This window comes from Pseudomonas botevensis, from assembly GCF_019145475.1.
GTDB lineage: Bacteria > Pseudomonadota > Gammaproteobacteria > Pseudomonadales > Pseudomonadaceae > Aquipseudomonas > Aquipseudomonas botevensis.
In genome coordinates this window covers 168,599-283,037 of the sequence record NZ_JAHTKI010000003.1, presented here as the reverse complement: position 1 = coordinate 283,037, position 114,439 = coordinate 168,599, and the positions used below count along the sequence as shown (strand labels likewise).

Sequence of the window (114,439 nt, the reverse complement as noted above, 5' to 3'; positions counted from 1 at the left end):
GTCCCGATAGCACTTGCCTGATCAGATTTGCATCCAGGATGCTCGGCGCATCGCGAGCAAAGCGCTCGCGCCAGGCCGGCAGCCACCAGTAGTTGAGGGCTGTTCCGCGCGGAAGTATCACCAGTTTCATAACTTCCCGGTCTATTTTGCCCTCAGCGTAGAGTTGATGGCTGCGATCCATGAGCCCCATGTATTGACCGATCGGTAACTCGAACATCAACGCAGTGGTGAAGATTTTTTCACTCTGACTGAACGCCGGGCTTTGTAGTATCTGCAGTGCTTCGCAGGTGTACGGCTTGGGTTCGCCAGCGATTTTCTGGCCTTCGGGAGTAGAGAGTATGTCGAAACGGTCGTCCATATCCCGCCAGTCGATACGGTTGTTACCCTCAAAATAATTGCGGATCACGGCGGTGAGCGGACCCGGCGCTGTGTTCTGGTAGGTACAGGCTGAAAGGTTGGCGGGCGACCAAAATCGCCATGCCACAATCAGTAAAAGTGAAGCAGTCAGGACTATCCAGAGAAGACGTTTCATTGTGGTGTGCTGTATTTGTATCGCCGAAAGATGGTGAAGTCGTGATCGCTGGCATGGGCGTTGCCGGACCTCTGACGGAAGCCGACATCGTTGACTTCGATTTTCTCCCAGCCAGCAGAAATGCATACGCCCTGAATCAAGACAAAACCAACATGTCCGCTGGCATCCGAATAATTGACAGCATATGCACCGACGTCGCCGGGTAGAGGTGAGCGTTGCACGCTCCAGCTCTTAAGCAAACGATTTTCGTCAGCCCACTCTCCGGCCAACGGCGGGCCGACTTTTGAGTATCCAGGAATGTATTTCGACTTGCCGTGTTCGATCAGTGCCACGTTGATTCCCACGGCGGTCAGCACGTCATAAACGAAGAGGTTGCATTTGTGGGTGTTGGCGGGGAATTCGACGCTTTTGCTGGACTCATCGGCTGTCCTGTGCGGCAAGGACTTTTTACTCCGATCGCCAGCCCAGACTGTGGAGTTGCGATGCGAGAGCGCCTCTAACAGTATCTTGCGTGGCAGATCCTGAATGACAACTTTCACTGTATTGGTCTTGTTTTGGCGCTTCACGCCGTATTCCACTTCATAAAACATGTCCTGGGTAACGGCACCAGTGTTGGACAGGGGGACCTTCACCCAGGGTGATACTGCAACGATTGTCAGCAGATTGCCCGGGGTCAGCGTGGATTGGTTGACGGCCTTTTTCGTGCCGGAAACACCGATGATCTGGATGACCACGTCGTGGGTCTTGCGGTTTTTGATCGACGGCAGCTTCTTCGCATCGTCGCGGGTGATAACGGTTTGCTCTTTGTCTGAAACCAGGGAGTAGGTAAAGGGGGTGTCCTTCTTTTGGACAATGTTGTCATCGACGACCTGCCCATCAATCAACATTTGAAACTTTACACCTCCTGGTGGCTGCATCAGGAAGTCTTTAAAGACCAGCTTGATTTCCGATTTCATGACAGATCCTGTTTCAGCGGTTCTTCATAGGAGTAGAACGTCCATTCGGCTTCCTCTCCGACCATGAGCGTGTCGTAATCCTCAGGGTTTTCGACCCGGTGCTCGCAACCTTCACCGGTAGCAGTGCAGGTGCTGTCCTGCAGGACGGCGATCTTTTTCTTGTCTTTGAGCTTGTAGGCCAGCCCTGGTTTTTTCGTATCGTCCTGGCGTTCGATGATCACTTGCAGATAACGATGCGCAGCCAGGGCCGCAATCGGTGGGCCCATATCGATGGGGGCGGGACGACCAATGCCGGCGAAGCCGCTGTGTTGCTGGGTCAGCAGCTTGTTGGCCATGGGCGGACAGCCGCAAGCGACGTAATCTCCTTCCAGCGCGGCCGGACCGGCGGGCAGAATCAGGGTTCTTTCGCCCACCGCTACGATCGGGCCTTTGCCTGGGCTGCACGCCGGACAACTGGCGAGTTGTCCGATAGAGGCAATAATTTCTCCCTCGATCAGGAGATTTTCATTTCCCTCGAGAATCACGCCGCCCGTCGAAGTCGGGCCTCCCTTCGACGCCAGTTTTCGTCCTGAAGACATGGGCATCCTTTCCCTGAAAAAAGAAAAAATGTAGTCGATAGCCAGTCATGCGTACCCTCTGGACACTTGGTGTTACACAAGACTCATGGGAGCATGCAGGTCAGAAATGTGCAGGAGCGAACCCCATGTTGCGTATACGCGGAACCGTCGGCGACTTGCCGGTGGACTTGACGCTGGAGCTGGATGAAAGCGACTGGGCGCGGCTCGGCTCGCAGTTCGGTATGTCGGTGCAGACGGCCCAGCCGGCCACCACAACGCCCACGGCGAAGCCGCAGAATCAGGACGATGCGTTGTGGCAGGTGGCGAGGGATCTGTTGCGCAAGGCCGGGCAACTCAGCGGGCCGGATCTGCTGGATCAACTGGAAGGACTGACCGGCAGTGCGGCGGCGGGCAAGCGTTTGCTGGTGCGCTTGCGCCACAGTGCGGACGTGAAAGTCGCGAATGGCGGGGATACGCCGCTCTATAGCTGGATCGAGTAAGCGGCAAAACGATCGCAGCCCGTTGCAGGCTGCGATCTTTAAATCTTCAGTAAAGCGCCGCGAACACCTTGCGCCGGTAGGCGGTCACCAGCGGGTGATCGTTGCCCAGCAGCTCGAACACTTGCAGCAAGGTCTTGTGCGGTAGGCCCTCGCCGTAGCTGCGGTTGCGGATGAACAGCTTGAGCAGCGCGTCCAGCGCCGCTTCGTACTGCTGACGGGCCAGTTGCTGGATCGCCAGTTGGTACACCGCCTCATCGTCCTGCGGATTCTGCGCCAGACGACTTTTCAGGTCGGCGGCGTCCGGCAAGTCCCGGGCCAGACCGAGGAACTTGATCTGCGCCTTGGCGCCGGCCAGCGCGGCTTTGTGCTCATCGGTCTTGACCGCGTCGAGCACGGTTTGCGCTTCGCCCAGTTCACCGCGTTCGGTCAGGCAGCGGGCGTAGAGAATCAGCGCCTTGGCGTTGGTGTTGTCTTCGCCCAGCAGCACCACCAGCACCGCTTCGGCATCGGCGAAGCGGCCGTCATCGAACAGCGCCTGGGCCTGTTCCAGTGGATCGGCGGCGGCCGGTGGCGGCATTTGCACATGGGGTTCGAGCAATGCACGCACGGCGGACTCCGGCTGCGCCCCGGCGAAACCGTCGACCGGTTGCCCGTCCTTGAACAGCACCACCGTCGGCAGGCTGCGGATACCGAAGCGGGCGACGATGTCCTGCTCGATGTCGCAGTTGACCTTGGCCAGCAGCAACTCGCCCTGATAGCTCTCGGCGATGCCTTGCAGCATCGGCATCAGCGCCTTGCACGGCGCACACCATTCGGCCCAGAAATCCACCAGCACCGGTTTTTGGAAGGAGGCTTCGATCACCGACTGGTCGAAATCGGCCGTCGTGGCGTCGAAGATGTACGGCGTTTGCTGACTCATGGGGCATCTCATAAAAGCGTGAATGGGGCAACTATACGGTCAGGCACGGGCCGCATGGTAGAGGCTGACATGCCGAAACTCTTGCGGCTCGGCCAGATCCGGCAAGGTCATGGCTTCGAGCATTTCGATGCGCCGATACAGCGGATGACGAAAATCCCGCACCCGGGAATCCGCCACCAGCGCTTCGCGGCCACGGCTGAGAAACGCATCGAGCAACGGCAGGTTTTCCCGGTCGTACAACACGTCCGCCACCAGGATCAGATCGAAGCGATCCTGCTCGGCGAAGAAGTCCGTCGAGTAATTGATGTGCACGTCGTTGAGTTCGGCGTTCGCCCGGCACGCGGCAATCGCCAGCGGATCGAGATCGCAGGCCACCACTTCCAGCGCGCCGGCCTTCACGGCGGCAATCCCGGCGATTCCGGAACCGGCGCCGAAATCCAGCACCCGTTTGCCCCGGACCCATTCGGGAAACTCGGCCAGATAACGCGCTACCGCCAATCCACTGGCCCAGCAGAAACTCCAGTAGGGCGGTTCATGGAGAATCCGCCGGGTTTCGTCCGGGGTGAATTCCCGGGCCATGTTGTCGCCGTCGATCAGCCACAGTTGCAGATCGGTGTCCGGCAACGGGCAGGCGACCAGACGCGCATCGCCGAGCAGTTCACCCAAGGCCCGTTGCAGGTCGAGCGGTGCATTCATGGTGCTTTGACAAATTGCAGTTGGCCCAGGGCCTGGGTGGTCGGCTGGGTGATGGTTTGTGACGGCAGATGCAGGATCAACTGCCCGGACTGACTGGCGCGACCGCGCAGTTCAACCCGCGCACCGGCCGGGAAGGCTTCGGGGTTGAAGCGCAGATGAAACGGCAGGATCTGGTTGTTGCCGATCAGGCTGGAGCTGGCGAGCAATTGTTGCGGGCGATCCTTTTCATCGATCACCAGCAGCGCCAGTTCGACTTCGGCGCCGGCCGGCACGCCTTGCAGGGTGCCGCTCAGCTCACGTTGATAGGCCGGCAGCGGGCCGAGGTCGGCGGCTTCCCGGGCTTTCTTCTGCGCCTGCTGCGGCGCCGGGCCGGGTGTCGGCGGCTGAGGCTTGGGTGCGTCGCTGCCACAGGCCACCAGAAGGGTGAAAAGGCTGAGCAAAACGAGCGGACGTAACGGCATTGGCAGCTCCGGCAAAATGAAATCCATGGATCAAACGATCATGGCAGTCTGTATACCGCAAAGCCTATGGCTTGTCTTGCCACCGGGATGCGCTACCATGGCCCTCCCTTTTTTTGTTGCCAGCCACCATGCACTGTCCCTTCTGCGGTGCCAACGACACCAAGGTCATCGACTCGCGTCTGGTCGCCGAGGGCGAGCAGGTGCGCCGCCGGCGTGAATGCCTGGCCTGCGGCGAGCGTTTCACGACGTTCGAGACGGCCGAACTGGTGTTGCCGCGCCTGATCAAAACCGATGGCAGCCGCCAGCCGTTCGACGAAGAAAAACTCCGCGCCGGCATGCAGCGCGCCCTGGAAAAACGCCCGGTGAGTGTCGAGCGTCTCGAATCCTCGCTGGTCCACATCAAGCACAAGCTGCGCGCCACCGGCGAGCGCGAGGTCAAATCCCTCGTGGTCGGCGAACTGGTGATGGCCGAGCTGAAGAAGCTCGATGAAGTGGCCTACATCCGTTTCGCCTCGGTCTATCGGCGCTTTCAGGATCTCAACGAGTTCCGCGAAGAGATCGACCGTCTCGCCCGCGAGCCGGTGAAAGAATGACCAGCACCGCCGAGCAGGCCATCCTCGACGCCCATTTCATGGCTCGCGCCCTGGAGCTGGCGCGCAAGGGTCACTACACCACTCATCCCAATCCACGGGTCGGCTGTGTGGTCGTGCGCGACGGGCAGATCGTCGGCGAAGGCTGGCACGAACGCGCCGGCGAACCGCACGCCGAAGTCCACGCCCTGCGCGCTGCCGGTGATCTGGCCCTCGGCGCCACCGCTTACGTCACGCTCGAACCTTGCAGCCATCACGGCCGCACGCCGCCGTGCGCCGATGCGCTGGTAAAGGCCGGTGTCGGGCGGGTGGTCGCGGCGATGCGCGATCCCAATCCACAAGTCGCCGGACGCGGTTTGCAGCGTCTGGCCGATGCCGGCATCGCCACTGAAAGCGGCGTGCTGGAAACCGAAGCGCGCAAGCTCAACCAGGGTTTCCTGAAACGCATGGAGCACGGCTTGCCGTTCGTGCGGGTCAAGTTGGCGATGAGTCTCGACGGCCGCACGGCGATGGACAGTGGCGAAAGCCAATGGATCACCGGTCCGGCCGCCCGTTCGGCGGTGCAGCGTTTGCGCGCCCAGGCCAGCGTGGTGCTGACCGGTGCCGATACGGTACTGGCCGATGGCGCCCGTTTGACCGTGCGCGCGGACGAGTTGGGACTGGATGCCGGGCAGACCGCGCTGGTTATGAGCCGTCCGCCGCTGCGGGTGCTGATCGACGGACGCCTGCGGGTGCCGCTGGATGCGCCGTTCTTCAAGGCCGGCCCGGCGCTGGTCGCCACCTGCATGGCGGTGGAAGAGCAGTACGCCAACGGTCCGGAGTGCCTGAACGTGCCGGGCGCGGACGGTCAGGTCGATCTGCATCAATTGCTGGTCGAGCTTGCCAACCGTGGCGTCAACGAAGTGCTGGTCGAGGCCGGCCCGCGATTGGCCGGTGCGTTTGCCCAGCAAGGGCTGGTCGATGAGTTCGTGATCTTCATCGCCGGCAAGTTTCTCGGCTCGACGGCACGGCCGCTGCTCGACTGGCCGCTGGCGTACATGAAAGACGCGCCGGAGCTGAAAATCAGTGAAATTCGTGCGGTGGGCGATGACTGGCGAGTCACTGCCATCCCTGTGCCATCGACGAGCGTATAATTTTCGGCCATCGCGTTAGCGCTGGCTTCGTTCTCAAGGAGAACCCCATGTTTACCGGCATCATCGAATCCATCGGCAGTATCCGCGCACTGACCCCCAAGGGCGGTGATGTACGGGTGCATGTCGAAACCGGCAAGCTCGACCTGAGCGACGTCAAACTGGGCGACAGCATCGCCGTCAACGGCGTCTGCCTGACCGCCGTCGAACTGCCGGGCAACGGCTTTGCGGCCGACGTCAGTCGCGAAACCCTCGACTGCACGGCCATGAATGACCTGAAAAGCGGCAGCCCGGTCAATCTGGAAAAAGCCCTGACACCGACCACCCGTCTTGGCGGGCATCTGGTCAGCGGTCACGTCGACGGTGTCGGCGAGGTGGTTTCGCGCAGCGACAATGCCCGCGCCGTGGAATTTCGCATCCGCGCTCCGAAGGAGCTGGCCAGGTACATCGCCCATAAAGGCTCGATCACCGTCGACGGCACCAGCCTGACCGTGAACGCGGTCGACGGCGCCGAATTCCTCCTGACGATCATCCCCCACACCCTGAGCGAAACCATCATGGCGTCGTACAAGCCTGGCCGCCGGGTGAACCTGGAAGTCGACTTGCTGGCGCGCTATCTCGAGCGTCTGCTGCTGGGCGACAAGGCCGCCGAGCCGACGTCCGGTGGCATCACCGAAAGCTTTCTGGCCCAAAACGGCTATCTCAAATCCTGAAGCTCAAATTCCCAAAGAAGGGGGTGCCTTGTGGCGCTCAATAGCATCGAAGAACTGGTTGAAGACATCCGCCAAGGCAAGATGGTCATCCTCATGGATGACGAAGACCGCGAGAACGAAGGCGACCTGATCATGGCCGCCGAATGCTGCAAGGCCGAGCACATCAACTTCATGGCCAAGCACGCCCGTGGCCTGATCTGCATGCCGATGAGCCGCGAGCGCTGCGAAACCCTCAAGCTGCCGCTGATGGCCCCGCGCAACGGTTCCGGCTTCGGCACCAAGTTCACCGTCTCGATCGAAGCCGCCGAAGGCGTGACCACCGGTATCTCCGCTGCCGACCGCGCACGCACCGTGCAGGCCGCCGCCGCGAAAGATGCCAAGGCCGAGGACATCGTCAGCCCTGGCCACATTTTCCCGCTGATGGCTCAGGCCGGCGGCACCCTGGCCCGTGCCGGCCACACCGAAGCGGCATGCGACCTGGCACGCATGGCCGGTTTCGAGCCGAGCGGCGTGATCTGCGAAGTGATGAACGATGACGGCACCATGTCCCGTCGCGCCGAACTCGAAGCATTCGCCGCCGAACACAACATCAAGATCGGCACCATTGCCGACCTGATCCACTACCGGATGATCCACGAACGTACCGTTCAGCGGATTGCCGAGCAGCCGCTGGACAGCGAACTGGGCCAATTCAACCTGGTGACCTATCGTGATTCGGTGGAAGGCGACGTACACATGGCCCTGACCCTGGGCAATGTCTGCGCCGAAGAACCGACCCTGGTTCGCGTACACAACATGGACCCGCTGCGTGACCTGCTGATGGTCAAGCAACCGGGCCGCTGGAGCCTGCGCGCCGCCATGGCTGCGGTCGCCGAGGCCGGCAGCGGCGTGGTGCTGTTGCTCGGGCACCCGCTCGACGGTGACGTGCTGCTGGCGCACATCCGTGAAACCGGCGATCAGGCAGCGGTGAAAAAACCGACCACCTACAGCATCGTCGGTGCCGGTTCGCAGATCCTGCGTGACCTCGGTGTGCGCAAAATGCGCCTGATGTCGGCACCGATGAAGTTCAATGCGATATCCGGTTTCGATCTGGAAGTTGTAGAATACGTGCCCTCCGAATAATGACCGGGTGTTTCCGGCCGAACGTTCGCGGTAAATAAATCACTGAGGGGCGCGTAACAGACGCGTCCCGGCTCTTTAAGAGATCTGACGAATGACCCTGAAGACCATCGAAGGTACCTTCATCGCCCCTAAAGGCCGCTACGCTCTGGTAGTGGGCCGTTTCAACAGCTTCGTGGTTGAAAGCCTGGTCAGCGGTGCAGTTGATGCCCTGGTTCGCCATGGCGTTAGCGAAAGCGACATCACCATCATCCGCGCACCTGGCGCCTTCGAAATCCCGCTGGTTGCGCAAAAAGTCGCCCAGAAAGGCGAGTTCGCGGCAATCATCGCCCTGGGCGCGGTCATTCGTGGCGGTACTCCGCACTTCGAATACGTGGCGGGCGAATGCACCAAGGGCCTGGCCCAGGTGTCCATGGAGTTCGGCGTACCGGTCGCTTTCGGCGTCCTGACCGTCGACTCCATCGAGCAAGCCATCGAGCGTTCCGGCACCAAGGCCGGCAACAAAGGTGCTGAAGCTGCCCTGTCCGCTCTGGAAATGGTCAGCCTGCTGGCGCAGTTGGAGGCCAAGTGATTAGCGACGATAGCGATCGTTTCAACCCGCGCGATCCGAAACCTGCGGATGCCGGCAAGCCATCGAAAAGCGCCAAGCGCCGCGAAGCCCGTCAGCTCGCGACTCAGGCCCTGTATCAATGGCACATGGCCAAGGCTTCGCTGAACGAGATCGAAGCGCAATTCCGGGTCGATAACGATTTCAGCGATGTCGACGGCGCGTATTTCCGCGAAATCCTGCACGGGGTTCCGGCCAGCCGCACCGAAATCGACACCGCGCTCAAGCCTTGCCTGGACCTGGCGATCGAAGAGCTGGACCCGGTTGAACTGGCGGTTCTGCGCCTGTCCACCTGGGAGCTGCTCAAGCGCGTCGACGTGCCGTACCGCGTTGTGATCAACGAAGGTATCGAACTGGCCAAGGTCTTCGGTTCCACCGACGGCCACAAGTTCGTCAACGGTGTGCTCGACAAGCTGGCCCCGCGCCTGCGTGAAGCTGAAGTGAAGGCGTTCAAGCGCTGATCGGCGCTTGAGGTCTTTGTCTCAGTCATGGGTGAGTTTGAGCTGATCCGCAATTTCTTCGCCGCCGCGCCTTGTGCGCAGGGCGGCGAGGGCGTTGCCCTGGGGATCGGCGATGACTGCGCCTTGCTGGCGGTTCCCTCCGGGGAGCAACTGGCGGTTTCCACCGATACGCTGGTGGCCGGTGTGCATTTCGCCGACCCCTGCGATCCGTTTCTGCTCGGTCAGCGCTCGCTGGCCGTGGCGGTCAGCGATCTCGCTGCCATGGGCGCCACGCCCGTCGCTTTTACCCTTGCCCTGACCCTGCCGAAGGTGACCGCCGATTGGCTGCAAGCCTATGCCCGTGGTTTGAACCGCATGGCGCAGAGCTGCGGCGTGGCGCTGGTCGGCGGCGACACCACCCGTGGGCCATTGAGCCTGACCGTGACCGTGTTCGGTCGGGTCCCGGCCGGCCAGGCCCTGACCCGCAGTGGCGCCCGACCGGGTGACCTGCTGTGCGTCGGCGGTGAGCTGGGCAATGCCGCCGGGGCCTTGCCGCTGGTGCTCGGCCAGCGAGACACGGCGCCGGACATCGCGCAGCCGTTGCTCGATCATTACTGGTCGCCGCAACCGCAACTGGCCCTCGGCCAGGCCCTGCGCGGCAAGGCCACTTCGGCCCTCGACATCTCCGATGGCTTGCTCGCCGACTGCGGCCACATCGCGCTGGCCTCCCAGGTACGCCTTGAGGTTGAACGCGAGCGCGTGCCGTTGTCGGATGCTCTAGTGAGCTTTCTTGGCCAGCGCGGAGCCGAACGTGCCGCGCTGAGCGGCGGTGACGATTATGTGCTGGCCTTCACCTTACCGTCTGTCGAGTTGTCGGCACTGCTGGCAGATGGCTGGCCTGTCCATGTAATCGGGCAGGTGACCGAGGGGCAGGGCGTGGTGCTGCTGGATCGCGACGGCCATGACATCACCCCGCAAATCCGGGGTTATCAACATTTTCAGGAGACACCGTGACCGATCACCCGAAACAGGTTCCGGCCGAATTCGTCCCGCCTTCTGTCTGGCGCAATCCCTGGCATTTCCTCGCCTTCGGTTTCGGCTCGGGCACCTTGCCCAAGGCGCCGGGCACGTGGGGCTCGTTAGTTGCGCTACCCTTTATTCCGTTGTGGCAGATGCTGCCCGACTGGGGCTACTGGCTGATGCTCGGGATCACCATGCTGTTCGGCTTCTGGCTGTGCGGCAAGGTGGCCGACGATCTGCGGGTGCATGACCACGAAGGCATCGTCTGGGACGAGATGGTCGGGATGTGGATCACCCTCTGGCTGGTGCCGGAAGGCTGGTACTGGTTGCTCGCGGGGTTTTTGGTGTTCCGCTTCTTCGACATTCTCAAGCCATGGCCGATCCGCTGGATCGATCGTCATGTGCATGGCGGCGTCGGCATCATGCTCGACGACGTGCTGGCCGGCGTGTTCGCCTGGCTGGCGATGCAAGGGCTGGTATGGATTTTCACCTGATCTTGCGGATTTAGATAAGGGATGCATGTGGGAGAACTAGGGATGGCCCGACGCTGGTTGGCGATAGTGGTGTTTACCTTGCTCGGTGCGGCGGCATGGGCACAGGATGCGCCCCCTTCGGTCATTCATCTGGCCAGCGAGGACTGGGAAGACTACACCGCCGCCGACGGTCACGGACTGGCTTGGGATGTGCTGCGCAAGGTGTTCGAGCCGGCGGGTGTGCAACTGGATATCCGCACCGTGCCATACACCCGCTCGGTGGGGCTGGTGCAGTTGAAGGAAGTCGATGCGCTGGTCGGCTCCTATCGCGATGAAGCCGAGAAAGTCCTGTATCCGCAGTGGAATTTCGACTCCGACCACATCTACGCCCTGGGCCTGGCGAGCAATCCGATACCGACCCTGGCGACGCTGGGCAAGTATCGTCTGGCCTGGGTGCGCGGCTATCGCTATGAAAACTATCTGCCCAATATCAAGCGCTACAACCAGATCGAACGCCGCACCGGCATCCTGCCGATGCTCAGGCAGGGGCGTGCGGATTACTACATCGATGCGCTGACGGAAGTCGAAGCGGTGGTCCGGGATGCCGCTGATCCCGGGCAATATCGCTACTCGCATCTGGCCGAGTTGCCGCTGTTTCTCGGCTTCGCCGACACCCCGCAGGGGCGCGCATTGCTGGCGCTCTATGACCAGCGCATGGAGCTGCTGGTGAAAAGCGGCGAGCTGAAACCGATATTCGAGCGCTGGAAGCAGCCGTATCCGTTCGACGCGAAGTGATTCCAGCACTCCCGCGGCAGGGCAGTCATCAAACTTTTTGATCGTTATGGCCGATAATTCAGCCTAAGCGCCTGCGGGAACCTGCTGTTACAATGCCGGCCTGCGAATCTTCAGACTTTTAGATCAGGAGCACACCGGTGCCTGTCGTTTTTGTCGCCGCTTCCAAGCTGCCAACGCCTTTTGCGCAATTCACCATGCACGGTTTTCTCGATGAAGCCACCGGCCGCGAGCACGTCGTGCTGAGCCTGGGTGAGGTTGCCGACGGTGCCCCGGTACTCGGCCGGTTGCACTCCGAATGCCTGACCGGTGATGCCTTGTTCAGCCAGCGTTGCGACTGCGGCTCGCAACTGGAAGCCGCCCTCAAGGCGATCGCCCGTGAAGGTCGTGGTGTGTTGCTGTACTTGCGCCAGGAAGGTCGTGGCATCGGTCTGCTGAACAAGATCCGCGCCTATGAATTGCAGGACGGCGGCGCCGACACCGTGGAAGCCAACGAGCGCCTGGGCTTCGCCGCCGACCAGCGTGAATACTCCATGTGCCTGCCGATGCTCGAGCATCTGGGCGTGAAGTCCGTGCGTCTGATGACCAACAACCCGCGCAAGGTCAAAGCATTGACCGACATGGGTGTGGTCGTCGCCGAGCGCGTGCCGCTGCACACCGGGCACAATCCGCACAACAAACTCTATCTGGCGACCAAAGCCGACAAGCTCGACCACATGATGGGCAACGAGCATCAAGGCGAGGTCGATCATTCGTGACGCGTGGACAGGTTCGCCGCCGCTTGTCGGTCGCCTGGTGGAAATACCTCGCGCTGGCGCTGGTCCCGCTGTTCGTGCTCAACGGTTTGTTCGGCCAGGGAGAGGGGATTCTGCCGATGCTGGCGATGCCGTTGTTCATCGCCGGCGTGGCCTCGATGTTTGTCAGCCTGAAGTTTTTCGGCCGCTACAAACATGCACTGATCGCCACGCAAAAATCCCTAGATACCCCCGCTGAGCCCGCTGCCTGGATTGAACTGGCGGCCCGTCGTCGCACGGCGTTTCTCGCCGCGGCGCTGCCGGCGTGGATCGGTGCGCTGGCGGTGTTCGTCGGCCTCGAGGCGGTGCCGGTGATGCTGCTGGCGCTGTCCACTGCGGTGCTGTTCTACCTCTACCGTATCCCGCGTCAACTCGGCTGATGCGTCGCCTGTGGCTGGCGGTTCTGCTGCTGGCCGCAAGCGCGCCGAGCCTGGCCGCGCTGCGGGTGGTCAGCCTCGCGCCGTCCCTGTCTGAAATCGTTGTTGAGCTGGACTCCGCCGGCCTGCTGGTAGGCGTGCTGGATGCCGGCGAACGTCCGGCCGCGCTCAAGGATGTGCCTTCGGTGGGCCGCTACGGTCAGCTCGATATCGAACGTCTGCTGAGCCTGAAACCCGATCTGGTGCTGCTCTGGCCCGGCAGTGTCGGGCCGGCCCAGCGCGATCAGCTCAAGCGTCTGAACATTCCCACCTACGTCGCCGAACCCCATGACTTCGACCAACTGACCACGCAGATTGAAGGTATTGCCGGACAATTGGGCCGCCCCGAGCGCGGGCTGAAACTGGCGACGGATCTGCGCCAGCGGCTGAACGAACTGCGCCAGCGCTATCACCGGGACACGCCGTTGCAGGTGTTCTACCAGGTCTGGGACAAGCCGCTGTACACCGTGGGGGGCGGGCAGATTATCAGTGCTGCGCTTGATGTCTGCGGCGCAAGCAATGTGTTTGCCGATCTGCAACTGCCGGCGCCGCAGGTCAGCGTCGAAGCGGTGTTACAGCGTAATCCCGAGGTGATTCTGGCGGGGGATCAGGCTCAACTCGACGCGTGGAAAGCCTGGCCACAAGTGGCGGCGGTGAAGCGCGGGCAGTTGCTGTTGGTGACCGATAAAGGTCTGGAGCGGCCGAGCGGGCAGATGATTGAAGCAACGGCCAGGCTCTGCCAATTGATCGCGCCTGGGCGCTGAAACCGCGCGGCCTCTTCGCGAGCAGCCCGCGAAGAGGCCAGTCCTGACGATGCAGATTCCCGGTCAGATTTCCGGCGTCCAGGTCACCCCGAACATAAAGGCCCGACCTTCTTCGCGATAGCCGTACTGACTCCCGTCATGGCTGTACAGCGCGCGGCTGTAATTCTTGTCCAGCACGTTGTCGACCTTCAGATCCAGTTTGATCTCACGGCTCAGCGCCCAACTGCCACGCAGTCCGAACAGGGCATAGCCGCCCAATCGCCGGGTGTTGTCGATATCGTCGTAACTGCCGCTCACGGCCTGCCAACTGGCGCCGAGGCCGAGGCGGTCGAATTGCCGATCCAGATCCCAGCTCACTGTGCGGCGGGCCCGACGGGTGAGGGTGTGGCCGCTGTCACGGTCGCGGGGATCGATGATTGCCACGCCGAGGTTGCTCTGCCAGTCGAACAGTTCCTGTTTCAGCGCCGCTTCAAAACCGTTGATTCGCGCCGAGGCAACGTTCTGCGGACGTGAGTCGCTGCCGAAGATGATCGCGTCCTGCAGATCGGTCCGGTACAGCGAAGCTTCCAGGCGGCTGCTGTCGCTGAGCTGGCTGCGCCATTGCAGTTCGTAGCTTTTCGATGTCTCCGGTTTCAGATTCGGGTTGCTGAAAAGCGGGTAATACAGGTTGTTGAAGGTCGGCGCGCGAAAGCCTTCGCTGTAGCTCAGCAACACATCGTTGTCCGGGTTCAGCGGCAGGGTGAACGTGCCGCTCCAGGTGTTCTGGCTGCCGAACTGCTGGTTGTCGTCGTGACGCAGGCCCAGCTCCGTGGAGAAACTGTCGGCCTGATAACGGTGCTGGATAAACGCTGCGCGGTTCCAGCGGCTGTCCTCATCGAATGCGGTGCTGCTGTTGACCCGGTCTTCGTACCAGTCGCCGCCCAGGATCAGGCTGTTGCGTGCGTCCAGGGTCAAATCGTTCTGCCAGGTCACCGAGTCGCGGTAGGTATTGAACACCGAACGTTCGTCGTTGAGCTTGTCGAAGGTCTTTTCGCGGTTTTCGCTGTGGCCGAACTCGAGGCGGGTTTTCCAGGTTTCGTTGACCCGGGCATCGACGTAGCTGCTGAGGCTGCTGACGTCGAAATCGCTGTAGGGCTGCTGCTGGGACGGCCCGAATGGGCTGTCGAATTCGCTTTTGCCGTGGTTATCCAGCAGGTTGGCGCCGATTTCGATGTCGTCGCTCAGCGCATGGCTAAGGCTCAGGCTGACCGACCGGTTGCGGTAGGCATCGTGATCGCTGTCGCTGGGATAGGACTGGTGCGAGCGGTCGATCCCGGCGGTTTCATCGAGGCTGGCGCCGAGGTTGAAGCGGGTTTGCTCGTCGCCACCGGACAGACCCAGGCTGCGCTCCCAGGTCTGGTTGCTGCCGAAACCGATGTGCATCCGTGGCTGCAAGCCTTGTTCGCTGCCGCGCCGGGTGAAGATCTGAATCACCCCGCCAATCGCGTCGCTGCCGTAAATCACCGAGCGTGAACCGCGCAACACTTCAACCCGTTCGATCTGCTCGATGTTGAGATGTTGCAGGTTGCTGTCGCCGGAAGTCGCGTTGCCGATACGCTGGCCGTCCACCAGCACCAGGCTCTGCGCCGATTGCGTGCCGCGAATGTAGATCCCCGGCAGACTGCCACGCCCGCCGGCCTGCGCCACTTGCACGCCCGGCACGCGCTGCAGCAGGTCGGTGACACTGCGCGGTTGCAGGCGGTCGATGTCCTCGCGGGTGAACACGGTGTTGGCCGCGCTGCTGTCGTTGCGCGCCTCGACCTGGCGATTGGCGCTGATCACCACGTCCGGCAGCTTCAGGGCCTGATCGCGCTCGAAGGTGTCGGCGAGGACATTGGTGGCAGGCAGCAGGAAGAGGGGCAGGGCGTAGCGCGGGAGGTTCATCGGTGATCCGTGAGGCGAATTGAATTTTGGAGGCTGCACAAACGACTGTGGGAGCGGGATTGCTCGCGAAAGCGGTGTGTCAGTCCAGATTGCTTCGACTGACCGTCCGTCTTCGCGGGCAAGCCCGCTCCCACAGGGTTTCGTGTTTACTTGTCGAGCAAGGCCAGGCGTTCGCGGATCGAGGCTTCGATCCCGGCTTCGTCCAGTCCGCACTCGGCGAGCATCTGCGCCGGTTTGGCGTGCTCGACGTAGATGTCCGGCAGGCCCAGGTGCAGCATCGACTTGAGGATGTTCTCCCGCGCGAGGAACTCGCTGACCGCGCCACCGGCTCCGCCCATGATCGCGTTCTCTTCGAGGGTCACCAGCAGGTCGTGGCTGTCGGCGATTTCGCACACCAGGGCTTCATCCAGCGGTTTGACGAAGCGCATGTCGACGACGGTCGCATCGAGTTTCTCGGCGACTTTCAGCGCTTCGGCCAGTTGCACGCCGAACACCAGCAGGGCGACCTTGCTGCCCTGGCGGCGCACCACGCCCTTGCCGATTTCGATCGGTTCAAGGTCTTTCTCGATGGCCGCGTTCGGGCCGCTGCCGCGCGGATAACGCACGGCCGCCGGGCCGTTGTACAGGTGGCCGGTGCTGAGCATCTTGCGCAGTTCGTTCTCGTCGCTCGGGGTCATGATGACCATGCCCGGGATGCAACGCAGGAACGACAGGTCGAAACTGCCGGCGTGGGTCGGGCCGTCTTCGCCCACCAGACCGGCGCGGTCGATGGCGAACAGCACGTCGAGGTTCTGCACGGCCACGTCGTGGACCAGTTGGTCGTAGCCGCGTTGCAGGAATGTCGAGTAGATGGCCACCACCGGTTTCGAGCCTTCGCAGGCCATGCCGGCGGCCAGAGTCACCGCGTGCTGTTCGGCAATCGCCACGTCGAAGTAGCGCAGCGGGAAGCGTTCGCTGAACGCCACCAGGTCCGAGCCTTCCTTCATCGCCGGAGTGATGCCCACCAGACGCGGGTCGGCGGCGGCCATGTCGCACAGCCACTCACCGAACACCGCCGAGTACTTCGGCCCGCCAGCCTTCTTCGGCGCGGTGGCCGGGGCGTCCAGCGGTTCGAGCTTGGTGATTGCGTGATAGCCGATCGGGTCGACTTCCGCCGGGGCGAAGCCTTTGCCTTTCTTGGTGACGATGTGCAGGAACTGCGGACCTTTCAGATCGCGCATGTTGCGCAGGGTGGCGATCAGGGTCGGCAGGTCGTGGCCGTCGATCGGGCCGATGTAGTTCCAGCCCAGCTCTTCGAACAGGGTGCCGGGAACCAGCATGCCCTTGGCGTATTCTTCGGTGCGGCGGGCGATTTCCCAGGCGCCGGGCAGGCGCGACAGGACTTTCTTGCTGCCCTCGCGCATGCTCGCGTAGGTGCGGCTGGAAAGGATTTTCGCCAGATAGTTCGACAGACCGCCGACGTTGCGCGAGATCGACATGTCGTTGTCGTTGAGGATCACCAGCATGTTGGCGTCGACTTCAGGCGCGTGGTTCAGCGCCTCGAACGCCATGCCGGCGGTCAGCGCGCCGTCACCGATCACGGCGATCGCCTTGCGCTCGCTGTTTTGCAGGCGGGCGGCGATTGCCATGCCCAGCGCAGCGCTGATCGAGGTACTGGAGTGACCGACGCCGAAGGTGTCGTACTCGCTCTCGGAACGGCGCGGGAAAGCGGCGATGCCGTCTTTCTGACGCAGGCTTTCCATGCGCTCGCGGCGGCCGGTGAGGATCTTGTGCGGATACGCCTGATGACCGACGTCCCACACCAGCCGGTCGTCCGGGGTGTCGAAGACGTAATGCAACGCGATGGTCAGCTCAATGACGCCCAGGCCGGCACCGAAATGCCCACCGGTCTGGCCGACCGTGTAGAGCAATTCCAGGCGCAACTCATCGGCCAGGGTTTCCAGCTCGGCTTCGCCTAACCGGCGCAGGCCGTCCGGCGTCTTCGCGCGGTCGAGCAGGGGCGTGGTCGGGCGCTTGCGGGGAATCTCATGAAACGTCGTGGGCATCAGGCGAATCGTTATAGGTATAAAAGATGCGGCAGTTTACCTGATGCATCGCCCCCTGCCCACGCGTTGGTCTTTTTTGGCGCAATCGCCTTCAGTGGCGGCGATCGACGATATACCGGGCCAGATCGCGCAAGGGTTCGGCGGCCGCGTCAAACGGTCGCAGTGCGTGCAGGGCCTGATCACGCAGTTCCAAGGCGTAGGCCTTGGCCGCATCGAGGCCGAGCAGGGCCGGGTAGGTGGGTTTGTCGCGGGCGATGTCGGCGCCCTGGCGTTTGCCGAGGGTTTCGGTATCGCTTTCGACGTCGAGAATGTCGTCCTGCACCTGGAACGCCAGACCGATGGCCTGTGCATAAGTCTGCAGGGACTTGAGCTCGTCCTTCTCGGCACGGCCGCTGGCCAGGGCGCCGAGTTTGACGCTGACTTCGATCAGCGCGCCGGTCTTGTGCCGGTGCATCTGTTCCAGCGCTTTCTGATCAAGCTTGAGGCCGACCGAACCGAGGTCGATGGCCTGACCGCCGACCATGCCGGCCGGGCCCGCAGCGTGCGCCAGCGCCGTGACCTGTTGCAGGCGGATGTCCGCGCTCAGATCGCTCAGACGCGGGTCGAGCAGGGCGCTGAATGCCAGGCTCTGCAAGCCGTCGCCGGCCAGGATCGCGCAAGCTTCATCGAATTTCTTGTGAGTGGTTGGCTGGCCGCGACGCAGATCGTCGTCGTCCATCGCCGGCAAATCATCGTGCACCAGCGAATACGCGTGGATCAGCTCCAACGCGCACGCCGCGCCGTTGGCCTGTTCGGCCTTGCCGCCGAGGGCTTCGCACGCGGCATAGGCCAGCAGTGGACGCACCCGTTTGCCGCCGATCATCACGCTGTAGTGCATGGCCTCGTAAAGACGCGCCAGTTCCGGCAGCGGTGCTTTGAACAGAAGCTCCAGGGCGGCGTTGACCCGCGCCTGGCTGGTGGCCGAATACGCTGCAATCATTCTGGCTGATCCGCATCGAAGGGTTCTTCCGCCAGTTCGCCATCGCGCTCCAGCAACACCTGGACTTTCTGCTCGGCCTGGGCCAGCGCCGCCTGGCAGTCACGGGTCAGACCGATGCCCTGCTCGAAAGCGGTCAGCGAGTCCTCCAGCGACAATTCACCATTCTCCAGACGCTCCACCAGCGTTTGCAGGTCGGCGAGGGATTGTTCGAAATCCAGTGCAGCTTTTTTGCGGGCCATAGCGGCTAATTCCGGTTGACGTTAAACCGGCGCGACACTAGCAGATAGGGGGTTTATGGGCAAATGAGCGCCCCCGCCAAAAAGCCTCAATTCAAGGCCCGATCCGGGTAAGCGATCTGATAGCGCGTACTGCGTCCGCCTCCCGGCAAGCGTTGCAGGCAACCCTTTTCCAGCAACTCCGCCAGATGGCGGGTCGCCGTGGCTTTGGACACTTTCGCCACGGACTGATACTGCGCCGCGCTGATGCCGTGCTCGAAGCTGCGCTCACCGCCGTCGAGCAAGCGATTGAGCACTTTGATCTGTTCCGTCGAAAGCTCCGACGTACGGTGGGCCTGCCAGAACCGGGTCTTGCCCAGCACGCTTTCAATCCGTGCGATCGCCTGTTGCAGGCTTTGCAACAGCGTCTGCAGAAACCACATGAGCCATGCGGTGATGTCCAGCGTGGCTTTCTGGCTTGACTCCAGTATCCGGTAGTAACCGGCGCGATCATCGAGAATGCTGGCTGACATAGCGTAGAAGCGGATGGCCTGGGCTTCGCCCTGAGCCAGTGCCAGATCGGTGATCGTGCGGGTGAGGCGACCGTTACCGTCGTCGAACGGGTGCAATGTGACGAACCAGAAGTGAGCGATACCTGCGCGCAACAAGGGATCCAGCGTTGACTGGCTCTGGCTGGTTTCGAACCACTCGAGGAATTGCTCCAGTTGCCGTTCGAGGCCTTGACGGGGGGGCGCTTCGAAATGCACGGTGGGCCGATCGATACGGCCGGACACCACTTGCATTGGCTCATCACCGCGCAATTCACCGACATTGATCGGGCGTGAGAAAAGTCCTTCGTCCTGATTTGGAAACAACCACCCATGCCATTCCAGCAGGCGGTCTGTCGTCAGCGGTTCGGAGAAGCGCCGGGTGGCGTCGAACATCAGTTGTGCCAGCCCTTCGCTACGTTGACTGACCTTATCGCCATCGAGTAGCTCCAGGCCCAAACGTCGAGCCAGCGACGAACGCACTGAACCGACATTCAGTTGCTCGCCCTCGATGGCCGAGGAGGTCACGATGTTTTGCAGCAGGGCATCAAGTTCCGTCTGGGCACTCAAGGATTTGCTCACTGATCCGGCCATACCCATCAGTTGACCTTGCGCCTGTACGCATTCGCGCAACAACGAAGCGAGGCGTTCTGTCTGCCAGTTGAAGTCGGGCCAGTCGGGCTGCTGCCAGATCCAGAGAGTTGCCATTCAAATGCTTGTCCTGAGTGCGTGAGCCGAATAAATAAGTTATTCGGCTCATTTTGTGAGCCGAATATGACGCCTATTCGGCTCAGTGTCTATCCGGTGGCGTGATTCCCACCGCAGATCCAGATGTATCCGATTGTTAAAAAACTGCCGAATCGCTAATCTTCGCGCCTTCTACGACCCGATAGTCACGGGTCTTTCAGACGAAACGCAGGGTTGACCGCTGTGAAGCGCCGAGGATCGGGTGCAAGGTTTCGTTCAGGCATGGCAGGAGGCGTTACATGCGTTCATTTCTTTTGCTGCTGATCGGGCTTGCCTGCGCGCCCGCGCTGCTGGCTGCGCCAAGTGCCGAGCTGTCCGAGCCGGTGGGCGGCTGGCGTTATCACGGCTTGCTCGACCGCACGGAAAATCCGCAGGTCGCCTACCCGACGCCGCCCATTGATCGCGGCATTCAACGCAATCGCACGATGATCCAGGGCCAGCTCAAGGCCATCGGTCACATGCGCCCGCCCCACAGCCTGGCGGTCAATGGCAATCCACTGAACCTGTACACCGACGACGAGGGGCGTTTCGCCCGGCCGTATGCGTTCGGCGCCGGCTCCAACAGCGTCGAAGTGATCAGCGCCGAGGGCCAGTCGCTCAAGCGCGTGCAATTCTACGAAGCCAACAATTTGCGCACCCCGGCGCGAATCCGCGTGGTGCTGGGCTGGGACGATCCTAAAGCCGAACTTGACCTGCACGTCATTACGCCTGACGGCCAGCACGCCTTTTGGGCGCGGCCGGCCATGAGCAATGGCGGCGGCCTCGACCCGGACGGTGTCGACGGCCCCGGCCCGGAAATGTTCACCATGACCGCGCCGCTGCATGGCACTTATCTGGTTTACGTCAACTATTGGGGCAACTTCGGCAACGGCGGCTATAACTTCGAGGAGACCAGCAACCAGAACGAGGTCATCACCTCGCAAATCACGCTGGTGCTCAACGAAAACACCGTCGACGAAAAACGCGAAACGTTCATCGTGCCCCTGCGGGCCATCGGTGATCTGCTGCTGGTCAAGACTTTCAACTATTAAGCATCCCGCTCCACGGATGAACTTCGGGTTTTGTGAACATGAGTGATAACGCTGCTTCTCCGGCCGTCCCGACACCTGCCGGCCAATCTCCCCGGCGCTGGCCGTTGCTGTTGGCCGGGCTGTGCCTGGTGGCTGGCGTGGCCGGTGGTCTTGGCTGGTTTATGCACAAGCCGAAGGCGCCGCCGGCGGAGCTGGCCAGTGACAAGCTCGGCCTGAGCCGCCCGGACGCCCTGCTGGAAACCCGCTCCCTGAGCCAGTTGCCCAAGGACCTGCTGGCGGTGCCGTTCCTCAAGGCCACGCTCACCGAAGATTTCGTTTTCTATTACGAAACCCACGCCGATCGCCTCGGCCTGATCGGCAGCCTGCGCCGGATCATCTACGAACACGACCTGAAGTTGCAGGACAGCCTGATCGAGCAACTCTTCGACCAACCGGCGGACGTCGCACTGTGGCGCGGGGCTGACGGGCGCTTGAAGGATTTTCTGCTGGTGATGGATCGCGGCGGCCTGGCCAAAGTGCTGGAGCCATTGGCGAAAGTGGCGCTGGATGATTCGCAACTGAGCCAGTTGGGCGAACTCAAGGTCGGCGGCGACAGCGTGGCGCTGTACCAGCTCAGCTATAACGCCAGCAAATCGCTGCTGTTCGCCTCTCACGGCAACAAACTGGTGGTGCTGTCGAACCCGGCCAAATACTACGAGCCGGACAGCGGCCCTTCTGACGAGCCGGGCCATGTCTCGCCGCAAGCGCTGGCGGCGCTGCTCAGCGGCGAAAAACTGTTCCCCGAAGCGTTCGGCCTGCCGGCCAAAACCCCGGAAATCAAACAACGCCTGTCGGTCAACTCAAGCGTGCTGGCAATGGGTTACCAGCGTTTCATTCCGAACTTCGCCGGCGTGCGTTTCGACATGGATGACAAGGGCTGGCACAGCTTTCTCGCCATGGATGAACTGGAAGACCAGCCGGACTTCGACTTCAAACCGGTCTGGCAGGCCATGCCGCTGGGCGCCAGTGCCTGCGTGACCCTGCCGGTCGCCGCCGAACCGCAGAAACCGTTGCTGGTGAAGCTTGGCGCCGACGAAGCGGTGGCGCAGAAGCTCACCGAGCATGTGGCCGGCGCGGCGGGCCTGTGCTGGTACGCCGACTCGCGGCTGTACACGCCATTGCTGGTCGCCAGCCTGAAGGACGAGGACAGCAGTCAGCTCGATGGCGACCTCGGCACGCTGTTCGGTTCGATGGTTGGCGCCTACGAGAGCAATGTCGATGAACATGCGTTCCCGGTGGTCGAGAAGCAACAAGGCCCAAGCCACCTGTGGCAGCGCCAGGTCAGCTCGAACTTCGGCCAGTACGCGGCCAAGGATGCCGAGAACCCGGACGCGATCAGTGGTCGCGCCTTCATGAAAGTCAGCCTCGCCCGGCATGGTTCGACGCTGCTGTTTTCCCTCGACGACAAACTGGTCGACAAGGCCCTCGGCACCCTCGACAAGCGTTTCCCGCCGATGGCCGACGTGTTGCCGAAGGATGTGCTGATGCCGATCTACTTCGGCCCGGACTCCATCGCCCAACTGATGCAGCAGGAAACCCTCGACAGCCTGCCGCAGGACATGGAGCCGGTGTTCTACAACGCCGCGCAAACCTACCTGATCCCTAAGCTGCGCACACTCGGCGGCTACGGCAAATACGCCCTGACCCTGCCCGAAGGCAGCGAGCCTGACGGCCACTGGCAATGGCTGCCGCTGGAATGGAAAGCGCTGTGACGACACTGATCCGCAGCCTTGGCCTGCTGGCGCTGCTGTTGAGCGCCACTGTCCGCGCGACTGAAGCGCCCGCACTGGACCCGGCACAGTCGCAGGTGTTCCGCGCCTGGTTCGTGCGCATCGCCCAGGAGCAATTGAGCCAGGGGCCGAGCCCGCGCTGGTATCAGCAGGACTGCGCGGGCCTGGTGCGTTTCGCCGCCAATGAAGCGCTGAAAGTCCATGACGACAAATGGCTGCGCAGCAATGGCCTGTCCAATCGTTACCTGCCGCCGGAGCTGTCGCTGAGCAGCGAGCAACGCAAGCTCGCCCAGCAATGGCAGCAGGGCGGCGGCAAGGTCGGGCCGTACGTCAACGCGATCAAGTTGATTCAGTTCAACAGTCATCTGGTCGGCCGCGACGTGTCCCAGGCACGTCCCGGCGATCTGATGTTTTTCGATCAGGGCGACGACCAGCACCTGATGATCTGGATGGGCCGCTACATCGCCTATCACACCGGCACCACGACCCCCACCGACAACGGCATGCGTTCGGCAAGCCTGCAACAACTCATGACATGGAAGGACACCCGATGGATACCCGACGCAGCCAACCCCAACTTCATCGGCGTCTATCGACTGAACTTTCTCACCCAATGACCGGTGCCCGCATGCTGCGCATTTGCTCAAAAATTCCTTTGCTGCTGGCGCTGTTGCTGCCACTGGCGACCGTCAACGCCGAAGACTCGGTGGAGCCGAGCGGTTATACGCCGGTGTCCGGTGAGAGTTTCTTCCTGCTGGCCGACAGCAGCTTCGCCAGCGACGAACAGGCGATGGTGCGTCTCGAAGCGCCGGGTCGCGATTACCGTCGCTTCCGCATGGAGCCTTATGGCGGCGCCGATATCCGCGTGTACCGGATCGACAAGCCGCTGGACTTCCTCAAGCGCCAGAAGAACCTGCATCGGGTGGTCAGCGACGGTCAGTTCAAGGGCGAAGGCCTGTCCAACACCCTCGCGTACCTGTGGGACAACTGGTATCGCAAGTCTCGTCGGGTGATGCAGCGGGCGTTTTCCTACGAATCGCGTAAACAAGTCACCGAGGAAGTGCCGGAACTGAAGATGGGCAATGCCATCGCCGCGCCAACGCCTTACGACGCGCAACCGCAATTCGCGCTGATTCCGGGTCTGCCGGTGGTCAGTCAGTTTCGTTATCCACTGTGGCAGGCCAAACCGATCCAGCCGCCGGAAGGGGTGAAACTGGCCGGCTCCTCCAGTGAGTTCGTCAGCGTCGCGCCGGGCAACGTGTATATCCCGCTGGGGCAGTTGAAACCGGGGCTGTATCTGGTTGAAGCGCTGGTCGGCAAATACCGCGCGACCACGATGGTCTTCGTTTCCAACACCGTGGCGGTGAGCAAGATTGCCGGCGATGAACTGCTGGTGTGGGCTGCGCGCAAGCACGAAGGCAGTTCGGTGCCGAAGGTCAATGTGCTGTGGACCGACGGCCTCGGTGTGATGAGCAGCGGCGCCACCGACACCGATGGTTTGCTGCGCCTGAAACACGTCAGCCCCGAGCGTTCGTTCGTGATCGGCGAGGACGAAGAGGGCGGGGTGTTCGTCTCCGAGAACTTCTATTACGACAGCGAAATCTACGACACCAAACTCTATGCCTTCACCGACCGGCCGCTGTACCGGCCGGGGGATTGGGTGTCGCTGAAAATCGTTGGCCGCGAGTTCAAGAATGCGCGGGATTCGGTCGCGCCGGGCGCGGCGGATGTCAGCGTCAGCGTGCTCGATGCCACTGGCACCGAGTTGCAGCGCCTCGATCTGAATCTCGATTCCAAGGCCGGTACGCAAGGTCGTTTCCAGTTGCCGGACAACGCCGTGGCCGGTGGTTACGAGATCCGGTTCAACTACAAGGATCAGGCCTACAGCAGCGCCTTCCGCGTGGCCGAGTACATCAAGCCGCATTTCGAAATCTCGCTGAACCTGGCCAAGCAGGATTACCGCACCGGCGAGCCGGTGAAGGGCAGCCTGGTGCTGCTGTACCCGGACGGCAAGCCGGTGGCGAACGCCAAACTGAGCCTGAGCCTGCGTGCCCAGCAATTGTCGATGGTCGACAACGAGCTGCAATACCTCGGGCAATTCCCGATCGAGCTGACCAGCACCGAGCTGACCACCGACAGCAAAGGCAATGCGAGCCTCGACCTGCCGGCCGCCGACAAACCGAGCCGTTACATGCTCACCGTGTTCGCCAGCGATGGCGCGGCGTATCGGGTCAAGACCACCAAGGAAATCCTTATCGACCGTGGCGCTGCGAGTTTCCGCCTGAGCGCGCCGCAGCGTTTCAGTGCAGTCGGTGACAAGGTTGCGTTCAGCTACGCCAACGAGGGTGGGAGCGAGCAGGCCAAAGCGGTGACCCCGAGCAGCTACAGTTGGGTGCGCCTGGAAGACCAGAGCACCGGCGAAGGCAAACTCGCGGCGACCGACAAAGGTTTCAGCGTGGCCTTCGAGCGTCCGGGCACGTACAACCTGACACTTAACGATCAACATGGCCGGGTGCTCGGGGCCACCGGGCATTCGGTCACTGGTGAAGGCGTCAAAGCCGTACCGGGCACCGTGGAAATCGTCCTCGACAAACCCGAGTACAAGGCCGGCGACGAAGCGCTGGCGCTGATCACTTTCCCGGAGCCGGTGAGCGATGCGCTGCTGTCGCTGGAACGTGACAAGGTCGAAGCCACCGCGCTGCTGGCCAAAGGTGCCGACTGGTTGAAACTGGAAAAACTCAGCGACACCCAATACCGCGCACGCATTGCGGTAAAGGACAACTTCGCACCGAACCTGACCTTCTCCGTGCTCTACACCAAGGGCGGTCAGTACAGCTTCCAGAACGCCGGGATCAAGGTCGTCGCGCCGCAGATCGATGTGGCGATCAGCACGGATAAACCGGTCTATCAGCCGGGCGACACCGTCACCGTCGACCTGACCACACTGTTCGCCGGCAAAGCGGTGCCGGCGCACCTGACGGTCAGCGTGGTCGACGAAATGGTCTATGCGCTGCAACCGGAAGTCGCGCCGACCATCGACCAGTTCTTCTACCACCCGCGTCGCAACAACGTGCGCACCAGCGCCAGTCTGTCGTTCATCAGTTACGACGTCGCGCTGCCGGGCAGCCCCGGCGCGCCGGGCAAGGCCAATCGCAGCGAACGCGGGGTGAAAGTGCTGGAGCGGCCGCGTCGTGAAGACGTCGACACCGCCGCGTGGCAGCCGGAGTTGCTGACCGACGCCAACGGCAAGACCCGTTTCACCTTCAAGATGCCGGACTCGCTGACCCGCTGGCGCATCACCGCGCGGGCGATTGCCGACGACGGTCAGGTCGGGCAGAAGAAGCAGTTCGTCCGCTCGGAAAAACCGCTGTACCTGAAGTGGAGCGGGCCGAGCAAATTCCGCCAGGGCGATCAGCCGCAACTTGGTGTGTTCGCGTTCAACCAGGCGGAAAAACCGGTCAAGGCTGAACTGGTGACTCACTATGCTGGCGCCGAACAGCGTCTGCCGGTGACGCTCAACAGCGGCATCAATTACCTGCCGCTGCCCGCGTTTGCCCTGGCAACCGGCGAGTGGACGGCGGAGCTGGTGCTGGACGGCAAGACCGCTGACGCCCTCGCCGTGCGCCTGACCGCGACCGGCGAAGGCTGGCAAGTCACCCAGGCCCAGAGCCTCGATGTGGCGAGCGGCGATACGCCGTTGAGCCTGCCGGCGGACGCCACCGATATTCGCCTGCGCCTGGACGACAGCCCGCAAGCGCTGTTCCGTTCGGCCCTCGATGATCTGCTGAGCTATCCGTACGGCGGCGTCGAACAGACCGCCAGCCGTTTGCTGCCGCTGAGCATCGCTTATCCGTCGCTGGCGTCGAGTCCGCAGACCCGTGACCGCCTGCGTTTGATCATGCAGAACAGCCGTCTGCGGCTGGTGCAAATGGCCGGACCGTCGGCGAGCTTTACCTGGTGGGGTTATGACGGTGAGCCGGATGCATTCCTGACCGCCTACGCCTACTACGCCGACTGGAACGCCAGTCGGGTGCTGGAGCTGACCCTGCCACCGGAGCATTGGCAGCGGGTGCTGGAGGTCTACGCCAAGCAGGCGCCGAATACGCCGTTGCTGCAACGGGCGTTGATTCTGTCGTTCGCCAAACAGATGCATCTGCCGGTCAACACCCTGCTCAGCGGTTTGATGGACGATCTGGCGAAGGCCGGCGAGGGCACTGCCGAAACCCTGATGGACGACGGCGAATACAGCCTGGTGATGGGCGATCCGGATTCGGCGCTTGGGCTGGCGGCGGCGCGGGTGCTGACCGCTTCGTTGGCAACGCAGTCGAAAGTCGCTTTGCCGGACGCGTTCAATCGTCAGGTGGGCGCCGCGCAACAGCGTCTGTCGGTCAGTTCGCAGCCGTTTGCCGAGGCGCTGAATTTGTCGCTGCAAGCGTTCGATCAGGCGCGTGCGACGGCGTTGCTGCAACGTCTGCTGCCGCAACAATCGACCCTGGAGCGCGCGCTGGCGCTGACCTGGCTGCAACGCAGCATCGCCCAGGCCTCGCCGACCATCGCACTGGCACCGGGCGAAGGCTGGAAGAAAAACTACGGGGCGACCGGCGAGATGTATTGGACGTGGCAGGGCACCCCGCCAGTGCCGAGCGTGTTGTCGGTGTCCGGCACTCAAGAGCGTCCGCTGCGCGCGGCGCTGAGTTTCCAGACGCGGCAACCGGCCGCCGAGCCGGTGCCGGTGACCATCACCCGCCGCTTGTCGCGTCTGGTGCCGGGCGACGAAGCGTTCACTTTCAAACTGGAGCCGGTCGGCACTAAACCGCTGTCCAGCGACAGTCTGTACCTGGACGAAGTGATCCTCACCGGCAAAACGGCGAAACCGCTGCGCTACGGCATGCTCGAAGTGCCGCTGCCGCCGGGCGCCGATGTTGAGCGCACCACCTGGGGCATCAAGTTGCAGGGCAAGGACGGCACCGAGCCGACGGCGCTGGAGAAGGCGCGCTTCGAGCCGGGGCAACTGGCCTACGCGGTGCCGGTGGATGCGCTGAGCGGTGAGTTGCGTCTGCGCCATCTGGTGCGCTTCTCGCAGAAAGGCCAGTTCAACCTGCCGCCGGTGCGATTCACTCAGGTCTATGCGCCAGAGCATCAGGCCCAGGAAGCGAAAGCCGCCCTCGGCCAGGTCACGGTCAACTGACATGACCCGGCCACTGGTCTGGCTGCTGCTGTGTCTGATTCCTGCGCTGGCGACGGCGCAGGATGAACCGTTGCGGCTGGCCTACAAGGGCGAACTGCTGTCGCTGAGCCGCACGCAGTTGACTGCTCGCGAGCCCTTGCCCGATACGCTGCAAACGCCACTGGGCAGTCTGTGGAAGCTGTTCGTCTATGCGTGGCTGGTGGATACCGGCGCGCGGGAGCCGGTGTACGAGTGTCGCGGGCAGTCGAAAGAGGAAGTCTATTGCTGCTCGGCGGGCGGTAAGGTCGAGCGCGATCAGGCGTTGGTGAAATCCTGCGGGTTGTACTTCGAACCGGCGCGGTTGGGCATTGTGGCGGCTGATTGGCGAACCTATTGGCAGGCACGGCAAGCGCCGTCGTGGCTGCTGGATTTGCCATCGGTGCAACCGGCTACGCGTGTTTCCGTAGCAGACTTGCTGAAGGTGTTGTCTGTGTTGCCGGCTCAGGATCAGATGCGCCGGGTACTACTTGATGTGGTGCTGAACGCGGCGGACGGCAATGTCGTCGGTGAACTGGGCGGACGTCTGCGGGTGAAAACCTGGAGCTGGCTCGGTGATCAGGATCCGCAATCACGGCAGGGCGGATTCGCCGGTTGGACAGCTGATGGCGCGCCGGTGTGGGCCGGCGGGCGCGGCACCAGCCAGATCGTTCTGCGTCAGTATGGGCAGGCGCTGGCGACGGTGTTGCCGGCAGCCTGGCCGGCGGAGGTGGGGCGGTGTGTCGAGGTCGGACTGTTTTCGCGCTATCCGCTGACGCGGGTTCTGGCGGCTGATCGCGCGGTGACTTCCGGCCCGTTGCAGGGCGACTATCGCGTCGAGTTTGCCAATGGCAATGCGCTGGATATCCACAGCGATGGCGAACTGTTTCTCCTCAACGACAAACTGGTCGCACGTCTTGATCGCGAGGAATACGTTGCCCGCGTCCTCGAGCGCGAAGCCAAACCCGAACCTGCCGAAGCCGCCAAAGCCCTGGCCGTGGCGATCCGCACCTACCTGCTGCAAAACGCCACGCGCCATGGCGAGTGCCTGAGCATCGATGACAGCAGCAACCGCCAGCGTGTTGCGCCGCGTCCGGCCTCGGCCGAATCCCGCAGCATTGCAGCGTGGACGGCGGATCTGGTACTGGCCGGCAGCACCGTCACTTATCACTCCGACCAACCCGGCCCGGACAAGCTCGCCTGGCAACAAGCGGTCGAGCAAGCCAATGTCGGCCAGCGCTATGACGCGATTCTGCTGCACGCTTACCCGCGCGCCAGCCTCAGCCGCTGGGACAACCCGGTGGCGTCCTGCGAAGCGCTGCCTGCCGCGCAAGACTGGCTGCAAAAACAGCGACGCGGCTGGCGTCCGAGGCTCGAGAGCGAAACCGGCTACAACGAAGTCGGCACGTTCGCGGTGTGCAAACTTGCGTTCGGCCGCCCCTTCGTCGACCGCGAACGACAGCGCATCTACGTGCGCGGCGTGCTGACGCTGCAGGATCGTCTCGACCTGGCTCACGAATACCTGCACCTGGCCTTTGAGGCACACCCCAACGGCCAGGATGAAACCTACATCGAAGGGCTCGCCCGTCATCTCTTGCTGGAATAGACCATGCCACTCCGTTATCCACAGGTCTTGCTGTTGCTCTGCGCATTCGCCGCGATATCGCCGACGATGGCCGCAGACGGCGTCAAACTCGACACGCCGGTCGGCGGCTGGCGCAGCGGCGCGCCCGACGGCGAGGGCGAAAGCTTCCGCCAGACCGTCAACTACCCGGCCTCGTCGGTGAACACCCCGGTCGGCCAGGCCAACACCGCGCGAATCAGCGGGCAGATCGCCGCCACGCCAAAGAATAACGAGCCTGGCAGGTTGATCGTCAACGGTGTGAGCATGCCGCTGAAAATCGGTGATGGTGGCCGTTTCGACCGCCCGTTTTCCTTCCCCAATGGCAGCAACAGCGTCGAAGTGCGCAGCCCCGACGGCCAGCAACGTCATCGCACGCAGTTCCTCAACACCAGCGGCGGCGCAACCCCGGCCAAGCTGCGGGTGTTGCTGGCGTGGGACAGCGACGGCACCGACCTCGACCTGCATCTCATCACCCCGGACGGCGCGCACATCTGGTACGGCGACCGCACCGCCCCCAACGGCGCCGCCCTCGACGTTGACGTCACCACCGGCTACGGCCCGGAAATCTTCGCCATGCCGGCGCCGCTCAAGGGGCAGTATCTGGTGTATGTGAATTATTTTGGCGGGGGCTATCGCGGGGATGATGAGGGTGGGGACGAGGCGGTGCAGCCACTGACCACGGCGCAGGTGACGGTGATTACCGAAGAAGGAACGCCGAGCGAGAAGATGGAGACTTTTCTGGTGCCGATGCGGGCGGTGGGAGAGCTGACGTTGGTGAAGTCGTTCAGTTATCCGTGATCTGCGCCGATAAGAGAAGCAACTGAAAATACTGGGTAAGGGTTGATCGTGAAGCTCCAAAAGAATCCGTTGCAGGCGTTTGTGATGTCCTGTCTGGTAGCCGGCTGGGGGCTGGTGTATGTCGGGCGGATCAAATGGGCGCTGCGGGTCGCGGCGTTGCTTTATCTGGGGGGCATCGCCCTGGGGGCTTTCGGGTTGATCGCCAGTCCGAAGGGGCTGTACGCCTTCGCCGGCTTCGTCATCCTGGTCAAACTGGTTTCGGCTATCGCGGCTGCAAGACTGGCGCGCCATGGCAATGCTGACGTGGCAATGCCAGGCACCCGGTTCCATGTGCTTTATGTACTGGCTCTGGCGATTGTCACGCTGGTACTGCTGGTGCCACTTCGAACGCCGTTACTCGGTTACAAAAACTACTTCATTCCATCAGGTTCGATGAGCCCGACATTGTCCATCGGTGACTACGTGGTGTCTGACATCCGCCCTGGCGAGATCAGGGTCGGCGATATCGTGGTGTACGCCTGGAACGGTACGGAAGCGGTCAAGCGCGTTGCCGGTGTTGCCGGTGATGTCGTGCAGATCAGTGACGGAAACCTGATCAACAATGGTGATAGCCTCGGGCTGTTTTACGCGCCTGCCGACCGGGTAAAAAAGGACTACTCGTTGACGCTCGCCCCACTGAAAGTCGAGCCGAATCACGTTTATCTGTTGGGTGACAATCGCGATGTCAGTAATGACAGTCGTTTCATGGGACAAGTCGATCTCAAGGATATCCGTGGCCGGATTACCGGCATCTGGTTCTCGAATGAGCGCTCGAGGATCGGCACCACGTTTCCCCGAATCGATCGCGACGCGAAAGATCACTGATGGCTAGAACCCGGGTGGAATGTAACCGGGCACAAACGGGACGTTGATGCACTTGCCATGAATGATCTTGCCGTCCTCGATGCGGAACAGCACGATCTTTTTGGCTTTATTGACCGTGGCTTCCAGTTTGCAATCGGAGCTGTGACCGACGGTTTCGTAGTACTCGGTGTACACCATGCCGTTGCCGGTATGATTCATTGACGTGCCGGCCGCTTCGGTAGTGGTCCAACTGGCGGATTTGTACCAGGTCAGCACGGCAAGGTTTTCGCCATTGGCGCCGGCCTGTTTCTTCATCGAGTCAGGCCGGCCGAACAGATCCAGCGCCTCCTGGACATCGCGTCCTTCCCAGCGTGACTGCGCGATCAAGTGGCAGCCGCCGGCCAGCAACATCATGGGCGTCAGCAGCAGCGCCGCCAGGGTTTTAGTCCATTGATTCATCATGACTCCCGGCGCCATGGCCAGAGCGAGGAAAGGGGCGGCTTACGGCTTGTTGCCCAACATGGCATCGAGGTCGTCCATCATCTGGTTCTTCTGCTGGACCGGCGCCAGTCTGGAAAACATGTACTGCACGGTCTGGATCATCTGCAGATGCGGCATCTTGCCCATCGCCACCATGTCCTTGGCATTGCGTGCGCAGACAAACGCCTGCGTGCGCTGGACCCAGAAGTCCTTCGGTGTCTGCCACTGCTCGGATACTTTCAGATGACGCAGGGTGTACGCCAGGCGCTCGACGGATTGCCCATTGAGAAAACGCACCTTGTTGGTCGAACACTGCACTTCCATGTTGTAGACATCGATCATCGGCTTGCCCGGTTCTTCATAAACCAGCGTCACTGCAACCAGCTTCGCGCCCTTGGTGTGGTTCGAGGGCACCACCGAAGTGGTGTCAGCCACATACATGATGTTTTTGTTTGGCACGCCGTTGCCGTAGATGATCCACCAGTCGCCTATGGGCGTCGCTTCTTCAGCGAACGCCGGGCTGGAAGTGATTAACAGGGCTGTCAGCAGGGGCAGGGTTTTATTGAGCTTGAAGAGCGCAGACATGGTGTTGCTCCATTCCTTGGATTTTTGTGCGTTGTTGTATGGCGCAGGGCGTTTGTTGTGCACAAAACTGGAGTGGAAATTCTGCGGGGAGCGTGGGGTGGGGGCAATTAGGGCGGATGTACTAGTGGCGCAGTGAAATCTCGGCGGGCGAGTTTTTGGGTGATGAACTCAGTCAGGAAAGACACCGCAAATGGCGTTGCCCTGGTAACCATGAATGATTGGCCCGAGCACCATGAATGGACCGCACGCATATAACGGCGAAGGGACTTTCTGTTGCGAATAGAGCAGCAATGTTTCATCCCCGAATCCATCGTTACCGAAAGACTGCTCGGAATAAGAACTGCATACCGGCAACTTCATTGGAACCGGTATGACCGCCACCCAGACAGTAATGCCGCACCATTCGCGAGTGAGTGGCGATCGTGTCGTTCTGGTGATTGGCGGTGATGACGACTGAGGGGCCAATGCTCTGAAAGCCTCGGTTTTTCTGGTTGTCGTCTCTGGAAGCGAGACAGTTACACCGACACAGCCAGCCAGAAAAAGACATGGCAGCGCTGTGGCGATCGCAGACTTCAAGCGGGCAGGGGCGATGGTTGGCATCGTGTTGGTCATCCTTGAGTGTCATTTCTGCGAGCGCCCGTTGCACAGGTTTTTACCTGCGGTACTCGTATATGCATTCCATTGGCGTGATACGGCGCAACCTGCAAATGCGCCTGTAAAAACCGGTTTCCGACAGGCATTAAAAAGCCGGCTTGTGGCCGGCTTCTCGGGGACTGGCTTGGTTCATTTTTGGTAAACCGCGCCAGCCTTCAAAACGTACATCCGGATCTTGCGTCCGGCTGTGGGACTTGGTCAGACAGTGGTCTGCCGCGTCAGGCGTCATCTGGCCGCAGGGCGGGCGATGCGCGAATGTGGGGCGCAGGATACTGATTTCCGCGCCCGATTCCCAGCCCGATGTGCGGATTAGAGCGATTTCTATGCCGCCGCTGAGGAATTTGTACTGATTATCCGGGCCTCTTCGCGGGCAAGCCCACTCCCAGGGGGCTCTGTGCCGTCCAAAGGGAACGGGGGGTATCAGAGAAACGGCACCACCGGGCGCCGTTTGCTCAATGTCGACCACCAGAACACCCAGCCCAATATATGAATCCGTTGCTCTTCGATCTGCGCGGCGCGGAATATTTCGTCCGGGTATTCGGCGTTGTTGTGGCTGCGCAGGCGCAGGGCGTTGCCGGGCATGCGATGCAGGTATTTGATGCGCAGCATGCCGTCGTGTTCGATGGCGTAGATTTCGCCGTCCACCACTTGGGTCAGGCCACGGTCGATGGCGACGATGGAGCCGTCTTCGATTCGTTCGGACATGCTGTTGCCGATCATGTGGGCGCAGATGGCGTCGGCGTGTCGGATTTCCAGTTGATCGAGGTGGGCGCGGGGCAAGCGGGTGGTTTGGTCCGGGTCCTGGATGACGTGGGTTTTGCCGGAGCCATTGGTGAGTGGGGTTTCCTTGAACAACGGCAGTTCGATGTCGTTGGGGTCGATGACCGTGTAAATGCCCCGGACGGAGTGGGCGTCGAAGGTGTCGCCGTTGCTGGCAGCCTGCAGGCGTGGCAGCTCTTTTACCCCTTCGCCGGTTTTCAGCCAGTCGCTGTTGACCGACAGCAGGCGTGAGACTTCTTCCATGCGATACGCCGGGACACCCCGGGTGTACCAGTTATGAATATTTTGGGCTTCCGTGCCCCAGAACTTCGCGAAACCGGTGGTGGTGATGTTCGCTTCTTCCAGGAGTGCCTTGAATCGTGGACCGCTAGTGTTCTTTCTCATGCACACGAGTCTAAGTGCGGGTCAGAGCGGTTTGAATAAACCTCGCGTTCAAAATCGGCACTAATTTTGAGACAGGATGTAAGGCATTCTTGTGAGAAATTAGACAGAGCAAAACCGCGTCGTAATGAATTTAAACGACCTGTTGAAAGCACAATCACCGGACATAAAAAAACCCCGGATCAACCGGGGTTCTTTTCAAGCGTCCTGCAATCCGTCGCTCAGCCTTTGTAGGCGGCAACCGACTTGGTGATCGCTTCGCGGGCGGCGTCTGCGCCGGCCCAGCCTTCGATTTTCACCCACTTGCCTTTCTCGAGATCCTTGTAGTTCGCGAAGAAGTGCTCGATCTGCTGGATCAGCAGCGGCGGCAGGTCGGTGTATTCCTTCACGTCCACGTACAGCTGGGACAGCTTGTCGTGTGGAACAGCGATGACTTTGGCATCGCCGCCGCCGTCGTCGGTCATGTTCAGGACGCCAACCGGACGGGCGCGGATAACCGAACCTGGAGCAACCGGGTAAGGGGTCACGACCAGCACGTCGAGGGGATCACCGTCGTCAGCCAGGGTGTTCGGGATGAAACCGTAGTTGGCCGGGTAGAACATTGGGGTGGCCATGAAACGGTCAACGAACAGGCAATCGCTGTCTTTGTCGATTTCGTATTTGATCGGCGCGTGGTTGGCCGGGATCTCGATCGCGACGTAGATGTCGTTCGGCAGGTCTTTGCCAGCCGGAATCTTGCTGTAGCTCATTGGGCTTTGCCCCCGTAGTTGACCAAAAACACTTGGCCGGATTGACCAAAAAGTGGCGGCGATTATAGGCATATTCTGCCGTGGACGCCATGTGCCGAAAGTCGCGTGTCTAGTCGTGCAGACCGTGTTCGTGCGCCTGATAGACCGGGTTCGTGGCCTGAAGTTGCCGCAGCCTGCCCAACGGATCCTGCCGGTAGAAAAGCCGCAGTTGCGCGTACACCTGTGGATAACTCTCGTGCAGCAGGTCGGGGGCGCTGAAGAAGTATTCGCTGGTGACGGCAAAGAACTCGGCCGGATTCTCTGCCGCATAGGGGTCGATGGCGGTTTCGGCGTCGGGATTGCGGTCGAGTTGGCGGTTGAGGTCGTCGTAGGCCGCCTGCATGACGTGCGCCCAGTCGCTGACCCGCATGTCGGCATGCAGCGGCGGCAGGCCGTTGGCGTCGCCGTTGAGCATGTCGAGCTTGTGCGCCAGTTCGTGGATCACCAGGTTGTAGCCTTCCCAGCCACCACTGGCCATCACGCCTGGCCAGGCGAGGATGATCGGCCCCTGTTGCCAGGCCTCGCCGCTGTGCTCGCCGTCCCATTCATGTTCGACGCCGCTGGCATCGCGATGACGCTGAGGGCTGAGGAAGTCGTCGGGATAAAGGACGATCTCATGAAAACCCTGATACCAGTTCAGATCGCCGAGGTGCAAAAGCGGCAATTGCGCCTGGGCGGCGAGCAGCAGGCGTTGTTCCTGATGCAGTTCGACACCGGGCAGGGCGGTCAGGTGTTTGTCGTCGAGAAACAGCACGCAGGCTTCGCGCAGCCACTGATCCTCGGCGGCGCTGATGCCGTCAAGGAAGCTCAGGTGATGGCGCACCCGTTGCCACAGGTCGTCGGCAATCGGGTGCCTGGCCAGGATGCGCCGGCGTCGCCAGGCGCTCAGTGACCACATCGACTTAATGCGATTGGGCTTTGGCGCCGCCGAAACGGCTGCGAACCACGCCAATGATCATCGGCACCAGCGACAGCAGAATGATGCCGACCACCAGCAACGACAGGTTTTTCTTGATGAATGGCACGTTGCCGAAGAAGTAGCCCAGGGTCACCAGACCGCCCACCCACAGCACGGTGCCGAAGACGCTGAACGCGAAGAAACGCGGGTACGGCATCTTCGCGACACCGGCGACGAACGGTGCAAAGGTGCGGATGATCGGCAGGAAGCGCGCCAGGGTCACGGTTTTGCCGCCGTGCTTGTCATAGAAGTCGTGGGTCTGTTGCAGGTAATCGCGACGGAAGATTTTCGAGTTCGGGTTGCTGAACAGTTTTTCGCCTGCCGTTCGTCCGATCACGTAGTTGGTGCTGTCGCCCATGATCGCCGCGAGCATCAACAGACCGCCCAACAGCACCGGGTCCATGCCGCCACCCGCCGCCACGGCGCCAGCGATGAACAACAGCGAATCGCCCGGCAGGAATGGCATCACCACCAGACCGGTCTCACAGAAAATCACCAGAAACAGGATGGCGTAGATCCATGGCCCGTAATTGTTCACCAGCAGGTCGAGGTAAACGTCGAGATGCAGGATAAGGTCGAGCGGGTTGAAATCCATGGAGGGCACCTGTGTGACGGCCCGACTCGGCAGGCCTGTGCGGATGACTTCGTGAAAGCCTACAGAGGGGTGTAGTTTTTCTTACAAGCCGGAAAGCTCGGGATTATACGGTTTGAGAGGTGAAAAGCGTGTCGGTTTTGTAGCGGGGAATGTCGGGGTGTGAATATTTGTCGGGTATGGCTGGATCGTGGGGAGGGAGCAGGCTTGCTCCTCCCACAAGCGATCCGGGCGATCAGAGCGAGTCGCTGATCGGCAGTACGTAGTTCTTGAACTCGGTGTCTTCCTTGAACCCGATGGATTCGTAGGTTTTCTGTGCCACTTCGTTGTCGCTGCTGGTGGAGACGCGCATACGCACGGCCTGGGTTTCCTTGGCCATTTTCTTCGCGGTACGGATCAGGTGGTCGGCGACCAGTTGGCGGCGGGCGTCTTCGGCGACATAGATGTCGTTGAGGATCCACACGCGTTTGAGCGACAGCGAGGAAAAACTGGGGTAGAGCTGGCAGAAACCCATCAGTTTCTTGTCGTCATCATCGGCCAGGGCCAGGTAGATCACCGATTCCTTGCGTCGAAGGCGCTTTTCAAGGAACGCACGAGACGAGTCCGGATACGGCAGCGAGCCGTAGAACTCGCGGTATTTGACGAACAACGGGGTCAGCAAATCCAGGTGTTCGAGGGTCGCTTGGATAATCCGCATGGTAGGTCTCGTCCTTCAAGTGGCTGTCTTCACGTGCTCTGACGGCAATGGGAAACCCGGGCGGCCGTGCGTCGATCCTGCCTGAAACCGGCGCGTAAACGCAATGCGGAACCGGTTCAGGATTTCGACTGATCGAGTAGGAAGTTGCCTTTCATATCCGCACCGGTTTCCGACTCCAGCGTCTGAACCTGTGCTTCGTCCTTCAGATTGACCCCCGACAGCTGCCGCCGACACGCTTCGCGCATCAGATACAGCAAGCGATGGGCCGCCATGCCGTAGCTCAAGCCTTCGAGCCGCACATTGGAAATGCAGTTGCGGAAGGCATCGGTGAGACCGACCTTTGGATTGTAGGTGAAATATAAACCCAGGCTGTCGGGCGAACTGAGGCCGGGGCGCTCTCCGATCAGCATCACCACCATTTTTGCCCCGAGCAACTGGCCGATTTCATCACCAATCGCCACGCGGCCCTGCTCCACCAGAATCACCGGGGCGCTGGACCAGCCGTCGGCGCTCATTTGCTCTTCCAGGCGGGTGAGAAACGGCAGCGTATGGCGATGCACCGCCAAGGCCGACAAGCCATCGGCCACGACGATCGCCAGATCGACGCCGCCCGGATGCGCCTGCGCGTGTTCGCGCAGGGTCTGCGCCGAGGCATCGCTCAACTTGCGCCCCAGATCGGGACGTTGCAGGTAGCTGTTGCGATCCACCGCCGCGCTGTGCAGCAGCAGGCTGTCACGCCCGCGTTCGTGCAATTGCGTGCTGATACCCGCGTGATCGAACGGCAGATGCACGGCATCTCGCGCCTGGGCATGGGCGTACTGGAAATCCAGTTGGGCGCGGGTCGGCAGGCTGGTGCCGGTACGGCCAAGGGCGATGCGCGCCGGGGTCAGGCGACGCAGCTCCAGCCATGGGTTTTGCGGGTCGACGGGCGGTTTTTCCATAAGGCTCATCCCAGTTGCGCCAAAGCCTGGCGGAAGGCTGGCGGCAGGTTGTTGCCGAAGCGGACCTTGCCGTCCGCCTGGGTGAAGATGCCCATGTTCGCCAGCCATTGTTCGAACTCCGGCGCCGGTTTCAGGCCCAGGGTCTGACGCGCGTAGAGGGCGTCGTGGAACGAAGTGGTCTGGTAATTGAGCATGATGTCGTCGGAACCGGGGATGCCCATGATGAAGTTGATCCCGGCCACGCCGAGCAGGGTCAGCAGGGTGTCCATGTCGTCCTGGTCGGCTTCGGCGTGGTTGGTGTAACAGATGTCGCAGCCCATTGGCACGCCGAGCAGCTTGCCGCAGAAGTGGTCTTCGAGGCCGGCGCGGATGATCTGTTTGCCGTTGTAGAGGTATTCCGGCCCGATGAAGCCGACGACGGTGTTCACCAGAAACGGCTTGAAATGGCGTGCCACCGCGTAGGCCCGGGTTTCGCAGGTCTGTTGATCGACGCCGTGGTGGGCGTTGGCCGACAGCGCGCTGCCCTGGCCGGTTTCGAAATACATCAGGTTCTGCCCGAGGGTGCCGCGATTCAGGCTCAGGCCGGCGTCGTAACCTTCCTGGAGAATGTTCAGGTTGATGCCGAAACTGGCGTTGGCCGCTTCGGTGCCGGCAATCGACTGGAACACCAGATCCAGCGGCACGCCCCGGTTGATGGCCTCGATGGACGTGGTGACGTGGGTCAGCACGCAGGCCTGGGTGGGGATGTCGTAGCGCTGAATGATTGCGTCGAGCATCTCCAGCATCGCGCAAATCGAAGCGATGCTGTCGGTGGCCGGGTTGATGCCGATCATTGCGTCGCCGTTGCCGTACAGCAGACCGTCGAGAATGCTCGCGGCGATACCGGCCGGTTCGTCGGTCGGATGGTTCGGTTGCAGGCGTGTCGACAGGCGCCCGCGCAGACCGAGGGTGCCGCGAAACTTCGTCACCACGCGGATTTTCTGCGCCACCAGCACCAGATCCTGCACACGCATGATCTTCGACACGGCGGCGACCATTTCCGGGGTCAGGCCGGGGGCGAGGGCGCGCAGGCTCTGTTCATCGGCAGCGTCGCTGAGCAGCCAGTCGCGGAAACCGCCGACGGTGAGGTGGCTGACCACGGCGAAAGCCTGTTTGTCGTGGCTGTCGATGATCAGCCGGGTGACTTCATCGGTTTCGTAGGGAATCAGCGCTTCTTGCAGGAAATGGCTGAGCGGTATGTCGGCCAGCGCCATTTGCGCGGCCACCCGCTCGCCGTCATTGAGCGCGGCGACGCCGGCCAGGAAATCCCCGGAACGCGCCGGGCTGGCCTTGGCCATCACGTCCTTGAGGCTGTCGAAACGGTAGGTCTGGGCGCCGACGGTATGGGCAAATGCGGCCATGGGGCGGTGTCCTCCTGTCTGTACTGCAATGAATGTCGATGCACCTCAATATTGCAGACACCGGGCATCAAGCCCGGTGCCGGTGCAACCTCAGATACCTTCGAGCATAGCGTCCGACGGCGCTTCGGAGCGTTGTTTGGCGGTCAACTGGAAATACAGATAGCCGGCGGCCATGAAACCGAGGAACACACCACCGATCAGGGTGTTGAACCAGGCCATCGCCACCAGGCACACCAGCGCCAGGAACAGCGCGATGGCCGGCACGATCGGGTAGCCCGGTGCGCGGAAGGTGCGCTCCAGGTTCGGCTCGGTTTTGCGCAGTTTGAACAGGCTGAGCATGCTGATGATGTACATCACGATGGCGCCGAACACCGACATGGTGATCATCGCCGCCGTCAGGCTCATGCCTTGCAGGTTGACCAGGCCGTCGCTGTAGATCGCCGCGATGCCGATCACGCCGCCCGCCAGGATCGCCCGGTGTGGGGTCTGGAAGCGCGAGAGCTTGGCCAGGCCTTTGGGCAGGTAACCGGCGCGGGCGAGGGCGAAGAACTGGCGCGAGTAACCGAGGATGATCCCGTGGAAGCTCGCCACCAGGCCGAACAGGCCGATCCACACCAGCATGTGCATCCACGTCGAGTTATTGCCGACCACCGCTTTCATTGCCTGGGGCAGCGGGTCATTGATGTTCGACAGTTGACGCCAGTCGCCGACGCCGCCGGCCATCACCATCACGCCGATTGCCAGGAATACCAGGGTCAGAATCCCGCTGACGTACGCCTTGGGAATGGTGCGTTTCGGGTCCTTGGCTTCCTCGGCGGCCATGGCCGCGCCTTCGATGGCGAGGAAGAACCAGATCGCGAACGGAATCGCCGCGAAAATCCCGGGAATCGAGCCGAGGGTGAACTCGTTGGCGCCCGACCAGCCGTTGAGCACGAAGTTGCTGAAACTGAAGCCCGGCGCGACCACGCCCATGAACACCAGCAATTCGGCGACCGCCAGCACGGTGACCACCAGTTCGAACGTCGCGGCGATGCTGACACCGAGGATGTTCAGGGTCATGAACACGAAGTAGGCGCCGACCGCCGCAATCTTCGGATCAAGCTCCGGGTATTGCACGTTGAGATACGCGCCGATCGCCATGGCGATGGCCGGTGGGGCGAAGACGAACTCGATCAGGGTGGCGATCCCGGCGATCAATCCGCCTTTCTCGCCGAACGCCCGACGGCTGTAGGCAAACGGCCCGCCCGCATGGGGAATCGCGGTGGTCAGTTCGGTGAAACTGAAGATGAAGCAGGTGTACATGGTCGCGACCATCAGGGCGGTGACCAGGAAACCCAGGGTTCCTGCAGTACCCCAGCCGTAGCTCCAGCCGAAGTATTCGCCGGAAATCACCAGGCCGACGGCAATGCCCCAGAGGTGCAGGGTGCCGAGTGTGGGTTTGAGCTGTGTGGTGGAAGTCATAAGTCCTCGCTGTCTGTTTTTTGTTCGATCTGTTGGACTTTCGGGTGCAGCGTTCGGGTGGATGGAGGCTGCGCACGCGGCGGCGGTGGTAGCGAAAATCCTGAACGACGCGTACGCAAGGGCCGTGCCAGAGCGGCCAGGCCAATAAAGTCGTTTCATTCAGGGCGCTTTCGCGGGTAGGCCCGCACACACAGGGGACGTGTGCCGACCCACAAATCCATTGTGGGAGCGGGTCTGCTCGCGAAAGCGATGGAGCGGGCTGCACGGCAATCCCCGTGCAGCCCCGGTTTTTAGAAGAAGCCCAGCGGGTTGATGTCGTAGCTCACCAGCAGGTTTTTGGTCTGCTGATAGTGATCGAGCATCATCTTGTGGGTTTCACGACCGACGCCGGACTTCTTGTACCCACCGAACGCGGCATGCGCCGGGTACAGGTGGTAGCAGTTGGTCCACACGCGACCGGCCTTGATGGCGCGGCCCATGCGATAGGCGCGGTTGATGTCGCGGGTCCAGAGGCCGGCGCCGAGGCCGAACTCGGTGTCGTTGGCGATGGCCAGGGCTTCGGCTTCGTCCTTGAAGGTAGTGATGCTCACCACCGGGCCGAAGATTTCTTCCTGGAACACGCGCATCTTGTTGGTGCCCTTGAGCAGGGTCGGCTGGATGTAATAACCGGAGGCCAGGTTGCCTTCGAGTTTTTCCACCTTGCCGCCGGTCAGCAGCTCGGCGCCTTCGCCCTTGGCGATTTCCAGGTACGAAAGGATCTTGTCGAATTGCTGCTCGGACGCCTGGGCGCCGACCATGGTGTCGGTGTCCAGCGGGTCGCCACGCTTGATCTGGCTGACCTTTTTCATCACCGCCTGCATGAAGTCGTCGTAGATCGACTCCTGTACCAGCGCGCGGGACGGGCAGGTGCAGACTTCGCCCTGGTTGAAGAACGCCAGCACCAGGCCTTCGGCAGCCTTTTCAATGAAGCTTGGCTCGGCCTGCATGATGTCTTCGAAGAAGATGTTCGGCGACTTGCCGCCCAGCTCCACGGTGGACGGAATGATGTTCTCGGCGGCGCATTTCATGATGTGCGAGCCCACCGGGGTCGAGCCGGTGAAGGCGATCTTGGCGATGCGCTTGCTGGTGGCCAGGGCTTCGCCGGCTTCTTTGCCGAACCCTTGCACCACGTTGAGCACGCCTGGCGGCAGCAGGTCGCCGATCAGTTCCATCAGCACGCAGATGCCCAGCGGGGTCTGCTCGGCAGGCTTGAGCACCACGCAGTTGCCGGCGGCCAGGGCCGGGGCGAGTTTCCATGCGGCCATCAGTAGCGGGAAGTTCCACGGGATGATCTGGCCGACCACGCCCAGTGGTTCATGGATGTGATAGGCCACGGTGTTGCCGTCGATTTCGGCGGCGCTGCCTTCCTGGGCGCGCAGGCACCCGGCGAAATAACGGAAGTGATCGGCGGCCAGCGGAATGTCGGCGTTGAGGGTTTCGCGGATGGCTTTGCCGTTGTCCCAGGTTTCGGTGATCGCCAGCAGTTCGAGGTTCTGTTCGATGCGGTCGGCGATTTTCAGCAGGATCAGCGAGCGGGCCTGCACGGACGTGGCGCCCCACGCATCGGCAGCGGCGTGCGCGGCGTCCAGTGCCTTGTCGATGTCTTCGGCAGTGGAGCGCGGGAATTCGGCAATCGGTTGGCCATTCACTGGCGAGGTATTGGTGAAGTACTGACCTTTGACAGGCGCGACGAACTCGCCGCCGATGTAGTTACCGTACTTGCTCTTGAACGAGACTTTGGCGCCTTCAGTACCGGGATGGGCGTAACGCATGATGTTCTCCTTGGCTTTGTACTTATTAGAGAAACGCGCAAGTGCGCTTGTTATAAGCGTAGAGCAAAGGTCGGGCCACTGCCGTGCAGGTCAGGCAAATCAAGGCCTTGCGTGATTTTTGTCGGACGGACGGGCGGCACCTGTGGCGCATTCGGTACAGAGGTCGTGACAGTTTGTACCGCTTCTGGCACAGCCCGTGACCGAGCGGTCTTGCCAGCATTGCAATGCGCCGGTGGCTGGAGGATGCTGGGCACCACTTCACGCATGGGCCAACGAGCCTCGGGGAGAACAATAAGAAATGCACGACAACCATTTGAGTCGCCATGCCCAACAGGTTCTCACTGTCACCCAGGGCAAACCGCACCTGCACGGGCCGGGTGCCGATCCGTCGATTGCCCGTTCGTGGCTGCGTTGTCTTGAGGACTATCACCTCGACCCGGCCCTGAGCATGGCACCGACAGTGCTCGAACATGGGCGCGTCCTCGAAAGCCGCGAGCGCCTGCAACAGGTGTTGCAGATCGCCGGCAATGAAATGAGCAGTCTGCATCAGCAACTGTCCGGCGCCGGCCATGCGGTGCTGCTGACCGACGCCCGGGGGGTGATCCTCAACTGCGTGACCGCCCCCGCCGAGCGCAAGATCTTCGAGCGCGCCGGGCTGTGGCTGGGTTCCGACTGGAGCGAAGCCTGCGAAGGCACCAACGGCATCGGCACCTGCCTGGTCGAGCGCCAGGCTCTGACCATTCATCAGGATGAACATTTTCGCGGCCGCCACACCGGCCTGACCTGCTCGGCGAGCCCGGTGTTCGACCCGCACGGCGAACTGCTGGCGGTGCTCGATGTGTCCTCGGCGCGGCCGGATGTGTCGCGCCAGAGCCAGTTCCATACCATGGCGCTGGTCAATCTGTCGGCGAAGATGATCGAAAGCTGCTACTTCCTGCGCTGCTTCGATAATCAATGGCTGCTGCGCTTTCATTTGCAGGCCGAGTCCGTTGGCTTATTCAGCGAAGGATTGCTGGCGTTCGACGGCGAAGGGCGGATCAGTGCGGTCAACCAGAGCGCATTGAACCTGCTCGGACACATTCGTGGTGGCTTGCTCGGTCAGCCGGTGGAGGCGTTTTTCGATTGTTCGCTGGATGAGCTGCTTGGCCGGGCCAGCGCCAATGCCAGCGCCAGTTGGCCGCTGCGCACCCGGGATGGACGACATCTGTTTGCGGTGTTGCGCGGTGAGGCGCGGCGCCCTCTGCCGGTGATGCCTGCGGCGGTTGCGCTGGCCCCCGAAGCACCACGGCTGTCTGGTATCTGCCTGGACGATGCCGCGTTGCAGGCAGATTTTCGCAAGGCGCTGCGGGTGTTCGAGCGTGACGTGCCGCTGTTGATCAATGGCGAAACCGGTTCCGGCAAGGAAGCGTTCGCCAAGGCAGTGCACCACGCCAGTCAGCGCGCCGGCAAAGCCTTCGTCGCCCTCAATTGCGCGGCGATTCCCGAGAGCCTGATCGAGAGCGAACTGTTCGGCTATCGCGGTGGCAGCTTCACCGGCGCGCGCAAGGACGGCATGCGCGGCAAGTTGCAGCAGGCCGATGGCGGTACGTTGTTCCTCGATGAAATCGGCGATATGCCGCTGGCCTTGCAGACCCGGTTGCTGCGGGTGCTGGAGGATCGTCAGGTGGTGCCGATCGGCGGCGAACCGGAAGCGGTCAACGTGCGGATCATCAGCGCCACCCACCGCAATCTGCTGGAGCGGGTCGAGGATGGCAGTTTTCGCGAGGATCTGTATTACCGGCTTAATGGCCTGGAGGTGGCGCTGCCCGCGTTGCGCGAGCGCGGTGACAGGGCGCAGTTGCTGGATTTCCTGCTGGCCGAAGAGGCGGGCGGCGAAACGATCTTGATCGATGAGCCGGCGCGGCAAGCGTTGCTGGCCTTCAACTGGCCGGGGAACGTGCGGCAATTGCGCAATGTGCTGCGCACGCTGGCGGCGTTGTGTGATGGCGGACGGATCGGGATGGAGGATTTGCCAGCGATGATCCGGCAGGCGCGGCCGGCGGTTTTGGAGGTTTCAGCGTCATCGTCGGAGCATCCGCTGGACGATGCGGAACGGCTGGCGTTGCTCAATGCGCTGGAGCATACGCGCTGGCACATGACCCACACGGCGGAGCAGCTTGGGGTCAGTCGCAATACGCTATATAGAAAGCTGCGCAAGCATGGGATCGAGCGGCGCGTCAGCTAGGAGCCTTTCTCCCAGAGGGAGAGGGGACTGACCGAGTCGTCCTTGCAAACTTCGCCAACCCTGCAAGTTCCGAGTCGAACCCGGTTTTGAATTTCACGAGGATCGGCTCCCTCTCCCTTCGGGAGAGGGTTGGGCGAGGGTAGCGATTCTGAGCCAGGTCTGGACCCAGCGGCCCACCCCATCCGAGCCCCTCACCTAAAGAGTGCCATTTCCCCCTCCCTGCGCTAACCTGCGGCCATGTTTTACGAGGTCGACTATGCACATTCATATTCTGGGTATCTGCGGGACTTTCATGGGCTCGATGGCGGTTCTGGCCAAAGAGCTGGGCCATCATGTCACGGGCTCCGACGCCAACGTTTATCCGCCGATGAGCACTCAGCTCCAAGCCCAGGGCATTGAACTGACCCAGGGTTACGACCCGGCCCAGCTCGATCCGGCGCCGGATCTGGTGGTGATCGGCAACGCCATGTCCCGTGGCAACCCGGCGGTGGAATACGTGCTGAACAAAGGCCTGCCGTATGTCTCCGGCCCGCAGTGGCTGGCCGATCATGTGCTGCAGGGGCGCTGGGTCCTGGCCGTCGCCGGCACCCACGGCAAGACCACCACCAGCAGCATGCTCGCCTGGGTGCTGGAACATGCGGGCATGAGCCCGGGCTTCCTGATCGGCGGGGTGCCGCAGAACTTCTCGGTGTCCGCGCGCCTGGGCGGCACGCCGTTCTTCGTGATCGAGGCCGACGAGTACGACAGCGCGTTCTTCGACAAGCGTTCGAAATTCGTCCACTACCGCCCACGCACCGCGATTCTCAACAACCTTGAGTTCGATCATGCCGACATCTTCCCCGATCTGCCGGCCATCGAGCGGCAGTTCCACCACTTGGTACGCACCATCCCGAGTGAAGGCCTGGTGATCCATCCGACCACCGAGCCGGCCTTGCAGCGCGTGATCGAAATGGGCTGCTGGACCCCGGTGCAGACCACCGGTGCCGGCGGCCAGTGGCAGGTCAAATTGCTCAAGGACGACGGTTCGGCGTTCGAAGTGATGTTCGAAGGCGTGTCCCAGGGTGTGGTCGAGTGGGAGCTGACCGGTCAGCACAACGTTGCCAACGCCCTGGCCACTCTGGCGGCCGCGCGTCATGTCGGTGTCGTGCCGTCGATGGGCATTGCCGGGTTGAGCGCGTTCAAGAGCGTGAAGCGGCGGATGGAGAAGGTCGCCGAAGTGCGCGGCATCACCATCTATGACGACTTCGCCCACCACCCGACCGCGATTGCCACCACCCTGGATGGCCTGCGCAAACGTATCGGCGATGCGCCGTTGATCGCGATCATCGAGCCGCGTTCGAACTCGATGAAGCTCGGCGCACACCGCGACGGTCTGCCGGACAGCGTGGTCGATGCCGATCAGGTGATCTGGTACGCCCCGGCCAACCTCGGCTGGGATCTGGCGGGTACGGCGGCGTTGTGTACGGTGCCGTCGATTGTCAGCGATTCACTGGAAGGGATCATCGAGCGGGTGAAGAGTCAGGCCCAGCCCGGCACCCATGTCGTGATTATGAGCAACGGCGGCTTCGGCGGCCTGCACGGCAAACTCGCCGAGGCGCTGAAATGAGCAACGGCCCGGAACGCATCACGCTGGCGATGACCGGCGCGTCCGGCGCCCAGTATGGTTTGCGCCTGCTCGATTGCCTGGTGCGGGAAGATCGCGAGGTGCATTTCCTGATCTCCAAGGCCGCGCAACTGGTGATGGCCACCGAGACAGACGTTTCGCTGCCGGCCAAGCCGCAGATGATGCAGGCCTTTCTTACCGAATACACCGGCGCCGCCGCCGGGCAGATCCGCGTGTATGGCAAGGAAGACTGGATGTCGCCGGTGGCTTCCGGTTCCGGTGCGCCGGCGGCGATGGTCGTGGTGCCGTGCTCGACCGGCACCCTGTCGGCGATTGCGACCGGCGCCTGCAACAACCTGATCGAACGCGCCGCCGACGTCACGCTGAAGGAGCGCCGCCAGTTGATCCTGGTGCCTCGCGAAGCACCGTATTCGAGCATTCATCTGGAGCACATGCTCAAGCTGTCGAACATGGGCGTGACCATTCTGCCGGCGTCGCCGGGTTTCTATCACCAGCCGCAGACCATCGATGACCTGATCGATTTCGTGGTCGCGCGGATCCTCAATCTGCTGGGCATTCCCCAGGACATGCTGCCGCGTTGGGGCGAACATCATTTGAGCAGCGATGAATAAGCTCTTGGCGATTCTGTTGGCGCTGCAACTGACCGGCTGCGCCACGGCGCGCACGCTGGATGCGGCCAAACCGGGGGCACCCGTGGTGTATTCGGGAACGCGGCTGGACCTGTATGCAATGAATGGCGGGTGCTGCGCGAAGGATCGGTTCGGGGCCGAGGCGCCGGGCTATCCGGGTGTGGATCTGCCGGCCAGTGCGTTGCTCGATACGCTGCTGTTGCCGTTGTCGTTACTGACGGTGCTTGGCGTCGGGTTTCAGGCCACCGGGGGATTGTAGGGGAGCGCTGCGCGCTCCCGCCTCGGAGGGAGTCACCAGACAGTTACTTGCCGAGTTTCCTCAGCTCATCCGACTCGACAATCCGCACCCCATCCTGTTCTTCCAGCGCCAGCCGCCACATCGCCCGGGCCAGTTGGCAGGCTTCGATGCCACGGTACTTGCCGGGAATCAGTTTCGAGAACGGCGCGGCCAGTTGTTCACCCAGGCGCGGTTCGCTGCGCTCCCCGAGCAGCAGAGAGGGCCGGCAAATGGTCAGTTGCGGCCAGTCCTGCGCGCGCAGTGCGTATTCCATCTCGCCCTTTACCCGGTTGTAGAAAATCGATGATCGGCGATCAGCCCCCAGGGCGCTGATCACGATCAGATGCCGCGCGCCCATTTCCCGGGCGCGTTTGGCGAATGCCACCACCATGTCCAGATCCACGGCGCGGAACGCTTCTTCGGAGCCGGCCTGCTTGATGGTGGTGCCGAGGCAGCAATAGGCGATGTCGACGCGCCCGGCGAGTTGCGGCAGAAATGCCTGCGGGTCGCCGACCGGGTTTTCCAGATGCGGATGCTCGGCCAGCGGCCGGCGTGAAGGGGCGAGAACACGGGTGATCGTCGGCTCGTTGAGCAGACGGTCGAGTAGATGTTCCCCGGTCAACCCGGTGGCTCCGGCAAGCAAGACATGCTGAGGCGTCAAGTACATAGTGTCTCTCCCTTGATACTGTTCAGCTTAGTTGCTCTTTGTCGTCCCGTCGTTCAACGCAGCGCTTTGCAATGCTTTTCGTGCTTGCTGCTTGCGCAGCAGTTGCCAGTGCGAGAGTACGGTTTTCGGCGCCCAGATCTGCGGCTCCGAGGCTTCGAAATTGTCCGCCAGTTCGCGCTCGGCGACGGTGGCCTTGGCCAGCTTGAAGGCTTGTTCCAGGTCGTCGGTCTGGTTCAGCGCCTGGGCGAACAGGGCGTCGCCGAAGTAGGTGAAGTTGGCTTCTTCCGAGCAGCCGAAGGACACGCGGTCGGCGCGCGAGGCGGTCATGATCAGCGTGCGTTCATCCTTGAGCGCCGGAATGAACCCGCCGGAGTAACACGACGAAATCACGATGATCTTGTCGCGATTCTTCAGCGGCGCCAGCACGGCGGCGAGTTCGTCGGCGGGCAGGTCGGCCAGTTCCATGCGCGGCTGGTCGAGTACCAGTTCGTGTTCGGCGGTGCCGTGGCTGGTCAGGTAGATGAACAACAAGTCTTCCGGGCCGCTGCGTTCGGCGAGGGTCTGCGCGGCGCGGCGCAGGTTCTCGCGGGTGGCCATCGGCCGGTCGGTGAGGTGGTCGCGATGGTTGACCAGACGGATCTGGCCGTAGGCGCCAAAGCGGGTGGCGAGCATGTTGGCCACGTAATCGGACTCACGCAGGAACACGCTCTGCTTGCCGTCGCCACCGAGGGTCAGGGTGTACAGCTCCACGGCTGGGGTCGAGGCGGGCACACTGGCCAGCGCATCGTCGAGCAGGCGGCCCTGGGCGAGCAGGCCGGTTTCGAGGGTATCGGGCAGCAGTTTGCCGTCGGCATCGCGTACCCGCTGGCCGTTGATCCAGGTGCCGGTGAGCACCGTGCCATCGGTCAGGACCAGGGTGCCGCGCCCGGCATAACTGTCGCTGTCGAACTGGCCGATATAGAAACTGCCGTCGGACAGGTTCAGACGGCCCTGGCCACTGAAGCGCCAGTCGCTGAACGAGCCGATGTAATGGCTGCCGTCGGCGCCGATCAGCTCGCCCTTGCCGGTCAGTGCGCCTTCCTTGAACTGGCCGAGCCACACGTCGCCGTCAGCGTTTTCGTAGCGGCCCTTACCGTGCAGTTGATTGTTCTTGAAGCCGCCGACATAGATGTCGCCGTCGGCGCTGTTGAAGGTGCCGTTGCCTTCCAGTTGGCCGTTGATGAAGTGGCCGCTGAACTGATTGCCGCTGGCGTCGCCACGCTGGCCTTCGCCGTTGGGTTTGCCGTGGGCGAACTGGCCCTGATACGAGCTGCCGTCATCGAGTTCCAGGCGCCCGAGCCCGGAATACTGGTCGGCCTTGAACTCGCCACGGTAGGTCATGGCGTTTTCCTTGAGGGTGCCTTCACCTTCGCGTCGGCCCAGCTTGAAGCCGCCGGTGTAGCTGCTGCCATGGGTGGTCAGCGTGCCCTGGCCGTCGAACAAGCCTTGCTGGAACTGGCCGCGATAGACCTCGCCGTTACTGCCGTGCCACTCGCCCTGACCGTGCCACTGCCCCTTGTCGAACTGCCCGGCGTACCAACTGCCGTTGGGATAGTCGACCCGCCCCTGACCCTGCAGCAGGCCGTTGACCAGCTCGCCGCGATAGCGTCCGCCGTCGGGCAGGCGCGCATCCGGTGGCAACAGCGATTCGCCGTCGCCGCAAGCGGCCAGCAACAGGGTCAGGGCAAGAGGGGCGAGCGGAGCGAATGAGCGCATAGCGGGATCCGGGCAATTAGGCGACCGAGTATGCCGCAGCTATGTGACCTTATACAGCCGCCGGAAGGGCGCGGATGCGAAACAGCGTGAGCCGTTTCGCATCCAGGCGCTTAAACGAAGCAGAGCGACAGCGGTTCGGCGATGTAGGCCGGTTTGTCCGAGCCTTCTATCTCAAGGGTGGCGGTGGCCTTGAGTAGCCACTGACCGGGTTTTTTCTCGGTCACCTCACCCAGGTCGACCTTGAGGCGGACCTTGGAGTTGACCTTGACCGGCTGGATGAAACGCACGCTGTCCAGACCGTAGTTGACCACCATCTTCACACCTTGCGGCAGGATCAGGATGTCTTCCATCAGTTTGGGAATCAGCGACAACGACAGGAAACCGTGTGCAATGGTGCTGCCAAATGGCGTTTGCGCGGCTTTGACCGGATCGACATGGATGAACTGATAATCCCCGGTGGCTTCGGCGAACAGGTTGATGCGCTCCTGATCGATGGTGAGCCATTCGGAACGTCCGAGTTCCTTGCCGACATAATCTTTGAGCTCTGCAACTGGAACATAGGGCATTGAGACTCTCCTTGGGTTCATCGTTTTTTTAGTTTTTCAGGTGGGGGATAAAACCGCCCTGCGAACCACTGTAGATCATCATGACGATTTGCTCAGGTCAACCGACCATGCTTTTGGCGAATGCCGGTTCATAGCGTTCGCGTGCTTATAATGGCCGGCCCGTGCTTGTCGGGAAGTCGGACGGAGATGACGGATGTTGTTACGTGGCCTGACCATGCTGGTGCTGTTTCAATTGCTCGGCACGGCCCTCAACCATTTGCTGTTGCCGGTGCTGCCGGGGCCGATCATCGGCCTGCTGCTGTTGCTGGTATTCCTGATCGTTCGCGGTGAAGTGGGCGAGCCGCTGAACCTCGCGGCCGGCAGCCTGCTGCGTTATCTGCCGTTGCTGCTGGTGCCGCCGGCGGTCGGTGTGATGGTCTACGCCACGGCGATTGCCGCTGATTTCTGGGCGATTGTCGGCGCGCTGGTGGTGTCGTTGATTCTGTCCATGGCGTTTGCCGGGGTGCTGATGCAACGCTTGGTCAAGCGTCACGCCGCCCGGTCGGAGGCGTCCTGATGCTGTTTGACTGGCAAGGCGCCTGGGCGTCGGTGATCCACCATCCGCTGTTTGGCATCGGCATCACCCTGGGGGCTTATCAACTGGTGCTGGCGGCGTTCGAGAAAACCCGCTGGATCTTCCTGCAACCGGTGCTGGTGTCGATGCTGCTGGTGATCGGTGTACTGGTCGGTTGCGGCCTGACCTATGCCGAGTACCGCAAGAGCACGGAAATCCTCAGCATTCTGCTCGGCCCCGCGACCGTGGCACTGGCGGTGCCGCTGTACCTCAATCTGCGCCGCATCCGCCAATTGTTCTGGCCGATTTTTACTACGCTGGTGATAGGCGGCGTGGTCGCCACGGGCATGGGCGTGGCGCTGGGCTGGTGGTTCGGTGCCGAGCACATGATCCTGATGACCATGGCGCCGAAGTCGGTGACCTCACCGATCGCCATGCTGGTGGCCGAACAGATCGGTGGCGTCGCTGCGCTGGCGGCGGTGTTCGTGTTGATCACCGGGGTGATCGGCGCGATTTTCGGCCCGGCGCTGCTGAACCGTCTTGGCGTCCACAGCCCCGAGGCGCGCGGCATGGCGCTGGGCATGACGGCGCATGCGGTCGGCACGTCGGTGGCGTTGCAGGAAAGCGATGAGTGCGGCGCCTTCGCGGCGCTGGCGATGAGTCTGATGGGCGTGGCCACGGCGGTGTTCCTGCCGTTGGCGGTGTCGATGGTGGTCTAAGGAAATGTCTATGAGTCTGCCGCTTTTTCCGCTGAACACGGTGCTGTTTCCCGGCTGCAATCTGGATTTGCAGATCTTCGAGGCACGCTACCTGGACATGATCGGCCGTTGCATGAAACAGGGCGGCGGGTTCGGGGTGGTGTGCATTCTCGAGGGCAGCGAAGTCGGCGTTGCGCCGCAAGGTTTTGCCCTGGTCGGCTGCGAGGCGCGGATCACCGATTTCCAGCAACAGGACAACGGCCTGCTGGGCATTCGCGTGCAGGGCGGACGGCGTTTCCATGTGTTGCGCACCGAGGTGCAGCGCGATCAGTTGCTCGTCGCCGAGGTCGACTGGCTGGACGACGAACCCGAGCAACCGTTGCAGGACGAAGACGCCGATCTGATGGCGTTGCTAAAGGCCCTGGCCGAACATCCGATGGTCGAGGCGCTGAACATGGGCACCGACGCGGCCGGGCAACAGTCGCTGGCCAATCAACTGGCCTACCTGCTGCCCTTTGCCGAAGAGGACAAGCTCGACCTGCTGCAACTCGATGATCCGCAACAGCGCCTGGATGCGATCCAGGCGCTGCTCGACGAGTTGCAGGGCGAGCTGTTTGCCTGAGTCCGGGGCCGGTTATTCGGGCCAGACGATGTCATTGGCAAAGGTATCGAACCCCTTCACCATCCGCAGAACCGGCTTGCCGGCCCTGGCCGCCGCGTTGATCAAGGCGTCGTACTGAGCCTGGTTGTACTGGCCGTTGTGGGTGTTGTCTTCGATGCTGCGGCGCAACGAGTAATCGGCCTGTTCGGCGATGTCATCGATTTTTGCCGCGCGGCCGAGGGTGGAATCCAGCAGCCAGATACGCTGGGAACCAATGCCCCGTCGCGAGGCCGAGAGCAAGGCTTCGTTTTCATCCTCGGGGAAGTTCGCCCCGTTTTTTTCCGCGCTGCCGTTGAGCAGGATGTTCTCTTCGCGCAACACCACTTCCAGGTTGCGGGTGTCGATGAGGTAGATGAAGTTGATCTTCTGCTGGTGGCGGATGGTCTCGTAATTACGCTCGTCATCCAGCTCCACGTCCGAGGCCTCGGACCATTCGTTGTCGGATTCGCCGGAGTCATTGTCGGATTCGCCCGGTCGCTTGCCGGGGTATTTGTTCTTCTGATTGTTGTAGCGCAGGTGCTCCGGGTCGGGCGCGGTCGTGCCTTTGCCGGCGTAGGTCCAGACCAGTTGCAGGCCGACCGTCGCGCTGATCGGCTTCTCGCTGGTGCCACCCTTGGCGTGGGTCATGCGCGGCAGCATCCGGCCGTCGTCGACCAACTCGAACAGCGTGCGCTCATCGGCCCTGAACAGCGCCGGAATGTCGGTGCGGTACAGGCAGTTCGAGGCGTTGCGCCGGTAACCCAGGCGATTGACGAAGGCCTCGAGAAAATCCCGGGTGACCATTTTGTCCAGGCCATGCAGACCCTTGAGCGTGAGGGTGCCGTTGCGCAATGGCAGCAACAACGGTTCGATTTCCTGTTGCATGGCGGCAAACCGGCTCGGCTCGTTTGCGTCCAGGGAGCGCAGTTTGTGCTGCTCGGCCCATGGCGGAATGACGCGCGGATTGTCCAGCAGATCCTGACGCAACCGGGCGTGTTGGCCAGGCGACAGGTTGTAGGCGCGCAACCGGGTGCTCAGTTGTTCGCGGGTCATTTGTGGATACAGCCAGCGCAACGAATCCCTCAGCAGCTCCTTTCGCGGGTTGCCGAACTTCACCGGCCTGGCCCACTCAGGCCGTGTGCCGCTGGCTTGTGCATCGGCGCGAAAACGCGGGATGTCCGCGCCATGCAGGCGGTAGAGGCGCCAGATTTCATGATCGGTCCAGCCTGTCAGGTGGCGGGGGCGGGCATCGATCCCGGCCACGGGCGGGTCGACTTTGACCAGATGGTCGTTGGCATCCTTGAAGCCGTAAAGGGTGTACGACGTGTCGCTGGCCGCGTCGGTCTTGATCGCGATCCGGTAGTAGCCTTGCCCGTCGGGACCGGGTTTGGCGGCGGCGTAATACATCAGGTCATCCCAGCTCGTGTGCTGTTTCGGGCCTCGCACGTATTCAGGTGGCGGGGCGTCGAGAAGGATGCGCTCGCCGTCCTTTTCGTAGCCATAGAGGAAGCTCGGCTCGCCGTCGCCGGACTGGCTGAGGCGCATCCGAAAGTAGCTTCGAGCGTAAATCGTCAGCGGATAGACGGTGGCGACGGCCGGGCGCAGCGATTGATCGGGCGCTGGATTCGCCGGTCGCTTGCTGCCGGGTTGATCGCCAGCGTCGTCCGCTGACGGCCGCTTTTGTGCGGCCCGAGTCTCCGGGGAGGGGGAAGGCAGCAGGCCCCAGGTCGGCTCTCCTTCATTCCGAAACAGAATCGGCCCCGGCGGCAGTTTGTTGTAGAGGTCCCGCGCGCGATAGGCGCCCGCCGTAGCATCGAATTCCACGTACACCGTGCCCAGGTCTTTGATATCGACGAACCTGCGATTGACGATAAAGCGAAAGCCCTCGGTATCGGCAGCCTGCAGATTGCGCAGAAAGGCCTGATTCAGCAGGTAACCGTTCAGTCCGGCGCTGGTTTCGGGCCGGACCGTGGGCAGGTCGGAGACCTCGACGCGGGGCACTTCGGCAGGGTCGCCGGGGCGGATGGTGTGTCCCGGTTCCGGGTTGGCGGTTGGCCGGGTTGGCGTACCTGAGACGGGAGGGTGGATCAGCGGCAGGTCGGCGTCCGGGCGCAATCGGCCGGGTCCCGGCGCGGGCGGGTTCACTTTGGGCACGTTGGGGGCGGGCGGTGGTTTTGGTCGCATGGTGTCATTCCTTGACGGTTGAAGAGAGGGGTTGAAAAACGATCAGTCCGTTGTCAGGTGGTTTGCGGTTTGGGGACTTCTCCAATGATCAGGTGCTCGGGGTTGATCGGACGCGACGGCTTGCTGGCGAGGCTCCAGCGCTCGGTGACCGCGTTGTAAAAGATCTTGCCGGCCGGGGAGTCCGGCAGCCGGATGTTCTCGATCGGCACCTCATCGCTCTCCAGCTCATTGCGTTTTTTGTGCGTATGGATCAGTTCGATAACCCTGGGCAGCGTGGCGCAAGCCAGGGCATTGACTGCGCAGAGACCGATCACCTCGAACAGCGGATTGATCCGGTAGCGATGCCCGGCGGATACCACCACGTCCACGGTTTCCAGCGGCAGCGACGGGTCGCGGCTGTCCGGCAGATGGACATGGATGCTGCCGATAATCAGCAGGTTGTCGGCGATGCTCAGTTGCTCCCGTCCGATGTGTTCCGTCAGGGCCGTGGTGTAAATCCGCCAGGTCGAGGAACCGCTGATGCTGGCGTCCGCCATTGCGGTTGAAAGCCGCAGCGTCATGTTGCTGGCCGGGAACATCTCGTAGTAGGCGGATCGACCTTCCAGCGAGTACGTGGCGCTGTGCGCAATGGCGCGGAAGTCGATGCGTTGCGCCGTCCGCTTCAGCCGGCGTGTTACCTCGGCGGGTTGGACGAAGATGTATTTGCCGGCCCGCTCGCGCAGCGGTTCGCGGCTGCGGACGACGTTGTAACCGGGTTTTTGCGCATCCTCCCGATAATTGTTGCGGGGCAGGTCGAGGTGGTAGGACACGCCATCGCGCATCACCAGGGTGAAGGGATGGGTGATCTGCCACGGCGAGGCGAGGATCCCGGCGACGCTCTCGGTTTTGTTGCCGGGTTTTTCGCTCACGCCGCCGTGCAGCGAAAGCAGTTTGCCGCCGCCGATGAATGTCAGGATGAAGTGGATCTGCTGATAGCTCACGACCCGATAGGCACCGCGCTCGGTGACGTCTACGGTGTAGACCGACCTGAGTTCGTCGATTTCCGTGCTGTCGAAGTCGACATACAAGGTGCTGCGATTGTCCTTGTCCTGCTTGCCGGCCCGCAGCGTCGTGTAATGACTGTCACGGGATACGAAGTAGGACGAGTGCTGGTTGGCGAGTGCCGTTTGCGGGGTGTCGTGAAGCAGGAAAGGCGAGGCTTTGCCGATGCCGGCCACGACCACGATGGCATTCAACTCCTGATCGTTCAGATCTGCCGTTTCGGCCGGCCAGTCCGGTTGCAGGTGATAGCCGTCCTCGGTGATGAACATCCATTTGTCGTTGCGCAGTGAACGCTTGCCGTCGAGCGTCTGGTACACCGCCTCCAGAATCAGCTCTCGTCGCGGCGTTTGCGGGTCATCGCTGCGCAGGGTCTCGATCAGCAGATCGTTGTCATGGATGCGCCAGGACTGGATCGCCTCCAGGGCCACGCCCAGGTAAACCTTGCTCGGCTCCCCGGCGTCTTCGCTGATCGACACCCGCAGGCCCATCCGATCGATGTGGTAGGCGTCGGCTCCACTGCCGCCATCGACCACGGCATGACTGCCCCGGACGAAAACCTGATCGTCACCGGGGCCGGCGTCGACCCGGTCGTCGCCATTGGCGGTGATCAGGTTGTTGCCGGCGCCACCCCGGACCCGATTGGCCGCGCCGGCGAGTGTCTCGACCTTTTCGAAGCCGTCGAGGGTCGAGTGCAGTACGGGTTCGACGCCGGCATCCGCTGAGCGCAATCCGAGCTGGTGCTTGACCAGGTCGATGTCGTAGCCGACGAAGCGCGGCGCGTCCGGCCCGTGATCCTGGCCGAGGTGCTTGCCTTGCAGCCACAGCAGATCCGCGCCGCGGCCGCCTTGCAGATAACTGACCTTGTCGGGCGCCGAGGCGAGCGCCGCCGCGGCCGACTGGAAGACAAAGGTGTCGTCCTTGTCGCCACCGTTCAGGTGTTTCTGGCCGGCGCCGTAGTTGAAGTGGTTGGGTTTGTCCCGAACGCCGAGGACGCTGTCGTTGCCGCCGCCGAGTTTCCACAGGATGCCTTTGCTGGCGTCGCCGGGGCGGCTGACGATGTTGGCGTTCGCAGAGGGCAGGCCGTTTCTGGCGTCGTAATGATCGTCGGTTTCCTCGATGAGCGGCGTGTCGACCGTGGAGAAGGCTGATTCGCCCGTGGCGTCATCCCACTGGTATTTGTAGACCCGGGCAGGTTGCAGTTTTACCTCGAAGCGGCCGTTGACCACGGCCTCGATGCTGCCCTTGAGTTCATGGTCGAGCCAGCCGTTGCTGCGGGTTTGCAAGGCCTTGGCGTAATCGCTGTGGGTCTTGGCGGTGGTGAAGCGATCCATCAGCGACTTGTCCTGATCCTGGCCGGTGAACGCAAACCAGCCGGCGCGCCAGCGCTCGTTGACGCTCAGTTCGATGTAGTCGTCGATATCGTCGACCACGCGCACGGCACTGTAGACCCGCGCGCCGACAATCAGGATCGCGGCGGCGGCAATCCCGATCGGGCCGGCGGCCTGGAATCCCATCAGCGAGGCGGTGGCCAGCATCAGTGACAGACCTGCACTGAACACACTCAGGCCACCGGCGACGTACAGGTCCTGAGCCTCCTTGCCCTGGGCATGGGCGGCGTCGCTGAAGGACTTGATGGCGGTGTAGATGTCGAACGGCAGCGTCAGCGCGCTGGCGATCAGCCCGGCGCTGCGGCACAACCATTTGCCCATGGTGGTCTTGCCGAAGTGTTCGAAGGTCAGCGCGCCCTGGCGGATCATTTTTTCGCCAGTGCGGGTCAGGGCGTATTCCAGGCCCAGCGAGCCGATTTCTGTCACGCCGCCCCCGGCATTGACCAGTGCTTCGCCGAGCTGGCCCTTTTTCAGCGCATCGATCATGCCCGTGTAGGCGCTGTACAAACCGTAGGCCTGCAACCCCGCGCCCATGCTGGTCATGCTCCGGCTCTTGGCGAGATCGACCCAGCCCGGCAGATGCGCGGGCAACGGGTTTTTGCGGATGTCCACGCGCTGCGTGGCGTTGAGCAGACGAGTGATTCTGTCCATGAGCGGTTCAGCGGCGGCTGCCGGTATCTGGCGCAATAATGGCGCAGCGTCCGGCGAGCGCAGCGTGACTATTTCATAGAGCAAGGTTGAAACCAGTTCGCTCGCCGTGGCGTCAGCGGAGCGGATACGCTGCTCGACTTTGACCGGGTCAAACTCGAGGGCGTCGATGAACGTTTGATCGGGTTCGGAAAAGTACACCGTTGCCGGGGTGAGGGTTTCACCGTCGAGCGTGGCACCCAATACGTAAAGTTCTTGCCGACTGACACTGAGCTCGCCGATCGGCAGGGGGCCGAACAGTTTGTCCAGAGCGTTGAGGTCAGGTGTTTTACCGGGGAGGGGAGAGAGGGCCGGATTAATGTCGGAAATTTTTATTGGCGGATAAATGTCGCGGTTGTTATTGCTGTCGAGGGTCATGGGCGTGAACTTTCATAAAGAGAGTTAATTATCTTCAAGTGATAATTGGGACGCCCACGGTGTCACGAAGTAGCGAATGATTCAGGTGGTTTTGTTTTTCTGTATATGTGATGTCTTTATATGTAGGAGAACTAACAGAGCCGAAGTTGCCGTTATATAAAGTCAAACTTGAATAAAAACACCCGTCACTTTTAAGTTGACGGGTGTTTTTGTCGGCGCAGGTGTCGTCAGTAGGCGTAGCGCAGCAAGGTGTGCGGCAAGTGGCGCAATACGAAGAAGCCGAACAACGCCACCAGCGCTGGCAGCACCAGCCACCAGACTTTCTGCGGCATGGGTTCGAGCGGTTCGCGGCGCTGGATAAACCACAGGCTGGCCGCGCAGACGCACGCCGCGAGCATCGCGCCGGCAATCACGTCGGTCGGCCAGTGCGCGCCGAGATAGACCCGCGACAACGCGATCGACAAGGCCGGCAGACAGCCGAGCAGCAGCCAGGTCAGGCGCATCCGGGGTGGCTGGCCGCGCCCGGCGAGAACCGCGAGGGTCAGGAACAGCGCGAACGACCCCGAGGCGTGACCGCTGGGCATGCTGTAACTGGTCAGCGGATCGGTCAGCACTTCCGGCCGGACCCGGGCGAAAAACAGCTTGGTGCCGGTGTTGGCGAGAGCGGTGCAGAGCAGGGTGGCGCCGGTGAAAATCGCCTGGCGCCATTGTCGGCAGACCAGCAGCAGGACAGTCAGCAGGGCGCTGAACAGCAGCATGTTGCGGAATTCGCCGATCAGGGTCAGCACCACCGCAACCTCATCGAGGGCCGGACTGCGATGCTCCTGCACCAGTGTCATCACGCCCTGATCGAGCGCGGTCAGGTACGGATAGCCGAAGAACATGCCGATCAGGATCAACAGGCTCATGCTGCTGATCCACAGCGTTGCGCGACGATGGCGACGCAGGCTGCTGTTGGCGCTCAACCCGACCATGACCGCGATGGCGCCGGCGACGATGCCGGCCTGCAGCCAGAAACCTTCGGGCAGCGGCAGACGGATCGCCGCCCCGGTGGCCCAGCCCGGCAGCAGATAGGCCAGGCTCCAGCCGGCGGCAGCCAGCAGGCTGACAGCGGCGAAGCGCGGGAAGGGCATGTCGAACATGCCGGCGACCATCGGCAGCATCGGGCGCAGCGGGCCGATGAAGCGGCCGACCAGCAGGCTGGCGATGCCGTAGCGCTGGAAGTAGGTTTCGGCCCCGCCAATCCATTCCGGATGATGGCGCAGGCCAGGCAGGCGGCGGATGTTCTGGTGGAAATGGCGACCGAGGAAGTAGGAAATCACGTCACCGAGAATCCCCCCGAGAAAGCCCAGCAACAGGGTTTCGCTCAGCGACAGCGCACCGCTGCCCGCCAGCACCGCCACGGCAAACAGCAGCACCGTGCCGGGCACGATCAGCCCGGCAATCGCCAGGCACTCCACGAAGGCCACGATGAACACCGCAGCGGCCAGCCACTGCGGATTGGCTGCCAGCCAGCCGGTCACGCTATCGAGCCATTGGCTCATATGAACAACTCCATTCAATTGTGGGAACGGGCTTGCCCGCTCCCACGGGGGATTTCTTCGAACTCAAGTCCCGAGTGCTTTCAGGGCAACAAAAAATAATCGCGACCTTCGACCTGACCCCGCCGCAGCGGGTTCCGCGTACACCATTGTGCGTAGGCGGCATCGACGAAGCGGTACATCAGGTGTTCGTCGCGACCGTGGGGAATGCCCAGGCGGGTGGCCTGGATGATGTGGGCCGGCGCAGGGCCGGTGTCTTCCACCAGCAGCACCTCATGGTCGAAGCGCTTGGCGTCCCATACCGGCACTTTCAATCCCAGCGCCTTGCACAGCAACGTCTGTCCGGCGCAGAGCTTCTGCGACGGACGCGGGCGACCCTGGGCGTCGGGATTGTTCAGGAGCATTTGCGCCAGGCTGGCCGGGCCGCTGATTTCATCGACCCACGGATAAGCCGATTTGATCAGTACCGCATTGCCCGGCCCCTGGGCGCTGAAGTTCAGCGAATCGCCGCCCCGGGCGTAGTACATATAGATGTGGCCACCGTCCAGAAACAAAGCCTTACGCTTTTCTGTGTAGCCGAGGGAGGCGTGGCTGCCTTTTTCCGCGCAGTAATAGGCCTCGGTTTCGATGATCCGGGCGCTGAGCCACAGATCGCCGACCCGATGACGGATGACTTTGCCGAGCAGATCCCGCGCCAGCGTCTGTGCGTCACGGTCGAAAAAACTGTCTGGAAGTCCCACAGGCAGGCGCGTGGCGGTGGCGCGAACGGTCAGGTTGGACATGGCAAGCGGCATTTATTCCGGCTGAAGAGGTCGTGATGATAACAATCGCTGGCTTAATTACGGCTGAACGTCGGCAAATCACTGTCCATTTCGACCATCCGCCCGTCACCGCTGTTAGTCCCGGGACGTGACAGCTATAATCTGCCGCTTTCCTCTTTGCCAAGACCCCAGCAGACCATGACTGAGTCCGTTCTTGACTACATGACCCGATTGGGTCGCGCCGCCCGCGAAGCTTCCCGGGTCATCGGCCGTGCCAGCACCGCGCAGAAAAACCGCGCCCTGCTGGCTGCCGCCAATGCCCTGGACGCGGCTCGCGCGGAGCTTGCGGCAGCCAATGAACAGGACCTGGCCGCCGGTCGCGCCAACGGTCTGGAGCCCGCGCTGCTGGAACGCCTGGAACTGACCTCGGCGCGGATCGACGGCATGATCGTCGGTCTGCGGCAGGTCGCGGCGCTGCCGGATCCGGTGGGTGCCATCCGTGACATGAGCTTCCGTCCGTCGGGGATTCAGGTCGGCAAGATGCGCGTGCCGCTGGGCGTGATCGGGATCATCTACGAATCCCGGCCGAACGTGACCATCGACGCCGCCAGCCTGTGCCTGAAGTCCGGCAACGCAACCATCCTGCGCGGTGGCTCCGAGGCGATTCATTCCAACCGGGCGATTGCCGCGTGCATCCAGCGTGGCCTGGCCGAGGCCGAACTGCCGGCCGCCGTGGTGCAAGTGGTGGAAACCACCGACCGCGCCGCCGTTGGCGCTTTGATCACCATGCCCGAGTTTGTCGATGTGATCGTGCCGCGCGGCGGCCGTGGCCTGATCGAGCGTATCAGCCGTGACGCCCGGGTGCCGGTGATCAAGCACCTGGATGGCATTTGCCACGTCTACGTCAGCGCCCACGCCGACCTGCCGAAAGCCCAGCGCATCGCCTTCAATGCCAAGACCTATCGCTATGGCATCTGCGGGGCGATGGAGACGCTGCTGGTCGATCAAAGTGTTGCGAAGGATTTCCTGCCGTCGATGGCTGCCCAGTTCCGCGAAAAAGGCGTCGAGCTGCGCGGTTGCGAGCGCACCCGGGCGATCATCGAGGCCGTTGCGGCCACTGAAGACGACTGGAGCACCGAATACCTGGCGCCAATCCTGTCGATCCGCGTCGTCGACGGCCTGGATCAGGCCATCGAACACATCAACCGCTACGGCTCCCACCACACCGATTCGATCGTCAGCGAAAACCTCGCCGACACCCGGCAGTTCGTGGCGCAGGTCGACTCGGCGTCGGTGATGATCAACACGCCGACCTGCTTCGCCGACGGATTCGAATACGGATTGGGTGCCGAGATCGGCATTTCTACTGATAAGCTGCACGCCCGTGGCCCGGTGGGCCTGGAAGGACTGACCTGCGAGAAGTACATCGTGGTCGGTGATGGCCAGTTGCGCGGCCAGGCGACGGTCTGACTTGACCGACCTCGACCTGACAGCGCCGCATACCGGCAGCGAGTCGCGCCCCCTGCGCATCGGCGTGTTGGGCGGAACGTTCGACCCGGTTCACGTCGGCCATCTGCGCGGCGCGCTGGAAGTCGCCGAAGCGCTGACGCTCGACGAGCTGCGCATGATGCCCAGCGCCCGACCGCCGCATCGCGATGCGCCGCAGGTGTCGGCGCAGGACCGGCTGGCGATGGTCGAGTGTGCGGTGGCCGGAGTGCCGCCGCTGGTGGTGGACGCCCGCGAATTGCAGCGGGACAAACCGTCCTGGACCATTGATACCCTGGAGTCGATGCGTGCCGAAATGGCCGCGGACACCCAGGTTTTTCTGCTTTTGGGCTGGGACGCATTTTGCGGCCTGCCCACTTGGCACCGCTGGGAAGAGTTGCTCCAGCATTGCCACATCCTGGTGCTTCAGCGCCCGGACGCCGACAGCGAACCGCCGGATGCCTTGCGCAACCTGCTGGCAGCGCGTTCGGTGAGCGACCCGCTGGCCCTCAAGGGGCCGAGCGGACAGATTGCATTCGTCTGGCAGACACCGCTCGCGGTTTCCGCCACCCAGATCCGTCAACTGCTGGCCAGCGGTAAGTCGGTACGTTTCCTGGTGCCCGACGCGGTCCTGGCCTACATCGATGCGCACGGTCTGTACCGTGCGTCGAACTGAACAAGGCGTGCTTCACTGATACGGACAAACGTGTCGCCAAGCCGCCGAATACATGAGCAAAACGAGTTTTATATGACTGACAAAGACGTAGCTAAAGTAAAGCGCAAAGGCACATTCAAGAGTGCGCCGCTGCCGGAACCGGTCAACACCAACGAGCCGCTCAACGGTGACGAACTGGTCAAGGTCGCCGTGGCAGCCCTGGAAGACGTCAAGGCCCAGGACATCCAGATCATCGATGTTCGCGACAAGCAGAGCATCACCGACTACATGATCATCGCGACTGGTACTTCCAATCGCCAGATCAACGCGATGCTGGAAAAGGTCCGCGAAGAAGTCAAAAAGAAAGGTGCCCGTCCACTGGGTGAAGAAGGCAAGGGCGACAGCGACTGGGTGCTGCTGGACCTGGACCTGGTGATCGTACACATGATGACCGCCTCGGCTCGTCAGTTCTACGACCTGGAACGTCTGTGGGCCGGTGCCGAGCAAAGCCGTGCGGCGGACGCCAAGCACCACAGCCCGGAAAACACCCACGAGCATTTCACCAAGCTCAACAAAGACCAGCAGTAAGGGTAGCGCTGTGCGACTGCGACTGATCGCCGTCGGTTCACGCATGCCCAAATGGGTGGAAGAAGGCTGGCATGAATATGCCAAGCGTCTTCCGTCCGAACTGGCGCTGGAACTGGTGGAAATTCCGCTCAATACCCGTGGCAAGAATGCCGACGTGGCCCGCTTCATCCGTCAGGAAGGCGAAGCCATGCTGGCCAAGGTCGGGCCGAACGAGCGGATCGTCACCCTCGAAGTCCACGGCAAACCGTGGAGTACCGAGCAGTTGGCAGTCGAACTCGATCGCTGGCGGCTGGACTCGCGCACGGTCAATTTCATGGTCGGTGGCCCGGAAGGGCTGGCGCCGGAAGTCTGTGCCCGCGCCGATCAGCGTTGGTCGTTGTCGCCGTTGACGCTGCCGCACCCGCTGGTGCGGATCCTCATCGGCGAACAGTTGTATCGTGCCTGGACCGTGTTGTCCGGCCACCCTTACCACAAGTAATCCTGCCCTCATGTCCCAGCCGATCCGCATCAAGGACCACGAAAAAGACGCACGCCTAGTGCGTAGCCGCGTCGTTTTCGGGGCCATTGCGGTCGTGTTGCTGATCTGTGTGCTGATCGCCCGGCTGTATTTCCTCCAGGTGATCCAGTACGAGTACCACTCGACCCTCTCGGAAAACAACCGCGTCCATGTGCAGCCGATTCCGCCGACCCGTGGCCTGATCTTCGATCGTAACGGCGTGGTGGTGGCGGACAACCGTCCGAGTTTCAGCCTGAGCATGACCCGCGAGCGTTCCGGCGACTGGCAGCAAGTGCTCGACGTGATCGTCGAAGTGCTGGGGCTGACGCCCGAAGACCGGGTGATTTTCGAGAAGCGCATGCGTCAGGGGCGCCGGCCGTTCGAGCCGGTGCCGATCCTGTTCGAGCTGACCGAGGAACAGATCGCCCGCATCGCGGTGAACCAGTTCCGCCTGCCGGGTGTTGAAGTGGTCGCGCAACTGGTTCGGCACTACCCGCAGGGCGCGCACTTTGCGCATTCGGTGGGTTACATGGGGCGGATCAACGAGAAAGAGCTGAAAACCCTCGATCCGGTGAATTACAGCGGCACCCACCACATCGGCAAGACCGGCATCGAGCGCTTCTATGAGGCCGAGTTGCACGGGCAGGTGGGTTACGAGGAAGTCGAGACCAACGCCCGGGGCCGCGTGTTGCGCGTGCTCAAGCGCACCGATCCGGTGCCGGGCAAGGACATTGTCCTGAGCCTCGACATCAAGTTGCAGGAAGCCGCCGAGGCCGCACTGGGCGGGCGTCGCGGTGCGGTCGTGGCGCTGGATCCGAACACCGGCGAAGTGCTGGCGATGGTCAGCCAGCCGAGCTTCGACCCGAACCTGTTCGTCACCGGCATCAGCTTCAAGGCCTATTCCGAGTTGCGCGACTCCATCGACCGGCCGCTGTTCAATCGCGTGCTGCGCGGTCTGTATCCGCCGGGTTCGACGATCAAGCCGGCGGTGGCGATTGCCGGCCTGGACGCGGGCGTGGTGACGGCGTCGAGCCGGGTGTTCGACCCCGGCTACTACATGCTGCCCAACTACGATCACAAGTACCGCAACTGGAACCGTACCGGTGACGGTTTCGTCGACCTCGACACGGCGATCATGCGGTCCAACGACACCTACTTCTATGACCTGGCGCACAAGCTGGGCATCGATCGGCTGTCGGCTTACATGAACAAATTCGGCATCGGCCAGAAGGTCTCGCTGGACATGTTCGAAGAATCCCCCGGCCTGATGCCGTCCCGTGAATGGAAACGCGCGACCCGCCGGCAGGCATGGTTCCCGGGCGAAACCCTGATTCTGGGGATCGGCCAGGGCTACATGCAGTCGACTCCGCTGCAACTGGCCCAGGCCACGGCGCTGGTGGCGAACAAGGGCGTGTGGAACCGGCCGCACCTGGCCAAGACCATCGAAGGCGAAAAGCCGAAGGACGAAAACCCGATGCCGGACATCGTCCTGCGCGACCCGTCGGACTGGGCCAAGGTCAACCACGGCATGCAGCAGGTGATGCACGGTGCCCGAGGCACCGCGCGCAAGGCTTCGATCGGCGCGCAATACCGGATCGCCGGCAAGTCGGGTACGGCCCAGGTGGTCGCGATCAAGCAGGGCGAGAAGTACGACCGCTCCAAGGTGCAGGAGCGCCATCGCGACCACGCTTTGTTCGTCGGGTTTGCGCCGGCGGACAATCCGAAAATCGTGGTGTCGGTGATGGTCGAGAACGGTGAGTCCGGTTCTGGTGTCGCCGCGCCGGTGGTACGTCAGGTCATGGATGCCTGGCTTCTGGATCAGGACGGACGCCTGAAGGCCGAATACGCCAGCCCTATCAGTGCGGAGGCTACGGCCCGTGAAGAATAATTTCGATCGCATGCTCTCCAGTGAGGATGTGATGCGTCGCCGCGCGACGCTGCTGCAACGCCTGCATATCGATGGCCCGTTGTTGATCCTGCTGCTGATCCTGGCCGCCGGCAGCCTGTTCGTGCTGTATTCGGCCAGCGGCAAGAGCTGGGATCTGCTGGGCAAACAGGCCACCTCGTTCGGTATCGGCCTGGTGTCGATGATCGTGATCGCCCAGTTCGAACCCCGGTTCATGGCCCGTTGGGTGCCGCTCGGCTATGTGTTCGGGGTGGTGTTGCTGATGGTGGTGGACATCATGGGCCACAACGCCATGGGCGCGACCCGCTGGATCAACATTCCCGGGGTGATCCGCTTCCAGCCCTCGGAGTTCATGAAGATCCTGATGCCGGCGACCATCGCCTGGTATCTGTCCAAGCGAACGCTGCCGCCGCAGCTCAAACATGTGGTCATCAGCCTGGGGTTGATCGGGGTGCCGTTCGTGCTGATCGTGCGCCAGCCGGACCTCGGCACTTCGCTGCTGATCCTGGCCGGCGGCGCGTTCGTGCTGTTCATGGGCGGGCTGCGCTGGCGCTGGATTCTCAGCGTGCTCGCCGCCGCCGTCCCCGTGGCGATCGCCATGTGGTTCTTCATCATGCACGACTATCAGAAGCAGCGGATCCTGACCTTCCTCGATCCGGAAAGCGATCCGCTAGGCACCGGCTGGAACATCATCCAGTCGAAAGCCGCCATCGGCTCCGGCGGGGTGTTCGGCAAGGGCTGGCTGCTGGGCACCCAGTCGCACCTGGACTTCCTGCCGGAAAGCCACACCGACTTCATTATTGCGGTGCTGGGTGAAGAGTTCGGCCTGGTGGGCATCTGCGCGCTGCTGCTGATCTATCTGTTGCTGATCGGTCGCGGGCTGGTGATCACCGCGCAGGCGCAGACGCTGTTCGGCAAATTGCTGGCCGGCGCGCTGACCATGACGTTTTTTGTTTATGTTTTCGTCAACATCGGTATGGTCAGTGGCCTGTTGCCGGTCGTGGGGGTGCCGTTGCCGTTCATTAGCTACGGAGGAACTTCGCTGGTGACGCTGCTGTCAGCGTTTGGGGTTTTGATGTCGATCCATACCCATCGCAAGTGGATCGCACAGGTTTGAATAAGGTGAAGAGTTCAATGCAAGCAGTGCGTGACTGGGCGACTCGATATGCGCCGTGGGTCGGCCTGGTGGGCATCCTTGGCAGCGTGCAGGAAGCGCTGGCCGGCGATTACGAAGGCTCGCCCCAGGTTGCCGAATTCGTCGGTGAAATGACCCGCGACTATGGCTTCGCCGGTGAGCAGCTGATGAGCGTGTTCCGCGAAGCCGAGCGCAAGCAGTCGATTCTCGACGCGATCTCCAAGCCGGCCGAGCGGGTCAAGCAGTGGAAGGAATACCGGCCGATGTTCATCACCGACGCGCGGATCGCCCGTGGTGTGGACTTCTGGCGCCAGCACGAGGCCACCCTGGCCCGCGCCGAGCAGGAATACGGCGTTCCGGCCCAGGTCATCGTGTCGATCATCGGCGTTGAGACCTTTTTCGGACGTAATACCGGTAATTTCCGGGTAATCGATGCCTTGTCCACCCTCGGTTTCGACTATCCTCCCCGTGCCGAATTTTTCCGCAAGGAACTGCGTGAGTTCCTGCTGCTGGCCCGGGAAGAGCAGGTCGACCCGCTGACCCTCAAGGGCTCCTACGCCGGGGCGATGGGTTTGCCGCAGTTCATGCCGAGCAGCTTTCGCGCCTATGCGGTGGATTTCGACGGTGATGGTCACATCAATATCTGGAACAATCCGGATGATGCGATCGGCAGCGTCGCCAGCTATTTCAAGCGTCACGGCTGGGTCGCCGGGGAGCCGGTGGTCAGCCGCGCCGATGTCCGGGGCGAGCAGGTCGACGAAGGCCTGACCACGGGCATCGAGCCGACAAAAACCGTCGGGGAGTTGCGAGCGCTGGGGTGGTCGAGTCATGATGCGCTGCGCGATGACATGCCGGTCACCGCGTTCCGCCTGGAAGGCGACAATGGCCCGGAATACTGGATGGGCCTGAAGAATTTTTACGCGATCACGCGTTATAACCGCAGCGTGATGTACGCCATGGCCGTACATCAGCTATCTGAACAGCTGGTACAAGCACGGGGCGTCAAGTAATGCGGGCATTGCCTATCAACAAACCCCTGAAGCTGGTGGCATTCGCTGCGTTGGCAGTGCTGGTCGCCAGTTGCTCGACCAGCCGCTCGCCGAGCCAGAAATCCTCGTCCACCGCCGTTCGCTCGCAACCGGGGCTGGACATCAATCGTGCCCACAAGGATGGCGCGCCGTGGTGGGACGTCGATGTCTCGCGCATTCCCGACGCCACGCCGACCCTGCACACAGGCCCGTACAAGGCCAACCCGTACACCGTGCTGGGCAAGACCTACTTCCCGTTGCAGGAATCCAAGACTTACGTCGCCTCGGGCACCGCGTCCTGGTACGGCACCAAGTTTCACGGTCAGAACACCGCCAACGGCGAGGTGTATGACCTGTACGGCATGAGCGCCGCCCACAAGACACTACCGCTGCCAAGTTACGTTCGGGTGACCAACCTGGACAACAACAAGAGCGTGATCCTGCGGGTCAACGACCGAGGGCCGTTCTACTCGGACCGGATCATCGACCTGTCCTACGCGGCGGCAAAGAAGCTCGGTTACGCCGAAATCGGCACCGCACGGGTCAAGGTCGAAGGCATCGATCCGCAGCAATGGTGGGCCGCCAAGGGCCGTCCGGCGCCTTTGATGCTCAACGAGCCGCAAGTCGCGCAGAATAGCGCTCCGGTGATCACGGCCTCGGCCGGTACGGTCGAGCAATGGACCCCGCCGCCGCAGCAGCACGCTGCGGCCGTCGTGCCGGTTCAGCTCGACGCAAAAAAAAACGCTTCTGCACCAGCGTCTGGCCAGTATCTGCAGGTGGGCGCGTTCGCCAACCCGGACGCTGCCGAGCTGCTGAGGTCGAAGCTCAGCGGGATGGTGAGCGCTCCGGTGTTCATCAGCTCGATCGTGCGCAATCAGCAGACCCTGCATCGGGTGCGCCTGGGGCCGATCGGTTCTCCGGGTGAGATTGCGCAAGTGCAAAACAGCGTGCGCCTGGCCAATCTCGGTTCGCCGAGCGTGGTCACCGAGTAAGCAGTACGTAGGACTTGATTGACGATTCACCAGCGATTGGGGGGTGGATCAGGTTGTTGGCTCGTCGAAGAACAAAAGCCCGGCAAAGGGTGACTGGAGTGAGCAACTGAACACGCGATGGCCCTTTAGAAGGCTGTCTGAATAGTTTTGCCCTTAGGCAAGTTTCCATTAGCGATTTCGAGAGACGGATGAACATCACCACCTTTGCCAAACGCCTGTGCCTGCTAGTCCCGCTGCTCCTCTCGCCAGCCGCTTTCGCGGCCGAGATGATGCCGTCGCCACCACAACTGGCCGCCAAATCCTACGTTCTGATGGACGCCGCCAGCGGCAACGTACTGGTGGAGAACAACGGTGACCAGCGCCTGCCACCGGCCAGCCTGACCAAACTGATGACCGCGTACATTGCGACGCTGGAAATCCGTCGCGGCCAGATCGGCGAAAACGACCCGGTGACCGTCAGCGAAAACGCCTGGCGTACCGGCGGTTCGCGGATGTTCATCAAGGTCGGCTCGCAGGTCACGGTCAGCGACCTGCTGCACGGCATCATCATCCAGTCCGGCAACGACGCCAGCGTGGCGCTGTCCGAGCACATCGCCGGCAGCGAAGATGCGTTCGCCGACCTGATGAACAAGACCGTGACCGATCTGGGCATGAGCAACACCCACTTCATGAACCCGACCGGTCTGCCGAACCCTGAGCACTATTCGTCGGCGCACGACATGGCGATCCTGGCTCGCGCGATCATCCACGAAGACCCGGCTCACTACGCGATCTATTCGCAGAAAGAGTTCTTCTGGAACGGCATCAAGCAGCCTAACCGCAACCTGCTGCTGTGGCGCGACAAGACCGTTGACGGTCTGAAAACCGGTCACACCGACGAAGCCGGCTACTGCATGGTGTCCTCGGCCGTACGTGATGGCCAGCGCCTGATCGCCGTGGTGTTCGGCACCAACAGCGAAGTGGCCCGTGCCGCCGAAACCCAGAAGCTGCTGACCTACGGTTTCCGCTTCTTCGAAACCCAGACCTTCTACCAGAAGGGCACCGAACTGGCCCAGGCTCCGGTGTGGAAAGGCACCACCAGCCAGGTCAAGGCCGGTCTGGCTGAAGACCTGACCATGACCCTGCCGAAAGGCCAGCTGAAGAAGCTCGCTGCCAGCATGACCATGAACCCGCAACTGACCGCGCCAATCGCCAAGGGCGACGTGATCGGTAAAGTCGAAGTGAAACTGGAAGACAAGGTGGTACACAGTGCCGACCTGATCGCCCTGGACGCTGTCGAGGAGGGTGGTATCTTCCGTCGCATGTGGGATAGCATCCGTCTATTCTTCTACGGCTTGTTCAACTGATTCAGTGTTGACCTGCATGGCCCCGCTCCCACCCGGAGCGGGGCCATGCTCGTTGGCACGGCTTACGAGGCCGTTACGCCATGAGCGATACCGAAGTAAAGGCGCCAAAGATCGAATTTCCCCAGGTCGATTACCCGGTTAAGGTGATCAGCGACACCGGTGTGGGAAACAAGGACAAGATCATTGCGATCGTCCAGAAACACGCAAAGATCAATGACGAGCGTATCGACGAGCGTCAGAGCAGCAACGGCAAGTACACCACCATTCAGTTGCACATCGTCGCGACTGACCAGGATCAGCTGTACAACATCAACAGCGAACTGCGGGCGACCGGTTTCGTTCATATGGTGTTGTGATGCCGGGCACGCTGGGCTTTCGCGAACTTGGCCAGATGGCTTACGAGCCGGTCTGGCATGCCATGCAACGCTTCACCAACGAGCGCGGCACCACGGCCGCCGACGAGATCTGGCTGGTCGAGCACCCACCGGTGTTCACCCAGGGCCAGGCCGGCAAGGCCGAGCATCTGTTGTTGCCGGGGGATATCCCGGTGGTGCAGGTCGACCGGGGCGGGCAGGTGACCTACCACGGTCCAGGCCAACTGGTGGCTTATCTGCTGCTGGACGTGCGCAAGCTGGGTTTCGGCGTGCGGGATCTGGTCAGCCGCATGGAGCAGTGCCTGATCGAATTGCTGGCCAGCTACGGCGTGACCGCCGCAGCCAAGCCTGATGCTCCCGGCGTTTACGTCGACGGAGCGAAAATCGCTTCTCTGGGTTTGCGGATTCGCCACGGTTGTTCCTTTCATGGCCTGGCCCTGAACGTGGATATGAACCTGGAGCCGTTTCGACGGATTAATCCCTGCGGCTATGCCGGGCTGGCCATGACCCAGCTGAGCGATCACGCAGGATCGATTGAATTTGCCGAGGTAAGTGCCCGGCTGCGCGCGCAGCTCGTCAAACACCTCGACTATGCTGAGCAGACGACCCTGACGGGCGGAATCGACTGATATGACTACTGATGCAGTGCAAACCATGATCCCGACGCTCGACGTGACCGAGCGCCCGGCCCCGCGTCCCAAGGTTGAAGCCGGCGTCAAGCTGCGCGGCGCCGAGAAGGTTGCACGCATCCCGGTGAAGATCATTCCGACCACCGAACTGCCGAAGAAACCCGACTGGATCCGCGTGCGCATCCCGGTTTCCCCGGAAGTCGAGCGGATCAAGAGCCTGCTGCGCAAACACAAGCTGCACAGCGTCTGCGAAGAAGCCTCCTGCCCGAACCTGGGTGAGTGCTTCTCCGGCGGCACTGCGACCTTCATGATCATGGGCGACATCTGCACCCGTCGTTGCCCGTTCTGCGACGTCGGCCACGGTCGTCCGAAGCCACTGGACGTCAACGAGCCGGAAAGCCTGGCGATCGCCATCGCCGACCTCAAGCTCAAATACGTGGTGATCACCTCGGTTGACCGCGACGACCTGCGTGACGGCGGTGCCCAGCACTTTGCCGACTGCATCCGCGAAATCCGCAAGCTGTCGCCGAACGTGCAGCTGGAGACCCTGGTCCCGGATTACCGTGGCCGCATGGACATCGCCCTGGAAATCACCGCCGCCGAGCCGCCGGATGTGTTCAACCACAACCTGGAAACCGTACCGCGCCTGTACAAGGCCGCGCGTCCGGGTTCGGACTACCAGTGGTCGCTGACCCTGCTGCAACGCTTCAAGCAGATGATGCCGCACGTACCGACCAAGTCCGGCCTGATGCTGGGTCTGGGCGAGACCGACGAGGAAGTCATCGAAGTCATGAAGCGCATGCGCGAGCACGACATCGACATGCTGACCCTGGGGCAGTACCTGCAACCGTCCCGCAGCCACTTGCCGGTGCAGCGTTTCGTGCATCCGGACACCTTCGCCTGGTTCGCTGAGGAAGGTTACAAGATGGGCTTCAAGAACGTTGCGTCCGGTCCGCTGGTGCGTTCTTCGTACCACGCCGACGAGCAGGCGAAACTGGTCAAGGCCGAGCTGCTCGGTTCCTGATCGACGCTTGATGAACAATGCCCGCCGAGGCTTCGACGCCCGGCGGGCATTTTTTTGTCCGCAATCTGACGCACCTTTTCATGGGTCAACGTGGCCGGGCTTTTGTTTGTCGCCGTTCCTGACTACTGTGTGCTCACGACTTCACGCTGGGAGATCCATGGATGACCGTTCGACCGACTCACACCCTTTGTCCGCACAAACCGGTGCCGGCGCTGCCGTCCGAAGGCCTGATCGGCGTCATTGCGCCCGCCGGCCCCGGCGCCCTGGACACCGACAAGGCGGTGCAATGGATGCGTGCCCGGGGTTACGGACTGCGAGTGTTTCCCGGTGTCTACGAGAAGGACGGTTATCTGGCCGGCAGCGACGACGTGCGGCTCAACGATTTGCACGCGGCATTCGCTGACCCGCAGGTCGACGCGATCATTTGCCTGCGTGGCGGCTACGGCACGCCCCGTCTGCTCGACCGGATCGATTACGACTTGCTGGGCCGGCACGCCAAGCCGTTCGTCGGCTACAGCGACATCACCGCGCTGCACCTGGCGATCAGCCGTTACGCCGGGTTCGTGACCTTTCACGGGCCGTTGCTCAACGCCGACTTGCTGGGTGACAAGGAGCCACCGACCGTTACCTCGTTTTTCGCCATGCTGCGCGGGCAGATGAAGGCGGGGAGCGTACTGGCTCACCCGGCGGCCTACCCGTTGACCACCGTCGAGCCCGGCATCGCTCACGGGCGGCTGCTGGGCGGCAATCTGGCGATGATCGCCGCGACCCTGGGCACACCCTATGAGATCGACGCCGAAGGGGTGATTCTGCTGATCGAGGACATCAACGAGCCGCTGTATCGCATTGATCGTCTGCTGACCCAGATGCGCCTGGCCGGCCATCTGCACAAGTTGCGTGGGGTGTTGGTGGGGGATGTGGCCGGGGTCGAAATCGGGGCGCTGAACCGCTTGCTCAAGCAGACCTTCGAACCGTTGCGGATTCCGGTGCTGTCCGGTTGGCGCAGCGGGCATTGTGATCCGAACCTGACGTTGCCACTGGGGGCGCTGGTTCGGCTGGACGCGGGGAAGAAGGAATTGCTGCTGGAGCAGGACGTGGTGGTAAAGGCTTGACGACCTGCTGACTGACAGCCTGCCTTCGCGGGCAAGGCCGCTCCCACGGATTCAATACAGATCCGGTGGGAGCGGGCTTGCCCGCGAAGCGTTTACTGGCTGCGCAGACTCTCAAGCAGCTTGTGCGTCGGATAACCATCCGCCGGCCAGCCAAACGACTGTTGCGCGCTACGAATCGCCTTGCGCGTATTCGCGCCGATGATGCCGTCGGCAGTGCCGGCGTCGAAGTTGCGGGCGCTCAGCAGGTTTTGCAGTTCCATGCGTTCGGTGCGGCTCAGCGGCAGGTCGTCTTTCGGCCAGGTGCCGTTGATCAACCCGGCGCCATTGAATCGCTCGGACAACAGGCCGACCGCCAGGGCATAGGACGACGAGTTGTTGTACTTGAGGATCGCCCGGAAGTTGTCGAGGATCAGGAACGCCGGGCCACGATAACCGGCCGGCAGCAACAGGGCGGCGGACAGTTGTTCGGTGCCGGCGGGGGCCTGACCGCCGTTGGGCAGGATCACGCCCATTTGCCGCCATTCGGCGACACTCTTGCGAATGGCACCGTCCGCCAGCGTGTAGTTGAAACCGCTCGGCAGTTGCACTTCGAAGCCCCATGGCTGGCCGCGCTGCCAGCCGGAGCTTTGCAGGTAGTGCGCGGTCGAGGCCAGGGCGTCGGCGGCGCTGCCCCAGATGTCGCGGCGGCCATCGCCGTCAAAATCCACGGCGTGGGTGTTGTAGGTGGTCGGGATGAACTGGGTCTGGCCCATGGCGCCGGCCCAGGAACCGAGCATCTTCTCCGGCGTGATGTCGCCCTGTTGCAGGATTTGCAGCGCGGCGATCAGTTGCGCGTGGGCAAAGCCCGGACGACGGCCTTCATAGGCCAGGGTCGCCAGCGAGTTGATCACCGACTTGTTGCCCTGGAACTGGCCGAAGTTGCTTTCCATCCCCCACACCGAGACCAATGCCTGGCGATCGACGCCATAACGCTGTTCGATGCTTTGCAGAATGTCGGCGTATTGGCTGATCAGCGCCTGGCCCTTGCGAACCCGCAGTGGCGACAGGGCGCCATCGAGGTATTCCCAGACGGGGCGGGAGAATTCGGGTTGGCTGCGGTCGGCGCGGATCACGCTGGCATCGAAGCTGACGTTGGCGAAGGCGCGGTCGAACAGGTCGGCGCGGATCCCGGCGGCCAGGGCATCCTTGCGGAAACCGGCCTGCCATTCGGCGAAGGTCTGGGTGGGTTGAAGATCGAGATTGTCGGCGGACGGCACTACCGGCGGAATGATCGCTGGGGCCGTGGCGACGGGGACGGTCTGGAGCGGTTGCGCGTCGGCGGCGGTGGGTTTTTCCGCGCAGGCGACAAGCAGGGCGAAGCTTGTGGCGGCAATCAACTGGCGAACAGGCCAGCGACGGGAAAGACAAAGGGGCATGCACAGGTCCAGGGAGTACGAATCAGGTGCAGACCTTAACATGAGGAAGGGGTGCTGTGCTTCAGGCGGCCAGAAAGTAAGAAGCCTCCCAGTTGTCAGACTGGAAGGCTTCGCGGCGGTAGCTGCCTTTGCCCTTGGCGGGACGTTCCTGGCGGCTGCGGAACAGGGGCTGGGCGACGATGGATTTGGCCTTGTTAGGGCCATGTTTCGATGGCTTTTTGCTCATGAGGATTCTCGCGAGTGAGTGGGATTGCGTCGCGCATATTCTGCTCAAGTTGCGCGTCTGTCCATAGGGCAAATGCAGGTGGAGTTTGTGGGAAAAAAGATCACAAAGTCGCAGCCGGCGGCAGTTCCTGCATAAGGTGGCGCAGGTGCTGACGAAAGCTGCGGTCTTTTGTCTTATTCAGCGGGCAATGGCAGACGCTGGCCGGCCATCAACAGCGCCAGCCGGCTCAGGCTCATCCACGGCGAACCGGCCGCCTGACCCTTGATCTGCGCATCGATGCGCTGGGCTTCGAGCAACAACTGCGCCCAGCGTTGCGCCGAGTAGCGTTGCAGGGCTTTGCTCATCAGTGGCTTGCGCTTGTCCCAGACGGGCGGTTTGGCCTGGCTGAATGCCTTGTCCAGCGGCGTGCCCTGGCTGTATTGCAGGGAGATGTTCGCCAGCAGACGCAACTCCCGGGCCAGCGCCCAGAGAATCACCGGCGGTTCGACCCCTTCACCGCGCAACCCTTCGAGCATGCGCAGCGCGTGGGACGGTTCGCCGTTGAGGACGGCGTCGGTCAGGCCGAATACGTCAAAGCGTGCGCTGTCCGCCACGGCGGCCTGCACGGTTTCGACGGTGATCTGCCCGCCCTCGGCCATCAGCTTGAGCTTTTCGATTTCCTGCGCGGCGGCGAGCAGGTTGCCCTCCACGCGCGCCGCAATCAGTTCAACCGCGTCCTGACTCGCCGACAGCCCGGCCTGGGACAGGCGTTGGCGAATCCAGCTCGGCAACTGGTTGGCATCCACCGGCCAGATCTGGATGAACTGGGTTTGCGGACCTTCGACCAGCGCCTTGCCCCACTTGGTTTTCTGCGCGCTGCCATCGAGCTTGGGCAGGCTGATCAGCAGCAGCGTGTCCTCGGCCGGGCGTGAGCAATATTCAATCAGGGCGGCCGCGCCTTTGTCGCCGGGCTTGCCCGAAGGCAGGCGCAGCTCCAGCAGGCGTTTTTCGGCGAACAGCGACAGGCTGGCGCCGGCCAGCAGCAGACTGCCCCAATCGAAATTGGCATCGGCGGCGAACACCTGGCGTTCGTCGAAACCCTGTTGGCGGGCGGCGGTGCGAATGGCGTCGGCGGCTTCCTGGCACAGCAACGGGTCATCACCGCTGATGACGTAGACTGGCGCGAGGGCGCCTTGCAGGTGCTTGCCGAGTTGAGCGGGAGCGAGCTTCATAAGAAATGGCGAACGGGGCGCCTGAGCGCCCCGAACGTCTTACTGCTGCGGCAGTTCGAGCGGCGACTGACGCGGAGTTTCCGCTTCAGCCTTCTGCGCCGCTTCCAGCGCGTCGGCTTCAGCCTTGGCGCGGTCGTTGGCGGCTTGTTGCAGCTGTTGCAGTTGACCCGGGGTCAGCTGTTGCAGGCGCAGCATCATGCGTTGAACCAGCTCGCGGCGGGTTTCGCGACGGGCGTCGTTGGCTTCCTGGTCGGAGCCGACGAGGTTGTTGCCGTCGTGGATGAACACCTTCTGCACTTCGAGCTTGTCGCTCAGCAGGGCCAGGTTGCGGTCGCCACGGATGTCATAGTTCAGCACGGTGCTGACCTGATATTCGCCAGTACGGCCGGCACCGGCGTAGCTGAGGATGCGCTGGGTTTCCTGCTCATCCGACAGGTACAGCTTGTACGGCGCGCCGGTGTAAACCTTGACGCCGCTGGCCTCCAGCGTCTGACGCAGTTGGGTGACGGTTTCGCCATAGGCGTTGCGGGCACTCAGGTCGAGTTCCTTGATCGTCAGTTCGCTGGTGCCAGTACCGCGCAGGTGGAAACCGCAGGCGCTCAACAGGACCGCGAGGCCCATCACCAGCAGATTGCGTTTGATCATTGTGTTGCTCCCCTTGAAACCATGTGGGCCGACCCTGCGGCCCGAAAGGTTTTACTGGACGCCAGGCCGACCTGGCGCCCGATCCAATTAGCTGGCGACGATATTGACCAGTTTCCCGGGCACTACGATCACTTTGCGAATCGTCAGGCCGTCGACGAAGCGCAGCACGTTCTCATTGGCGCGCGCAGCGGCTTCGACTTCCTCGCGGCTGGCGCTGGCCGGCATTTCGATCTGGCCGCGCAGCTTGCCGTTCACCTGAATGACCAGCTGCAGCGTGTCCTGGACCAGTGCGCTGTCATCCTGCACCGGCCAGCGGGCATCGATCACGGCGTCGGCGTGGCCCAGCTTGTTCCACAGTTCGTGGCTGATGTGCGGAGTGATCGGCGCCAGCAGCAGCGTGACGGTTTCCAGACCTTCCTGAATCAGCGCGCGATCCTGTTCGGTGCCTTGCGCGGCTTTTTCCAGCACATTCATCAGCGTCATCACCTGGGCGATGGCGGTGTTGAATTTGTGGTTCTGGCCGACGTCCTGGCTGGCTTGCTTGATCGCCAGGTGGATCGAGCGACGCACGGCTTTCTGCTCGTCGTTCAGGCTGGCGATGTCCAGCTTGCCCGGCAGACCCTGAGTGATATGGGCCTGCGCCAGACGCCAGACGCGCTTGAGGAAGCGGTGCGAACCTTCCACGCCGGAGTCGGACCATTCGGCGCTCATGTCGGGCGGCGAGGCGAACATCATGAACAGGCGGCAGGTGTCGGCACCGAACTGGTCGATCATCGACTGCGGGTCGACGCCGTTGTTCTTCGACTTGGCCATCTTCTCGGTGCCGCCGATTTCCACCGGCAGGCCATCGGCGATCAGCTTGGCGCTGATGACCTTGGCCTTGCTGTCACGCTCGAGTTCGACATCCGCCGGGTTGAACCAGGTGTAGGCGCCGTTGGCTTCGCGACGGTAGTAAGTCTCGGCGACCACCATGCCCTGGGTCAGCAGGTTCTTGAACGGCTCGTTGGAGTTCACCAGGCCTTCGTCGCGCATCAGCTTGTGGAAGAAACGCGCGTAGAGCAGGTGAAGAATGGCGTGTTCGATACCGCCGATGTACTGATCCACCGGCAGCCAGTGGTTGGCGGCGGCCGGGTCGACCAGGCCACCTTGATAGTGCGGCGAGGCGTAGCGGGCGTAGTACCACGACGACTCGACGAAGGTGTCCATGGTGTCGGTTTCGCGCTTGGCAGGCTGGCCGCATTTCGGGCAGGTGCACTCGTAGAATTCGGGCATGCGCGCCAATGGCGAACCGGCGCCGTCCGGCACCACGTCCTCTGGCAGCACGACCGGCAACTGGTCTTCCGGCACCGGTACGTCGCCACAGCTGTCGCAGTGGATGATCGGGATCGGGCAGCCCCAGTAGCGCTGGCGGCTGATGCCCCAGTCGCGCAGGCGGAACTGGGTGCGCGAGGCGCCAAGTTCTTTCTTGATCAGGGCGACTTCCATGGCGTCGAACGCGCCGGCGAAGTCCAGACCGTCGAATTCGCCGGAGTTGATCAGCGTGCCGTGCTCGCCGTAGGCGTCTTGCCACGGGGCCGGGTTGGTGTCACCGGAGCTGGTGCGCACCACCGATTTGACCGGCAGGTTGTACTTGTGGGCGAATTCGAAATCGCGCTCGTCGTGGGCCGGCACAGCCATTACCGCGCCATCGCCGTAGTGCATCAGCACGTAGTTGGCGACCCAGACCGGCAGTTTTTCGCCGGTCAGCGGATGTTCGACGAACAGGCCGGTCGGCAGGCCTTTTTTCTCCTGGGTGGCGACGTCGGCTTCGGCGACGCTGCCGCCCTTGCATTCAGCGATGAACGCTTGCAGCTCGGGATTGTTCTGTGCGGCCAGGGAGGCCAGGTGGTGCTCGGCGGCCACGGCGACGTAGGTCGCGCCCATCAGGGTGTCCGGACGGGTGGTAAAGACTTTCAGGGTGCCGGTTTCGCCGATGGAGTCGACGTTGTACGGGAACTGCACTTCCATCCCGCGCGACTTGCCGATCCAGTTGCGCTGCATGGTCTTGACCTGTTCCGGCCAGCCGGTCAGTTCGTCGAGGCTCTCCAGCAGCTCATCCGCGTAGGCAGTGATCTTGAAGTAGTACATCGGGATTTCGCGCTTCTCGATCAGCGCGCCGGAACGCCAGCCGCGACCGTCGATCACCTGCTCGTTGGCCAGTACGGTCTGGTCGATCGGGTCCCAGTTCACGGTGCCGTTCTTGCGGTAGATCACGCCTTTTTCGAACAGGCGGGTGAACAGCCATTGTTCCCAGCGGTAGTAATCCGGCTTGCAGGTGGTCACTTCGCGGGACCAGTCCACCGCCAGGCCCAGGCTGCGCAGCTGGGACTTCATGTAGGCGATGTTTTCGTAGGTCCATTTGGCGGGCGCCACGTTGTTCTTCATCGCGGCGTTTTCCGCCGGCATGCCGAAGGCGTCCCAACCCATCGGTTGCAGGACGTTCTTGCCTTGCATGCGCTGATAGCGGGAGATCACGTCGCCGATGGTGTAGTTGCGCACGTGCCCCATGTGTAGCTTGCCGCTGGGGTAAGGGAACATCGACAGGCAGTAGTAAGTCTCCTTGCCTGGCTGTTCACTGACTTCAAAGGACTTTTGCTCGTCCCAGAACGACTGGGCGGCGGCTTCGATTTCACGGGGCTGATATTGTTCGTGCATGGCTACTTTTGTACTGGATAGGGGTGGCCTAATCCTCTTCAATGCGACATCCGGGGCGGCCCGGACGAGCTGGAAGTGGAGTTACAGGAAGCGCCGTAGCATACATGACCGCCCTTGGCCTAGGGAAACCCTGATTGCAGCCGTTCGGACCCCGAAAACCGTGGCGAGGGCCGTTGGTCGCGGCGTGCAGCCGGTTTGTGCAGCGAAGCTAAGCTCTAACTGGGGAGTGAGTCTTATCTTCAATGAGGTGAGGGATGGTGGAGTCACAGCAAAAAAACGTAACCAAACCCGAGTTGTACGAGCGGTTGATCGACCGTCTGGGGATGGCCCTGGACGCCGCAAAAACCGCTGGCCGGCTGCGCGACGAGCGCCCCCTGGAGCTGGAATTGCGTGGCTTGAGCCCCGCCGAGTTCAAACTGGTCAAGGCCTATCTGGATCGCAGTGAGCGTGAAACCCACGGATATCTGTCTCAAGCAGTGAAGCAACTCGATGCAGCACATTCAGCCAAGGTCATCTGGCTCAAGGACAAGGCGCCCGGCAGAGACACCGTCAAGGTTCGCTCGCTGCAGGCCAAGTAAACGCATGGCAGGTCAAGAAACGGATCTTTTTCAACGGGATCCGCCCCTATCGGTTGTCGCGCTGCATTAACCCACTTAGGCTTCGGGCATCTCTGGAGATGCCCGATGTTATTCCGTTACTTCATCAAACAACTTCTGCTGCCACCCGGCATTCTTTTTCTGCTGTTGCTGATCGCCTGGTGGTTGCGCCGTGCCCGCCCGCGACTGGCCGGCCTGTGCTTCGCCCTGGGGCTGGGCGGGTTGTGGCTGATGAGCCTGCCGGTGGTCGTGCAATGGAGTGCCAAGGCGCTGGAACGCGAGCCGCCGCTGGCCCGGGAAGAATGGGCCGGCCTGGCCCGGCGTGCCGACGCGATCGTGGTGCTGGGGTCCGGCCGCGAGCGCGGCGATCTGGCCTGGGGCGAGGATCAGCCGACCGGTGTGGGGCTTGAGCGTCAACGTTATGCGGCGCGTCTGGCCAAGGCGTCCGGACTGCCGATTCTGACCAGCGGCGGCTTGCATTACGGCACGCCGCCGACGGAAGCGAAGCTGATGGCCGATTCGCTGCGCGACGATTTCGGCGTGTCCGTTCGCTGGCAGGAAGGCAAGAGCCGCACGACCTGGGAAAACGCGCTGTTCAGTGCCGATATCTTGCTACCGGAAGGCGTCAAGCGTGTGGTGGTCGTGACCCAGGCCTGGCACATGCCGCGCGCGGTGTGGAGTTTTCAGCAGGCTGGTTTCGAGGTGGTGGCGGCGCCGGTGGGATTCCTCGGCACGGACAACGCCCGGCCGTTCGGCGGCTGGCTGCCGGAGTTCAAGTCGATCTGGCAGAGCGGGCAGTTGCTGAACGAAGCGGTGGGGCAGGTGGGGTATTCGATGTTCTATCGAGGTGGTGAAACCCCGGACTGATCCGCTGTCGCGGATGCCGTCTTCGCGAGCTGGCCCGCTCAGTCTGGGGGAGAGGGCTGGCTCGCGAAGCGTTTACAGGGTCTTGGACATCCGGCCTGTCATCAAGGCCCAGCCAAACAGCAGCACGCACAGAATGATCAGCGGCCACGAGCGCCATTGCAGGTACGGCGTGAGGTTGTGCATCGGCACCACTTCGCCGTACAGCACGCCCTGTTCGAACTGCGGAATGCGCTCGGTGATCTGCCCGAACGGGTTGATCAGGCCGGTCACGCCGTTGTTGGTGGCGCGGATCATCCAGCGACCGGCCTCAAGAGCGCGCATCTGCGCCATCTGCAAGTGCTGCAGCGGGCCGATCGAGGTGCCGAACCAGGTGTCATTGCTGATGGTCAGCAGCAGATCGCTGCGTGCGGCCAGACCGGCGGCAAACTCTGGATAGACCACTTCGTAACAGATGAACGGCGCAATCTGATAACCCTTGGCCTGCAGCAGCGGCTGATCGGCCGGGCCTCGGGCGAAGTCGGACATTGGCAGGTCAAAGAACGCGATCAGGCCACGCAGGAGGTCCTGCAACGGCACGTACTCGCCGAACGGCACCAACTTCTGCTTCAGATAGGTGCCATCGCCTTCGCCGACCACGGTGATGCCGTTGAAGAAGCGTTTTTCGTGACGAACCATTTCGCGAATCGGCACGCCGGTAATCAGCGCCGATTTACGCTCGGCGGCGAAGTTGCCCATCATGCTCAGGTAGCCCTCGGCGGACTCCTTCAGCACCGGGACGGCGGTTTCCGGCCAGATCAGCAGATCCACCGGTCTGGAACGGAAGCTCAGGTCGCGGTACAGCGCCAGTTGCGCGTTGAGCTGCGCCGGGTCCCACTTCATGCTCTGTTCGACGTTGCCCTGAATCGCCGCAACGCTCAGCGGTGCGCCGGCCGGGCTGGTCCAGGCGTGGCCCTTGAGCGCGATGCCGGCGACCCATGGCCCGATCAGCAACACCAGACCGGCGGCGACAAAGCCCTTGCGGCCGGATTGCAGCAGGCGTGGTGCGTTGTAGATCAGCGCAGCGGTCAGCGCGAGGACGAACGACACCAGCCACATGCCGCCCACCGGAGCGAGCCCGGCCAGCGGGCCGTCGAGCTGGCTGTAGCCGGAGTACAGCCACGGGAAACCGGTGAGGAACCAGCCGCGAAACGCTTCCTGGCCGACCCACAGCGCCGCGAATGCCAGGGCATCGGCCAGTGGCGCTTCGTTACGCCGCAGCCAGCGCGCCCAGAGCCACGCGGGCAGGGCGAAGAACCAGGCGATCGCCGCCGTGAAAATCAGCATCAGGAACCCGGCCAGCAGCACCGAGGCGCCGCCGAAGTGGTGGATGCTGTAATAGATCCAGCTGGTGCCGGCGCCGAACAGACCGAAACCGAAGCACCAGCCACGACCCAGGGCCTGGCGCGGACTCAGTTCCCGCAGGCCGGCGTAGAACAGGCCGACCGCCAGCAAGGCCAGCGGCCAGATGTCGAACGGCGCCAGAGCGAAGGTGGTGATTGCACCGGCCGCCACGGCCAGCAGGTTACCGGGCCAGCCGGGGCGGGTTGTCCAGCGCATTTCGATCCTTAAAAGATTACCGGGCGATTGGCGTGAGTCGCAGCAAATGAATCCGACGGCTGTCGGCGTTCAGGATGCGGAAACGATAGGCGCCGATTTCAGTGATTTCGTTGCGTTTTGGCAAGTGCCCGAACGCGCTCATCACCAAGCCGCCAACGGTGTCGAACTCGTCGTCGGAGAACTCGCTGTCGAAAAACTCGTTGAAGTTCTCGATCGGCGTCAGGGCCTTGATCAGGAAATCACCGCTGGGCAGCGGCTTGATGTAGCTGTCTTCTTCGACATCGTGCTCGTCTTCGATGTCGCCGACGATCTGTTCCAGCACGTCTTCGATGGTCACCAGGCCCGCCACGCCGCCGTATTCGTCAATGACGATGGCCATGTGGTTGTGGTTGGCGCGGAACTCGCGCAGCAACACGTTCAGGCGCTTGGACTCCGGCACGAAGGTGGCCGGGCGCAGCAGATCCTTAATGTTGAAGCTGTCGCCGTTCTCCTTGAGGATCAGCGGCAGCAGATCCTTGGCCAGCAGCACGCCCATCACGTCGTCGTGGCTTTCGCCGATGACCGGGTAGCGCGAGTGGGCCGAGTCGACCACCGCCGGGAGGAATTCGCGGGGTGTCTGGGTCGCCTTGATGCTGATCATCTGCGAACGCGGCACCATGATGTCGCGCACTTGCAGGTCAGCCACCTGGATGGCGCCCTCGACGATGGCCAGCGCTTCGCTGTCCAGCAGTTTGTTCTGATGTGCATCGCGCAGCAGCTCCAGCAGCTCCTGGCGGTTCTTCGGCTCGTGGGCAAAAGCCTGGGTCAGTTTACCCAGCCAGGACTTCTGCCCGTTGCTCGATCGATCTTCGCTCATAGCGATTACTCTGAATCCTTTGTTGTAACGATAGGGGATGTTTCGGTTTCGTCGTCCGCGTACGGATCGGGGTAGCCCAGTTCGGCAAGCAACTCGCGTTCCAGTGCTTCCATTTCTTCGGCTTCTTCGTCATCTATATGGTCGTAACCAAGCAGATGCAAGCAGCCGTGAATGACCAGATGTGCCCAGTGGGCCTTCAGTTCCTTGCCCTGTTCGGCGGCTTCGCGCTCGACCACCGCCACGCAGATCACCAGATCGCCCAGCAGCGGGATGTCGAGAAACTCGTCGGGCACTTCGGCCGGGAAGGACAGGACGTTGGTCGCGTAATCCTTGTGGCGCCAGGTGTGATTGAGTTCGCGGCCTTCTTCCTCGTCAACCAGACGAATGGTCATTTCCGAGTCGGCAGTGCGCTGGCGCAGGGCCAGCTCGCACCATTGGCGGAATTCGGCTTCGTTCGGCGCGCGCGCTTCGGTCGCGATTTGCAGATCCAGCTCAAGCATCGCGTGAGGCTTCCCTGGCGGCTTCGGCATGGGTTTCGAAGCGCTCGTAGGCTTCGACGATGCGTTGAACCAGTGGATGGCGCACCACGTCCTTGGGCTGGAAGTGGGTGAAGCTGATGCCCGGCACGTCTTTGAGGACTTCGATCACATGATGCAGCCCGGACTTGGTGCCGCGCGGCAGGTCGACCTGGGTGATGTCACCGGTGATCACCGCCGTGGAGCCGAAACCGATCCGCGTCAGGAACATTTTCATCTGTTCGACGGTGGTGTTCTGGCTCTCATCGAGAATGATGAAGCTGTTGTTCAGCGTGCGACCGCGCATGTAGGCCAGCGGGGCGACCTCGATCACCTGGCGCTCGATCAGCTTGGCCACGTATTCGAAGCCGAGCATTTCGTAGAGCGCGTCGTAGAGCGGGCGCAGGTACGGGTCGATCTTTTGGGCCAGGTCACCGGGCAGGAAGCCGAGTTTTTCACCCGCCTCGACCGCCGGACGCACCAGCAGGATGCGGCGGATCTGCTCGCGCTCCAGGGCATCCACCGCGCAGGCCACGGCCAGGTAGGTCTTGCCAGTGCCGGCCGGGCCGATGCCGAAGTTGATGTCGTTGCCGAGGATTTCCTTCACGTAGCGCAACTGATTCAAGCCCCGTGGGCGAATCATGCCTTTCTTGGTGCGCAGGGCGACGGAGGCTTCGGCGGGGGCGTGATTGTCCAGCTCGACGACGGATGATTCCTGCAGGAACAGGTGAACCATATCCGGCGACAGCTCTGAACCCTTGGTTTCCCGGTACAGGCGGCGAATCAGATGTTCCGCAGAGGTGGTGAGCTTGGGTTCGCCGATCAGCTCGAACTGGTTTCCGCGATTGCGGATCTCGATGGCCAGGCGTTGTTCGATCAGGCGCAGATGCTCGTCGAACTGCCCGCACAGATTGGCGAAGCGGCGAGCTTCAAACGGCTCGAGGATAAAACGATGGGGTTCTATGGGTGCGTTCAAGGTCGTATTTAGCCGCCCTGGGGCAATTGGAATGAAATCAAGAATAACGCCAGTGGCGTGGGCGCGAAAGCTCTTAAATATCGCCAGCCGATTCCGGCCTCTGGCACTGCAGCCGTGGGAGCGGGCTCCCACGGGAATCTTCGGTGTTACTGGATCAGCGAGCCGCGCAGCGAGTGCGGTTGTGCCGAATCAATGTGTACGTCGGCGAACTGACCGATCAGGGTCGGATTGTCGCAGCGGAAGTTGACGATACGATTATTCTCGGTGCGCCCTTGCAGCTCGCCAGGGTCTTTCTTCGAGTAATCGGTCACCAGAATCCGCTGGATCGAACCGACCATTTGTCGGCTGATCTCGAAACCTTGCTGATTCAAACGGTGCTGAAGGGCGTTCAGACGTTCTTTTTTCAGCTCTTCCGACGTGTCGTCGGCCAGGTCGGCGGCCGGGGTGCCCGGACGCTGGCTGTAGACGAACGAGTAGGAAAAGTCGAAGCCGACGTCGGCAATCAGCTTCATGGTCTGCTCGAAATCTTTCTCGGTTTCGCCGGGGAAACCGACGATGAAGTCCGAACTGATGCTGATCCCCGGCACCGCCGCACGCAGTTTGCGCAGCTTGGATTTGTACTCCAGGGCGGTGTGGTTGCGTTTCATCGCCGCCAGAATCCGGTCCGACCCCGATTGCACCGGCAAATGCAGATGTTTGACCAGCTCCGGCACTTCGGCGTGGGCCTGGATCAGGCTGTCGGAGAACTCCAGCGGGTGCGAAGTGGTGTAGCGGATGCGGTCGATGCCATCGACAGCGGCGACCACGCGGATCAGCTCGGCCAGATCGGCCAGGCGCCCGTCATGGGTCAGGCCGCGATAGCCATTGACGTTCTGCCCGAGCAGGGTCACTTCGCGCACGCCGTTTTCGGCGAGGTGGATGATTTCGGCAATCACGTCATCGAACGGACGGCTGACTTCTTCGCCACGGGTATAAGGCACCACGCAGAACGTGCAGTACTTGCTGCAACCTTCCATCACCGACACATAGGCGCTCGGGCCATCGATGCGTGGCTCGGGCAAATGGTCGAACTTTTCGATTTCCGGGAACGAGACGTCGACCTGCGGCAGCTTGCTGACGCGCGCGGCATCGATCATTTCCGGCAGACGGTGCAGGGTCTGCGGGCCGAAGACCACGTCGACATACGGCGCGCGATCGCGGATCGCCGCGCCTTCCTGGCTGGCCACGCAACCGCCGACGGCGATGACCATTTCCGGGTTGGCCAGTTTCAGTTCGCGCCAGCGGCCGAGCTGGGAATACACCCGATCCTGCGCACGTTCGCGGATCGAGCAGGTGTTGAGCAGAATCACGTCGGCGTCTTCGGCACGGGCGGTCACTTCCAGGGCCTGGTGTTCGCCCAGCAGATCGACCATGCGCGAGCTGTCGTACTCGTTCATCTGGCAACCGTGGGTTTCGATGTATAGCTTCTTGGCCATGGAATAGGGTCGTCACGTGATTCAAAGAACCGCGCATTATAGGGAACATGTCCCCAGGTTCCTACCGCTGCGCGTCTGGTGGCTATGCTATAGTTCGCGCCCTCATTTTTATCCCCGATGCTGTCCGCCCGCCATGACCAAACGCGAAGCTCCAATCTACAAGGTGATTTTCCTCAACCAGGGCCAGGTGTTCGAAATGTACGCCAAGCAGATCTATCAAAGTGATCTGTGGGGTTTCCTGGAAGTGGAAGAGTTCGTCTTTGGCGAGCGCACGCAAGTGGTCGTCGATCCGAGCGAAGAAAAGCTCAAGGCGCAGTTCGAAGGCGTGGTGCGCAGCTTTGTGCCGATGCATTCGATCGTGCGCATCGACGAAGTGGAGCGCCTCGGCACGCCGAAAATCAGCGAGGCCCGGGCCGGGGTTGGCAACGTGATGCCGTTCCCGATGCCGATGCCTGAGAAGTAAGGCTCAGGGTCCGGTCGCCTCATTCGCGAGCAAGCCCGCTCCTGCAAGGGATCTTCAGTGGTTAGAAGATTTCAGGTGGGAGCGGGCTTGCTTGCGAATGGGCCAGAAAAACCAGCGCTGATTCAAGGCAGCGGCGAGAAGGGCGTGCGTCCGTCTGCGCTTTGCAGTTCCATCAGGTATTTACGGAAAATTTGCCCGAGCACCTGGGTGGCGGTCTCGAGGTCTTCGCGGGACATTTTTTCGGAGACTTCGTCGGCGGTGTCCAGCGCATCTTCGGCGCCGTTGACCGCCGCCATCTTCAGCACGATGTACGCCTGAATGTTGTTGGCCTGCACACCTTCACCGTGGAAGAACATGGTGCCGAGTTTGAATTGCGCCTGGGCGTGGCCTTGCAGCGAGGCCTTTTCGAAATAGCTCAAGGCTTGATTGAGGTCGCGCGGCGCGTTCTTGCCGTCGTAGTAGAACTCACCCAACTCGTATTGCGCTTGCGCATCCCCCTCATCCGACGCTTTCTGACAGGCGGCGAGTGCCTGCGTGACGTCTTGCGGCTGAGTATTGAGGGTGCAACGACCCATCGCCGGGATCAACAACGAGTTGCCGCCTGCTTGTGCGTGCGCGAGCAGGGGCTGAAGGAGCAACAGGCAGCCCAGTGCAAGGGTGCGGCCGGTGCGGTTCATGGGAATCGACTTACCTCTGAAGGGCGCGCGGACCCGCCGAGGGATCCAATAAGCGCGCATTATGAAATAAGCAGGGCCAACCTTACAAAGTCTTTACTCGATTTTCTGCTGCGTGGGAAACATATCACCCAATTTGCTGGGGATTTTTAGCAGCCACGTCGGAAAAAGCGGGGAGATGTAGGTAAATGCTGACGTTGGCACAGGCCAACGTCAGCGCTGTGGCGCTTACTTCAGTGCGGCGAAGGCGCGTTCGGCGGCGTCGAGGGTCAGTTTCAGCTCGGTTTCGCCGTGGGCGATGGAGGTGAAACCGGCTTCGAAAGCGCTCGGCGCCAGGTACACGCCACCTTCGAGCATCAGGTGGAAGAACCGCCCGAACAGTGCGGCGTCGCTGGCCATCACGTCTTCAAAGGTGACGATGTCGTCAGCACCGCTGAAGTACAAGCCGAACATGCCGCCGGCCTGGGTGGTGACGAACGGAATGCCCGCCGCATCGGCGCGTTGTTGCAGGCCGTCGAGCAGGCGCGTGGTGTAGTCGGTCAGCTCGGCGTGGAAGCCCGGGCGGCTGATCAGGCGCAGGGTGGTCAGGCCGGCGGCCATTGCCAGCGGGTTGCCCGACAGCGTGCCAGCCTGGTAGACCGGACCCAGCGGCGCGATCTTCTGCATGATTTCACGCTTGCCGCCGAAGCAGCCGACCGGCATGCCGCCACCGATGATCTTGCCGAACGTGGTCAGGTCCGGGGTCACGCCGTAGTAGGCCTGGGCACCGCCGAGAGCGACACGGAAACCGGTCATCACTTCGTCGAAAATCAGCACCACGCCATGTTTGTCGCACAGGCTGCGCAGGCCGTCGAGGAAGCCTGGCGCCGGTGGTACGCAGTTCATGTTGCCGGCCACCGGCTCAACGATGATGCACGCCACGTCCTGACCGACTTCGGCGAGCATTTTTTCCACGGCGTCGATGTCGTTGAACGCCAGGGTCAGGGTGTGTTTGGCGAATGCCGCCGGCACGCCCGCCGAGCTCGGTACGCCCTGGGTCAGCGCGCCGGAACCGGCCTTGACCAGCAGGCTGTCGGAGTGGCCGTGGTAGCAGCCTTCGAACTTGATGATGCTGTCACGGCCGGTGAAACCACGGGCCAGACGGATCGCGCTCATGGTCGCTTCGGTGCCGGAGCTGACCATGCGCACCATGTCCATCGACGGCACCAGCGAGCAGACCAGATCGGCCATCTCGGTTTCCATTGCGGTCGGCGCGCCGTAGGACAGACCGTGCTCCAGTTGCTGGCGCACCGCGTCCAGCACGTCTGGATGGCTGTGGCCGAGGATCATCGGCCCCCAGGAACCGACGTAGTCCACATAGCGCTTGTCATCTTCGTCGGTGACGTAGGCGCCTTCGGCGTGTTTGAAGAACAGCGGGGTGCCGCCGACGCTCTTGAACGCGCGAACCGGCGAGTTCACGCCACCGGGAATGTGTTTCTGGGCATTGGCAAACAGGGTTTCGGAACGGGACATGATCGGGCTCTCAAATTTCAGGATTTGAACAATTCATTGAATGCGCGGGCGCGGCGGGTGACCTCGGTGGTGCTTTCTGCCCCGAACAGGCCATGCACCACGGCCAGCAGGTCGACGCCATGGGCCACCAGCGGCGCAGCGTTATCGAGGGTGATGCCGCCGATCGCGCAGATCGGCAGTTGCAGTGTGCGGCGGGCGTCATCGAGCAGACCCAGACTGCAACTCGGCGCACCGGGTTTGGTGCTGGAATTGAAGAAGCGCCCGAAGGCGACGTAACTCGCGCCTTCTTTGGCGGCCTGTTCGGCCAGCGCCAGTTGCGCGTGGCAGGTCGAACCGATGATCGCTTTCGAGCCCAGCAGGGCGCGGGTCGGCGACAGCGGACCGTCGGTCTGGCCCAGATGCACGCCGACGTTCAGGCGCGCGGCCAGTTCGGCGTCATCGTTGATGATCAGTTGCGTCTTGTAGCGTTCGCACAGATCGCGCAGCGCTTCGGCCTCGCGCAGACGCCGGGCCTCGTCGCTGCTCTTGTCGCGGTATTGCAGAAGGGTGACGCCGCCTTCCAGCGCCGCCTCCACGTAAGACAGAAACTTGCCTTCCAGCAACGTGCTGTCAGTGATGGCGTACAGGCCACGGAGTTTCATCAGGCAGACCTCACGACGTTACGAGCAGAAATCCAGCGGCAGGCGACGCGGCACGTACTGGCCTTTGCCCAGTTGTTCGGCATCGCGCAGGGTACGCCAGGTGTAATCCAGTGCGCTGCGAACGGCGCTGGCGAGATGTTCGCCCTGGGCCAGACGGCCGGCCAGGGCGCTGGCCAACGTACAACCGGAACCGTGATAGCTGCCCGGCAGACGCTGGCAGATGAAGGTTTCACGCAGGCCGTCGCGGCTGTACACGCGGTTGTGGATTTCGGTTTCGTCGCCGTGACCGCCGGTAATCAGCAGATTCTTGACGAACGGCAGCAGTTTTTCCGCGCACTCGTCCGCCGTACCTTCGGGCAGTTCAGCGAGGATCCGTGCTTCGGGAAGATTGGGAGTGGCGATGATCGACAGCGGCAGCAGGCGTTCGCGCATGGCATAGCCGACTTCGTCCTTGCCCAGGCGTCCGCCGCCGCCGGCGCGCAGCACCGGGTCGCAGACCACTGGCAGGTGCGGGTGCGCCGAAAGCAGTTCGACGACGGTGTCGACCATTTCCAGCGAACCGAGCATGCCCAGTTTCACCGCCGCGACTTCGGAGTCGTTGAGCACGGCATTGGCCTGGGCCAACACCCACTCGCGGTCGAGGACGCGAAAGTCGGTGACGTTGACCGTGTCTTGCACGGTCAGGGCGGTGACGGCCGGAGCCGCATGGCAACCCTGGGCGAGCAGGGCTTCGATATCTGCCTGCAAGCCGGCGCCACCACTGGGGTCGTGGCCGGAGAGACAGAGGACAACGGGGCGAGAGCTGTAGATATTCATGGTGCGCGAGCTTACCACCAAACCTGTTTTTCGGGTGTTGTGGCGATCAGCTCGGCCGATAACCCGGACAGTGGATGGCGACGCTGTTGTCACAACCTGACCAAGTCAACAGCTCTAGCTCGCTGCTTTGCTCTGAAACGCCCGTTCTAGAGCTGTTGTAGGAAAAATTTCCATGGTGCTCAATGGCCATCAACGGCTATGCTAGAGTGGATCCAAACCAATAACAGGTAATACCGGTTTTACGTCTGCTCAAAGGGAAATGGGGGGCTTCCTGACACAACCGGACAAGCCACGCTGGGGCTTCAATGCGCTATTTGTTGATGTTGCTGTTCTGTTTGCCCCTCCTGGCAAACGCCGTCGAGTTCGACGAGTTCACCCAGAGCCTTCCTTTGGGCCGCTCCCTGCAAGTGTTCGAAGATGCGAGCGGTGAGGCGACGCTGGCCGACGTCCGCGCCGAGGCCGCTGCGGGAAATTTCAAGACCCACGACAAAGCCACGCTCAATGCCGGTTATTCGCGTTCGGCGTTCTGGCTGAAGATCGACCTGCGTTACCTTCCGAGCAATCCGACAGCACAGCGCACCTGGCTGCTGGAGCTGGCCTATCCGCCCCTCGATCATCTCGACCTGTATCTGGCCGACGCCAATGGCAATTACCGCCTCGCGCGGCAGACCGGCGACGCCTTGCCGTTCGCCAGTCGCGAGATCCGTCAGAACAACTATCTGTTTGACCTCAGCTTCGAGCCAGGACAGCAGCAAACCGTCTACCTGCGGCTGGCCAGCGAAGGTTCGATCCAGGCTCCGGTGACGTTGTGGTCGAGCACCGCCTATCTCGAAGACCAGCCGGTACGCCTGTACGTGCTGGGCATTATTTATGGCGTGCTGCTGGGGATGGTGGTCTACAACCTGTTCATCTACCTCAGCGTGCGCGACACCAGCTACCTCTATTACATCTTCTATATCGCCTCATTCGGCCTCTATCAATTGTCGGTGAACGGCGCGGCGGTGGAGTATTTCTGGCCGGACAACCCGTGGTGGGCCAACGCCGCCACACCGTTTTTCATTGGTTGCGCGGGGTTGTTCGGCAGCCAGTTCGCCCGCAGTTTCCTGCAAACCCGGCAGCACAGCCGTTGGCTCGACCGTGTGCTGATTGCCCTGATCGCGTTTGGCGCATTGGTGGTCGGGTTGTCGCTGATGACCAGTTACGCGCTGGCCCTGCGTCTGGCAACGACCCTGGCACTGACCTTCACCGTGGTGATCTTTACCGCCGGGCTTCTCGCCTGGTGGCGCGGCTTGCGGGTGGCGCGTTATTTCATCATTGCCTGGTCGGCGTTTCTGCTGGGCGGCGTGATCAACACCCTGATGGTGCTGGGCTTGCTGCCGAACGTGTTCCTGACCATGTACGCCAGCCAGATCGGCTCGGCGATCGAAGTGGCGCTGTTGTCGCTGGCGCTGGCCGACCGGATCAACGCGATGCGTGAGCAACAGGCGCAGACCCTGTTCGATGCCGGGCAGAAACTCGAAGTGCTCAACCAGCAACTGGCCCGCAGCAACAAGCTCAAGGACGAATTCCTCGCGACCCTGACCCACGAACTGCGCACGCCGATGAACGGCGTGATCGGCTCGCTGGAGCTGATGCAGACCGTGGAACTGGACCCGGAGCTTGAGCAATACCAGCAGACCGCCGCCGGTTCCGCGCGGGACATGATGCGCATGGTCAACGGCATCCTCACCCTGACCGAATTGCAGGCCGGCAAGCTCAAGGCCACGCCCGGCAGTTTCAGCCTGCGCGGGGTGATCGAGACGTTGCGTGGTCAATTCGAGAACAATGCGACGAGCAAGTCGCTGGACTTCAAGGTCGACGTGCTGCCGACCCTGCCGGATCGCCTGCATGGCGACAGCGCGAAACTGGCGCAATGCCTGGAGTGCCTGCTGGACAACGCGATCAAGTTCACCCGCGTTGGCGGTCTGGCCCTGCGGGTCACCGGCAAACCTTCGCCGGACAATCGCCTGGCGCTGTCCTTTGCGGTGATCGACACCGGCATCGGTTTCACCGATCTGGGGGAGGCGACGATGTATCAGCGCTTCTTCCAGCTCGACGGTTCGATGACCCGCGAATACGGTGGCCTCGGTGTTGGCCTGGCGATCTGTCGGCAACTGGTGGAATTGCTCGGCGGCAAGCTCACTCATCGTTCCGAACCGGGGCGCGGCAGTCGTTTCCAGCTGGATGTCGAGTTCGAACTGCCGGCGGTCGAGCCGGCGCCGGCGATCATCCGCGATACCGGGCGTTCGCCCCAGGACTGCACCGTGTTGCTGGTGGACGACAACAGCGTCAACCAACTGGTGATTCGCGGCATGTTGCTCAAGCTCGGTTTCCGCGTGCGCACCGCTGACACTGGCGCAGCGGCGCTCGAATGTTTGCAGCGCGAGATGTTCGACGCGGTGCTGGTCGATTGCCAGTTGCCGACCCTCGATGGCACCTCGTTGTGCGGCCAGATCCGTGACCTGCCGGGGTGTGCGCATCTGCCGGTGTTCGTCATTGCGCCGGGCGTCGATCGCGAGTTCTGCACCAGTGGCGCGCTCATCGATTACCTGAACAAACCGGTGAAATTCGAAGACCTGCAAGTGGCGCTGGAGCGTCGGGTGCTCTGCTACTGATGAAATGAATGATGGGGTGAAAGCGCCGCCAATTAGGCGCAAATGACACTTTGATCGGCCGGGGGGCGGTGCTTAACTGACCCCATGGTCGAGCAAAGGAGCCCCGTCATGAACCTGCATCAGTTCGCCGAAACCCACGAAGTCACCAACCAGCCGCCTTCCCTGGACGGCACCAACCTGTACCGCATCGACCTGCCGTTGCAGGAGTGGTCGCGCCGGTTCGGCGCCGGTCGGGCCGAATCGCGGATCGACACCTACGGCGCCCTGGCCGGTGGGCCGTTGATGGAAGCAGGATTCCTCGCCAACCAGAACAAACCGGTGTTCGCCAGCCATGACCGCTACGGTCATCGCATCGATCTGGTGGAGTTTCACCCGGCCTATCACCAGTTGATGCGCACCGCCATCGAACACGGCCTGACGTCGTTGCCCTGGGCTCATCCCCAGGACGGCGCGCATGTCGCTCGCGCGTCGATGACGTACCTGCACAGCCAGGCCGAGGCCGGCAGCGGCTGCCCGTTGACCATGACCTTCGCCAGCGTCCCGGCGATGCGCCTGCAGCCGAATCTGGCCGAGCAGTGGCTGCCGAAGATCCTTGCCACCGAATACGACCCGCGTAACGTCGGCATGGCGCACAAGGCCGGGGTCACCATCGGCATGGCGATGACCGAGAAACAGGGCGGCACCGACGTGCGCGCCAACACCACCAAGGCTTATCCGGTGGGCGCCAGCGGCCCGGGCCAGGCGTATGAGCTGGTGGGGCACAAGTGGTTCTGTTCGGCGCCGATGTGCGATGCGTTCCTGACCCTGGCGCAGACCGATAAAGGCTTGAGCTGCTTCCTGCTGCCGCGGCATCGTCCGGACGACACGCGCAATCAGTTCTACATCCAGCGCCTGAAAAACAAGCTCGGTAACGTTTCCAACGCCTCCAGTGAAGTGGAGTTCCGTGGCGCGCTGGCGTGGATGGTCGGCGAAGAAGGACGCGGCGTGCCGACCATCATCGAGATGGTGGCGATGACCCGTTTCGATTGCATGGTCGGCTCCAGCGCGCTGATGCGCCAGGCGCTGACCCAGGCCAGCCATCACTGCGCGCACCGCAAGGTCGGCGGCAAACTGCTCAGCGAACAGCCGCTGATGCAGAACGTGCTGGCCGACCTGGCGCTGGAAAGCGAAGCTGCGCTGGCCCTGAGCCTGCGCATGGGCAAGGCGCTGGATCATCTGGACGATCGCCACGAAGCACAATTCGCCCGACTGGTGACGGCGGTGGGCAAATACTGGATCTGCAAACGCGCGCCGGGAATGATCAACGAAGCCGCCGAATGCATGGGCGGCGCGGGGTATGTCGAGGACAGCATCCTGCCGCGCCTGTACCGCGAGGCGCCGGTGAACTCGACGTGGGAGGGCTCCGGCAACGTGCAATGCCTCGACGTGTTGCGCGCCTTGTCGAAAGAGCCGGGCGTGCTCGATGTGCTGTTCAGCGAACTCGGCGACGGCCATGGCGACAAACGCCTGGCCGCGCACATTCAGCAATTGCAGGCACAGTTCAAGGACACCGGCGACATTCAATACCGCGCGCGGCAACTGACCGAGGACATCGCCCTGGGGCTTCAGGCCAAATTGTTGCTGGAGGTCGGCAACTCGGCGGTGAGCGATGCGTTCATCGCCAGTCGTCTGAATGGCGGTGGACGAGTCTACGGTGCGCTGCCCCGTGGGCTGGACGTCGAAGCCATCGTCGCCCGCTCGACACCGCAGGGTTTCTGAAGCAGCGGACTTTTCTTGTGGGAGCAAGCCCGCTCCCACATTGCTTTTGATGTCCGCATCAATAGCGCAAAGCCAACATGCCACTGTTCCCGTCGCGCCACGATGCAGGCAAGATGAAGCTCTGCAAGTCAGAACACAGGAAGCTGATCGTGACCGAAGCGTTTATTGTCGTTCAAACCGCTGAACAAGCCGTGGATCGTCTGGCCGAGCTGCATGAGCGGGCCACCACGGCGCTGAGTTCGGCGCTCAAGCGTTACCTCAAGGATCGTGTCGAACCCGACGCCGAGCAGCGCGCTCTGTTCCGTTATCCCGAATTGCGTCTGACCTACCATTGCCAGGGCGAAGTCCCGCAGACCACCCGCGCCTACGCCAAGGTGCAGTTGCCGGGCACCTACAGCGTGACCGTCACCCACCCGAAGGCCTTCGGCAAATACCTGCTGGAACAACTGACGCCGCTGATGCACGACTTCACCGTGACCGTGGAAGTCGGCGTCAGCGAGCAGAACATTCCGTATCCATACGTGGTCGAGCAGGGCGATGAACTGGCCGGTTCCGGCGTCACCGCTGCCGTGCTGGCGCGGGTGTTCCCGAGTACCGACCTGTCCGCCGCCACCGATGGCATCGCCGACGGCCTCTACGACTGGGAAAACACCGACCCATTGCCGCTGGCGCTGTTCGACGCGGCGCGGGTGGATTTCTCCCTGCGCCGACTGGTGCATTACACCGGCAGCGACTGGCGGCATGTGCAGCCGTGGATCCTGCTGACCAACTATCATCGCTACGTCGACCAGTTCATCGTCCATGGCCTGGAACAACTGCGCAAAGACCCGCGTTTCGTGCGCATGGTGCTGCCGGGCAACGTGATCATCGAAAAGACCATGGACCACGGCGAAGCTTCGGCGATTGCCGCCGGGGTGGTCTGGCACCGCTACCAGATGCCGGCGTATCACCTGATCGCCAGCGATGGCCATGGTGTGACGTTGATCAACATTGGCGTCGGCCCTTCCAACGCCAAGAACATCACTGACCACCTGGCGGTGCTGCGTCCGCATTGCTGGCTGATGATCGGTCACTGTGGTGGCCTGCGTCAGTCGCAGACCATCGGCGACTACGTGCTGGCCCACGCTTACATGCGCCGTGACGGGATTCTCGACCGGGTGGTGCCGCCGAACATCCCGATCCCGGCGCTGGCCGAAGTGCAGCTCGCACTTCAGCAGGCTGCGGCGAACATCACCGGCGAGAAGGGCGACGACCTGAAAAAACGCCTGCGTACCGGCACCGTGCTGACCTACGACGACCGTAACTGGGAGTTGCGCTGGGCTCAGGAGCGTCCGCTGATCAACCTGTCCCGCGCCGTGGCGGTGGACATGGAAAGTGGCACCATCGCCGCCCAGGGTTATCGCCTGCGAGTGCCGTACGGCACGTTGCTTTGCGTTTCCGACAAGCCGCTGCACAGCGAAATCAAACTGCCGGGCTCGGCCAACGCGTTCTACGAGCGCGCGGTCAGCCAGCATTTGAAGATCGGTATCGAAGCGGTGGATCTGCTGCGCACCGAACTCAACTCGCTGCACTCGCGCAAACTGCGCAGCTTCGACGAGCCGCCGTTCCGTTAACGGTTAGTCGTGGTCATTTGGCGGTCAGGCTACTAGCATTAGCAGCCCTGACCGTCAGATGTTGTTTTGCCCATGTCCCGTCCCCCGCGTCCTCCTTCCCGCCGCCCCGGTGCCAAGCCATCCCCCAATGCTCCCCGCCGCGTGGCCAAGGCACCGCCGGCCGAGCCGAAGCTGATCCTGTTCAACAAACCGTTCGACGTGCTGACGCAGTTCAGCGACGGCGAAGGGCGGGCGACGCTCAAGGACTTCATCGATGTGCCCGGCATCTATCCGGCCGGACGTCTGGATCGCGACAGCGAAGGCTTGCTGCTGCTGACCAACGACGGTCAGTTGCAGGCGCGGATTGCCGATCCGAAACACAAACTGGCGAAAACCTATTGGGTGCAGGTTGAAGGCGTGCCGACGGCCGAGCAGTTGCAGCGTCTGCGTGACGGCGTCGAACTGAATGACGGCATGACCTTGCCCGCCGAGGCGCGGCAACTGGATGAGCCGCAGCTGTGGCCGCGCAATCCGCCGGTGCGCTTTCGCGTGACCGTACCGACTAGCTGGCTGGAACTGGTGATTCGCGAAGGGCGCAACCGGCAGGTTCGGCGGATGACCGCAGCGGTCGGGCTGCCGACGCTGCGACTGGTGCGGGTCAGGATCGGCGACTGGACGATCGAAGGGCTCGATCAGGGCCAGTGGAAAGAGGTGCCGGCGCGCTTATAAGGCGCCGGATTCGATCAGGCCGATCACCACGCTCTTGATGATGAACGCGGCCACGCCCAGGCCCAGCACGAAGAACAGAATGAACGAGCCGAAGCGCCCGGCCTTGGACTTCTTCGCCAGATCCCAGACGATGAAACCCATGAAAATGATCAGGATGCTGACCAGGCCAGTCATCATCCACTCTTCAAATACTGCTGGATCCATCGGGCATCTCCGGCGCGGGCGCGGCTGAAAGGGCGGCGGGGAGTATACGCCAGCGTGGATCGCCGGCGCATTGACCTGCGTCGGCGTGTCGCGGTCATTGGTCGGTTGGGCGGCGCTCCGATTGGGGGATCAGTTGCGCAAATGAGTGAGCGGCAACTCAGTACTGTTCAGCACCTGATTCAGCACAAAACTCGACCGTACACTCGTCACCCCTTCAATCCGCGTCAGATGCCCCAGCAGCAGTTTCTGATAGTGATCCATGTCCGGCACCACCACTTTCAACTGATAGTCGGCGTCCACCCCGGTCACCAGGCTGCATTCCAGCACCTGCGGCAAGGTGCGGATCGCCGCCTCGAAGTTCTCGAAACGCTCCGGCGTGTGCCGGTCCATGCCGATCAGCACGTAGGCGGTCAGGCTCAGGCCGAGCATCTTGCGATCGAGCAGGGCGACCTGGCGGGAGATGTAGCCGTCGTCCTCCAGTTGTTTGACCCGACGCGAGCACGGGGAGGGTGACAGACCGATGCGCTCGGCCAGCTCCTGGTTGGAGATGCGGGCGTCGCGCTGCAATTCCGCCAAAATGCTCAGGTCGTAACGGTCGAGTTTGCTCATCAAACGGTCCTTTGTTCTAACTATTGCGGAGGATTATCTATCCAGGGTTAAAAATTGCGCAAGTGATGTTTATTTGAGCAATCTTCGCAATCATCTGTCGCGGTCTCGAGCCTATTCTTATCACCAGAATCACTGCTCGGTAACACAGTCCACAGCGGCCCGCCCCATCCGGCCTGCCGCGACCGCCACCCCCACCGGGGTCGTGCCGGTCCCCGAGCTGCACACTGTCCAGAAGACGGCGTGAGGTGAGCCGACGTCAAAAGCGTCGAGCCAGGACGAAGTTCACTAGAGGGGAGGCCGACGGGTCTCCCCTTTTTCTTGCCAAAAAACCGCGCTTATGCGGTTTTTCTGTTCTGTTCAAACGCTGCCTGTTTTTGCCTTGTTGACTGAACCTTCAGAGTATTCAGTATCATAAAGCCATCACTCAATCATGCTCGGTTTATGAGGCTTTCTCAGTGCTGTGGCAAATATCAAGGAGTCGGTTGATGTACGGGAACAACAAGTCAGGTTTGTACGCGCTACTGGCTGGAACAATGATACTCACTGGTTGCAGTTCATTTTTGGGCAAACCGTACGTCTTTCCTCAACCGGATGAACCCTCGGCGACGGTTCGCCTTAAATACACACGCGGTACCAGCCTGGACGCCATAACGTTTACTGAAAAGGGTTGCTACGGAGAGGCTACGTCATTGAACTATTTGAGCGATGACTTCATAGAATCGCGGGTTGCAGTGGGCAAAGAGCTGGTATTGACGTACGAGGATGTCGTCGCAGGGACTATATGCCGGATACCTTTTTCCTTCACACCTCAGGCGGGGGCCGTATACACGGTGAAGTCAGGCTTCTGGAGTGAGTCCAAGCCAGGCATCCTGCCCATCTTCAACTACGACCAACATCACTGCGGAATTAACGTAGTCAAAAAAGTCGGGACTCAGGAGAGCGTCGAACCCATTCAACAGCTGCGCTATAAAACAGGTCTCACTTGCCTCAGGCTCGTTAAATAGAACACTTGCCCTATCCACTCACCCAGCTACTCGGCACATCGAAACACCGCGTTCAAAAAAATCCGATAGCGCACATTGTAAAGGAGGGACGGATTTGTTTTTTCCTGCCTGCGATTCGGTCATAGCGCTCAATAAATAAATCCCGCGACTGATAACCTGTAGCAGAACCCGGTGTGTAGATTCCCGGTCTTAGCTACAAGCCCTAACCCGCAGTGAGGAAAAGCATGAAGTCGCGCATCTGGCGTCTGGCCGGTGTTGGTTTGTTGTGTGTGAGTGTCACTGCGCAAACGCTCGCCGATGAGTCCGAGAATCATGGCCCGAACGGCGGCGGACGCGGGCCTGAGCACCAGGGCAATAATCAGGGCCACGGCTACAACAATCAGCCGCGCCCGCAAAATAACCAGCCGCAGCAGAATCAGCCACGCCCGCAGAACAACGAGATCATCCGTGGCGACAACAGTCGCCAGTTCGAACACAACGGCCAGCAGCACAACAATGGCCAGTGGCAGAACCATGATCAGAATCAGTGGCAGAACCACGATCAGAACCAAAATCGCGAGCGTCCGGCCTACAACCCCAATCCGGTGCGCCAGCCACCACCGCCACCACAACTGCCGGCCAACAGCCTGCCGATCCAGTCTCGCCCCGACGCCGTGCGCCAGACCCAGGAACCGCGCCAGGGCTACTACCGTGACGAGCGCCCGCAGAACGGCGGCTACCATCCGCAATGGCAGACCGGCAACCGTCCCGACGACCATCGCTGGCCAGGACGTCCGGACGGGCATGGCAACGGTTGGGGGCCAGGCCCGCAATATCGGCCGGGGCATGTGATCGATCGCTTCCCGGATCGGGATTTCCGCGTGCCGTATCGCGGCCAGGACTACTTCTATTCCGGCGGTTACTGGTATCGCCCGCAAGGCCCGCGCTACATCGTGGTGCAGCCGCCACGGGGGATCCGCATCCAGTACCTGCCCGATTACGCCCGTGAAGTGTGGATCGGCGGCGCGCTGCTGTTCCTCGCCGCCGGCTCGTACTACGCCTATCAGGAGGCGACCCAGGATTACGAAGTGGTCGAGCCGCCGGTGCAGCCCGCGCAACCGGCGAGCAACGGCTATGACGTTGTGGCGTACCCGGCCAACGGCCAGTCGCCGGAGCAGGTTCAGCGTGACGGCTACGAGTGCTATCAGTACGCGGTGCAGCAAAGCGGTTTCGATCCGCGCACCGCGACCTACCAGCCTGCGCCGGAAGTGGTGCAGGCCTACCGCCAGGCCCAGGGCAATTGCCTGAGCAGTCGCGGTTATCAGGTCAGCTACTGAACGGGGTGCCCGGCCCGCGCGGCCAGCACCACTTCCTGCGGGTCGGCGTGTACCAGCACTTCGGCCCGTGGGTAGGCGGCATGGATCGCCGCCGCCGCCTGATCGCTGATGCCGTGGGCGACTGACAAAGTCAGCTCCCCCGGCAATTCCAGGTGCAGTTGCACGAACCAGTGATTGCCGGAAATCCGCGTGCGCAAGTCATGCGCTCCCAACACGCCCGGCACGCCGCACGCCAGTTCGAGCATGTGCTGGCTGACGTCCGGCGGCAGCTCTTCATCCATCAGCACCGAAAAACTCTCGCGGGCGATCTGGATCGCGCTCCACAGAATGTAGACCGCGATCCCCAGGCCGAACCATGCATCCAGTTGCTGAAAGCCGAGCCCGGCCAGAATCAACGCGATCAGGATGCTGCCGTTGAGCAGCAGGTCCGAGCGGTAATGCAGCGAGTCCGCGCGCACGGCGTTGGAGCCGGTTTGCTTGATCACCCGATGTTGCAGGGTCAGCAGCGCCGCCGTCAGCACCAGCGAAAACACGATCACGCCAATGCTCAGCCACGGCGCGCCGAGCGGCTCCGGTGTCTTCAAGCGCTCGAACGCCTGAAACGCAATCAGCACCGCACTGCCGCCGATGAACAGCGCCTGCGCCATCCCGGCCAGGGATTCCGCCTTGCCGTGGCCGTAGCGGTGATCGTCATCCGCCGGACGCAGCGCGTAATGCACCGCCAGCAGATTGAGCAACGAGGTGACGCCATCGAGAGCCGAGTCGGTGAGGCCGGCGAGCATGCTCACCGAACCGCTCAGCCACCAGGCGATGGCTTTGGCGATGATCAGCGTACAGGCCACCGCCACCGAGGCGCGGGTCGCCAGCCGCAGCAGGCGGGCGTGTTCGGGGCTGGAGGTCATGGGTTTGCGGATTCCTCAGGCGGCGGGTTGCAGGCCGAACATCGCCAATTGTTGGGTGCTGCCCTTGTGCTGGATCAGGCGCGGGTCGTCCAGCGGCAGGTTGCGGCCCAGTTCGCTTTCGAGAATAGCCTGAAGCTTGAGGTTATCGACCCGGCCATCCGGACCGACCGCCTGCTTGAGCTTGGCCGGATCGATTTGCGCGGTGTGGCCCGGTTCGAAATAGATCGCGCCGGTGGCGAAGTCCACGGCAAACGCGATCACCCCTGGAATGATGTAGAACAGCAGGCCCACGGCATCGAGCACGGCAATCGCCGGGTCAATCTTGCCGTCGATCTGGCCACGGCGATCGGGATAGAAAATCGAACCGCAGGCGGTCAATTGAGTGAGCAGGGTGGCAGCCACTACACCGCCGATCAGGCGAGAAGGTAGGCGCATGGGAAAGTCTCCTGAATCATCTGATAACGAAGCAACGTCGGTGAAGTTAAGACCCTGACGAACGCCGTGCAGTTCGCCGTTATACTCGGCCCTCAGTTTTGGAGCCAGCATGATTTCTCTGCCGATCGATGAAGTTTTACCCGCCCTGCGTGACGCGTTGGCGACACGCCACGAAGCCGTGCTCGAAGCACCGCCCGGCGCCGGTAAAACCACCCGCGTGCCCTTGGCCCTGCTCGATGAGGCGTGGCTGGCCGGGCAGACCATCCTCATGCTCGAACCGCGCCGGCTCGCTGCACGCGCAGCGGCCGAGCGACTGGCCAGCGAGCTGGGCGAGAAGGTCGGCGAAACCGTCGGCTACCGCATCCGCCTCGACAGCAAGGTCGGCCCCGATACCCGCATCGAAGTCGTCACCGAAGGCATCCTCACCCGTCGCTTGCAGGACGATCCGGCGCTGGAAGGCGTGGGCTTGCTGATCTTCGACGAATTCCACGAACGCAGCCTCGACGCCGATCTGGCGCTGGCCCTCAGTCTGAACGGTCGCGAGCTGTTCCGGGCTGAACAGCCGCTGAAGATTCTGCTGATGTCCGCGACCCTTGAAGGCGAGCGTCTGGCCGGGCTGCTCGACGATGCGCCGATCCTGCGCAGCGAAGGACGGATGTTCCCGGTGACGATGCGCTGGGGGCGGCCGTTCCAGCCCGGCGAATACATCGATCAGCGTGTGACCCAGACCGTGCTCGAAGCCCTGCACGATGAAACCGGCAGCCTGCTGGTGTTCCTGCCGGGGCAGGCGGAAATCCGTCGGGTCCATCAACAATTGAGCGATGCCATCGGTGAGCGTCACGATGTCCTGTTGTGCCCGTTGCACGGCGAGTTGGACCTGAATGCCCAGCGCGCCGCCATCGATCCGGCGCCGGCCGGCCAGCGCAAGGTGGTGCTGGCGACCAACATCGCCGAGACCAGCCTGACCATCAACGGCGTGCGCGTGGTGATCGATGCCGGGCTGGCGCGGGTGCCGCGTTTCGATCCGGGCAGCGGCATGACCCGCCTCGATACCCAACGCATTTCCAAGGCCAGCGCGACTCAACGCGCGGGCCGGGCCGGGCGTCTGGAGCCGGGGGTGTGTTATCGCCTGTGGTCACAGGATCAGCACGAACAACTGGCGGCCTATGGCAGCGCGGAAATTCTCTCGGCGGATCTCGCCGGGCTCGCGTTGCAACTCGGGCGCTGGGGTGTGGCGCCGGACGAGTTGGTCTGGCTCGATGTGCCGCCAGCCGCCGCGTATGCACAGGCGCAGGATTTGTTGGCGCGTCTTGGCGCGCTGGACGGGCAGAGCCTGAATGCGCACGGCCAGGCCATGGCCGGGTTGCCGGCGCATCCACGCATTGCGCATCTGTTGCTGCGCGGTCAGGCGCTGGGACTGGCGAGCATGGCGTGCGACGTCGCCGCGTTGCTGGGTGAGCGCGATATTCTGCGCGGTGCCGGCGCGGATCTGCACAGTCGCCTGGTGCTGTTGTCCGGCGAAGAACGAGCAGCGCGCGGTGCCCAGGGTGGCGTGCAGCGCGCCCGACAGTTGGCGAAGCAATATCGCGGCTATCTGCGCGGCAAAGCGACTGAACCCGTGGCCGATCCCGATCATCCACGCTGGCTCGGCGCGCTGCTGGCGCTGGCCTACCCGGATCGCGTCGCCCAACAGCGCCGTGCCGGCGGTGCCGAATATCGTCTGGCCAATGGTCGTGCGGCGTTGTTCGCCGAGGCCGACAGCCTGATGAAGGAGGCCTGGATCGTCATCGCCGACCTCGGCAGCCGACAGGGCCAGCGCGAGGAACGGATTTATCTGGCGGCGGATTTCGATCCGGCGCTGTTCGACTCAGTGCTGGCCGAACAGGTGCACAGCGTCGATCAACTGGACTGGGACGAGCGCGAAGGCGTGCTGCGTGCCGAGCGTCAGCGCAAGGTCGGCGAACTGATCCTCAGCCGCGAACCGCTGACCGGCCTGGATGAAAACGCCCGCAGTCAGGCGCTGGTCAATCTGGTGCGACGCAAAGGTCTGGAACTGCTGCCGTGGACGCCGGAACTGCGCCAGTGGCAGGCCCGCGTGGCGTTGTTGCGGCAACTGGATCTGGACGCCAAGGGCGAAAGCCAATGGCCGGATGTCAGCGACGCGACGTTACTCAAGACCCTTGAACACTGGCTGATGCCGTACCTGGGCAAAGTCTCGCGCCTGAGCCATTTCGCCAACCTCGACCTGTCGAGCATCGTCCGTAATCTGTTGCCGTGGCCACTGTCGCAGCAGCTCGATGAACTGGCCCCGCATCACCTGAGCGTACCGTCGGGCTCGTCGATTCGTCTGGACTACAGCGAACAGCCGCCGATTCTCGCGGTGCGTTTGCAGGAGCTGTTCGGCCTGGCCGAGACGCCACGGATTGCTGGCGGCCGGCAGGTGGTCAAATTGCACTTGCTGTCCCCGGCCCGCCGTCCGGTGCAGGTGACCCAGGATCTGGCGAACTTCTGGCGCAGCACCTATGCCGAGGTGAAGAAGGATCTGAAGGGGCGCTATCCGAAGCTATTCCATAAGTTAGACCCTTGGGTTGAATCGCTTAACAAAAATAGGTTGACAGATAAGGAGTAATTTGAAATTGCGTAACATGTAGGCTTGACTACCTTCTGAGAAGGGGAGGTAGCCATGTCCTATGTTAATCCGCTTCACCAAGGCCGAATCATCCTTATCTCGCATCTGCGTGATGCCTTCGCCAATCTATATGTCCATGAAGCCCCAACAGATTCGGCCACCTTGGGGCTCGAAGGGGATGGCTCTAGAATCATTTTCCAGCTCGATGAAGTCGGCGGCGCGCATGATCGGGATTTGTTCAATTTCCCGTTTTTATTTCACGCGAACGGCGATCCCTGGCACGAAGCGAACGATTATTTGCTCAGCCTCATGCATGACAAAACTCCGCTAAATAGGCGTACTGATGACATCCGGCGTCGTGCAAGCAAACTGCTTGATTACCTCCTGTTTTGTGAGGATAAAAATCTAGATTGGAAAGACTTTTCCGGTGCTCGACCTCCGCATCGCCCTACCTATAAATACTTTTATCACCTAATTAACGAAGGTCATCGCAGTAATCAGGTGATCAATCAATATACCGCTGCTGTTTATCACTTTTACAAATACGTTTCCGAGCATTGGCATGATCTTGACATCAAACGTGTCGATACGATCAAGCAGGTACGGTTCATGGTGCAAGGTTCTAAAGGCTGCAAAGTCGTAGAAGCAGAAAAGCGCAGTCAAACGCGGCGCACGGCGCCGGTTAGTTCTGTACCGCTGGGGTTTGTGCGGGAAGATGGCGATGATCTCAGGCCTCTTTCCAATCGTGAGTTAGGTGCGTTTCTTGCCGCCATTTGCAAAGAAAAAGAATGGTCTGTGGTTGAGCGATTGATCTTGATGGTCGGACTAATGACGGGCGCCCGCAAGCAAACCGTTTTGACTATACGCTTGAAGCATTTGAAGGGCTTTACAGAGGACAGGCTGCAGCCTGAGGGTGCCTATAAATTACATGCCGGTCCCGGCACAGGTATTGATACGAAATACGATAAACCGCAAGTCCTGTACGTTCCGAAGCAACTTGCCGAAGAACTGGTCACGCTTTCCGAAAGCCCTTTGATGAAAGCGAGGCGAAAGAAATTCCGCGCTCAGTTAGAGGCCAGTCATCCCGGACTGTTGATGGCCGAGGACGATATGTATTTGTTTCTCTCCGATCAAGGCAACTGCTATTACATGGCCGAAAGCGATCCGCGCTATACGATCGTGAAGTCGCCGCAAACAGGACAAGTAACGGACACAATTAAGCGCAAATTGATCCAAAAAGCCTCTAGCCCATTTCCGAAAGACTTTTCATATCACTGGCTGCGAGCGACCTATGGCTATCAGCTTTACCAGCGCTTGCAGCCATTGGTTCAGGAAGGAGCGATGAAGACTGGCGAAGATATCGACTTTATTCAAAAGCGCATGCACCACGAGTCCAGAGAAACGACAGAGAACTATCTTAAATTGTTCAAGATGACTCACGAAAAGGTCATTGCCCAAGAGATTTGGGAGGGCAGGTTGTTCAATGGCGGCTACGCGACGCTGAAGGTGGAGGCGCACGGTGAATAGTCGTCAGCAATTCCAGCATCGTCCAAATACGCAGATTATTACGCTAAGTGAAGTCACCCATGAGTTTGCCGAGCCTGAGCGTTTGCGCCTGCAACTGTCTCCGAAGGAGATGAAGAAGCCATTTGATATCGGCAGTTTCGCGTATGTAATTCGTGGTGAGAATGAAAGCGTTTGGGATGATCGCGGCACTCCGGTAGTGATTGGGTCTTTTGTTGAAAACCGCCGTGAATTGGTTATGAGACTACTAGAGTCCTTGGTCGGTCTGCGTGATTCGAGTGTCCGAGCGCGATTGAGAATTATCGAATACTTTATCGACTGGCTGAACGCGCAAGGCTACAGAGAAGTGTTTGCCAGTGCACCGCAAGCCCAGGAGGCCTATAAAAACTATACTGCGCACCTGAATCATCAAATAATCCATCAGGCATGGAAGCCTAGAAGTGCGCTAAATTATCAGCGCAATGCATCCATAGTTATTGAACTGATTTATCCAGAAGACAGCCACAATATTCTCGCGGGTGCGGTCAGGATAATTGCGGAGAAGGGCTCTGAAGCAGCCAGCGACGCCCATGTTGAAGTGTACCGGGACGCTTGTTTGGCCATTGCCCGGCAATGCAGCGCTTTCGTCCTGAGCAGGCAGCCCTATCCCTTCGTTGTGAATATCAGGGATTATGAGGTGGTTGGGTTTCCATCAAACCATGGTTGGGTTGGCCCATTCAAGGAGTCGCCTTCTTCATATAATGCCGCCGAGCGACGGATTGCAACGTTCGAAGAGTGGAGGGCAGCTAGCGAAAAAAAGGGGCGAAGGCGACTCTATAAATCGGAAGCAGAACACGATCTAGTAGCCGCAAAGGCGAACTTGGATTCGGCCAACGAATATGAGCGCCACTGGCACCGGCTTCAAGTGGCAGGTCTTGCCGCGAAAGCCTATGCGAATATTTTCTTGATGATCACAGGCGCTACTCCGACCGAGTTTGACCAGTTTAGATATGCAGACGCGCTCGAAGTTGAGAAGTCTCCAATCACGAAAGAGCTATCGGCTGTAAAGTTCCGGGCGGGCGGGAAAGCAACTCTCTACAACATCGGGCGGGACACGGGTTTGCCGCTGCTCAAGGAGTACCTGAAGCTTCGTGAGTGGATTCTGAATGGCGCGACACATGAGGGGTTGTTCTTTACGATGCCCGCGACTGGCGAACGAGTAAATACCGATAACGAATTTTCTGATTTTAAGACAACTGAAATGATGTCTCGGTTCTTTAGGACCGTCAGCGGCAACTTCCTCGACCCTAAGGTGAAGATTCTTTCTCCGCGCAAGATGCGCAAGCACAAGAGCCTGGGAATGCACACCGCTGGCGTGTCGCCGTCCACGGTAGCGGCAAACTTGAATCATACCCGGGCGGTGAATCTTTCGACTTATTCGGAGGCTACGCCTGATCAGCAGGCAGCTGAGTTCGGACAGTTCTGGCGGGCCATGCATCATGCCGCTCAAGTCGTGCGTGAGCGCAGCCAGAGGCCCGCAAAGGGAGAGATCGCAATGGCGACGGGCCACTGTGACGGGTTTAATCAGCCTATCCCTGTACGCGATTTTGGGGCTGTTGCAATAGAGCCGAACTGCCGCAGCCAGTACGGCTGCTTGTACTGCGAGCACTATATCTGTCACAACGATGAAGAAGACCTACACAAGATTGTGAGCTTGCAGTATGTGATCAATGCGGTGCGTAAAGCAGCGCCCGATGCTGCACATGCTGAAGCGCTCTACAAGGAATTGTCCATCCGAATCGAGTTCATCCTTGAGGCGCTTGGCGAGCGTTCGGATGCGGTGAAGCAGTTGGTCGAAGTGATCAAGGCTAAGGTGTTTGAATACGGTGAACTCACGATGTTCTGGGAAAACCGCCTGAGCCGTTATGAAAAAATGGGGGTGGTATTTTGAACGCTGTTGTCCAGTCCATTGGCAGTCTTTTTACCAGCGGTCGGTTTCTGTCGGCCAATGAGCCAGATAAAGCGTCGCAACTCCTAGGCAAACCCGCGCCCGATTTCGTTCTTTGTCGTGATGAGAGCGGCAACGCCACGGCGGTATACGGCGAGCCCGTTTGGGACTTTAACCCTTACCGGCTGAGTGCAAACAAAATCGCCCGAATACTTTTTGATACGGTGCTTGATGAAAGTGGGCCAGAGCAGCAGGCGCTGATAGAAGAGGCTAAGTATCTGCTGTTTTGCATTATCTATTTTGCAGGTGGCGGGCGAAGAGGTGGACTAAGTGCAAGCACATTGAACCAGTATTGGGTCGTGCTGCGCGTGGCCATTCAGTTCTGCTATGAGCAGAAACAGAAGCCCATGGTAGGCGTACTGTACTTACAACAGCTCTTTACCGTGCCGGTTTATATGGGGGCTTTTATTGGCCAAAGTAGCTTTAGTAAAAAGGTTCTTGCTGGAATTTTGCAAGGACTGGCCAGGGTGGGCGAAGCACAGCTGGGTTATGCCGTGCTTAATCCCGACCACTTTCACGGCGAGCGGCCCGACTACAAGCAGTATCCGGTTATTCCGACTCAAATCTATTTGAAGCTCATCAATCTTACCGGCGACCTGCTCGATCAGCTTTATCTAGGTGTTGGACGTTTCGAGGCCTTCATCGCCTGCTTTGCTGATGAGTATTACGGTATTACTTATGTCCGTCAGAGATGTCTGGGTGTCGGTGGCAAGGCAAACTGGCGACCCGACATGGCGCAAGCGATCAAGGATCACGGTCTGATCTCAGTGTTCGCCGGTGAGTTTGAGTGCTCTCATTTAAGGCGCCTGCAAGGGGTCTTGGTCCAGATGCAGGCTGTGGTGAAAATGGTGATACACCTCTACACAGGCATGCGCGATCAGGAGGTGATGCGTATGCCGTATCACTGTTTTTCCGATCAAGTAGTCAGGCAGGCAGTTGTCGATGATCAGGGCATTGAGCGTGATAAGGTGCAGTCAGTGAACGTGTTCTCGACCACCACGAAGTTCACCGGCTACAAGAAAGAAGGCACATGGTTCGCGCCGGGGGAGGTCGTCCGGGCGGTCGAAGTCGCCCAGGCGATCTGTCGCGGCCTCGCCAAACTCTACCAAATTGAATTGGATGCCCACTGCCCGCTGTTTCTCAATCCGTCCGTTCTTTGTTATACGCGGAACAGAGCCGAGGTTGGCGTGACGAATTTTAACAATTCACGAGGGATTGCTCTGCTCCGACTGTTGATCAAGAAAGAGGACTTAGAGGAACTGGGGCTGAGCGATCCTTCTCGGGACTTTTACAATGAGCCAGCGTTTGCTGTCGGCCAGCCCTGGCCGTTGACAAGTCATCAGTTTCGGCGCTCGCTGTCATTCTATGGCACCAGTAGCGGTTTTCTTTCTTTGCCGACGTTGCGGGTGCAGTTCAAGCACATGACGATTGAAATGGCGCGCTATTACTCGAATCACTACGATAACCTGCGCACCGTCTTTGGCTACTACGACGACAAGAAGAAAGACTTTGTGCTGCCAAGCAATCACTTCGCCTTCGAGTATCAGATGGCCATGCCAATTTCGGTGGCGAACCAGTTGATTGCCGATCTTCTGTTTGATGAGGAACCGCTGTTCGGCGGCACCGGCTCGTACATGGAGAAACAGAAAGAGCGAATTAAGTCGGGTGAGATTCAGATTGAGGATGTGCGCGCTGATACCGAACAACGGGTGAAAAACGGTGAAATTAGTTACCGGCCGACGTTGTTGGGTGGCTGTTCAAAGGTGGGCCGCTGTGACGATTTCTTGCTCGGTGACTACACGGAATGCCTGTCATGCGTCGGCGCGATTATCAAGCCCGATAAGCTTGATGCTGCGATTAAGGATGCGACGGATGAGTTGTGCAACTACGCAGAAGGCTCGGGCGAATATCAAATTGTGAAGGGCGACATTGAACGTTTAACCGCCTTCAAAGCCCGCCGGATTGACTCAGTGGAGGTTTAACGATGAAATCTGGTGACGGAACAAGCAAGGGGTTGAGCACTTGCGAGGAAGCCTTACAGCGCCTCTTGGTTGGGAAGCCTATTGTGCCTGAGCATGTGGGCTTAGACCTGTCGAAACTCACCGCCAGCATAGTTAGTCTGGAAGCTGGATTTGACCGTGGCTACCTGAAGAAGTCACGTAAAGCGCATTTACCGCTACTGGCTCAAATTGAGGCGGTTCGGGCAGAGGCCAGCAAAGGGACGGGGTCATCGAGCGGCAAACAGATCCGGCAGATGAAAAGTCAGCTGGAGACGCTGGAAAAAACGCTGTCGATCGCTCAGATACAGCGTGACAACGTGTTGGCTCAGAATATGAAGTTGTGGCACCGGGTCCGTGAACTGGAACGCTCGATGGCTGATAGCCGCTCGGGCCGCTCGTCGAAGGTCGAACCCATGCTGCGTAATAACAATGACATGAGCTTCACTTCGGCGTGAGCTTACTCGAAAGTTTCCGTGTTGACGGGGTATAACGGCAACACCAGTCAGCTAATAGGCTCAAAATCGAGCAACACGGAAATGCAACTCAGGATTTCGTCAACGTCATCGTAGCGAAATGCTCAATGCACTGCTCCAATCTTTTCAGTATGATATTGAAACCTGAAAAGTCGATCTCATTCCTTTTGGGAGTCACTACTTTCGTCGCAAAAAACTCTTTTCCATATTCCTTCATGATATCTATTTTATTCTCTTTGTTGAAGGTTTTCTCACCAAGCTTAGTATCCCTGACGCTTTGAGGAAACAAATCCTCAATAGAAGTCTTCGTCCCACTTTTCGCCAATGGAGTAAGAACAATATAGAGATTGTGAACTACGTGAATGAACTCGGCTTTTCTGAAATCATTGGCAGCCAAGCCAGAAGGGAAAATAGTTGGCTTATACTTATTGCCCTTCAAAATCCCCTCGATTGCGTTAAATCCATCATCGTTATCGAGGATTAGTATAACGGGGCGCGTCGGAACTGGAGCTTTGTAGGACTTGAAATAAGAACCAAACTCGGCGACAAACTTTTTTAAATAATCAGTTCCGCCTGCAAGCTCAAGCAAAAACTTAGTGCGGCCAGTGTAGTTAATGAACTGAACAAGCAATTCATATGGTGCAGCAACAGTTTTTGGCCTAACCAGCTTAGGGTAACCAACAGCCAGCCTATTAATTGCTGCTTTCAGATATATGTTATCAGTCTGGCCTTCGCAGACAACCGTTGGCTTAGCATTACCATAGAAATACTTATAGTAAAGGAAGCGACTCAGCGTGCGTTCGCGGCCACTCAATAGTTTCCGCGTATTAGAGCCATGATTTGAAGGCTCGTAATTGGGATTTAGAATCGGCTTATTGCGCTTCCTATTAAAAAAATCAATCTGATCTATAAAGTTCAACTTACCTTCAAGGACAAAAATATTTCCCTCCGTTGGAGTTCCAGACACATCCTCCTTGAAGGCTCCAGTATTAAAAAGCGAATGACACTGCGATCGCACAGTTCTCCAATATTCGCTCTTAACTCCTGGCTTCCGATTCACGATCAGCCCCGTTACATCTTGACGCGAATCCTTGTATTGAATTCTTGTTTTCGGATGATTAATCTCAAATCCAGCGCGCTTAATCTCTAATTGCAACCGTTTACCTGGGGTATAGCTGCTAGCCCCCTCCGCCATTATGGTCAAGGGAAACTCTTTCTCGCGGCTCGAAATTGTTATATCGTCAGCATATCTAGTGTATATGCACGAGTTATCTTTCGCCAGAGATGCCAAGCGAATATCAAGTGCGTGCGTTATCAAATTTGTGATAACAGGCGAACACGGGCTTCCTTGAGGGAGTTTATTATCATAGCAAGCAATTTGTGCAATTACCGTCGCGACTTCAGGATGTAACTGGAAATTCCTGTTGGCGATAAAAAAGCCTCGAACCCTACCAAAGTTAAAGCCATCAAAAAAATCTTTCAAATCAATGTTTAGAACGTTTTTTCTATTTAAATGCATCACTGAGTTCGTCAGAATTGAACGATCTCGGACAAAGCCATGAGCAAGAGTAGACTTAAACTTCGGCCCGTTTGACTTTTCAATTTCTTGAGCGCAGTCTTGCAGTAAAGTCGAAAGAGCTTTCTGAATGGACTTCAATTCGTCGGATGGTGCGTGGATAGTGCGGTCACCACCGCTTTTTTTACGAATAGTGAAACTCTTGTACTGAGTCTCAGGTCTCAATCTGTAAAGAACGTTAGTGAGATGAGAAGAATCAATTTTCAGCAGCAGGGCAAGATCTGGTTTAGTTCTTGCTGCGCGTAGATCGTCAATCTTCTTCAATACTCTCTGCTGCCATGCCGGAAAATGAGGTGGCTTACGGGCACTCTTACGCATTACCAGGACCGCGAAGAATCGCTAAGTCATCTCAAGGGCAATCCTTTCGGATAATTTTTTCACTGATCGCGATGCGCGACCCAAAATCTGCCCGTAAACCGAAGTCGGAGCCTATCAAAAAAATGGATCCAACTGCAATGCTGGCGGAGAAAGAATTTTACCTTGCAATCGTCCGCCACTACCTTCCTGCTGTGCCGTAGCAGTTTCTGCTTAGGAAGGAGAATTCATGTTGTGGGTTTCCCAGTTGTTGATCTACTAGCTTTGAGTGGTATAGGACTCTTAGAACGTCTTCGAAATTTGAGCTTCCTATGTGATCGAACAAAGCAAGGCTTTGTTGGTTCAAGGGGTCTCGATATTCTGGCTTTGAGCGACTTGATAAAGGCTGTTGAATCGTACACACGTGATTACCGATTGCATCGTACTTGGCCAGGAAGGTCAACCGCCTATGTGTTTTCAGAATGCTCGGTCGGCTGATCGGTATGGAGCGGTTGCGGTAGGTCGCTTTGGGCTGCAGTCAACCAAAAGCGGTCAAGACTGATTAAAAATTAGATGCCTTTTTTCGGATAGGTTGGTGTTCTGAAGTATTTGCTCAAGCCCATTAGCCACCTTGGGTCTACTTTTTTTCCTACAAGATTTTGTATCGTCGCAGCCTCATAGTCGGCGCCTGCTAAGTCAACACCCTTACGAATTACTCCATTATCAATGTAAACGTACATGTGCTCGTACAGGTAATCACATCCCATAAGGCACAACGGCATGACAATATACGGGTCTAGTCGTTCTGCATCGTTGCACTCTGCACGATTTTTTTTATGTGCGGCAACTAAAGTGCGAACGCTGTAGTTGCAGTTGCAAAGGGCGCATTGTTCTTGTTCTTTATCTTCAAAGAGCCAGGCTTGGAGTATTGTCTGTTCTTTACGTGCGTTTTGCTCTACGGTGTTATCCGTTCCTGTATCTAGCAGCTTTCTCAATCTGGATAAATATGTATCATAGCGTTCTAAAGATGGTGAGTTAATAATATCGGTTTTTCTAGGGGCGATAAGGCTGTAAGTGTAGTGCTGCCTTCCGTTGCTTTTATCCACAAACACCAAAGGTGAAGAGCTTATTGCCTTTAATATGTGGGCCGCTCCATACCCTTTTAAGTTCAAGTAAGACCGGAGTTCTGGAAATTTAGCTAGTGCATGCCCCGAAAAATAGGAGAAAATATCCTCATCTATCTGATTTAGTTCGGTAGTCTCCCCTTCAAATTTTAATTGGCCGGAATTATTTTTGAAGTAGATTGAGCTTTCAAGGTATTCCTGAATTATTTCTTCTGGTGGATATGGGTGCTTGTGAGTTCTACCATCTAAAGCGTTTCGATACGATGAAGCCAGGCGTTTAGATTCGCAAGAATTAACAGCTGAAAATATTTTCTCGCTGTAGTTTATGATTGTATTATCTTTATTTTCGAAGAGATACCAAAAATGGTTGCCGTCATTTTTGATCCATGCAGTTGGAGTTGATGCGATAATTTCTTTTACGTGCTCGTACTCGCTTCCTAAAAACTCTGATATATATCTTAAGTTTGCGATCCCGCATCGACCTGGTAGATCCTTTGCCGATTTCAGTGCGGACTCTATTCTTGCTAAATTAGTTTTTTTGATTATGAAGGTTTCTTGGCTTGACTCTATCGAGGTTCGTGTTGCCTTTTTTAGTTGTGGGGTGTAAATATCGAATTCATTTTCAAGCCCTACATCTTCTGCTAAGTTGAATATGCCTTTTACGCTAAATGTCGCGCCTACCAATCCATGGGTCGAAATTACAGATTTGAATTCGGAAAGAGCCCAAAATGCTTTAGATTCTAGTATGTTCAAAACTTCACGCAATGCTTTCATGCTTTCAGGGGCTACATGGCTCCTGAACTTGGCGTTTAGCAGTTGCCTAACTCGCTCCCTAGTTCCAATGTTAAATTTCTTGGCTGTCTCATCTAGGGTGGGCCAAACTGAATCATTAAATCCATAATAATGGTTGACAATCTCGATGTCTCTCGCCTTGTTGGAGCCATCCTTGATTTGGCTACTGAGGAAAGCCAGTAGCTCATTTTCTATGCTCATTATTTTCTCTCTATTGTTCACGACGAGGGTCTTCGATTCTGCCCGATTACTCTCACTGGTGAGTAGCAGCCTAGATTGTCTCCGGCCTGTGGTGACCGGCGCCTGCCGACTCAGTACAGGCCGGTCGCGGTGTCTACGCAACGAAGGGCCATTAAGGCTGATGTCAATCCACGATGAATTTATTAGGTCTTATAGAGAATTTAGGAGCATTATCCGTCAATCCTGTGGCAGTGCCTCATTGCTTTATGTGAATCCAAAGCAGAATGTTTAACAGTCAAGCATTATCACAAGATCACCGTCAAATAGCCCGTTTTTCAAGGTCGTAGGCCTGTCGAACTCTAGG

Annotated in this window: 103 protein-coding genes (1 of these 103 only partly in view); 53 read left to right on the top strand and 50 right to left on the bottom strand. The window is 61.0% G+C overall.

Annotated features, from left to right (window positions below; translation table 11 throughout):
- The 3 genes in view from KVQ74_RS06830 to KVQ74_RS29280 are tightly spaced (each overlapping or abutting the next) and all read right to left on the bottom strand, a layout consistent with a single transcriptional unit that may run on beyond the window.
- Positions 1-532 carry the 5' portion of a hypothetical protein gene (locus KVQ74_RS06830; protein WP_217830231.1) on the bottom strand. The gene continues 35 nt to the left of window position 1, outside the view, so only the first 532 of its 567 coding nucleotides appear in the window; its start codon is at positions 530-532; the stop codon falls past the left edge of the window.
- Positions 529-1,488, bottom strand: a complete 960-nt coding sequence (locus KVQ74_RS06825) for a CHAP domain-containing protein (RefSeq protein WP_217830230.1) — start codon at positions 1,486-1,488, stop codon at positions 529-531. Before KVQ74_RS06825 ends, KVQ74_RS06830 begins: the two co-directional genes overlap by 4 nt.
- The gene (locus KVQ74_RS29280; protein WP_225929888.1) at positions 1,485-2,066 is read right to left on the bottom strand and encodes a PAAR domain-containing protein; all 582 of its coding nucleotides are present in this window, start codon (positions 2,064-2,066) and stop codon (positions 1,485-1,487) included. The genes KVQ74_RS06825 and KVQ74_RS29280 overlap by 4 nt, the downstream gene beginning before the upstream one ends.
- Positions 2,067-2,191: 125 nt before the next feature.
- Between KVQ74_RS29280 and KVQ74_RS06810 the strand changes: the two genes are divergently transcribed.
- Positions 2,192-2,545 carry a hypothetical protein gene (locus KVQ74_RS06810; protein WP_217830229.1) on the top strand — a complete coding sequence of 118 codons (354 nt, stop codon included), beginning with the start codon at positions 2,192-2,194 and terminating at the stop codon, positions 2,543-2,545.
- A 46-nt stretch (positions 2,546-2,591) separates the two neighbouring features.
- On the opposite strand, the gene trxA is transcribed toward KVQ74_RS06810, so the two are convergent.
- From trxA to KVQ74_RS06795, 3 genes are read right to left on the bottom strand one after another with little or no spacing between them, the layout of a single operon-like run.
- Entirely contained in the window at positions 2,592-3,464 is an 873-nt protein-coding gene (gene trxA / locus KVQ74_RS06805; RefSeq protein ID WP_217830228.1) for a thioredoxin, read from the bottom strand.
- A gap of 39 nt (positions 3,465-3,503) precedes the next feature.
- Positions 3,504-4,160 carry a class I SAM-dependent methyltransferase gene (locus KVQ74_RS06800; RefSeq protein ID WP_217830227.1) on the bottom strand — a complete coding sequence of 219 codons (657 nt, stop codon included), beginning with the start codon at positions 4,158-4,160 and terminating at the stop codon, positions 3,504-3,506.
- Positions 4,157-4,621, bottom strand: a complete 465-nt coding sequence (locus KVQ74_RS06795) for a YbaY family lipoprotein (RefSeq protein WP_217830226.1) — start codon at positions 4,619-4,621, stop codon at positions 4,157-4,159. The genes KVQ74_RS06800 and KVQ74_RS06795 overlap by 4 nt, the downstream gene beginning before the upstream one ends.
- 128 nt (positions 4,622-4,749) lie before the next feature.
- Here KVQ74_RS06795 and nrdR point away from each other — a divergent pair, with 128 nt between their 5' ends.
- The 12 genes from nrdR to KVQ74_RS06735 all read left to right on the top strand — a co-directional run bounded on the left by nrdR (position 4,750) and on the right by KVQ74_RS06735 (position 13,479).
- Complete coding sequence (nrdR, locus tag KVQ74_RS06790; RefSeq protein ID WP_007906838.1) at positions 4,750-5,214, top strand: transcriptional regulator NrdR; 465 nt, start codon at positions 4,750-4,752, stop codon at positions 5,212-5,214.
- Positions 5,211-6,344, top strand: coding sequence for a bifunctional diaminohydroxyphosphoribosylaminopyrimidine deaminase/5-amino-6-(5-phosphoribosylamino)uracil reductase RibD (gene ribD, locus KVQ74_RS06785; protein WP_217830225.1), 1,134 nt, complete (start codon positions 5,211-5,213; stop codon positions 6,342-6,344). The genes nrdR and ribD overlap by 4 nt, the downstream gene beginning before the upstream one ends.
- A 47-nt stretch (positions 6,345-6,391) precedes the next feature.
- Positions 6,392-7,054, top strand: a complete 663-nt coding sequence (locus KVQ74_RS06780; protein ID WP_217830223.1) for a riboflavin synthase — start codon at positions 6,392-6,394, stop codon at positions 7,052-7,054.
- Positions 7,055-7,084: 30 nt separating this feature from the next.
- On the top strand, positions 7,085-8,176 hold the full coding sequence (gene ribBA, locus KVQ74_RS06775; RefSeq protein ID WP_217830222.1) for a bifunctional 3,4-dihydroxy-2-butanone-4-phosphate synthase/GTP cyclohydrolase II: 1,092 nt from the start codon (positions 7,085-7,087) through the stop codon (positions 8,174-8,176).
- Positions 8,177-8,267: 91 nt separating this feature from the next.
- On the top strand, positions 8,268-8,744 hold the full coding sequence (ribH, locus tag KVQ74_RS06770; RefSeq protein WP_003228649.1) for a 6,7-dimethyl-8-ribityllumazine synthase: 477 nt from the start codon (positions 8,268-8,270) through the stop codon (positions 8,742-8,744).
- Positions 8,741-9,241, top strand: a complete 501-nt coding sequence (gene nusB, locus KVQ74_RS06765; RefSeq protein ID WP_217830220.1) for a transcription antitermination factor NusB — start codon at positions 8,741-8,743, stop codon at positions 9,239-9,241. The genes ribH and nusB overlap by 4 nt, the downstream gene beginning before the upstream one ends.
- A gap of 27 nt (positions 9,242-9,268) precedes the next feature.
- Positions 9,269-10,234 (top strand): thiamine-phosphate kinase, encoded by a 966-nt coding sequence (thiL, locus tag KVQ74_RS06760; RefSeq protein ID WP_217830219.1) that lies wholly within the window; start codon positions 9,269-9,271, stop codon positions 10,232-10,234.
- Positions 10,231-10,734, top strand: coding sequence for a phosphatidylglycerophosphatase A family protein (locus KVQ74_RS06755; RefSeq protein ID WP_217830218.1), 504 nt, complete (start codon positions 10,231-10,233; stop codon positions 10,732-10,734). The genes thiL and KVQ74_RS06755 overlap by 4 nt, the downstream gene beginning before the upstream one ends.
- Before the next feature lie 42 nt (positions 10,735-10,776).
- A complete protein-coding gene (locus KVQ74_RS06750) occupies positions 10,777-11,508 on the top strand; it encodes a substrate-binding periplasmic protein (protein WP_217830217.1) in 732 nt (243 codons plus the stop codon).
- A gap of 137 nt (positions 11,509-11,645) precedes the next feature.
- Positions 11,646-12,263: a GTP cyclohydrolase II gene (gene ribA, locus KVQ74_RS06745; RefSeq protein WP_217830215.1), complete on the top strand. Its 618-nt coding sequence runs from the start codon at positions 11,646-11,648 to the stop codon at positions 12,261-12,263.
- On the top strand, positions 12,260-12,679 hold the full coding sequence (locus tag KVQ74_RS06740) for an MFS transporter (RefSeq protein WP_217830214.1): 420 nt from the start codon (positions 12,260-12,262) through the stop codon (positions 12,677-12,679). The genes ribA and KVQ74_RS06740 overlap by 4 nt, the downstream gene beginning before the upstream one ends.
- Positions 12,679-13,479, top strand: coding sequence for a cobalamin-binding protein (locus KVQ74_RS06735; RefSeq protein ID WP_217830213.1), 801 nt, complete (start codon positions 12,679-12,681; stop codon positions 13,477-13,479). The genes KVQ74_RS06740 and KVQ74_RS06735 overlap by 1 nt, the downstream gene beginning before the upstream one ends.
- Before the next feature lie 63 nt (positions 13,480-13,542).
- Here the strand turns inward: KVQ74_RS06735 and KVQ74_RS06730 are convergent, their stop codons facing one another.
- The 5 genes from KVQ74_RS06730 to KVQ74_RS06710 form a co-directional block, all read right to left on the bottom strand.
- Positions 13,543-15,402 (bottom strand): TonB-dependent receptor domain-containing protein, encoded by a 1,860-nt coding sequence (locus tag KVQ74_RS06730; protein ID WP_217830212.1) that lies wholly within the window; start codon positions 15,400-15,402, stop codon positions 13,543-13,545.
- A 146-nt stretch (positions 15,403-15,548) separates the two neighbouring features.
- Positions 15,549-17,447, bottom strand: coding sequence for a 1-deoxy-D-xylulose-5-phosphate synthase (gene dxs, locus KVQ74_RS06725; protein WP_217830211.1), 1,899 nt, complete (start codon positions 17,445-17,447; stop codon positions 15,549-15,551).
- A 91-nt stretch (positions 17,448-17,538) separates the two neighbouring features.
- Entirely contained in the window at positions 17,539-18,426 is an 888-nt protein-coding gene (gene ispA, locus KVQ74_RS06720; protein WP_217830210.1) for a (2E,6E)-farnesyl diphosphate synthase, read from the bottom strand.
- The gene (locus tag KVQ74_RS06715) at positions 18,423-18,665 is read right to left on the bottom strand and encodes an exodeoxyribonuclease VII small subunit (protein ID WP_007894317.1); all 243 of its coding nucleotides are present in this window, start codon (positions 18,663-18,665) and stop codon (positions 18,423-18,425) included. Before KVQ74_RS06715 ends, ispA begins: the two co-directional genes overlap by 4 nt.
- An 86-nt stretch (positions 18,666-18,751) precedes the next feature.
- A complete protein-coding gene (locus KVQ74_RS06710) occupies positions 18,752-19,897 on the bottom strand; it encodes a Fic family protein (protein WP_217830209.1) in 1,146 nt (381 codons plus the stop codon).
- 278 nt (positions 19,898-20,175) lie between these two features.
- Here KVQ74_RS06710 and KVQ74_RS06705 point away from each other — a divergent pair, with 278 nt between their 5' ends.
- The 7 genes from KVQ74_RS06705 to lepB all read left to right on the top strand — a co-directional run bounded on the left by KVQ74_RS06705 (position 20,176) and on the right by lepB (position 31,225).
- Positions 20,176-20,967 carry a YfaP family protein gene (locus tag KVQ74_RS06705; protein WP_217830208.1) on the top strand — a complete coding sequence of 264 codons (792 nt, stop codon included), beginning with the start codon at positions 20,176-20,178 and terminating at the stop codon, positions 20,965-20,967.
- A gap of 38 nt (positions 20,968-21,005) precedes the next feature.
- The gene (locus KVQ74_RS06700) at positions 21,006-22,718 is read left to right on the top strand and encodes a DUF2138 domain-containing protein (RefSeq protein ID WP_217830206.1); all 1,713 of its coding nucleotides are present in this window, start codon (positions 21,006-21,008) and stop codon (positions 22,716-22,718) included.
- Positions 22,703-23,353, top strand: a complete 651-nt coding sequence (locus tag KVQ74_RS06695) for a DUF1175 domain-containing protein (RefSeq protein WP_217830204.1) — start codon at positions 22,703-22,705, stop codon at positions 23,351-23,353. The genes KVQ74_RS06700 and KVQ74_RS06695 overlap by 16 nt, the downstream gene beginning before the upstream one ends.
- Complete coding sequence (locus KVQ74_RS06690; protein ID WP_217830203.1) at positions 23,350-27,924, top strand: alpha-2-macroglobulin family protein; 4,575 nt, start codon at positions 23,350-23,352, stop codon at positions 27,922-27,924. The genes KVQ74_RS06695 and KVQ74_RS06690 overlap by 4 nt, the downstream gene beginning before the upstream one ends.
- A gap of 1 nt (position 27,925) precedes the next feature.
- Positions 27,926-29,545 carry a DUF2300 domain-containing protein gene (locus KVQ74_RS06685; RefSeq protein ID WP_217830201.1) on the top strand — a complete coding sequence of 540 codons (1,620 nt, stop codon included), beginning with the start codon at positions 27,926-27,928 and terminating at the stop codon, positions 29,543-29,545.
- Positions 29,546-29,548: 3 nt separating this feature from the next.
- A complete protein-coding gene (locus KVQ74_RS06680) occupies positions 29,549-30,361 on the top strand; it encodes a YfaP family protein (protein ID WP_217830200.1) in 813 nt (270 codons plus the stop codon).
- Between the two features lie 84 nt (positions 30,362-30,445).
- Complete coding sequence (gene lepB / locus KVQ74_RS06675) at positions 30,446-31,225, top strand: signal peptidase I (RefSeq protein ID WP_217830198.1); 780 nt, start codon at positions 30,446-30,448, stop codon at positions 31,223-31,225.
- A gap of 3 nt (positions 31,226-31,228) precedes the next feature.
- Here the strand turns inward: lepB and KVQ74_RS06670 are convergent, their stop codons facing one another.
- The 12 genes from KVQ74_RS06670 to exaC all read right to left on the bottom strand — a co-directional run bounded on the left by KVQ74_RS06670 (position 31,229) and on the right by exaC (position 42,732).
- Positions 31,229-31,663, bottom strand: a complete 435-nt coding sequence (locus KVQ74_RS06670) for a hypothetical protein (RefSeq protein ID WP_217830196.1) — start codon at positions 31,661-31,663, stop codon at positions 31,229-31,231.
- A gap of 42 nt (positions 31,664-31,705) precedes the next feature.
- Entirely contained in the window at positions 31,706-32,269 is a 564-nt protein-coding gene (locus tag KVQ74_RS06665) for a hypothetical protein (RefSeq protein WP_217830194.1), read from the bottom strand.
- 168 nt (positions 32,270-32,437) lie between these two features.
- A complete protein-coding gene (locus KVQ74_RS06660) occupies positions 32,438-32,869 on the bottom strand; it encodes a hypothetical protein (protein ID WP_217830193.1) in 432 nt (143 codons plus the stop codon).
- Between the two features lie 474 nt (positions 32,870-33,343).
- Positions 33,344-34,087 carry a S24 family peptidase gene (locus KVQ74_RS06655; protein ID WP_217830191.1) on the bottom strand — a complete coding sequence of 248 codons (744 nt, stop codon included), beginning with the start codon at positions 34,085-34,087 and terminating at the stop codon, positions 33,344-33,346.
- Between the two features lie 218 nt (positions 34,088-34,305).
- Positions 34,306-34,833 (bottom strand): inorganic diphosphatase, encoded by a 528-nt coding sequence (ppa, locus tag KVQ74_RS06650; protein WP_045881121.1) that lies wholly within the window; start codon positions 34,831-34,833, stop codon positions 34,306-34,308.
- A gap of 109 nt (positions 34,834-34,942) precedes the next feature.
- Positions 34,943-35,770 carry a M90 family metallopeptidase gene (locus KVQ74_RS06645; RefSeq protein WP_217830190.1) on the bottom strand — a complete coding sequence of 276 codons (828 nt, stop codon included), beginning with the start codon at positions 35,768-35,770 and terminating at the stop codon, positions 34,943-34,945.
- A gap of 4 nt (positions 35,771-35,774) precedes the next feature.
- Complete coding sequence (locus KVQ74_RS06640) at positions 35,775-36,425, bottom strand: DedA family protein (protein ID WP_217830189.1); 651 nt, start codon at positions 36,423-36,425, stop codon at positions 35,775-35,777.
- A 232-nt stretch (positions 36,426-36,657) separates the two neighbouring features.
- Positions 36,658-37,119, bottom strand: a complete 462-nt coding sequence (locus KVQ74_RS06635; protein WP_217830188.1) for a GNAT family N-acetyltransferase — start codon at positions 37,117-37,119, stop codon at positions 36,658-36,660.
- A gap of 116 nt (positions 37,120-37,235) precedes the next feature.
- A complete protein-coding gene (eutC, locus tag KVQ74_RS06630; protein WP_217830187.1) occupies positions 37,236-38,060 on the bottom strand; it encodes an ethanolamine ammonia-lyase subunit EutC in 825 nt (274 codons plus the stop codon).
- A gap of 5 nt (positions 38,061-38,065) precedes the next feature.
- Positions 38,066-39,460, bottom strand: coding sequence for an ethanolamine ammonia-lyase subunit EutB (locus KVQ74_RS06625; RefSeq protein WP_217830186.1), 1,395 nt, complete (start codon positions 39,458-39,460; stop codon positions 38,066-38,068).
- A 90-nt stretch (positions 39,461-39,550) separates the two neighbouring features.
- Positions 39,551-40,921: an ethanolamine permease gene (gene eat / locus KVQ74_RS06620; RefSeq protein ID WP_217830185.1), complete on the bottom strand. Its 1,371-nt coding sequence runs from the start codon at positions 40,919-40,921 to the stop codon at positions 39,551-39,553.
- A gap of 290 nt (positions 40,922-41,211) precedes the next feature.
- Positions 41,212-42,732, bottom strand: coding sequence for an acetaldehyde dehydrogenase ExaC (gene exaC / locus KVQ74_RS06615; protein WP_217830184.1), 1,521 nt, complete (start codon positions 42,730-42,732; stop codon positions 41,212-41,214).
- Between the two features lie 298 nt (positions 42,733-43,030).
- Between exaC and KVQ74_RS06610 the strand changes: the two genes are divergently transcribed.
- From KVQ74_RS06610 to KVQ74_RS06595, 4 genes are all read left to right on the top strand, one after another.
- Entirely contained in the window at positions 43,031-44,956 is a 1,926-nt protein-coding gene (locus KVQ74_RS06610; RefSeq protein WP_217830183.1) for a sigma-54-dependent Fis family transcriptional regulator, read from the top strand.
- A gap of 256 nt (positions 44,957-45,212) precedes the next feature.
- A complete protein-coding gene (gene mpl, locus KVQ74_RS06605; protein WP_217830182.1) occupies positions 45,213-46,562 on the top strand; it encodes a UDP-N-acetylmuramate:L-alanyl-gamma-D-glutamyl-meso-diaminopimelate ligase in 1,350 nt (449 codons plus the stop codon).
- Positions 46,559-47,191, top strand: coding sequence for a flavin prenyltransferase UbiX (ubiX, locus tag KVQ74_RS06600; protein WP_192559082.1), 633 nt, complete (start codon positions 46,559-46,561; stop codon positions 47,189-47,191). Before mpl ends, ubiX begins: the two co-directional genes overlap by 4 nt.
- Entirely contained in the window at positions 47,184-47,468 is a 285-nt protein-coding gene (locus KVQ74_RS06595) for a YceK/YidQ family lipoprotein (RefSeq protein ID WP_217830181.1), read from the top strand. The genes ubiX and KVQ74_RS06595 overlap by 8 nt, the downstream gene beginning before the upstream one ends.
- Before the next feature lie 43 nt (positions 47,469-47,511).
- Here the strand turns inward: KVQ74_RS06595 and KVQ74_RS06590 are convergent, their stop codons facing one another.
- From KVQ74_RS06590 to KVQ74_RS06580, 3 genes are all read right to left on the bottom strand, one after another.
- Positions 47,512-48,153: an oxidoreductase gene (locus KVQ74_RS06590; RefSeq protein ID WP_217830180.1), complete on the bottom strand. Its 642-nt coding sequence runs from the start codon at positions 48,151-48,153 to the stop codon at positions 47,512-47,514.
- Between the two features lie 27 nt (positions 48,154-48,180).
- The gene (locus KVQ74_RS06585) at positions 48,181-49,908 is read right to left on the bottom strand and encodes a C13 family peptidase (RefSeq protein WP_217830179.1); all 1,728 of its coding nucleotides are present in this window, start codon (positions 49,906-49,908) and stop codon (positions 48,181-48,183) included.
- Between the two features lie 110 nt (positions 49,909-50,018).
- Positions 50,019-50,474, bottom strand: coding sequence for a MaoC family dehydratase (locus KVQ74_RS06580; protein WP_007909575.1), 456 nt, complete (start codon positions 50,472-50,474; stop codon positions 50,019-50,021).
- 193 nt (positions 50,475-50,667) lie between these two features.
- On the opposite strand from KVQ74_RS06580, the gene KVQ74_RS06575 reads away from it, so the two are divergent.
- The 3 genes from KVQ74_RS06575 to KVQ74_RS06565 are packed head-to-tail and all read left to right on the top strand — an operon-like array spanning position 50,668 to position 52,347.
- Entirely contained in the window at positions 50,668-51,030 is a 363-nt protein-coding gene (locus KVQ74_RS06575) for a CidA/LrgA family protein (RefSeq protein WP_217830178.1), read from the top strand.
- Entirely contained in the window at positions 51,030-51,746 is a 717-nt protein-coding gene (locus KVQ74_RS06570) for an LrgB family protein (protein ID WP_217830177.1), read from the top strand. Before KVQ74_RS06575 ends, KVQ74_RS06570 begins: the two co-directional genes overlap by 1 nt.
- A gap of 10 nt (positions 51,747-51,756) precedes the next feature.
- Positions 51,757-52,347, top strand: a complete 591-nt coding sequence (locus tag KVQ74_RS06565; protein ID WP_217830176.1) for an LON peptidase substrate-binding domain-containing protein — start codon at positions 51,757-51,759, stop codon at positions 52,345-52,347.
- Between the two features lie 12 nt (positions 52,348-52,359).
- Here the strand turns inward: KVQ74_RS06565 and KVQ74_RS06560 are convergent, their stop codons facing one another.
- The 4 genes from KVQ74_RS06560 to KVQ74_RS06545 form a co-directional block, all read right to left on the bottom strand.
- The gene (locus tag KVQ74_RS06560) at positions 52,360-54,549 is read right to left on the bottom strand and encodes a hypothetical protein (protein WP_217830175.1); all 2,190 of its coding nucleotides are present in this window, start codon (positions 54,547-54,549) and stop codon (positions 52,360-52,362) included.
- A 53-nt stretch (positions 54,550-54,602) separates the two neighbouring features.
- Positions 54,603-58,043 (bottom strand): calcium-binding protein, encoded by a 3,441-nt coding sequence (locus KVQ74_RS06555; protein ID WP_225929887.1) that lies wholly within the window; start codon positions 58,041-58,043, stop codon positions 54,603-54,605.
- Positions 58,044-58,270: 227 nt separating this feature from the next.
- Positions 58,271-59,587, bottom strand: a complete 1,317-nt coding sequence (locus KVQ74_RS06550) for a bifunctional DedA family/phosphatase PAP2 family protein (protein WP_217830174.1) — start codon at positions 59,585-59,587, stop codon at positions 58,271-58,273.
- An 80-nt stretch (positions 59,588-59,667) separates the two neighbouring features.
- Positions 59,668-60,366 (bottom strand): DNA-3-methyladenine glycosylase, encoded by a 699-nt coding sequence (locus KVQ74_RS06545; RefSeq protein WP_217830173.1) that lies wholly within the window; start codon positions 60,364-60,366, stop codon positions 59,668-59,670.
- A gap of 177 nt (positions 60,367-60,543) precedes the next feature.
- Here KVQ74_RS06545 and KVQ74_RS06540 point away from each other — a divergent pair, with 177 nt between their 5' ends.
- The 13 genes from KVQ74_RS06540 (at position 60,544) to KVQ74_RS06480 (ending at position 73,115) form a co-directional block, all read left to right on the top strand.
- A complete protein-coding gene (locus tag KVQ74_RS06540; RefSeq protein ID WP_217830172.1) occupies positions 60,544-61,815 on the top strand; it encodes a glutamate-5-semialdehyde dehydrogenase in 1,272 nt (423 codons plus the stop codon).
- The gene (gene nadD, locus KVQ74_RS06535) at positions 61,784-62,506 is read left to right on the top strand and encodes a nicotinate-nucleotide adenylyltransferase (RefSeq protein WP_262149306.1); all 723 of its coding nucleotides are present in this window, start codon (positions 61,784-61,786) and stop codon (positions 62,504-62,506) included. Before KVQ74_RS06540 ends, nadD begins: the two co-directional genes overlap by 32 nt.
- A gap of 72 nt (positions 62,507-62,578) precedes the next feature.
- Complete coding sequence (gene rsfS, locus KVQ74_RS06530; RefSeq protein ID WP_217830170.1) at positions 62,579-63,073, top strand: ribosome silencing factor; 495 nt, start codon at positions 62,579-62,581, stop codon at positions 63,071-63,073.
- A gap of 10 nt (positions 63,074-63,083) precedes the next feature.
- A complete protein-coding gene (gene rlmH / locus KVQ74_RS06525) occupies positions 63,084-63,551 on the top strand; it encodes a 23S rRNA (pseudouridine(1915)-N(3))-methyltransferase RlmH (RefSeq protein WP_003185785.1) in 468 nt (155 codons plus the stop codon).
- Between the two features lie 10 nt (positions 63,552-63,561).
- Positions 63,562-65,457, top strand: coding sequence for a penicillin-binding protein 2 (gene mrdA, locus KVQ74_RS06520; RefSeq protein ID WP_217830169.1), 1,896 nt, complete (start codon positions 63,562-63,564; stop codon positions 65,455-65,457).
- Between the two features lie 31 nt (positions 65,458-65,488).
- Entirely contained in the window at positions 65,489-66,592 is a 1,104-nt protein-coding gene (rodA, locus tag KVQ74_RS06515; protein WP_217830312.1) for a rod shape-determining protein RodA, read from the top strand.
- A gap of 17 nt (positions 66,593-66,609) precedes the next feature.
- Positions 66,610-67,620 (top strand): lytic murein transglycosylase B, encoded by a 1,011-nt coding sequence (gene mltB / locus KVQ74_RS06510; RefSeq protein ID WP_217830168.1) that lies wholly within the window; start codon positions 66,610-66,612, stop codon positions 67,618-67,620.
- A complete protein-coding gene (locus KVQ74_RS06505) occupies positions 67,620-68,630 on the top strand; it encodes a septal ring lytic transglycosylase RlpA family protein (RefSeq protein WP_217830167.1) in 1,011 nt (336 codons plus the stop codon). The genes mltB and KVQ74_RS06505 overlap by 1 nt, the downstream gene beginning before the upstream one ends.
- Positions 68,631-68,818: 188 nt before the next feature.
- The gene (locus KVQ74_RS06500; RefSeq protein WP_217830166.1) at positions 68,819-69,976 is read left to right on the top strand and encodes a D-alanyl-D-alanine carboxypeptidase family protein; all 1,158 of its coding nucleotides are present in this window, start codon (positions 68,819-68,821) and stop codon (positions 69,974-69,976) included.
- A gap of 80 nt (positions 69,977-70,056) precedes the next feature.
- Complete coding sequence (locus tag KVQ74_RS06495) at positions 70,057-70,332, top strand: DUF493 domain-containing protein (protein ID WP_217830165.1); 276 nt, start codon at positions 70,057-70,059, stop codon at positions 70,330-70,332.
- On the top strand, positions 70,332-70,979 hold the full coding sequence (gene lipB, locus KVQ74_RS06490) for a lipoyl(octanoyl) transferase LipB (RefSeq protein WP_217830164.1): 648 nt from the start codon (positions 70,332-70,334) through the stop codon (positions 70,977-70,979). Before KVQ74_RS06495 ends, lipB begins: the two co-directional genes overlap by 1 nt.
- A gap of 25 nt (positions 70,980-71,004) precedes the next feature.
- Positions 71,005-72,003, top strand: a complete 999-nt coding sequence (lipA, locus tag KVQ74_RS06485; RefSeq protein ID WP_217830310.1) for a lipoyl synthase — start codon at positions 71,005-71,007, stop codon at positions 72,001-72,003.
- A gap of 161 nt (positions 72,004-72,164) precedes the next feature.
- The gene (locus KVQ74_RS06480) at positions 72,165-73,115 is read left to right on the top strand and encodes a S66 peptidase family protein (protein ID WP_217830163.1); all 951 of its coding nucleotides are present in this window, start codon (positions 72,165-72,167) and stop codon (positions 73,113-73,115) included.
- Positions 73,116-73,207: 92 nt separating this feature from the next.
- On the opposite strand, the gene KVQ74_RS06475 is transcribed toward KVQ74_RS06480, so the two are convergent.
- From KVQ74_RS06475 to leuS, 5 genes are all read right to left on the bottom strand, one after another.
- Positions 73,208-74,530, bottom strand: a complete 1,323-nt coding sequence (locus KVQ74_RS06475; RefSeq protein WP_217830162.1) for a lytic murein transglycosylase — start codon at positions 74,528-74,530, stop codon at positions 73,208-73,210.
- 61 nt (positions 74,531-74,591) lie between these two features.
- On the bottom strand, positions 74,592-74,756 hold the full coding sequence (arfA, locus tag KVQ74_RS06470) for an alternative ribosome rescue factor ArfA (RefSeq protein ID WP_128615297.1): 165 nt from the start codon (positions 74,754-74,756) through the stop codon (positions 74,592-74,594).
- Between the two features lie 173 nt (positions 74,757-74,929).
- Complete coding sequence (gene holA / locus KVQ74_RS06465; RefSeq protein WP_217830161.1) at positions 74,930-75,967, bottom strand: DNA polymerase III subunit delta; 1,038 nt, start codon at positions 75,965-75,967, stop codon at positions 74,930-74,932.
- Positions 75,968-76,006: 39 nt separating this feature from the next.
- Complete coding sequence (locus KVQ74_RS06460; protein WP_217830160.1) at positions 76,007-76,612, bottom strand: LPS-assembly lipoprotein LptE; 606 nt, start codon at positions 76,610-76,612, stop codon at positions 76,007-76,009.
- Between the two features lie 87 nt (positions 76,613-76,699).
- Positions 76,700-79,306, bottom strand: coding sequence for a leucine--tRNA ligase (leuS, locus tag KVQ74_RS06455; protein ID WP_217830159.1), 2,607 nt, complete (start codon positions 79,304-79,306; stop codon positions 76,700-76,702).
- Positions 79,307-79,560: 254 nt separating this feature from the next.
- Between leuS and KVQ74_RS06450 the strand changes: the two genes are divergently transcribed.
- Together KVQ74_RS06450 and KVQ74_RS06445 are read left to right on the top strand one after the other, a co-directional pair.
- Positions 79,561-79,884, top strand: coding sequence for a hypothetical protein (locus tag KVQ74_RS06450; RefSeq protein WP_217830158.1), 324 nt, complete (start codon positions 79,561-79,563; stop codon positions 79,882-79,884).
- Between the two features lie 105 nt (positions 79,885-79,989).
- Positions 79,990-80,769 (top strand): YdcF family protein, encoded by a 780-nt coding sequence (locus KVQ74_RS06445; RefSeq protein ID WP_217830157.1) that lies wholly within the window; start codon positions 79,990-79,992, stop codon positions 80,767-80,769.
- A 72-nt stretch (positions 80,770-80,841) separates the two neighbouring features.
- On the opposite strand, the gene lnt is transcribed toward KVQ74_RS06445, so the two are convergent.
- The 5 genes from lnt to miaB form a co-directional block, all read right to left on the bottom strand.
- Positions 80,842-82,365: an apolipoprotein N-acyltransferase gene (gene lnt / locus KVQ74_RS06440; protein WP_217830156.1), complete on the bottom strand. Its 1,524-nt coding sequence runs from the start codon at positions 82,363-82,365 to the stop codon at positions 80,842-80,844.
- Positions 82,366-82,381: 16 nt separating this feature from the next.
- On the bottom strand, positions 82,382-83,221 hold the full coding sequence (locus KVQ74_RS06435) for an HlyC/CorC family transporter (protein ID WP_007909641.1): 840 nt from the start codon (positions 83,219-83,221) through the stop codon (positions 82,382-82,384).
- Positions 83,222-83,226: 5 nt separating this feature from the next.
- Complete coding sequence (gene ybeY / locus KVQ74_RS06430; RefSeq protein ID WP_217830155.1) at positions 83,227-83,721, bottom strand: rRNA maturation RNase YbeY; 495 nt, start codon at positions 83,719-83,721, stop codon at positions 83,227-83,229.
- Positions 83,714-84,712: a PhoH family protein gene (locus tag KVQ74_RS06425; RefSeq protein WP_217830154.1), complete on the bottom strand. Its 999-nt coding sequence runs from the start codon at positions 84,710-84,712 to the stop codon at positions 83,714-83,716. The genes ybeY and KVQ74_RS06425 overlap by 8 nt, the downstream gene beginning before the upstream one ends.
- 146 nt (positions 84,713-84,858) lie before the next feature.
- A complete protein-coding gene (gene miaB, locus KVQ74_RS06420; RefSeq protein ID WP_217830153.1) occupies positions 84,859-86,187 on the bottom strand; it encodes a tRNA (N6-isopentenyl adenosine(37)-C2)-methylthiotransferase MiaB in 1,329 nt (442 codons plus the stop codon).
- 133 nt (positions 86,188-86,320) lie between these two features.
- On the opposite strand from miaB, the gene KVQ74_RS06415 reads away from it, so the two are divergent.
- Positions 86,321-86,650, top strand: coding sequence for a DUF1820 family protein (locus KVQ74_RS06415; protein ID WP_047736335.1), 330 nt, complete (start codon positions 86,321-86,323; stop codon positions 86,648-86,650).
- 122 nt (positions 86,651-86,772) lie between these two features.
- Here KVQ74_RS06415 and KVQ74_RS06410 read toward each other — a convergent pair whose 3' ends face one another.
- The 4 genes from KVQ74_RS06410 to KVQ74_RS06395 form a co-directional block, all read right to left on the bottom strand.
- Positions 86,773-87,327: a tetratricopeptide repeat protein gene (locus tag KVQ74_RS06410; RefSeq protein WP_217830152.1), complete on the bottom strand. Its 555-nt coding sequence runs from the start codon at positions 87,325-87,327 to the stop codon at positions 86,773-86,775.
- A 225-nt stretch (positions 87,328-87,552) separates the two neighbouring features.
- Positions 87,553-88,836: a glutamate-1-semialdehyde 2,1-aminomutase gene (gene hemL / locus KVQ74_RS06405; protein WP_217830151.1), complete on the bottom strand. Its 1,284-nt coding sequence runs from the start codon at positions 88,834-88,836 to the stop codon at positions 87,553-87,555.
- 17 nt (positions 88,837-88,853) lie between these two features.
- Positions 88,854-89,477 carry a thiamine phosphate synthase gene (gene thiE / locus KVQ74_RS06400; protein ID WP_217830150.1) on the bottom strand — a complete coding sequence of 208 codons (624 nt, stop codon included), beginning with the start codon at positions 89,475-89,477 and terminating at the stop codon, positions 88,854-88,856.
- An 18-nt stretch (positions 89,478-89,495) separates the two neighbouring features.
- On the bottom strand, positions 89,496-90,293 hold the full coding sequence (locus KVQ74_RS06395) for a hydroxymethylpyrimidine/phosphomethylpyrimidine kinase (protein ID WP_217830149.1): 798 nt from the start codon (positions 90,291-90,293) through the stop codon (positions 89,496-89,498).
- Positions 90,294-90,598: 305 nt separating this feature from the next.
- Here KVQ74_RS06395 and KVQ74_RS06390 point away from each other — a divergent pair, with 305 nt between their 5' ends.
- The 4 genes from KVQ74_RS06390 to KVQ74_RS06375 all read left to right on the top strand — a co-directional run bounded on the left by KVQ74_RS06390 (position 90,599) and on the right by KVQ74_RS06375 (position 97,026).
- The gene (locus KVQ74_RS06390) at positions 90,599-92,947 is read left to right on the top strand and encodes a hybrid sensor histidine kinase/response regulator (RefSeq protein ID WP_217830148.1); all 2,349 of its coding nucleotides are present in this window, start codon (positions 90,599-90,601) and stop codon (positions 92,945-92,947) included.
- 108 nt (positions 92,948-93,055) lie between these two features.
- Positions 93,056-94,705 carry an acyl-CoA dehydrogenase family protein gene (locus KVQ74_RS06385; RefSeq protein ID WP_217830147.1) on the top strand — a complete coding sequence of 550 codons (1,650 nt, stop codon included), beginning with the start codon at positions 93,056-93,058 and terminating at the stop codon, positions 94,703-94,705.
- Between the two features lie 113 nt (positions 94,706-94,818).
- Entirely contained in the window at positions 94,819-96,318 is a 1,500-nt protein-coding gene (amn, locus tag KVQ74_RS06380) for an AMP nucleosidase (protein ID WP_217830146.1), read from the top strand.
- A gap of 141 nt (positions 96,319-96,459) precedes the next feature.
- Complete coding sequence (locus KVQ74_RS06375; protein ID WP_217830308.1) at positions 96,460-97,026, top strand: pseudouridine synthase; 567 nt, start codon at positions 96,460-96,462, stop codon at positions 97,024-97,026.
- Here the strand turns inward: KVQ74_RS06375 and KVQ74_RS06370 are convergent.
- Both KVQ74_RS06370 and KVQ74_RS06365 read right to left on the bottom strand, forming a co-directional pair.
- Positions 97,021-97,230, bottom strand: coding sequence for a DUF2788 domain-containing protein (locus tag KVQ74_RS06370; protein WP_003228500.1), 210 nt, complete (start codon positions 97,228-97,230; stop codon positions 97,021-97,023). The two genes, KVQ74_RS06375 and KVQ74_RS06370, sit on opposite strands and share 6 nt — an antisense overlap.
- Positions 97,231-97,359: 129 nt before the next feature.
- Positions 97,360-97,839: an Lrp/AsnC family transcriptional regulator gene (locus KVQ74_RS06365; RefSeq protein WP_008081091.1), complete on the bottom strand. Its 480-nt coding sequence runs from the start codon at positions 97,837-97,839 to the stop codon at positions 97,360-97,362.
- A gap of 1,228 nt (positions 97,840-99,067) precedes the next feature.
- On the opposite strand from KVQ74_RS06365, the gene KVQ74_RS06360 reads away from it, so the two are divergent.
- Entirely contained in the window at positions 99,068-100,159 is a 1,092-nt protein-coding gene (locus KVQ74_RS06360; RefSeq protein ID WP_217830145.1) for a DUF6515 family protein, read from the top strand.
- Here KVQ74_RS06360 and KVQ74_RS06355 read toward each other — a convergent pair.
- Both KVQ74_RS06355 and KVQ74_RS06350 read right to left on the bottom strand, forming a co-directional pair.
- On the bottom strand, positions 100,153-101,061 hold the full coding sequence (locus KVQ74_RS06355; RefSeq protein WP_217830144.1) for a cation diffusion facilitator family transporter: 909 nt from the start codon (positions 101,059-101,061) through the stop codon (positions 100,153-100,155). The genes KVQ74_RS06360 and KVQ74_RS06355 overlap by 7 nt on opposite strands.
- A 15-nt stretch (positions 101,062-101,076) precedes the next feature.
- Complete coding sequence (locus tag KVQ74_RS06350; protein ID WP_217830143.1) at positions 101,077-101,496, bottom strand: polyribonucleotide nucleotidyltransferase; 420 nt, start codon at positions 101,494-101,496, stop codon at positions 101,077-101,079.
- 109 nt (positions 101,497-101,605) lie between these two features.
- Between KVQ74_RS06350 and hrpB the strand changes: the two genes are divergently transcribed.
- From hrpB to KVQ74_RS06325, 5 genes are read left to right on the top strand one after another with little or no spacing between them, the layout of a single operon-like run.
- Complete coding sequence (gene hrpB / locus KVQ74_RS06345; RefSeq protein ID WP_217830142.1) at positions 101,606-104,125, top strand: ATP-dependent helicase HrpB; 2,520 nt, start codon at positions 101,606-101,608, stop codon at positions 104,123-104,125.
- 54 nt (positions 104,126-104,179) lie between these two features.
- Entirely contained in the window at positions 104,180-105,652 is a 1,473-nt protein-coding gene (locus KVQ74_RS06340) for a site-specific integrase (protein WP_217830141.1), read from the top strand.
- Entirely contained in the window at positions 105,645-107,579 is a 1,935-nt protein-coding gene (locus KVQ74_RS06335) for a hypothetical protein (RefSeq protein ID WP_217830140.1), read from the top strand. Before KVQ74_RS06340 ends, KVQ74_RS06335 begins: the two co-directional genes overlap by 8 nt.
- Positions 107,576-109,618 carry an integrase gene (locus KVQ74_RS06330; RefSeq protein ID WP_217830139.1) on the top strand — a complete coding sequence of 681 codons (2,043 nt, stop codon included), beginning with the start codon at positions 107,576-107,578 and terminating at the stop codon, positions 109,616-109,618. Before KVQ74_RS06335 ends, KVQ74_RS06330 begins: the two co-directional genes overlap by 4 nt.
- 2 nt (positions 109,619-109,620) lie before the next feature.
- Entirely contained in the window at positions 109,621-110,091 is a 471-nt protein-coding gene (locus KVQ74_RS06325; protein ID WP_217830138.1) for a hypothetical protein, read from the top strand.
- Positions 110,092-110,179: 88 nt separating this feature from the next.
- Here KVQ74_RS06325 and KVQ74_RS06320 read toward each other — a convergent pair whose 3' ends face one another.
- Together KVQ74_RS06320 and KVQ74_RS06315 are read right to left on the bottom strand one after the other, a co-directional pair.
- Positions 110,180-112,003 carry a retron Ec67 family RNA-directed DNA polymerase/endonuclease gene (locus tag KVQ74_RS06320; RefSeq protein ID WP_225929885.1) on the bottom strand — a complete coding sequence of 608 codons (1,824 nt, stop codon included), beginning with the start codon at positions 112,001-112,003 and terminating at the stop codon, positions 110,180-110,182.
- A 545-nt stretch (positions 112,004-112,548) separates the two neighbouring features.
- The gene (locus KVQ74_RS06315; RefSeq protein WP_217830137.1) at positions 112,549-114,096 is read right to left on the bottom strand and encodes a hypothetical protein; all 1,548 of its coding nucleotides are present in this window, start codon (positions 114,094-114,096) and stop codon (positions 112,549-112,551) included.
- Positions 114,097-114,439: the final 343 nt, after the last annotated feature.

Coding starts and splice junctions, on each gene's coding strand:
- KVQ74_RS06825 (WP_217830230.1), bottom strand. CDS start 1,488: ATGAAATCGGAAATCAAGCTGGTCTTTAAAGACTTCCTGATGCAGCCA.
- KVQ74_RS29280 (WP_225929888.1), bottom strand. CDS start 2,066: ATGTCTTCAGGACGAAAACTGGCGTCGAAGGGAGGCCCGACTTCGACG.
- KVQ74_RS06810 (WP_217830229.1), top strand. CDS start 2,192: ATGTTGCGTATACGCGGAACCGTCGGCGACTTGCCGGTGGACTTGACG.
- trxA (WP_217830228.1), bottom strand. CDS start 3,464: ATGAGTCAGCAAACGCCGTACATCTTCGACGCCACGACGGCCGATTTC.
- KVQ74_RS06800 (WP_217830227.1), bottom strand. CDS start 4,160: ATGAATGCACCGCTCGACCTGCAACGGGCCTTGGGTGAACTGCTCGGC.
- KVQ74_RS06795 (WP_217830226.1), bottom strand. CDS start 4,621: ATGCCGTTACGTCCGCTCGTTTTGCTCAGCCTTTTCACCCTTCTGGTG.
- nrdR (WP_007906838.1), top strand. CDS start 4,750: ATGCACTGTCCCTTCTGCGGTGCCAACGACACCAAGGTCATCGACTCG.
- ribD (WP_217830225.1), top strand. CDS start 5,211: ATGACCAGCACCGCCGAGCAGGCCATCCTCGACGCCCATTTCATGGCT.
- KVQ74_RS06780 (WP_217830223.1), top strand. CDS start 6,392: ATGTTTACCGGCATCATCGAATCCATCGGCAGTATCCGCGCACTGACC.
- ribH (WP_003228649.1), top strand. CDS start 8,268: ATGACCCTGAAGACCATCGAAGGTACCTTCATCGCCCCTAAAGGCCGC.
- thiL (WP_217830219.1), top strand. CDS start 9,269: ATGGGTGAGTTTGAGCTGATCCGCAATTTCTTCGCCGCCGCGCCTTGT.
- KVQ74_RS06750 (WP_217830217.1), top strand. CDS start 10,777: ATGGCCCGACGCTGGTTGGCGATAGTGGTGTTTACCTTGCTCGGTGCG.
- KVQ74_RS06735 (WP_217830213.1), top strand. CDS start 12,679: ATGCGTCGCCTGTGGCTGGCGGTTCTGCTGCTGGCCGCAAGCGCGCCG.
- KVQ74_RS06730 (WP_217830212.1), bottom strand. CDS start 15,402: ATGAACCTCCCGCGCTACGCCCTGCCCCTCTTCCTGCTGCCTGCCACC.
- dxs (WP_217830211.1), bottom strand. CDS start 17,447: ATGCCCACGACGTTTCATGAGATTCCCCGCAAGCGCCCGACCACGCCC.
- ispA (WP_217830210.1), bottom strand. CDS start 18,426: ATGATTGCAGCGTATTCGGCCACCAGCCAGGCGCGGGTCAACGCCGCC.
- KVQ74_RS06715 (WP_007894317.1), bottom strand. CDS start 18,665: ATGGCCCGCAAAAAAGCTGCACTGGATTTCGAACAATCCCTCGCCGAC.
- KVQ74_RS06710 (WP_217830209.1), bottom strand. CDS start 19,897: ATGGCAACTCTCTGGATCTGGCAGCAGCCCGACTGGCCCGACTTCAAC.
- KVQ74_RS06705 (WP_217830208.1), top strand. CDS start 20,176: ATGCGTTCATTTCTTTTGCTGCTGATCGGGCTTGCCTGCGCGCCCGCG.
- KVQ74_RS06700 (WP_217830206.1), top strand. CDS start 21,006: ATGAGTGATAACGCTGCTTCTCCGGCCGTCCCGACACCTGCCGGCCAA.
- KVQ74_RS06695 (WP_217830204.1), top strand. CDS start 22,703: ATGGAAAGCGCTGTGACGACACTGATCCGCAGCCTTGGCCTGCTGGCG.
- KVQ74_RS06690 (WP_217830203.1), top strand. CDS start 23,350: ATGACCGGTGCCCGCATGCTGCGCATTTGCTCAAAAATTCCTTTGCTG.
- KVQ74_RS06685 (WP_217830201.1), top strand. CDS start 27,926: ATGACCCGGCCACTGGTCTGGCTGCTGCTGTGTCTGATTCCTGCGCTG.
- KVQ74_RS06680 (WP_217830200.1), top strand. CDS start 29,549: ATGCCACTCCGTTATCCACAGGTCTTGCTGTTGCTCTGCGCATTCGCC.
- lepB (WP_217830198.1), top strand. CDS start 30,446: ATGTCCTGTCTGGTAGCCGGCTGGGGGCTGGTGTATGTCGGGCGGATC.
- KVQ74_RS06670 (WP_217830196.1), bottom strand. CDS start 31,663: ATGAATCAATGGACTAAAACCCTGGCGGCGCTGCTGCTGACGCCCATG.
- KVQ74_RS06665 (WP_217830194.1), bottom strand. CDS start 32,269: ATGTCTGCGCTCTTCAAGCTCAATAAAACCCTGCCCCTGCTGACAGCC.
- KVQ74_RS06660 (WP_217830193.1), bottom strand. CDS start 32,869: ATGCCAACCATCGCCCCTGCCCGCTTGAAGTCTGCGATCGCCACAGCG.
- KVQ74_RS06655 (WP_217830191.1), bottom strand. CDS start 34,087: ATGAGAAAGAACACTAGCGGTCCACGATTCAAGGCACTCCTGGAAGAA.
- ppa (WP_045881121.1), bottom strand. CDS start 34,833: ATGAGCTACAGCAAGATTCCGGCTGGCAAAGACCTGCCGAACGACATC.
- KVQ74_RS06645 (WP_217830190.1), bottom strand. CDS start 35,770: ATGTGGTCACTGAGCGCCTGGCGACGCCGGCGCATCCTGGCCAGGCAC.
- KVQ74_RS06640 (WP_217830189.1), bottom strand. CDS start 36,425: ATGGATTTCAACCCGCTCGACCTTATCCTGCATCTCGACGTTTACCTC.
- KVQ74_RS06635 (WP_217830188.1), bottom strand. CDS start 37,119: ATGCGGATTATCCAAGCGACCCTCGAACACCTGGATTTGCTGACCCCG.
- eutC (WP_217830187.1), bottom strand. CDS start 38,060: ATGGAAAAACCGCCCGTCGACCCGCAAAACCCATGGCTGGAGCTGCGT.
- KVQ74_RS06625 (WP_217830186.1), bottom strand. CDS start 39,460: ATGGCCGCATTTGCCCATACCGTCGGCGCCCAGACCTACCGTTTCGAC.
- eat (WP_217830185.1), bottom strand. CDS start 40,921: ATGACTTCCACCACACAGCTCAAACCCACACTCGGCACCCTGCACCTC.
- exaC (WP_217830184.1), bottom strand. CDS start 42,732: ATGCGTTACGCCCATCCCGGTACTGAAGGCGCCAAAGTCTCGTTCAAG.
- KVQ74_RS06610 (WP_217830183.1), top strand. CDS start 43,031: ATGCACGACAACCATTTGAGTCGCCATGCCCAACAGGTTCTCACTGTC.
- mpl (WP_217830182.1), top strand. CDS start 45,213: ATGCACATTCATATTCTGGGTATCTGCGGGACTTTCATGGGCTCGATG.
- ubiX (WP_192559082.1), top strand. CDS start 46,559: ATGAGCAACGGCCCGGAACGCATCACGCTGGCGATGACCGGCGCGTCC.
- KVQ74_RS06595 (WP_217830181.1), top strand. CDS start 47,184: ATGAATAAGCTCTTGGCGATTCTGTTGGCGCTGCAACTGACCGGCTGC.
- KVQ74_RS06590 (WP_217830180.1), bottom strand. CDS start 48,153: ATGTACTTGACGCCTCAGCATGTCTTGCTTGCCGGAGCCACCGGGTTG.
- KVQ74_RS06585 (WP_217830179.1), bottom strand. CDS start 49,908: ATGCGCTCATTCGCTCCGCTCGCCCCTCTTGCCCTGACCCTGTTGCTG.
- KVQ74_RS06580 (WP_007909575.1), bottom strand. CDS start 50,474: ATGCCCTATGTTCCAGTTGCAGAGCTCAAAGATTATGTCGGCAAGGAA.
- KVQ74_RS06575 (WP_217830178.1), top strand. CDS start 50,668: ATGTTGTTACGTGGCCTGACCATGCTGGTGCTGTTTCAATTGCTCGGC.
- KVQ74_RS06570 (WP_217830177.1), top strand. CDS start 51,030: ATGCTGTTTGACTGGCAAGGCGCCTGGGCGTCGGTGATCCACCATCCG.
- KVQ74_RS06565 (WP_217830176.1), top strand. CDS start 51,757: ATGAGTCTGCCGCTTTTTCCGCTGAACACGGTGCTGTTTCCCGGCTGC.
- KVQ74_RS06560 (WP_217830175.1), bottom strand. CDS start 54,549: ATGCGACCAAAACCACCGCCCGCCCCCAACGTGCCCAAAGTGAACCCG.
- KVQ74_RS06555 (WP_225929887.1), bottom strand. CDS start 58,043: ATGACCCTCGACAGCAATAACAACCGCGACATTTATCCGCCAATAAAA.
- KVQ74_RS06550 (WP_217830174.1), bottom strand. CDS start 59,587: ATGAGCCAATGGCTCGATAGCGTGACCGGCTGGCTGGCAGCCAATCCG.
- KVQ74_RS06545 (WP_217830173.1), bottom strand. CDS start 60,366: ATGTCCAACCTGACCGTTCGCGCCACCGCCACGCGCCTGCCTGTGGGA.
- KVQ74_RS06540 (WP_217830172.1), top strand. CDS start 60,544: ATGACTGAGTCCGTTCTTGACTACATGACCCGATTGGGTCGCGCCGCC.
- nadD (WP_262149306.1), top strand. CDS start 61,784: ATGGCCAGTTGCGCGGCCAGGCGACGGTCTGACTTGACCGACCTCGAC.
- rsfS (WP_217830170.1), top strand. CDS start 62,579: ATGACTGACAAAGACGTAGCTAAAGTAAAGCGCAAAGGCACATTCAAG.
- mrdA (WP_217830169.1), top strand. CDS start 63,562: ATGTCCCAGCCGATCCGCATCAAGGACCACGAAAAAGACGCACGCCTA.
- rodA (WP_217830312.1), top strand. CDS start 65,489: ATGCGTCGCCGCGCGACGCTGCTGCAACGCCTGCATATCGATGGCCCG.
- mltB (WP_217830168.1), top strand. CDS start 66,610: ATGCAAGCAGTGCGTGACTGGGCGACTCGATATGCGCCGTGGGTCGGC.
- KVQ74_RS06505 (WP_217830167.1), top strand. CDS start 67,620: ATGCGGGCATTGCCTATCAACAAACCCCTGAAGCTGGTGGCATTCGCT.
- KVQ74_RS06500 (WP_217830166.1), top strand. CDS start 68,819: ATGAACATCACCACCTTTGCCAAACGCCTGTGCCTGCTAGTCCCGCTG.
- KVQ74_RS06495 (WP_217830165.1), top strand. CDS start 70,057: ATGAGCGATACCGAAGTAAAGGCGCCAAAGATCGAATTTCCCCAGGTC.
- lipB (WP_217830164.1), top strand. CDS start 70,332: ATGCCGGGCACGCTGGGCTTTCGCGAACTTGGCCAGATGGCTTACGAG.
- lipA (WP_217830310.1), top strand. CDS start 71,005: ATGATCCCGACGCTCGACGTGACCGAGCGCCCGGCCCCGCGTCCCAAG.
- KVQ74_RS06480 (WP_217830163.1), top strand. CDS start 72,165: ATGACCGTTCGACCGACTCACACCCTTTGTCCGCACAAACCGGTGCCG.
- KVQ74_RS06475 (WP_217830162.1), bottom strand. CDS start 74,530: ATGCCCCTTTGTCTTTCCCGTCGCTGGCCTGTTCGCCAGTTGATTGCC.
- arfA (WP_128615297.1), bottom strand. CDS start 74,756: ATGAGCAAAAAGCCATCGAAACATGGCCCTAACAAGGCCAAATCCATC.
- holA (WP_217830161.1), bottom strand. CDS start 75,967: ATGAAGCTCGCTCCCGCTCAACTCGGCAAGCACCTGCAAGGCGCCCTC.
- KVQ74_RS06460 (WP_217830160.1), bottom strand. CDS start 76,612: ATGATCAAACGCAATCTGCTGGTGATGGGCCTCGCGGTCCTGTTGAGC.
- leuS (WP_217830159.1), bottom strand. CDS start 79,306: ATGCACGAACAATATCAGCCCCGTGAAATCGAAGCCGCCGCCCAGTCG.
- KVQ74_RS06450 (WP_217830158.1), top strand. CDS start 79,561: ATGGTGGAGTCACAGCAAAAAAACGTAACCAAACCCGAGTTGTACGAG.
- KVQ74_RS06445 (WP_217830157.1), top strand. CDS start 79,990: ATGTTATTCCGTTACTTCATCAAACAACTTCTGCTGCCACCCGGCATT.
- lnt (WP_217830156.1), bottom strand. CDS start 82,365: ATGCGCTGGACAACCCGCCCCGGCTGGCCCGGTAACCTGCTGGCCGTG.
- KVQ74_RS06435 (WP_007909641.1), bottom strand. CDS start 83,221: ATGAGCGAAGATCGATCGAGCAACGGGCAGAAGTCCTGGCTGGGTAAA.
- ybeY (WP_217830155.1), bottom strand. CDS start 83,721: ATGCTTGAGCTGGATCTGCAAATCGCGACCGAAGCGCGCGCGCCGAAC.
- miaB (WP_217830153.1), bottom strand. CDS start 86,187: ATGGCCAAGAAGCTATACATCGAAACCCACGGTTGCCAGATGAACGAG.
- KVQ74_RS06415 (WP_047736335.1), top strand. CDS start 86,321: ATGACCAAACGCGAAGCTCCAATCTACAAGGTGATTTTCCTCAACCAG.
- KVQ74_RS06410 (WP_217830152.1), bottom strand. CDS start 87,327: ATGAACCGCACCGGCCGCACCCTTGCACTGGGCTGCCTGTTGCTCCTT.
- hemL (WP_217830151.1), bottom strand. CDS start 88,836: ATGTCCCGTTCCGAAACCCTGTTTGCCAATGCCCAGAAACACATTCCC.
- thiE (WP_217830150.1), bottom strand. CDS start 89,477: ATGAAACTCCGTGGCCTGTACGCCATCACTGACAGCACGTTGCTGGAA.
- KVQ74_RS06395 (WP_217830149.1), bottom strand. CDS start 90,293: ATGAATATCTACAGCTCTCGCCCCGTTGTCCTCTGTCTCTCCGGCCAC.
- KVQ74_RS06390 (WP_217830148.1), top strand. CDS start 90,599: ATGCGCTATTTGTTGATGTTGCTGTTCTGTTTGCCCCTCCTGGCAAAC.
- KVQ74_RS06385 (WP_217830147.1), top strand. CDS start 93,056: ATGAACCTGCATCAGTTCGCCGAAACCCACGAAGTCACCAACCAGCCG.
- amn (WP_217830146.1), top strand. CDS start 94,819: ATGAAGCTCTGCAAGTCAGAACACAGGAAGCTGATCGTGACCGAAGCG.
- KVQ74_RS06370 (WP_003228500.1), bottom strand. CDS start 97,230: ATGGATCCAGCAGTATTTGAAGAGTGGATGATGACTGGCCTGGTCAGC.
- KVQ74_RS06365 (WP_008081091.1), bottom strand. CDS start 97,839: ATGAGCAAACTCGACCGTTACGACCTGAGCATTTTGGCGGAATTGCAG.
- KVQ74_RS06360 (WP_217830145.1), top strand. CDS start 99,068: ATGAAGTCGCGCATCTGGCGTCTGGCCGGTGTTGGTTTGTTGTGTGTG.
- KVQ74_RS06355 (WP_217830144.1), bottom strand. CDS start 101,061: ATGACCTCCAGCCCCGAACACGCCCGCCTGCTGCGGCTGGCGACCCGC.
- KVQ74_RS06350 (WP_217830143.1), bottom strand. CDS start 101,496: ATGCGCCTACCTTCTCGCCTGATCGGCGGTGTAGTGGCTGCCACCCTG.
- hrpB (WP_217830142.1), top strand. CDS start 101,606: ATGATTTCTCTGCCGATCGATGAAGTTTTACCCGCCCTGCGTGACGCG.
- KVQ74_RS06340 (WP_217830141.1), top strand. CDS start 104,180: ATGTCCTATGTTAATCCGCTTCACCAAGGCCGAATCATCCTTATCTCG.
- KVQ74_RS06325 (WP_217830138.1), top strand. CDS start 109,621: ATGAAATCTGGTGACGGAACAAGCAAGGGGTTGAGCACTTGCGAGGAA.
- KVQ74_RS06320 (WP_225929885.1), bottom strand. CDS start 112,003: ATGCGTAAGAGTGCCCGTAAGCCACCTCATTTTCCGGCATGGCAGCAG.
- KVQ74_RS06315 (WP_217830137.1), bottom strand. CDS start 114,096: ATGAGCATAGAAAATGAGCTACTGGCTTTCCTCAGTAGCCAAATCAAG.